The 115,343-nt window shown below is 59.3% G+C and carries 98 protein-coding genes (1 of these 98 running past the window's edge); 59 read left to right on the top strand and 39 right to left on the bottom strand.

From position 1 onward, the window contains the following. The 3 genes from carB to dapB all read right to left on the bottom strand — a co-directional run. On the bottom strand, positions 1-251 hold the beginning of the coding sequence (gene carB / locus AACR14_RS14375; protein ID WP_019446662.1) for a carbamoyl-phosphate synthase large subunit. The gene continues 2,974 nt to the left of window position 1, outside the view; the window shows 251 of its 3,225 coding nt (coding positions 1-251); the start codon lies at positions 249-251; its stop codon lies beyond the left edge, outside the window. A 20-nt stretch (positions 252-271) separates the two neighbouring features. Continuing rightward, complete coding sequence (carA, locus tag AACR14_RS14370) at positions 272-1,408, bottom strand: glutamine-hydrolyzing carbamoyl-phosphate synthase small subunit (protein ID WP_026035104.1); 1,137 nt, start codon at positions 1,406-1,408, stop codon at positions 272-274. A 669-nt stretch (positions 1,409-2,077) separates the two neighbouring features. After that, on the bottom strand, positions 2,078-2,890 hold the full coding sequence (gene dapB / locus AACR14_RS14365; protein WP_005347132.1) for a 4-hydroxy-tetrahydrodipicolinate reductase: 813 nt from the start codon (positions 2,888-2,890) through the stop codon (positions 2,078-2,080). 273 nt (positions 2,891-3,163) lie between these two features. Between dapB and AACR14_RS14360 the strand changes: the two genes are divergently transcribed. The 5 genes from AACR14_RS14360 (at position 3,164) to serA (ending at position 9,098) form a co-directional block, all read left to right on the top strand. Next, complete coding sequence (locus AACR14_RS14360; RefSeq protein ID WP_026035103.1) at positions 3,164-4,144, top strand: alpha/beta hydrolase; 981 nt, start codon at positions 3,164-3,166, stop codon at positions 4,142-4,144. 438 nt (positions 4,145-4,582) lie between these two features. Continuing rightward, positions 4,583-5,917 carry a Na+/H+ antiporter NhaC family protein gene (locus AACR14_RS14355; protein ID WP_019446659.1) on the top strand — a complete coding sequence of 445 codons (1,335 nt, stop codon included), beginning with the start codon at positions 4,583-4,585 and terminating at the stop codon, positions 5,915-5,917. Between the two features lie 212 nt (positions 5,918-6,129). After that, on the top strand, positions 6,130-6,726 hold the full coding sequence (locus AACR14_RS14350; protein WP_005337635.1) for a 5-formyltetrahydrofolate cyclo-ligase: 597 nt from the start codon (positions 6,130-6,132) through the stop codon (positions 6,724-6,726). Positions 6,727-6,887: 161 nt separating this feature from the next. Further along, a complete protein-coding gene (gene rpiA, locus AACR14_RS14345; protein WP_005353106.1) occupies positions 6,888-7,541 on the top strand; it encodes a ribose-5-phosphate isomerase RpiA in 654 nt (217 codons plus the stop codon). Between the two features lie 324 nt (positions 7,542-7,865). Further along, positions 7,866-9,098 carry a phosphoglycerate dehydrogenase gene (gene serA, locus AACR14_RS14340; RefSeq protein ID WP_005337639.1) on the top strand — a complete coding sequence of 411 codons (1,233 nt, stop codon included), beginning with the start codon at positions 7,866-7,868 and terminating at the stop codon, positions 9,096-9,098. A gap of 81 nt (positions 9,099-9,179) precedes the next feature. Here serA and AACR14_RS14335 read toward each other — a convergent pair whose 3' ends face one another. After that, complete coding sequence (locus AACR14_RS14335; RefSeq protein ID WP_005337641.1) at positions 9,180-9,560, bottom strand: diacylglycerol kinase; 381 nt, start codon at positions 9,558-9,560, stop codon at positions 9,180-9,182. Positions 9,561-9,704: 144 nt separating this feature from the next. Between AACR14_RS14335 and AACR14_RS14330 the strand changes: the two genes are divergently transcribed. Continuing rightward, the gene (locus AACR14_RS14330; RefSeq protein WP_019446658.1) at positions 9,705-10,766 is read left to right on the top strand and encodes a 3-deoxy-7-phosphoheptulonate synthase; all 1,062 of its coding nucleotides are present in this window, start codon (positions 9,705-9,707) and stop codon (positions 10,764-10,766) included. Between the two features lie 116 nt (positions 10,767-10,882). Here the strand turns inward: AACR14_RS14330 and AACR14_RS14325 are convergent, their stop codons facing one another. From AACR14_RS14325 to AACR14_RS14315, 3 genes are all read right to left on the bottom strand, one after another. Continuing rightward, positions 10,883-11,680: an ATP-binding cassette domain-containing protein gene (locus AACR14_RS14325; protein ID WP_019446657.1), complete on the bottom strand. Its 798-nt coding sequence runs from the start codon at positions 11,678-11,680 to the stop codon at positions 10,883-10,885. 65 nt (positions 11,681-11,745) lie between these two features. Then, the gene (btuC, locus tag AACR14_RS14320; RefSeq protein ID WP_019446656.1) at positions 11,746-12,753 is read right to left on the bottom strand and encodes a vitamin B12 ABC transporter permease BtuC; all 1,008 of its coding nucleotides are present in this window, start codon (positions 12,751-12,753) and stop codon (positions 11,746-11,748) included. Between the two features lie 97 nt (positions 12,754-12,850). Continuing rightward, positions 12,851-13,582 carry a substrate-binding periplasmic protein gene (locus AACR14_RS14315; protein WP_019446655.1) on the bottom strand — a complete coding sequence of 244 codons (732 nt, stop codon included), beginning with the start codon at positions 13,580-13,582 and terminating at the stop codon, positions 12,851-12,853. A gap of 112 nt (positions 13,583-13,694) precedes the next feature. On the opposite strand from AACR14_RS14315, the gene AACR14_RS14310 reads away from it, so the two are divergent. Together AACR14_RS14310 and tapW are read left to right on the top strand one after the other, a co-directional pair. Continuing rightward, entirely contained in the window at positions 13,695-14,051 is a 357-nt protein-coding gene (locus AACR14_RS14310; RefSeq protein ID WP_005337656.1) for a DMT family protein, read from the top strand. Positions 14,052-14,109: 58 nt separating this feature from the next. Then, entirely contained in the window at positions 14,110-15,249 is a 1,140-nt protein-coding gene (gene tapW, locus AACR14_RS14305; protein WP_019446654.1) for a type IVa pilus ATPase TapW, read from the top strand. A 93-nt stretch (positions 15,250-15,342) separates the two neighbouring features. Here the strand turns inward: tapW and AACR14_RS14300 are convergent, their stop codons facing one another. Continuing rightward, the gene (locus AACR14_RS14300) at positions 15,343-15,792 is read right to left on the bottom strand and encodes a methyltransferase family protein (RefSeq protein WP_019446653.1); all 450 of its coding nucleotides are present in this window, start codon (positions 15,790-15,792) and stop codon (positions 15,343-15,345) included. Between the two features lie 173 nt (positions 15,793-15,965). Between AACR14_RS14300 and alr the strand changes: the two genes are divergently transcribed. After that, positions 15,966-17,192 (top strand): alanine racemase, encoded by a 1,227-nt coding sequence (alr, locus tag AACR14_RS14295; RefSeq protein WP_019446652.1) that lies wholly within the window; start codon positions 15,966-15,968, stop codon positions 17,190-17,192. A gap of 65 nt (positions 17,193-17,257) precedes the next feature. On the opposite strand, the gene AACR14_RS14290 is transcribed toward alr, so the two are convergent. From AACR14_RS14290 to AACR14_RS14260, 7 genes are all read right to left on the bottom strand, one after another. After that, positions 17,258-18,202: a TerC family protein gene (locus AACR14_RS14290; RefSeq protein ID WP_005337664.1), complete on the bottom strand. Its 945-nt coding sequence runs from the start codon at positions 18,200-18,202 to the stop codon at positions 17,258-17,260. A 302-nt stretch (positions 18,203-18,504) separates the two neighbouring features. After that, positions 18,505-19,500, bottom strand: coding sequence for a murein tripeptide/oligopeptide ABC transporter ATP binding protein OppF (gene oppF / locus AACR14_RS14285; RefSeq protein ID WP_005337666.1), 996 nt, complete (start codon positions 19,498-19,500; stop codon positions 18,505-18,507). Then, complete coding sequence (locus AACR14_RS14280; protein WP_019446651.1) at positions 19,501-20,481, bottom strand: ABC transporter ATP-binding protein; 981 nt, start codon at positions 20,479-20,481, stop codon at positions 19,501-19,503. Between the two features lie 54 nt (positions 20,482-20,535). Further along, positions 20,536-21,447, bottom strand: a complete 912-nt coding sequence (oppC, locus tag AACR14_RS14275; protein WP_019446650.1) for an oligopeptide ABC transporter permease OppC — start codon at positions 21,445-21,447, stop codon at positions 20,536-20,538. A 14-nt stretch (positions 21,448-21,461) separates the two neighbouring features. Beyond that, positions 21,462-22,382 carry an oligopeptide ABC transporter permease OppB gene (oppB, locus tag AACR14_RS14270; RefSeq protein ID WP_005337672.1) on the bottom strand — a complete coding sequence of 307 codons (921 nt, stop codon included), beginning with the start codon at positions 22,380-22,382 and terminating at the stop codon, positions 21,462-21,464. Positions 22,383-22,480: 98 nt separating this feature from the next. After that, on the bottom strand, positions 22,481-24,100 hold the full coding sequence (locus AACR14_RS14265) for an ABC transporter substrate-binding protein (RefSeq protein ID WP_026035101.1): 1,620 nt from the start codon (positions 24,098-24,100) through the stop codon (positions 22,481-22,483). A 279-nt stretch (positions 24,101-24,379) separates the two neighbouring features. Further along, on the bottom strand, positions 24,380-25,015 hold the full coding sequence (locus AACR14_RS14260; protein WP_005337678.1) for a YchE family NAAT transporter: 636 nt from the start codon (positions 25,013-25,015) through the stop codon (positions 24,380-24,382). A gap of 840 nt (positions 25,016-25,855) precedes the next feature. Here AACR14_RS14260 and adhE point away from each other — a divergent pair. Further along, complete coding sequence (adhE, locus tag AACR14_RS14255) at positions 25,856-28,522, top strand: bifunctional acetaldehyde-CoA/alcohol dehydrogenase (RefSeq protein ID WP_019446648.1); 2,667 nt, start codon at positions 25,856-25,858, stop codon at positions 28,520-28,522. A gap of 531 nt (positions 28,523-29,053) precedes the next feature. On the opposite strand, the gene AACR14_RS14250 is transcribed toward adhE, so the two are convergent. The 3 genes from AACR14_RS14250 to AACR14_RS14240 all read right to left on the bottom strand — a co-directional run bounded on the left by AACR14_RS14250 (position 29,054) and on the right by AACR14_RS14240 (position 31,947). After that, entirely contained in the window at positions 29,054-29,794 is a 741-nt protein-coding gene (locus AACR14_RS14250) for a YebC/PmpR family DNA-binding transcriptional regulator (protein WP_005337681.1), read from the bottom strand. Between the two features lie 102 nt (positions 29,795-29,896). Further along, a complete protein-coding gene (gene aspS, locus AACR14_RS14245) occupies positions 29,897-31,663 on the bottom strand; it encodes an aspartate--tRNA ligase (RefSeq protein ID WP_019446647.1) in 1,767 nt (588 codons plus the stop codon). 32 nt (positions 31,664-31,695) lie between these two features. Beyond that, on the bottom strand, positions 31,696-31,947 hold the full coding sequence (locus AACR14_RS14240) for an FmdB family zinc ribbon protein (protein ID WP_005337686.1): 252 nt from the start codon (positions 31,945-31,947) through the stop codon (positions 31,696-31,698). 162 nt (positions 31,948-32,109) lie between these two features. On the opposite strand from AACR14_RS14240, the gene AACR14_RS14235 reads away from it, so the two are divergent. From AACR14_RS14235 to AACR14_RS14210, 6 genes are all read left to right on the top strand, one after another. Next, on the top strand, positions 32,110-32,958 hold the full coding sequence (locus AACR14_RS14235) for a DUF72 domain-containing protein (protein WP_019446646.1): 849 nt from the start codon (positions 32,110-32,112) through the stop codon (positions 32,956-32,958). Between the two features lie 275 nt (positions 32,959-33,233). Beyond that, positions 33,234-33,980 carry a carboxy-S-adenosyl-L-methionine synthase CmoA gene (gene cmoA, locus AACR14_RS14230; RefSeq protein ID WP_005353159.1) on the top strand — a complete coding sequence of 249 codons (747 nt, stop codon included), beginning with the start codon at positions 33,234-33,236 and terminating at the stop codon, positions 33,978-33,980. Then, positions 33,977-34,954, top strand: a complete 978-nt coding sequence (gene cmoB / locus AACR14_RS14225) for a tRNA 5-methoxyuridine(34)/uridine 5-oxyacetic acid(34) synthase CmoB (RefSeq protein ID WP_019446645.1) — start codon at positions 33,977-33,979, stop codon at positions 34,952-34,954. Before cmoA ends, cmoB begins: the two co-directional genes overlap by 4 nt. 52 nt (positions 34,955-35,006) lie before the next feature. Beyond that, the gene (locus AACR14_RS14220) at positions 35,007-35,795 is read left to right on the top strand and encodes an ATP-dependent zinc protease family protein (RefSeq protein WP_005337698.1); all 789 of its coding nucleotides are present in this window, start codon (positions 35,007-35,009) and stop codon (positions 35,793-35,795) included. 3 nt (positions 35,796-35,798) lie between these two features. Further along, positions 35,799-37,337 carry an inactive transglutaminase family protein gene (locus AACR14_RS14215; RefSeq protein ID WP_005337699.1) on the top strand — a complete coding sequence of 513 codons (1,539 nt, stop codon included), beginning with the start codon at positions 35,799-35,801 and terminating at the stop codon, positions 37,335-37,337. A gap of 3 nt (positions 37,338-37,340) precedes the next feature. After that, positions 37,341-38,306 (top strand): alpha-L-glutamate ligase-like protein, encoded by a 966-nt coding sequence (locus AACR14_RS14210; RefSeq protein ID WP_005353164.1) that lies wholly within the window; start codon positions 37,341-37,343, stop codon positions 38,304-38,306. Between the two features lie 278 nt (positions 38,307-38,584). Here AACR14_RS14210 and AACR14_RS14205 read toward each other — a convergent pair whose 3' ends face one another. Beyond that, positions 38,585-39,187 carry a peroxiredoxin C gene (locus AACR14_RS14205; protein WP_005337701.1) on the bottom strand — a complete coding sequence of 201 codons (603 nt, stop codon included), beginning with the start codon at positions 39,185-39,187 and terminating at the stop codon, positions 38,585-38,587. A gap of 146 nt (positions 39,188-39,333) precedes the next feature. On the opposite strand from AACR14_RS14205, the gene AACR14_RS14200 reads away from it, so the two are divergent. From AACR14_RS14200 to AACR14_RS14190, 3 genes are all read left to right on the top strand, one after another. Further along, positions 39,334-40,242, top strand: a complete 909-nt coding sequence (locus AACR14_RS14200; protein WP_005337702.1) for a hydrogen peroxide-inducible genes activator — start codon at positions 39,334-39,336, stop codon at positions 40,240-40,242. A gap of 194 nt (positions 40,243-40,436) precedes the next feature. Further along, positions 40,437-40,886, top strand: coding sequence for a C40 family peptidase (locus tag AACR14_RS14195; RefSeq protein WP_005337703.1), 450 nt, complete (start codon positions 40,437-40,439; stop codon positions 40,884-40,886). A gap of 311 nt (positions 40,887-41,197) precedes the next feature. Then, positions 41,198-41,374 carry a hypothetical protein gene (locus AACR14_RS14190; protein WP_005337704.1) on the top strand — a complete coding sequence of 59 codons (177 nt, stop codon included), beginning with the start codon at positions 41,198-41,200 and terminating at the stop codon, positions 41,372-41,374. Positions 41,375-41,542: 168 nt separating this feature from the next. On the opposite strand, the gene dsdC is transcribed toward AACR14_RS14190, so the two are convergent. Then, a complete protein-coding gene (dsdC, locus tag AACR14_RS14185; protein WP_019446644.1) occupies positions 41,543-42,487 on the bottom strand; it encodes a DNA-binding transcriptional regulator DsdC in 945 nt (314 codons plus the stop codon). A 223-nt stretch (positions 42,488-42,710) separates the two neighbouring features. Here dsdC and dsdX point away from each other — a divergent pair, with 223 nt between their 5' ends. The 3 genes from dsdX to AACR14_RS14170 all read left to right on the top strand — a co-directional run bounded on the left by dsdX (position 42,711) and on the right by AACR14_RS14170 (position 45,881). Further along, positions 42,711-44,048: a D-serine transporter DsdX gene (gene dsdX / locus AACR14_RS14180; RefSeq protein WP_026035099.1), complete on the top strand. Its 1,338-nt coding sequence runs from the start codon at positions 42,711-42,713 to the stop codon at positions 44,046-44,048. A gap of 16 nt (positions 44,049-44,064) precedes the next feature. Further along, positions 44,065-45,396 carry a D-serine ammonia-lyase gene (locus tag AACR14_RS14175; RefSeq protein WP_019446642.1) on the top strand — a complete coding sequence of 444 codons (1,332 nt, stop codon included), beginning with the start codon at positions 44,065-44,067 and terminating at the stop codon, positions 45,394-45,396. 308 nt (positions 45,397-45,704) lie between these two features. Beyond that, complete coding sequence (locus tag AACR14_RS14170) at positions 45,705-45,881, top strand: hypothetical protein (protein WP_005337712.1); 177 nt, start codon at positions 45,705-45,707, stop codon at positions 45,879-45,881. A 72-nt stretch (positions 45,882-45,953) separates the two neighbouring features. On the opposite strand, the gene icd is transcribed toward AACR14_RS14170, so the two are convergent. Continuing rightward, a complete protein-coding gene (icd, locus tag AACR14_RS14165) occupies positions 45,954-47,207 on the bottom strand; it encodes an NADP-dependent isocitrate dehydrogenase (protein ID WP_019446641.1) in 1,254 nt (417 codons plus the stop codon). 156 nt (positions 47,208-47,363) lie between these two features. After that, positions 47,364-48,239: a helix-turn-helix transcriptional regulator gene (locus AACR14_RS14160; RefSeq protein WP_019446640.1), complete on the bottom strand. Its 876-nt coding sequence runs from the start codon at positions 48,237-48,239 to the stop codon at positions 47,364-47,366. Positions 48,240-48,368: 129 nt separating this feature from the next. Between AACR14_RS14160 and manA the strand changes: the two genes are divergently transcribed. The 5 genes from manA (at position 48,369) to AACR14_RS14135 (ending at position 56,919) form a co-directional block, all read left to right on the top strand. After that, entirely contained in the window at positions 48,369-49,568 is a 1,200-nt protein-coding gene (manA, locus tag AACR14_RS14155; protein WP_019446639.1) for a mannose-6-phosphate isomerase, class I, read from the top strand. A gap of 860 nt (positions 49,569-50,428) precedes the next feature. After that, positions 50,429-52,069: a methyl-accepting chemotaxis protein gene (locus tag AACR14_RS14150; RefSeq protein WP_005353179.1), complete on the top strand. Its 1,641-nt coding sequence runs from the start codon at positions 50,429-50,431 to the stop codon at positions 52,067-52,069. Between the two features lie 520 nt (positions 52,070-52,589). Next, positions 52,590-54,482, top strand: coding sequence for a PTS fructose transporter subunit EIIC (locus tag AACR14_RS14145; RefSeq protein ID WP_019446638.1), 1,893 nt, complete (start codon positions 52,590-52,592; stop codon positions 54,480-54,482). Positions 54,483-54,715: 233 nt separating this feature from the next. Further along, complete coding sequence (locus AACR14_RS14140) at positions 54,716-55,468, top strand: DNA/RNA non-specific endonuclease (RefSeq protein ID WP_019446637.1); 753 nt, start codon at positions 54,716-54,718, stop codon at positions 55,466-55,468. A 347-nt stretch (positions 55,469-55,815) separates the two neighbouring features. Further along, a complete protein-coding gene (locus AACR14_RS14135) occupies positions 55,816-56,919 on the top strand; it encodes a YdcF family protein (RefSeq protein WP_019446636.1) in 1,104 nt (367 codons plus the stop codon). 82 nt (positions 56,920-57,001) lie between these two features. Here AACR14_RS14135 and AACR14_RS14130 read toward each other — a convergent pair whose 3' ends face one another. Beyond that, positions 57,002-57,376, bottom strand: coding sequence for a DUF805 domain-containing protein (locus AACR14_RS14130; RefSeq protein WP_019446635.1), 375 nt, complete (start codon positions 57,374-57,376; stop codon positions 57,002-57,004). Positions 57,377-57,743: 367 nt separating this feature from the next. Here AACR14_RS14130 and AACR14_RS14125 point away from each other — a divergent pair, with 367 nt between their 5' ends. Beyond that, a complete protein-coding gene (locus AACR14_RS14125) occupies positions 57,744-59,669 on the top strand; it encodes an NAD(P)-binding protein (RefSeq protein ID WP_019446634.1) in 1,926 nt (641 codons plus the stop codon). Further along, the gene (locus AACR14_RS14120; RefSeq protein WP_019446633.1) at positions 59,666-60,871 is read left to right on the top strand and encodes a c-type cytochrome; all 1,206 of its coding nucleotides are present in this window, start codon (positions 59,666-59,668) and stop codon (positions 60,869-60,871) included. Before AACR14_RS14125 ends, AACR14_RS14120 begins: the two co-directional genes overlap by 4 nt. 87 nt (positions 60,872-60,958) lie before the next feature. Here AACR14_RS14120 and AACR14_RS14115 read toward each other — a convergent pair whose 3' ends face one another. The 3 genes from AACR14_RS14115 to AACR14_RS14105 all read right to left on the bottom strand — a co-directional run bounded on the left by AACR14_RS14115 (position 60,959) and on the right by AACR14_RS14105 (position 62,876). Next, on the bottom strand, positions 60,959-61,294 hold the full coding sequence (locus tag AACR14_RS14115) for a DUF3634 family protein (protein ID WP_005353195.1): 336 nt from the start codon (positions 61,292-61,294) through the stop codon (positions 60,959-60,961). Positions 61,295-61,400: 106 nt separating this feature from the next. Further along, positions 61,401-62,384 (bottom strand): nucleoside hydrolase, encoded by a 984-nt coding sequence (locus AACR14_RS14110; protein ID WP_019446631.1) that lies wholly within the window; start codon positions 62,382-62,384, stop codon positions 61,401-61,403. Positions 62,385-62,582: 198 nt separating this feature from the next. After that, entirely contained in the window at positions 62,583-62,876 is a 294-nt protein-coding gene (locus tag AACR14_RS14105) for a hypothetical protein (RefSeq protein WP_019446630.1), read from the bottom strand. A 212-nt stretch (positions 62,877-63,088) separates the two neighbouring features. Between AACR14_RS14105 and AACR14_RS14100 the strand changes: the two genes are divergently transcribed. The 14 genes from AACR14_RS14100 (at position 63,089) to AACR14_RS14035 (ending at position 77,289) form a co-directional block, all read left to right on the top strand. Further along, positions 63,089-64,534: a coniferyl aldehyde dehydrogenase gene (locus AACR14_RS14100; RefSeq protein ID WP_019446629.1), complete on the top strand. Its 1,446-nt coding sequence runs from the start codon at positions 63,089-63,091 to the stop codon at positions 64,532-64,534. A gap of 11 nt (positions 64,535-64,545) precedes the next feature. Then, complete coding sequence (locus tag AACR14_RS14095; RefSeq protein ID WP_033114288.1) at positions 64,546-65,136, top strand: TetR/AcrR family transcriptional regulator; 591 nt, start codon at positions 64,546-64,548, stop codon at positions 65,134-65,136. Then, positions 65,117-65,635, top strand: coding sequence for a hypothetical protein (locus AACR14_RS14090; protein WP_019446627.1), 519 nt, complete (start codon positions 65,117-65,119; stop codon positions 65,633-65,635). Before AACR14_RS14095 ends, AACR14_RS14090 begins: the two co-directional genes overlap by 20 nt. Before the next feature lie 17 nt (positions 65,636-65,652). Beyond that, the gene (locus AACR14_RS14085) at positions 65,653-66,837 is read left to right on the top strand and encodes an iron-containing alcohol dehydrogenase (RefSeq protein ID WP_019446626.1); all 1,185 of its coding nucleotides are present in this window, start codon (positions 65,653-65,655) and stop codon (positions 66,835-66,837) included. 203 nt (positions 66,838-67,040) lie between these two features. Continuing rightward, positions 67,041-67,301 carry a GNAT family N-acetyltransferase gene (locus AACR14_RS14080; RefSeq protein ID WP_005337747.1) on the top strand — a complete coding sequence of 87 codons (261 nt, stop codon included), beginning with the start codon at positions 67,041-67,043 and terminating at the stop codon, positions 67,299-67,301. Continuing rightward, complete coding sequence (locus AACR14_RS14075) at positions 67,288-67,878, top strand: nucleotidyltransferase family protein (RefSeq protein WP_019446625.1); 591 nt, start codon at positions 67,288-67,290, stop codon at positions 67,876-67,878. Before AACR14_RS14080 ends, AACR14_RS14075 begins: the two co-directional genes overlap by 14 nt. A gap of 71 nt (positions 67,879-67,949) precedes the next feature. Then, positions 67,950-69,773, top strand: a complete 1,824-nt coding sequence (locus AACR14_RS14070; protein ID WP_005361668.1) for a SulP family inorganic anion transporter — start codon at positions 67,950-67,952, stop codon at positions 69,771-69,773. 121 nt (positions 69,774-69,894) lie between these two features. Beyond that, the gene (locus tag AACR14_RS14065) at positions 69,895-71,256 is read left to right on the top strand and encodes an MATE family efflux transporter (protein ID WP_019446624.1); all 1,362 of its coding nucleotides are present in this window, start codon (positions 69,895-69,897) and stop codon (positions 71,254-71,256) included. Continuing rightward, positions 71,253-71,864, top strand: a complete 612-nt coding sequence (locus AACR14_RS14060) for a hypothetical protein (RefSeq protein WP_005337761.1) — start codon at positions 71,253-71,255, stop codon at positions 71,862-71,864. Before AACR14_RS14065 ends, AACR14_RS14060 begins: the two co-directional genes overlap by 4 nt. 277 nt (positions 71,865-72,141) lie before the next feature. After that, positions 72,142-72,357, top strand: coding sequence for a YdcH family protein (locus tag AACR14_RS14055; protein ID WP_005337763.1), 216 nt, complete (start codon positions 72,142-72,144; stop codon positions 72,355-72,357). Positions 72,358-72,519: 162 nt separating this feature from the next. After that, positions 72,520-73,713, top strand: a complete 1,194-nt coding sequence (locus tag AACR14_RS14050; RefSeq protein WP_019446623.1) for a sugar ABC transporter substrate-binding protein — start codon at positions 72,520-72,522, stop codon at positions 73,711-73,713. Then, on the top strand, positions 73,710-75,848 hold the full coding sequence (locus AACR14_RS14045; protein ID WP_019446622.1) for a diguanylate cyclase domain-containing protein: 2,139 nt from the start codon (positions 73,710-73,712) through the stop codon (positions 75,846-75,848). Before AACR14_RS14050 ends, AACR14_RS14045 begins: the two co-directional genes overlap by 4 nt. A gap of 138 nt (positions 75,849-75,986) precedes the next feature. After that, positions 75,987-76,646 (top strand): YceH family protein, encoded by a 660-nt coding sequence (locus AACR14_RS14040; RefSeq protein ID WP_005337766.1) that lies wholly within the window; start codon positions 75,987-75,989, stop codon positions 76,644-76,646. An 85-nt stretch (positions 76,647-76,731) separates the two neighbouring features. Beyond that, positions 76,732-77,289, top strand: coding sequence for a HutD family protein (locus tag AACR14_RS14035; protein WP_019446621.1), 558 nt, complete (start codon positions 76,732-76,734; stop codon positions 77,287-77,289). A 114-nt stretch (positions 77,290-77,403) separates the two neighbouring features. Here AACR14_RS14035 and azu read toward each other — a convergent pair whose 3' ends face one another. Continuing rightward, the gene (gene azu / locus AACR14_RS14030) at positions 77,404-77,844 is read right to left on the bottom strand and encodes an azurin (RefSeq protein ID WP_019446620.1); all 441 of its coding nucleotides are present in this window, start codon (positions 77,842-77,844) and stop codon (positions 77,404-77,406) included. A gap of 335 nt (positions 77,845-78,179) precedes the next feature. Between azu and AACR14_RS14025 the strand changes: the two genes are divergently transcribed. From AACR14_RS14025 to AACR14_RS13975, 11 genes are all read left to right on the top strand, one after another. After that, a complete protein-coding gene (locus tag AACR14_RS14025; protein WP_019446619.1) occupies positions 78,180-79,226 on the top strand; it encodes an FAD:protein FMN transferase in 1,047 nt (348 codons plus the stop codon). Between the two features lie 159 nt (positions 79,227-79,385). After that, positions 79,386-81,032: a tetratricopeptide repeat-containing response regulator gene (locus tag AACR14_RS14020; RefSeq protein WP_005361691.1), complete on the top strand. Its 1,647-nt coding sequence runs from the start codon at positions 79,386-79,388 to the stop codon at positions 81,030-81,032. 69 nt (positions 81,033-81,101) lie between these two features. Continuing rightward, positions 81,102-82,064 carry an ion channel gene (locus AACR14_RS14015; RefSeq protein WP_019446618.1) on the top strand — a complete coding sequence of 321 codons (963 nt, stop codon included), beginning with the start codon at positions 81,102-81,104 and terminating at the stop codon, positions 82,062-82,064. A 235-nt stretch (positions 82,065-82,299) separates the two neighbouring features. Continuing rightward, the gene (gene xthA, locus AACR14_RS14010; protein WP_005337776.1) at positions 82,300-83,106 is read left to right on the top strand and encodes an exodeoxyribonuclease III; all 807 of its coding nucleotides are present in this window, start codon (positions 82,300-82,302) and stop codon (positions 83,104-83,106) included. A 396-nt stretch (positions 83,107-83,502) separates the two neighbouring features. Then, a complete protein-coding gene (locus AACR14_RS14005) occupies positions 83,503-84,702 on the top strand; it encodes an efflux RND transporter periplasmic adaptor subunit (protein WP_005353223.1) in 1,200 nt (399 codons plus the stop codon). Between the two features lie 9 nt (positions 84,703-84,711). Then, positions 84,712-87,822, top strand: a complete 3,111-nt coding sequence (locus tag AACR14_RS14000) for an efflux RND transporter permease subunit (protein ID WP_019446617.1) — start codon at positions 84,712-84,714, stop codon at positions 87,820-87,822. A 116-nt stretch (positions 87,823-87,938) separates the two neighbouring features. After that, positions 87,939-88,691 (top strand): substrate-binding periplasmic protein, encoded by a 753-nt coding sequence (locus tag AACR14_RS13995; protein WP_019446616.1) that lies wholly within the window; start codon positions 87,939-87,941, stop codon positions 88,689-88,691. 57 nt (positions 88,692-88,748) lie between these two features. After that, positions 88,749-89,249, top strand: a complete 501-nt coding sequence (locus AACR14_RS13990) for a hypothetical protein (protein ID WP_019446615.1) — start codon at positions 88,749-88,751, stop codon at positions 89,247-89,249. 272 nt (positions 89,250-89,521) lie between these two features. Further along, positions 89,522-91,054, top strand: coding sequence for an efflux RND transporter periplasmic adaptor subunit (locus AACR14_RS13985; RefSeq protein WP_019446614.1), 1,533 nt, complete (start codon positions 89,522-89,524; stop codon positions 91,052-91,054). A gap of 73 nt (positions 91,055-91,127) precedes the next feature. Then, the gene (locus tag AACR14_RS13980; protein ID WP_019446613.1) at positions 91,128-94,262 is read left to right on the top strand and encodes an efflux RND transporter permease subunit; all 3,135 of its coding nucleotides are present in this window, start codon (positions 91,128-91,130) and stop codon (positions 94,260-94,262) included. Positions 94,263-94,306: 44 nt separating this feature from the next. After that, positions 94,307-94,660, top strand: coding sequence for a copper-binding protein (locus AACR14_RS13975; protein ID WP_019446612.1), 354 nt, complete (start codon positions 94,307-94,309; stop codon positions 94,658-94,660). A 117-nt stretch (positions 94,661-94,777) separates the two neighbouring features. Here AACR14_RS13975 and AACR14_RS13970 read toward each other — a convergent pair whose 3' ends face one another. From AACR14_RS13970 to AACR14_RS13945, 6 genes are all read right to left on the bottom strand, one after another. Next, on the bottom strand, positions 94,778-95,695 hold the full coding sequence (locus AACR14_RS13970) for an ABC transporter substrate-binding protein (protein WP_019446611.1): 918 nt from the start codon (positions 95,693-95,695) through the stop codon (positions 94,778-94,780). 83 nt (positions 95,696-95,778) lie between these two features. Next, positions 95,779-96,582, bottom strand: a complete 804-nt coding sequence (locus tag AACR14_RS13965) for an ABC transporter ATP-binding protein (RefSeq protein WP_019446610.1) — start codon at positions 96,580-96,582, stop codon at positions 95,779-95,781. Beyond that, positions 96,582-97,619 carry a FecCD family ABC transporter permease gene (locus tag AACR14_RS13960; RefSeq protein WP_019446609.1) on the bottom strand — a complete coding sequence of 346 codons (1,038 nt, stop codon included), beginning with the start codon at positions 97,617-97,619 and terminating at the stop codon, positions 96,582-96,584. The genes AACR14_RS13965 and AACR14_RS13960 overlap by 1 nt, the downstream gene beginning before the upstream one ends. Positions 97,620-97,626: 7 nt before the next feature. Continuing rightward, positions 97,627-98,643 (bottom strand): FecCD family ABC transporter permease, encoded by a 1,017-nt coding sequence (locus AACR14_RS13955; protein ID WP_019446608.1) that lies wholly within the window; start codon positions 98,641-98,643, stop codon positions 97,627-97,629. A 124-nt stretch (positions 98,644-98,767) separates the two neighbouring features. Beyond that, positions 98,768-100,735 (bottom strand): TonB-dependent receptor domain-containing protein, encoded by a 1,968-nt coding sequence (locus tag AACR14_RS13950; RefSeq protein WP_026035097.1) that lies wholly within the window; start codon positions 100,733-100,735, stop codon positions 98,768-98,770. A 278-nt stretch (positions 100,736-101,013) separates the two neighbouring features. Beyond that, positions 101,014-101,817: a siderophore-interacting protein gene (locus tag AACR14_RS13945; RefSeq protein ID WP_019446606.1), complete on the bottom strand. Its 804-nt coding sequence runs from the start codon at positions 101,815-101,817 to the stop codon at positions 101,014-101,016. A 324-nt stretch (positions 101,818-102,141) separates the two neighbouring features. On the opposite strand from AACR14_RS13945, the gene AACR14_RS13940 reads away from it, so the two are divergent. Then, positions 102,142-103,659 carry an HD domain-containing phosphohydrolase gene (locus tag AACR14_RS13940; protein WP_019446605.1) on the top strand — a complete coding sequence of 506 codons (1,518 nt, stop codon included), beginning with the start codon at positions 102,142-102,144 and terminating at the stop codon, positions 103,657-103,659. 102 nt (positions 103,660-103,761) lie between these two features. Here AACR14_RS13940 and AACR14_RS13935 read toward each other — a convergent pair whose 3' ends face one another. Together AACR14_RS13935 and dnaQ are read right to left on the bottom strand one after the other, a co-directional pair. Further along, complete coding sequence (locus AACR14_RS13935) at positions 103,762-105,027, bottom strand: TIGR03503 family protein (RefSeq protein ID WP_026035096.1); 1,266 nt, start codon at positions 105,025-105,027, stop codon at positions 103,762-103,764. Continuing rightward, the gene (gene dnaQ / locus AACR14_RS13930; RefSeq protein WP_019446603.1) at positions 105,024-105,758 is read right to left on the bottom strand and encodes a DNA polymerase III subunit epsilon; all 735 of its coding nucleotides are present in this window, start codon (positions 105,756-105,758) and stop codon (positions 105,024-105,026) included. Before dnaQ ends, AACR14_RS13935 begins: the two co-directional genes overlap by 4 nt. A 79-nt stretch (positions 105,759-105,837) precedes the next feature. Between dnaQ and rnhA the strand changes: the two genes are divergently transcribed. Then, positions 105,838-106,302: a ribonuclease HI gene (gene rnhA / locus AACR14_RS13925; RefSeq protein ID WP_005353268.1), complete on the top strand. Its 465-nt coding sequence runs from the start codon at positions 105,838-105,840 to the stop codon at positions 106,300-106,302. On the opposite strand, the gene AACR14_RS13920 is transcribed toward rnhA, so the two are convergent. Continuing rightward, complete coding sequence (locus AACR14_RS13920) at positions 106,290-107,012, bottom strand: methyltransferase domain-containing protein (protein WP_005361718.1); 723 nt, start codon at positions 107,010-107,012, stop codon at positions 106,290-106,292. The genes rnhA and AACR14_RS13920 overlap by 13 nt on opposite strands. 72 nt (positions 107,013-107,084) lie before the next feature. On the opposite strand from AACR14_RS13920, the gene gloB reads away from it, so the two are divergent. Both gloB and AACR14_RS13910 read left to right on the top strand, forming a co-directional pair. After that, entirely contained in the window at positions 107,085-107,849 is a 765-nt protein-coding gene (gloB, locus tag AACR14_RS13915) for a hydroxyacylglutathione hydrolase (RefSeq protein ID WP_005337817.1), read from the top strand. Between the two features lie 70 nt (positions 107,850-107,919). Then, a complete protein-coding gene (locus tag AACR14_RS13910) occupies positions 107,920-109,473 on the top strand; it encodes a lytic transglycosylase (protein ID WP_005361719.1) in 1,554 nt (517 codons plus the stop codon). Between the two features lie 160 nt (positions 109,474-109,633). On the opposite strand, the gene astE is transcribed toward AACR14_RS13910, so the two are convergent. Both astE and AACR14_RS13900 read right to left on the bottom strand, forming a co-directional pair. Beyond that, on the bottom strand, positions 109,634-110,659 hold the full coding sequence (astE, locus tag AACR14_RS13905) for a succinylglutamate desuccinylase (protein ID WP_019446601.1): 1,026 nt from the start codon (positions 110,657-110,659) through the stop codon (positions 109,634-109,636). A gap of 292 nt (positions 110,660-110,951) precedes the next feature. Beyond that, entirely contained in the window at positions 110,952-111,161 is a 210-nt protein-coding gene (locus AACR14_RS13900; RefSeq protein WP_005337823.1) for a DUF1127 domain-containing protein, read from the bottom strand. 523 nt (positions 111,162-111,684) lie between these two features. Here AACR14_RS13900 and AACR14_RS13895 point away from each other — a divergent pair. Next, positions 111,685-112,578: a DNA replication terminus site-binding protein gene (locus AACR14_RS13895; protein WP_019446600.1), complete on the top strand. Its 894-nt coding sequence runs from the start codon at positions 111,685-111,687 to the stop codon at positions 112,576-112,578. Positions 112,579-112,733: 155 nt separating this feature from the next. On the opposite strand, the gene AACR14_RS13890 is transcribed toward AACR14_RS13895, so the two are convergent. After that, positions 112,734-115,343 (bottom strand): DEAD/DEAH box helicase (locus AACR14_RS13890; RefSeq protein WP_019446599.1); only part of this gene is annotated, 2,610 nt, incomplete at its 5' end.

The raw sequence follows: 115,343 nt of genomic DNA, 5'->3' as shown, positions 1-115,343 counted from the left end.
TCCGGGCGCTCTTTCTTGATGATTTCGCGCACCACTTCCCAGGTGATGGGCTCGATGTAGGTGGCGTCAGCCATCTCCGGGTCGGTCATGATGGTGGCCGGGTTGGAGTTGACCAGAATAACGCGGTAGCCCTCCTCGCGCAGGGCTTTGCACGCCTGGGCGCCGGAGTAGTCAAATTCGCAGGCTTGGCCGATGACGATGGGGCCGGCGCCGAGGATCAGGATGCTCTGAAGGTCATTACGTTTTGGCATGAAACTCTTTCCTCTATTTCTTAGGCGCGATACTGCTTAATCAATTCAATAAAGTGGTCAAAAAGACCGGCACAGTCGTGCGGGCCCGGGCTCGCTTCGGGGTGCCCCTGGAAGCTGAAGGCCGGACGGTCGGTGCGATGGATACCTTGCAGGGAACCATCGAACAGGGAGACGTGGGTGGCGCGCAGGCAATCCGGCAGGCTGTTCTCGTCTACCGCAAAGCCGTGGTTCTGAGCGGTGATCATGACGGTGTTGTCATCGAGGCTCTTCACCGGATGGTTGGCGCCGTGGTGGCCAAACTTCATCTTGACGGTCTTGGCACCGGAGGCCAGACCCAGCAGCTGGTGACCCAGACAGATGCCGAACACCGGCGTGTTGGTATTAAGGAAAGCCTTGATGGCCTCGATGGCGTAGTTGCACGGCTCGGGGTCGCCGGGGCCATTGGAGAGGAAGATGCCATCCGGGTTCATCGCCAGTACCTCGGCGGCCGGGGTCTTGGCAGGCACCACGGTCAGGCGGCAGCCACGGTCAACCAGCATCCGCAGGATGTTGCGCTTGACGCCAAAGTCATAGGCCACTACGTGGTATTTCAGCTGGTCGGCATCCGGGGTGACATGCCCCTTGCCAAGCTGCCAGCTCCCGGTCGTCCAGTTGTACGCCTCACCAACCGTCACCTCTTTGGCCAGATCCATCCCCTTCAGACCGGGGAAGGCGCGGGCCTGCTCGAGAGCATAGGCTTCATCGACCTGTTTCCCGGCCAGAATGCAGCCAGCCTGAGCGCCTTTCTCGCGCAGGATGCGGGTCAGTTTACGGGTGTCGATGTCGGCGATGCCAACGATGTTGTGAGACTTGAGGTATTCGGAGAGGGATTGCTGATTGCGGAAATTGGAGGCAAGTATCGGAAGGTCCCGGATGATCAATCCCTGAGCATGGATCTGACTGGACTCTTCATCTTCGCTGTTGGTGCCGGTGTTGCCTATATGGGGGTAAGTGAGGGTGACGATCTGACGGGAATAAGAGGGATCGGTGAGGATTTCCTGATAGCCCGTCATCGACGTATTGAAAACCACTTCACCAACGGAACATCCCTCGGCGCCTATCGACACGCCTTTGAACACAGTTCCATCTTCCAGCACTAGCAATGCAGTGTGATTCAAGACAACCTCCAGTTATTTAGCTTTAAATTCAGCAATTTACCTGGGTGTTGCGGGCTCGGTTCCGGTCTTGGACAGGACTCGAACCCGGCAGATTTCTGGCAAATTGGGCGCATTCTACTTAAAAAAAGTGGCATTTCAACGTCTTTTCTCAGATGAAATGCATCTAAATTCAATAAAAAAGCAACATTACCCATTATCTATGCACTAAATCGCTTTGCAACCCCCTCCCATGAAAGAAAAGGAAAAACCACCACCAAAAGATGATACCAAGCCAGCAATAGCGACAAAAATAAACAAAAAAACCAATTAAAACAATGATTTTTATTTTTACAAACAAAAAACTAATGACAAATTTAACGCTTTTATGATGACAAGAGTGAACATGAAAAATGGAAAACGTTTTTCCATGTTTGAATTTTTAGTCTTTTCCACTCCATGTAAAAAAATGGATTCATCCGCCATAAAGATGCTCAAATCTGTTACCTGGTGATGACATTCAGGAAGGGAAAATCTGGCGGATAAAGAAATAGTGTGATTTATAAGGCATTCAGATAAAAATTGAAGGCAGTGTGTCTTTTTATACAAACTCTGACTAACTGACAGCAAAAACCCCGGCAAGCCGGGGTTTTTCACTGGGTAGCAGTAATACGAAAGTGCCGCACAGAGGCATCACTTGAGATTGAGCACATCCTGCATGTCATAAAGACCGGCACCCTGCTGACCAAGCCACTTGCCCGCTCGCACAGCACCGTTGGCGAAGGTCAGGCGACTGGAGGCCTTGTGGCTGATCTCCACCCGCTCGCCTATATCGGCAAACATGACGGTATGCTCCCCCACCAGATCGCCGGCGCGAATGGTGGCAAAGCCGATAGTGTTGCGATCCCGCTCGCCAGTGATCCCCTCGCGACCATAGACGGCGCACTCCTTGAGATCCCGACCCAGCGTTTTGGCGACCACTTCCCCCATGGATAGCGCAGTACCGGATGGCGCATCTACCTTGTGGCGATGGTGGCCCTCGATGATCTCGATGTCGGTGTAATCCCCCATCACCTTGGCGGCCTGCTCCAGCAGCTTGAACACCAGGTTGACCCCGACCGAGTAGTTGGAGGCGAACACGATACCGATCTGCTTGCCCGCCTCTTTCAGGGCGGCCTTGCCTGCATCGTCAAAACCGGTGGTGCCGATCACCATCTGCTTGTGGTGGGCCAGCGCAAAGGCCAGATTGGCAAGGGTCACCTCGGGGCGGGTGAAGTCGATGATGAGATCAAACTCATCGCGCACCTTGTCCAGACTATCGCTGATGGCCACGCCCAGATGGCCCAGCCCATTGAGCTCACCGGCATCAAGGCCGATCACCGCCGAACCCGGCCGCTCCAGCGCGGCACCGACCACTACGCCATCTGTGTTGGTGATGGCCTCCAGCAGCACCTTGCCCATACGACCATTACAGCCCATCACGGCCACACGGATCGGATTGTCCATCTCCACCCTCTCATCTCTTTTAATTATGGAAAGAGACCGTTTTACCAGCCCGCGCCGGGTTTGAAAAGCCATGATGCCACCACTCCTTGCTGCACTCGCCAACGGCAGCGCCCGCTGGCTGGCCATGAACTTCCTTTTGGTCACAGGCCGTCTTTCATCGTCTCACTCCATCATTTGGCAGACCGGGTGCCATCTGATAGGTTCGAACGAGTGAAATGCCAGCATAAGCAAAATCAGGGCAACGCCCGTGTCGATATCAAATGAGGTGCAAGGATGAGCGCAGGATTGCTGTTTGCTGTGGGGTTGATATCACTGACCCTGGTCATGCTGGCCGCGGCTCTGCTGTTTGGCGGGCCGAGTCCGGCACCGGCGATGGCCAGCATCAACGACCCTTTCAAGGGGAGTGGCTGGAGCAACATGCCACCTCTCTCAAGATACCCAGCGCGTGACGGCACGCAGCTGGCCTATCGGCATTATGGCGCAGAGGGCAGTACGAAGAACAACAAGGTCAAGGGCAGCGTGGTACTGGTTCACGGCTCTTCTGCCAGCAGTCAGAGCATGCACAAGATGGCGAGCGCCTTTTCGCAAGCGGGATACGACGCCTACACCCTCGATATTCGCGGCCATGGCGCATCGGGCAACAAAGGCACCATTGCCTACATCGGTCAGCTTGAAGACGATCTGGAAGATTTCATCAAGTCGGTAGCCCCCGACAAGCCTGCAACACTCGTCGGCTTCTCGTCAGGGGGGGGCTTTGTGCTGCGCGTTGCTGGCAGCACGCGACAAACCCTGTTCGAGAGCTATCTGCTGCTCTCCCCCTATCTTGGCCCCACCGCCGCCAACTACCGGCCCAACAGCGGTGGCTGGGTGCGTGTCGGCTTGCCTCGCCTCATCGCCCTGAGCATCCTCAATGGTTTCCATATTTCCGCACTCAACCATCTGACCGTGCTGAACTTTGCCCTTAATGATGAGGCGAAATCCCTGCTGACCCCCTCTTACTCCTTCAACCTTGCCTCTAACTTTCAGCCAGAGCGCGACTATCAGCAGAATTTACGCAATGTGCAACGCCCCTGCGCCGTGATCGCGGGTGCAAATGACGAAGCCTTCCAAACAGATCAACTTGAACCTGAGTTAAGACGTCTCGGCATCTCCTGGTCTGTCACCTTGCTGCCTGGTATTGGCCACATTCCGCTGACGCTGGAACAGGATGCTCTCGCGACAGCCGTTCAGGCGGTGGAGAAACTGACACAATAACCACACAGCCCAGGTCTTGTGTCCACGCGTTCTGGAAATATCCGTACCATGCTCACGTAGAGATAGAGAGAGGTGCGGCTGACGTTTGGCAGCGGGAGAAATCCCCAAGATGGCATGCAGAGATCTTATCGTTTACCTCTTTCCTTATTAAAGGCACGCGATACCCCCAGATACTCGCGGACTGCGTCAGAACAGCAGTGAACAATAAACAGCACTAACTTCTTTTTCCGAATATTCTTTGGATATCTCAATAACACCAGAATCATCAAACAAAAACACCTATCCATCTGGACGTCTATCTTGACCAAGCGAGGTTGACTCACTACTGTGGGCCCCCCAATGCGGCAGGATGCCCGCCCTGTTTTCCCCCTATCCCTATCCGATACAGGTACAAAGCAGTTTATGACAGGAGGTCATTGTTCAATTTCAGAGGAACACATGATCCAGACTCAACCCAGTGCCAGGGCCTTGTTGCCACTTCTGGTTTTTCTCGCACTCTTTATCGGTACCGGTACCTGGCTGACCCTGCAGGGGGTCGAATTCGCCTTCTATCAGCTGCCCGCTCCGGTTGCTGCCCTGCCTGCGGTGATACTCGCCCTGCTGCTTGGCAAAGAGAGCTTCAACAGCAATCTGGAGACCTTCTTCAAGGGGGTTGGCCACAGCAATATCATGGCGATGTGCCTTATCTATCTGCTGGCGGGCGCCTTTGCCAGCGTGGCCAAGGCCACCGGCGGGGTTGATGCTACTGTGGCGCTGGGCCTGTCTCTCATCCCTGGCTGGGCGCTGTTGCCCGGGCTGTTCCTCATCTCTGCCTTTATTGCCACCGCCATGGGTACCTCCATGGGCACCATAGGTGCCGTGGCGCCGGTGGCCCTCGGTGTGGCGCAGGCGGCCGGTATCGATCCTGTGCTGATGGCAGGTACCATTCTCTCCGGCGCCATGTTTGGCGATAACCTCTCCATCATCTCCGACACCACCATAGCAGCAACCCGCAGCCAGGGGTGCGAGATGAAGGACAAGTTCCGCGAAAACTTCAAGATTGCGGCCCCAGCTGCCATCGCGGTGATCCTGCTCTATCTGACCCTGGGCTCAGTGGGTGAATCCCCTGCCAGCGGCAGCGCCATCGAGCTGTTCAAGGTAATGCCTTATCTGCTGATCCTGGGGCTGGCGCTCGCCGGGGTGAATGTGTTTGTGGTGCTGGGGATCGGTATTCTGGCCGCCGGTGTGGTGGGCATGATCAACGGCTACGCCATCGGTCAGTTCAGCAAGGATATCTATCAGGGCTTTACCGGCATGCAGGAGATCTTCCTGCTCTCCATGCTGATAGGCGGTCTCGGCGCCCTGATGGAGCGTCAGGGTGGTCTGGCCTGGATCAGCGAGCGCATCAGCGCCCTGATTGCCCGTTTCACTCGCGAGCACAATGGTGAACAGAACGAGAAAGCGGCCGAGCTCGGCATCGCCGGGGTGGTGAGCCTCACCAACCTGTGCACCGCCAACAACACGGTGGCTATTATCGTCGCCAGCAAGGTGGCCCGGGATCTGGCCGAACACCACGGTGTCACCCCGCGCCGAGCCGCCTCCATGCTCGATATTTTCTCCTGCGTGGTACAGGGTCTGATCCCCTGGGGCGCACAGGCGCTGCTGCTGGGATCCATCTTCGCCCTGTCGCCGTTGGCGGTAGTAAGCATGAGTTTCTACCCGATGGCGCTCGCGGTAGCAGCACTCATTGCCGTGTTTGTGAAGCACCAGATGCGCGGCAAAGCTGACAAGTAACAGACCAGAGGCTGGCGCGCCGACATGCCATCAACAGGGGCCACACCCTGGCACTTGTTGACTCACTATCGGATCCGCCAGCATTTATCCCACCGTCCCGGGCATCAGCCGCCCGGGGCGGGAGTTCCCCTGCCCCCCTTAACGTCAAGAGTGAATGTGCTAAGGTAGAGCGCGTTCAAGCCATCGATGCGCAGCTATACCAGAGGTTCCCCATGCATGAGTCCCAACCCGAACGTCAATCCCTGCGCCAACTGGTTCGTCAACGCCGCAAAAATCTGAGCCCGGCCGAGCAGCAGGCGGCGGCCCAACAGCTGCTGGCCCAGTTCAAGCAACACCCCGAGATCCTCGCCGCCAAGCGCATTGCCCTCTATCTGGCCAATGATGGGGAGATCAACCCCTTGCCCACCATCCATTGGCTGTGGGCCCAGCACAAAGAGGTCTACCTGCCGGTGCTCCACCCCTTTACCCCGGGTCACCTGCTCTTTTTGCGCTATACCGCCACCAGCCCCATGGTGCGCAACCGCTACGGCATCGAAGAGCCGGAGCTGGATATCCTGCAGGTGGTGCCCCACAGCACGCTCGATCTTATCTGCACCCCGCTGGTCGCCTTCGATGCCCAGGGCAATCGTCTTGGCATGGGGGGCGGCTACTACGATCGTACCCTTGCCATCTGGCATGAGCACAAGCTGGGCCCCAAGCCACTCGGCATTGCCCACGACTGCCAGCAGGTAGATGCCGTCCCGCAAGAGGAGTGGGATGTGCCGCTGCCCCAGATCATAACCCCGAGCCACTGCTGGCGCTTTGAATAGGCTGTTTTTGGCAGGCAGCCCCGGCTTTGTGCGCGCAAACGCAGAATAAACAGGCAAACGATTTACAAAGTCCCTCTTTTTGCCCAGGAACGTGAGCAACAAGGTCGCGACGGGGTACCGGGTTGGATATAATGCGCCCGCTTTTTTCTTAAGGAACGATCATGACTCAAGATGAAATGAAGAAGGCGGCCGGTTGGGCTGCGCTCAAGTATGTGGTTCCCGGCACCATCGTCGGGGTGGGCACCGGCTCTACCGTCAACCACTTTATCGACGCGCTGGCGACCATGAAGGACGAGATCAAGGGGGCGGTATCCAGCTCCGTGGCCTCTACCGAGCGCCTCAAGGGCTTCGGCATCACCGTATATGATCTCAACGAGATCGACGCCCTCTCCGTCTATGTGGATGGCGCCGACGAGATCAACGCAACCCGCGACATGATCAAGGGCGGTGGCGCAGCCCTGACCCGCGAGAAGATCGTTGCCGCCGTCGCAGACAAGTTCATCTGCATCATCGACAACACCAAAACCGTCGACGTGCTGGGCCAGTTCCCGCTGCCGGTCGAAGTGATCCCGATGGCCCGCGAATACGTGGCCCGTGAAATCCGCAAACTGGGTGGCAACCCGGTGTGGCGTGAAGGGGTGGTCACCGACAACGGCAACCACATTCTGGATGTAAAAGGCATGGCCATTACCGACGCCAAGGCGCTGGAAGTGCGACTGAACGCCATTGTTGGCGTGGTCACCAACGGCCTGTTCGCCGCCCGCGGCGCCGATGTTGTCCTGATCGGTACGCCGGACGGCGTGATTACCCAGTAATCCCGACACCGGTAGCACAGTGCAGCGGCATCCTCCCTCGTCCGCCAGCGCCACTCTGCCAGCCCTGACGCAACAGCGGCGTTGATTGAGCCCCGGGATGGAATATGACCCAAACATTGCACTGTGAATAAATGACGGCGCCTGATGGCGCCGTTTTTATTTATCCCTCAACAAGTTGCATACGGATGTTTACAACATTCGTTGATAACTTCAAAGAATTTGACTTTCGTCACAAATATTCCCTCTCCCAAACGTTTTTGCTACTTTACGGTTTTCTTCGCACACCAAATCTGCACTTACGTTTGCACATACAGAGGGATCGTCATGACTGCCAAGTTTTCGTTGGACAAGGATAAAATCAAGGTTCTGCTGCTGGAGGGGGTTCACCCCAACACCGTAGAGACCTTTCGTGCCGCAGGTTACACCAGTGTGGAGTATCTCAAGACCTCGCTCTCCGAAGAGGAGCTGATCGAGCAGATCCGCGACGTCCATTTCATCGGGCTGCGCTCCCGCACCCAGATCACCGAGAAAGTCCTCGACGCCGCCAACAAGCTGGTCGCCATCGGCTGCTTCTGCATCGGTACCAACCAGGTCGAGCTGGAAGCGGCCCAGATCCGCGGTATTCCGGTCTTCAACGCCCCCTTCTCCAACACCCGCTCGGTCGCCGAGCTGGTACTGGGCGAGATCCTGCTGCTGCTGCGCGGCATCCCCGAGAAGAACGCCAAGTGCCATCGCGGCGTGTGGGAAAAACTGGCCAACCGCTCGGTGGAAGCGCGCGGCAAGAAGCTCGGCATCATCGGCTACGGCCACATCGGTACCCAGCTTGGCATCATCGCCGAAAGCATCGGGATGAAGGTTTATTACTACGATATCGAGAACAAGCTCTCGCTGGGCAACGCCATCCAGGTACCAAGCATGGTCGAGCTGCTGAATATGTCTGACGTCATCAGCCTGCACGTACCGGAGACCGCCTCTACCAAGAACATGATCGGTGCCGAGCAGCTGCGGATGATGAAACCGGGCGCCATCTTCATCAACGCCGCCCGCGGTACCGTGGTGGATATCGACGCCTTGGCTGACGTCATCAAGAGCGGCCATATCGCCGGCGCCGCCATCGACGTCTTCCCGGTCGAGCCCAAGTCCAATGACGAAGAGTTCCAAAGCCCGCTGCGTGGGCTGGAGAACGTCATCCTGACCCCGCACATCGGTGGCACCACCCATGAGGCGCAGGAGAACATCGGGCTGGAAGTAGCCAACAAGCTGGTCAAATACTCCGACAACGGCTCCACCCTCTCCGCCGTCAACTTCCCGGAAGTGTCGCTGCCGGGCCACAAGGGCTCCAGCCGCCTGCTGCACATTCACCGCAACCAGCCGGGCGTGATGAACCAGATCAACCAGATCTTCGCCGAAGAGGGGATCAACATCGCCGGTCAATACCTGCAGACCAGCAGCCATATCGGTTACGTGGTGATCGATGTGGAGACAGAGCACAGCGAGAAGGCGCTCGCCAAGCTCAAGGAGATCAACGGCACCATCCGTGCCCGCATCCTCCACTGATAGACCCTTATCTGCGCAGCAAAAAGCCCGTCGTGATGACGGGCTTTTGTATGAAGCAGAACCTCAAAGCAGCGTAGTGGCTTACCACCACCCCAACAGGTTGCGGCCCACCAGCGCCCCCCATACCAGGGCGTTCAGGGCCAGCGCGATAAAGACGGCGGCGGAGCCCAAATCCTTCGCGCGGCCGGAGAGCTCATGATGCTCGGAGCCAACCCTGTCTACCACAGCTTCAATGGCGGAGTTGAGGATCTCGACGATCACCACCAGCCAGCTGATGACAATAAGCAGCAGGATCTGGTTGAGGGAATCCCCCAGCCAGAAGGCCAGCGGCATCAGCAACAGGATCAGCATCAGCTCCTGCCGAAACGCCGCCTCGTTAATCCAGGCTGACTTGAGCCCCTTCATGCTGTAACCGGTTGCGTTGATGATGCGGGTGACCCCGGTTGCCCCTGGCTTTGCCACGCTATCTACCTCATTTGGAATCGATTTTGGCCTCACATCCTATCAGAGCCCCCCAAGGTTTCAATCGGTGGACTTTTGCTTTATTTTATCTCTTTGCTTTTTCGCCCCTTGCGGCTGACACCACCCACTCGAGACTTGAGTTGTATGTCCATTCACACAGATGAATTGCGCACCCGTCGCCTGGAGTCACTGATCACTCCGAGCGAGCTTGCACACGCGTTTCCGATCACCGATACCATTGCCCAGAATCTGCTGGATGCCCGTCGCGAAGTGGAAGCCATTCTGGCCGGAGACGATCAGCGCCTGCTGGTCATTGTCGGCCCCTGCTCTATCCATGATCCCGCTGCTGCTCGCGAGTATGCCCTGCGCCTCAACGCCCTGCGCGAGCAGTATAAAGAGAGTCTCTGCATCGTGATGCGCACCTACTTCGAGAAGCCGCGCACCATCGTCGGCTGGAAAGGGCTGATCAATGATCCGCGCCTCGATGGCAGTTTCGACGTCAACGAAGGGCTGAAACTGGCGCGCAAACTGCTGGTCGACATCAACGAGATCGGCATGCCCACCGCCACCGAATTCCTCGATATGGTGACCGGCCAGTATATTGCCGACCTCATCACCTGGGGCGCCATCGGCGCACGTACCACCGAATCCCAGGTACACCGCGAGATGGCTTCGGCCCTCTCCTGCCCGGTTGGCTTCAAGAACGGCACCGACGGCAATACCCGCATCGCCATCGATGCGGTGCGCGCCGCCCGTCACAGCCACATCTTCTATTCGCCGGACAAGGACGGCAAGATGACCATCTACCGCACCGCCGGTAACCCCTTTGGTCATGTGATCCTGCGTGGCGGCCACCGACCCAACTACGACACCGCCAGTGTCGATGAAGCGTGTGAAGCGTTGGCCGATGTGGGCCTGCCGGAGCGTCTGGTGGTCGATTTCAGCCACGGCAACAGCATGAAGGATCACCGCCGTCAGCTGCTGGTGGCGCAAGATATCTGCGATCAGCTGCGCCGCGGCCGGACCGGCATCGCCGGCATCATGGCCGAAAGCTTCCTGGTGGAAGGGCGTCAGGATGTGGAGAACGGCTGCGCCGCCACCTTTGGCCAGAGCATCACCGATGCCTGTCTGTCATGGAGCGACACCGAAACCCTGCTGGCAATGCTGGCCGAAGCCGCGCGGGTGCGCCTGAGCAAACAGGCTTGAACTGCGAATAAAACCAAAGAGGCCGGTATTTTTGATACCGGCCTCTTCTTCTTGCTGTCAGCCGATGACGCTTCGCTAATCGGCCCTACATGCGCCCTCTTTCCTGTACACCCTACTCACAAACTGGGCATAAACCACACGCGCCCTGCCGCTTCGATGCGGTCGGTGCGGATCTGGAATACCTGCGCCAGCAGCGCCTCATCCACCAGCTCGACACCCCCTTCGCGCACCACCGCGCCCCCTTGCAGGCAGAGAATGCGGTCGGCCCAGTCGATGGCCAGATTGATATCGTGGATGGCGAGCACCACCAGCAAGCCCTGCCCGGCCAGGGTTTTCAGCAACCGCAATAGCGCCAGCTGGTGATGCAGGTCGAGCCCCGCCAGCGGCTCGTCCAGCAGCAGCACCTTGCCGGTCGGATTGAGGCCCGGCCACACCTGCAGCAGGGTGCGGGCAATCAGCACCCGCTGCTGCTCGCCCCCCGACAACCTGCTGAAGTCACGAGCCAGCAAAGCTTCCAGCTCCAATGCCTCGCACAATGCATTTATCGCCTCGTTCTGTCTGGCAGGTGCAACCATCTCATCGAGCCCCAGGCTCAACACCTGAAACACCGGAATATGAAACAGCTGGGGCTGACGCTGGGGCAGCATGGCGCGCCGTTTGGCAAGCTCGGGCCAACTCATGTCAGTAAGCACTTCCCCCCCCAGCAGCACTGTGCCATCGGCGGATAAAATCCCCGCCAGCGCCCCGAGCAGGGTCGACTTGCCACTGCCATTGGGGCCAAGCAGCGCCACCAACTGGCCGCCATGCCAGCGGATATCTAGAGGAGAGAGCCGTCCGGCAATGGCGAGTGCGCGCGCCTCCAGCAGCGGCGCAGCAGCACGAGAAGAAACCGGCATGGGATCAGCGGGTGACATCGGCATCTTGCCTCAACAACGGGTAAATAAGGAGACTGCGCGCCCCGACCAAATCATGCAGATATTCATGCAGCACCATCGGCAGTTTGCCTCAATAGCAGGTAGATAAAGAGCGGCGCCCCCACCGAGGCGGTGATGACGCCGATAGGCAACTCCCCCGCGCTCAGGGTGGATCGAGCAACCAGATCGGCCGCCAGCAGCAGGGCCCCGCCGCCAAGCGCCGAGGCAGGCAGCAGAAAGCGCTGATCGCTGCCACCGCAGAGCCGCAGCAGATGGGGCACCACCAACCCGACAAAACCGATGACACCACACAACGACACCGCCACACCGGTCAGCAGACAGACCGCCAGCACCAGCCGCACCCGCAACTTGTCGACATCCATCCCCATCAGGCGGGCCTGGGTCTCCCCCAACAACAACTGTTGCAGCGCCTTGCCCTGCCAGCAGAGCCAGCCCAGGGTGAGCGGCAGCACCAGCCACCACCAGGCAAACTGCTGGCTGCCGTAAGAGAGGCTGCCCATCATCCAGAACATGAATTCACGCAAGGAGCCATCATCGGCAAAGTACATCAACCAGGTCATGGCGGCATTGGTGAGAATGCCGATGGCGACGCCAAACAATAGCAAGCGGGCATGGCCGAGACGCGCCCGACGAGCCAGCCGAATGAGCAGCATGGTCACCAGCAGGGCGCCACCGAAGGCCGCCAGCGACAGCCCCCAGCCAGGCAGATAGAGGCCGAGGGACTTGGCCACCGCCATCGCAACCATGGCAGCCAGTCCTGCTCCGCTTGAAACGCCAAGCAGCCCGGGTTCGGCTACCGGGTTGTGCAGCATCACCTGCAATACGGCGCCGCCACAAGCGAGCGCGGCGCCAGCCAATAGGGCCAGCAGGGCGCGCGGCAGGCGCAGCTCCAGCAGGATGCGCTGTTCGAGATCGCCAAGGGGCTGCCAGGGCAGCAGCACAAACTCGCCCCAGACGAGGGAGAAGAGAAACAGCAGCAGGGTCAGCAGCGTCAGGCCACAGAGCCAGCGCCGCTGCCAGCGCTGCTGGCGGGCGATAAGCGAGAGGTACAAGGAGGATCCCCGAATAACAAGGCTTCCCCCCAGCCCTGTCGCAGCGCCGGGGGAGAAGCAGGAAAATGGCATGATAACAGTGGCTTGCCACCCAAGGTCAAGGCTGGTAACGCTTGGCCATCACGCTTATCTCGCCGCTGGCCACCAGATTTTGCAGCGCCACCAGCAAGGGCTGGCGCAGCGACTGGTGAGGTGAGTGCTTGCTCATCCCCAGATAGAGGGTCACCGGCGTGGCGGGACGGTAGTCCGCCTTGCCTATCCGGCTGGCATTTCCCTGACTCAGGGCATAGTCCACCTGACAGTCGGTACCGATCATCAGCGGCAGGTGACCACGCTGCACCATGCGCAGCAGCTGATCTTCGGTAGGTACTCCATGCTTGTCGAGGCGGCTGTCACTGTTGAAGGGCTCAAAGTAGGCGGAGTTGAGCACATAGCCCACCTTCACCCCCTGCAGATCGCGGTATTGGTGGATCCGGGCCACATTGACCGGCTGACCATAAAACGCGGGCCAGCACTGGTAGTAGGCAGGCTGCAGATAGTCGATAAACTGCGCCCGCTCGGCGGTATAGGCGAGACCAATCATCAGATCGACCTGGCCGGTCTGCATCTGCTTGAGCGCCCTGCCCCACGGCATCCGCCGTACCTGCAACTCAATGCCGCTCGCCTGTTGCAACCGGCGCAGGATGTCCATGTCGAGCCCCTGCAACCGGCCATCCGCTTGCAGGATGCGAAATGGCGGCCACAGATCGGTGGCCACCGTCAGCGTCGGGGCCGCACGCAACGGCATGGCAAATAACAGTAACAACACAATCCCGCATAACTTGCCCATCCCGTCGCATACCTCGCACGGCTTATCCTGTTGGTTAAAAATACCCTCCCGCACCACGTATGAAAACCCGTGGTTCAGGGATAAAATGCGCCGGATTTTCAAGGAGAACCCTATGAACCCGATTTTCACCAGTATCGGTCTGCTGCTCTGCAGCAACGTCTTTATGACCTTCGCCTGGTACGCTCACCTCAAGAGCATGAACCATAAACCCTGGATCATTGCCGCCCTGGTGAGCTGGGGTATCGCCCTGTTCGAATACCTGCTGCAAGTGCCCGCCAACCGCATCGGCCATACGGTGATGAGCGTGGGCCAACTTAAAATCCTGCAAGAAGTGATCACACTCACCGTATTCGTCCCCTTCTCTATCTTCTATCTCAAGGAAGATCTGAAATGGGACTATCTCTGGGCAGGGCTCTGCATTCTCGGTGCGGTCTTTTTTGTCTTTCGCGAGAAACTGACCGGCGCCTGAGGCTGTACACTCAATATCATCCCGCTCATGGCATCTCATTGATCGACGAGGCAAAAAAATGGAATTGCGAGATATGTTACAGATCCTGGCCAAGCAGGATGGCTCAGACCTCTATCTGTCGACCGGCGCCCCCCCCTGCGCCAAGTTTAACGGCGGCCTTCGCCCCCTCAACGAAACGCCGCTGGAGCCGGGTGAAGTGGCGCGGATCGCCGCCGAGATCATGGATGGCGAGCAGAAACTGCAATTTGACAAGGAGCTGGAGATGAACCTTGCCATCTCCCTGCCCCAGATCGGCCGCTTTCGGGTCAACATCTTCAAGCAGCGCAACGAAGTCTCTCTGGTGGCCCGCAACATCAAGACCGAAATCCCCCGCTTTGAAGATCTCAAACTCCCGCCTGTGCTGCTCGACACCATCATGGAGAAACGCGGTCTGGTGCTGTTTGTCGGCGGTACCGGCTCGGGTAAATCTACCTCGCTGGCGGCGCTTATCGACCACCGCAACCGCAACAGCGGCGGCCACATCATCACCATCGAGGATCCGGTGGAGTTCGTTCATCGCCACCGCAAGAGCATCATCAACCAGCGGGAGGTTGGCGTGGATACCCGCAGCTTCCACGCAGCCCTGAAAAACACCCTGCGTCAGGCGCCGGACGTCATTCTTATCGGTGAGATCCGCGATCGCGAGACCATGGAGCATGCGCTGGCCTTCTCCGAAACCGGCCACCTTGCCATCTCCACCCTGCACGCCAACAACGCCAACCAGGCGCTGGATCGCATCATCAACTTCTTCCCCGAGGAGCGTCGCCCCCAACTGCTCAACGATCTGGGCAACAACCTCAAGGCCTTTGTCTCCCAGCGGCTGGTGAAAACCACCGATGGCGGCCGCCGGGCCGCGGTGGAGATCATGCTTGGCACCCACACCATCCGCGACATGATCAAGCGCGGCGAATTTGGTGGTCTCAAAGAGGTGATGGAGAAATCCAAGGCCCTCGGCATGGTCACCTTCGACAGTGCCCTGTTTGATCTGGTGGTGGAAGGGGTAATTGAGGAAGAAGAGGCGGTGAAGAACGCCGACTCGGCCAACAACCTGCGCCTCAAGATCAAGCTGTGGAAGGAGAAGGGGCAGATTGCCAGCAGCAGCGATGCCACCGGCTGGAGCCTCGAACCCACCAAGGACGAGAAGGGCGATTTTTTCTAACTAGCCCCTCGAGAACCCCGAGCCCGCCCGGGGTTCTCTTTATCCAGCACGGCTGACCCGACTTATCCCTCAGCTCACGCAGATCACAGCCAGTCAGCACCAACGGCGAACGCGCTGGCAATACGCCACATACTCGTCGCCGAAACGGGCATGCAACAGCCGCTCCTCCGGCATTATCTGGAAGCGGGTCAGCCAGGCCACCAGCACGATTGGCCCAACCCAGACCCAACTTCCACCGAGATAACAGCCCCAGGCGGCCAGCCAGCAGAGCAGCCCCAGATACATGGGATTGCGACTGACACGATAGACGCCACAGGTCACCAGACGACTGGTGTGCTGAGGTTTGGTGGGGCTGACCGTGGTCTGGTGGTGACGAAATCGTTGCAGGGCACCAAAGCCCATGATGGCCCCCGCCACGACCAGCACAGCCATCAGCGCCATTGCCCAGATGCCGGGCTGACTCTCCCCTCTTAGCCACCACATGGCCCCGGCACAGAGCAGAAAGATCAGCGGTGGTGGCAAACGTAACTCAAGATTGACCATTTTCTTCCCCTGACGAGTGTCGGCCGAACCCGTGTTGCGGTAGACTCCCAACCAGTCAGCGCCTGTTGAGAGTGACAAAGATCATAATAATAACAACAAGTTGTGGTTAAACCACCACCAATGTGGCCGACCCCGTCCAAACTATCCAACGCGAATAACAAAAAGGAATCACCATGCACAAGAAAACTCTGCTGGCTACCCTGATCTTCGGCCTGCTCGCGGGCCAAGCCGTTGCGGCTCCCTATCTGCCCCTTGCGACGGATCATCGCAACGGCCAGGAGCAAACCGCCAGCAACGCCTGGTTGGAAGTGGATCTGGGCGCCTTTGAACACAATATCCAGACCCTCAAGGATCGTCTCGGTGACAAGGGCCCGCAGATCTGCGCCATCATGAAGGCCGACGCTTACGGTCATGGCATCGACCTGCTGGTCCCCTCCGTGGTCAAGGCAAATATCCCCTGCATCGGCATCGCCAGCAACGAAGAGGCGCGCGTCGCCCGCGAGAAGGGCTTTACCGGCCGTCTGATGCGGGTGCGTGCTGCCACCCCGGATGAAGTAGAGCAGGCCCTGCCCTACAAGATGGAGGAGCTGATCGGCAGTCTGGTCAGTGCCCAGGGTATCGCCGATATCGCCCAGCGCCACCACACCACCATTCCGGTGCATATTGCACTCAACTCCGCCGGCATGAGCCGCAACGGCATCGACCTGCGTCTGGCCGATGCCAAGCAGGATGCGCTGGCCATGCTCAAGCTAAAGGGGATCACCCCGGTCGGCATCATGACCCACTTCCCGGTTGAGGAGAAAGAGGACGTCAAGATGGGACTGGCCCAGTTCAAACTGGACTCCCAGTGGCTGCTGGAAGCGGGCAAGCTGGATCGCAGCAAGATCACCATCCACGCCGCCAACTCCTTCGCCACTCTGGCCGTGCCGGACGCCTACTTCGACATGGTGCGCCCGGGCGGCCTGCTCTACGGTGACTCCATCCCCTCCCACACCGAATACAAGCGGGTGATGGCATTCAAGACCCAGGTCGCCTCTGTCAACCACTATGCAGCGGGTAACACCGTCGGTTATGACCGCACCTTTACTCTCAAGCGTGACTCCTGGCTCGCCAACCTGCCGCTGGGCTACTCCGATGGCTATCGCCGGTCACTGAGCAACAAGGCCTATGTGCTGATCCAGGGTCAGAAGATGCCGGTGGTCGGCAAGACTTCCATGAACACCATCATGGTGGACGTGACGGATCTGAAAGGGGTGAAACCCGGTGACGAGGTGGTGCTGTTTGGCCGTCAGGGTGACGCCGAAGTGAAACAGGCGGATCTGGAGGAGTACAACGGCGCCCTGCTGGCGGACATGTACACCATCTGGGGCTACACCAACCCCAAGAAGATCAAACGCTGATAACACGATATGAAAAAGGGCTCCCGCGGGAGCCCTTGTTGTTATTGCTTAATTGTCTGCCGCGCTCAAGCGGCCTTTTTACGGGTCACAAACAGACTCAGCCCCATGGATGCCAGCAGGATCAATGCAACTACGCCCAGTGCAATGCCGGTCGGGATCTTGAAGATATCCAGCAGTAGCATCTTGACCCCGATAAACATCAGGATCAGCGCCAGACCGTATTTGAGCAGGGCGAAGCGATCAGCCACACCTGCCAGCAGGAAGTACATGGCACGCAGACCCATGATGGCGAAGATGTTGGAGGTCAGCACGATGAAGGGATCCGTGGTCACCGCGAAGATGGCCGGGATACTGTCCACCGCGAAGATGAGGTCGCTCACCTCCACCAACACCAGAATGAGCAGCAGCGGAGTGGCATAGCGCACACCGTCACGCCAGACGAAGAACTTCTCCCCTTCCAGGGTCTCGGTCACCTTGAAGCGACGGCGCATCCAGCCCAGCAGCGGATTGTTGGCGAGATCAGGCTCCTTGTCGGCCGCCCACAGCATCTTGGCGCCGGTCAGCAGCAAGAAAGCGCCGAACAGATAGAGGATCCAGTGGAACTGCTCGATGAGCCAGCTGCCCGCGAACACCATACCGGCACGCATCACGATGGCACCCAGCACCCCGTAGAGCAGCACCCGGCGCTGCAACTCGGCCGGAATGGCAAAGTAGCCGAACAGCATCAGCCAGACGAAGACGTTGTCCACTGCCAGCGCTTTCTCGATGAGGTAGCCGGTGAGGAACTCCAACCCCTTCTGGTTGGCGATTTCACGGCCCGCGCTGTGATCCAGCCAGAGCCAGATAGCCAGGTTGAAGAGCAGCGCCACGCTGACCCAGATGAGGGACCAGACACCCGCCTCTTTGAGGGACACCTTGTGTGACTTGCCGCCACCGACAAAGCGTATGTCTATCCATAACAGGACCAGCACTATGCTGAAGAAACCGGTCCACATCCACCATTCACCCATGTTCACTTCTCCCAAAAACGACAAAACCCACGACCGAGAGGCGTGGGTTTGCGTTTGGAGCAGATACACCTTGCCTCTCGGCAAGGTCTCACTTACAGCTGATTTGCATCGACTGCCCGGCTGCCGGGTGCACTGCAGGATATGGGTGCACCGTAATGACGACAAACCGGCGAGAAGTTACTCCCCTTGTTGCGCGGATAGTAGCAGCGGTAAAAGATAACGCCAAGAGGCATCTTCACTACCGCCAGAAATAAATCGGGGCCCCATCAAGGAGCCCCGCAAACAGGTTCAACACATCTCCATCAGAGCGGGTCGACCTTGAGGCAGGAGACCGCGTGATCGAAGTTCCCCTCCAGCACAGGGCGGGTCTTGGCACACTCGGGGCCAGCCACCGGGCAGCGGGTGCGGAACACGCAGCCTGACGGCGGATTCATCGGCGATGGCAAGTCCCCTTCCAGGATCTGGATCACCTTGTTGCGCTCCAGCTCAGGATCCGGGATCGGCACCGCAGACATCAGCGCCTTGGTGTAGGGGTGCAGCGGATTGGCGAAGATCTCCTTGCGGGTCCCCAGCTCAACGGCGTTGCCCAGATACATCACCAGCACCCGGTCGGAGATGTGTTTGACCACCGACAGGTCGTGGGCGATGAAGATAAGCGACAGCCCCATCTCCTTTTGCAGCGACTTGAGCAGGTTGACCACCTGCGCCTGAATGGATACGTCAAGTGCCGACACCGGCTCATCGCAGATGATCATCTTGGGCTCGAGGATCAGCGCCCGGGCAATCCCGATCCGCTGGCACTGACCGCCGGAGAACTCGTGCGGGTAGCGGTTGACCAGGTTGGGCAAGAGCCCCACCTTGCTCATCATGGCGCGTACCTTCTCCTTCACCTCTTCCCGCGGCAGGTTGGGGTAGAAGGTGATGAGCGGCTCGGCGATGATGTCGCCAATGGTCATACGCGGGTTCAGAGAAGCCAGCGGGTCCTGGAAGATCATCTGGATCTCTTTGCGCTTCTCGCGCAGGGCATTCTGATCGAGCTTGGTGAGATCGTCACCCAGCCACACCACCTTGCCATCGGTGGCCGGTACCAGACCGATGATGGCGCGGGCAAAGGTCGATTTGCCGCAGCCGGACTCCCCCACCACACCGAGGGTTTCACCCTCATAGAGACGCAAGGTCACCCCATCGACCGCCTTGAGGTCGGACGGTTTGGCCCAAGGCCACGCCTTGCCACTCTTGATACTGAAGTGGACCTTGAGGTCAGACACTTCCAACAGCAATTTTTTGTCGGCACCCATTTAGTTGGCCCCCTTGTTCATGGCATCCGAAACCCAGTGGCAAGCACGCTCCCGACCATCGTTGAACGGCGTCAGGATTGGCGACTGCTGGCCGCAAATCTCGCTCACCCGGTGACAACGCTCCTGGAAGGGGCAGCCGGTGGGCAGACGCAGCAGGTTGGGCGGATTGCCCGGAATGGTGGGCAGCACTTCCCCTTCGGTATCGAGACGGGGAATGGCGCGCAGCAAACCTTCGGTATAGGGGTGGCTCGGGCGATAGAAGATATCGTCCACCTTGCCGTACTCCATGGTACGACCGGCATACATCACCAGCACCTTGTTGCAGATACCGGCGACCACGCCAAGGTCATGGGTGATCATGATGATGGCGGTGTTGAACTCGCGCTTTAGCTCGTTCATCAGGGTCATGATCTGAGCCTGTACGGTCACGTCGAGCGCAGTGGTCGGCTCATCGGCGATCAGCAGTTGCGGGCGGCAGAGCAGTGCCATGGCGATCATCACCCGCTGGCGCATACCGCCGGAGAACTCATGGGGGTACATTCCCATCCGCTTGCGCGCTTCGGGGATCTTCACCGCGTCCAGCATCCGCACCGACTCCTCGAACGCCGCCGCCTTGTTCATCCCCTTGTGCAGCATCAGCACTTCCATCAGCTGATCCTGCACCTTCATGTAGGGGTTGAGCGAGGTCATGGGGTCCTGGAAGATCATGGCGATCTTCTCGGAGCGGATCTTGTTGAGCTTGGACTCCGGCAGGTTGAGGATCTCCTCACCCTGAAACTTGGCGGAACCGGTAATAATGCCGTTTTTGGCCAGCAGCCCCATGATGGCAAAGGCCGTCTGGGATTTGCCGGAGCCGGACTCGCCGACGATCCCCAAGGTTTCACCCGCAGAGAGAGAAAAGTTGAGGTCGTTGACCGCCACCACATTGCCGTCCGGGGTCTTGAACTCGACCCGCAGATCTTTCACATCCAGTAACTTCATATAAAAACTCCTTATCGGTCTTTCGTGATGCTTTCCTGTCGATCCGATGCTCGATTAACGATCTTTCGGATCGAGGGCGTCACGCAGACCATCCCCGAGGAAGTTGAAGCAAAACAGGGTCACCACCATAAAGCAGGCGGGGAACAGCAGTTGCCAGATGGCCACTTCCATCGACTTGGAGCCTTCATCCAGCAGGGCACCCCAGCTGGTCATCGGTTCCTGAACCCCAAGGCCCAGGAAACTCAGGAAGGATTCAAACATGATCATGCCCGGCACCAGCAAGGTGGCGTAAACGGCCACGATACCGAGTACGTTCGGTACGATGTGACGGGTGATGATCTTCCACTTGGAGACGCCACAGACGTGGGCTGCCTCGATAAACTCCTTGCTCTTGAGGCTGAGAGTCTGGCCGCGCACGATCCGCGCCATGTCGAGCCAGCTCACCGCCCCGATGGCGATAAAGATGAGTGCCAGATTGCGGCCAAAGAAGGTGACCAGCATGATGACAAAGAACATGAAGGGGAAGGCGTTGAGGATCTCCAGTACCCGCATCATCAGGCTGTCGACCCGCCCGCCGATAAAACCGGAGGCAGCGCCATACAAAGTACCGATGATGACCGCCACCATCGCGCCCATGATGCCGACCATCAGGGAAATGCGACCGCCCAGCAGGGTGCGCACGAACAGATCGCGCCCCAGACTGTCGGTTCCGAAGTAGTGACCCGCTTCCATATCCGGCGGCGACTGCATGGCGCCCCAGTCCGGATCGTCAAAGGTGTATTGGGACAAATGGGGGCCAAAGATGACCGCCAGACCGATGATGGTCAGAATGATCAGGCTGGTCAGTGCCGCCTTGTTGCGCAGGAAACGGCGACGGGCATCCTTCCACAGGGAGCGTCCCTCCACCACTTCCACTTTTTGCGCGAACGCCTCGATGGCATCGCGTTTTTCAGTTGAAACAACCATGATGAACTCCCGAATTAGTAACGGATCTTGGGATCGATAAAGGCGTAGAGAATATCGACCACAGCGTTAAAGGTGATGGTGAGGGCGCCGACCAGAATGGTCAGACCGAGCACCATGGAGTAATCACGGTTAAGGGCACCGTTGACGAACAACTGACCGATCCCCGGCAGGCCGAAGATGGTCTCGATCACCACGGAACCTGTGATGATGCCGACAAAGGCCGGGCCCAGATAGGAGACCACCGGCAACATGGCCGGACGCAGCGCGTGTTTCAGGATGATGTGGCGCAGCGGCAAGCCCTTGGCACGGGCGGTACGGATGAAGTTGGAGTTCATGGTCTCGATCATGCTGCCCCGCATGATCCGCGAGATGGCTGAGATGTAGTACATCATCATGCCGAACACCGGCAACACCATAAACTGGATGCCACCACCCTGCCATCCACCGGCAGGGAACCAGCCCAGATGAATACTGAAAAAGAGCACCAGCAAGGGCGCCAGCACAAAGCCCGGGATCACCACCCCGGCCATGGCCGACGACATCAGTAGATAGTCGATGATGGTGTTCTGTTTCAGTGCCGCTATGGTGCCGAAGGTGACCCCCAGCAGCACGGCGAAGAAGAAGGCCGTGGTCCCGATCTTGGCGGAAACAGGCAGCGCCTGGCTCACCAGATCATTGACGGTGAAATCCTTGTATTTGAAAGAGGGGCCCAAATCACCCTGCACCAGGTTGCCCAGGTAAGTGAGATATTGCATGCCAATGGGTTTGTCGAGCCCGTATTTGGCCTCGATATTGGCGATGACTTCAGGGGGCAGTGAACGCTCGCTGGTAAAGGGGTTACCGGGGGCGAAACGCATCATGAAGAAAGAGACGGTGATCAAGACCAGCAGAGTCGGGATCGCTTCCAATAGCCGTTTAAAAATGAATTTCAACATAGACATTTCCTGTCCTGTACTGCTTCCAAAGGGTCGCGGTTGTAATAAAGGCCCACCGTCTGGCGGGCCCTGCTTGTTATGCGACTTGTTGCTTTAAATCAGTGAGCAATGATGTACATATCTTTGCTGTAGAGGTTATCCAGCGGGTTGGCCGGATAGCCGCCTACATAGGGTTTGACCATACGGGCAGTCACGTACTGGTAGATGGGGGCAATCGGCATGTCCTTGGCCAGGATCTCTTCAGCCTGGACGTAGAGCTTGTTACGGGCCGCCACATCAACCTGATCACGGGATGAATCCATCAGCTTGTCGAACTCCGGATTGGAGTACTTGCCGTCGTTGTTACCGTGGGTGGTCTGCATCAGATCCAGCATGGAGGAGGCTTCGTTGTAGTCGGCGATCCAGCCGGCACGACCTACGTCAAACTGACCCTGTTTCTTGGTTTCCAGGTAAGTTTTCCACTCCTGGTTGACCAGGCTCACCTGCACCCCCAGCTTCTTCCACATGGAGGCCACGGCCACAGCCACTTTCTTGTGGTTGTCGTCGGTGTTGTAGAGCAGCTCGAACTTAAGCGGCTTGCTGGCATCGAAACCGGCCTCTTGCAGCAGCGCCTTGGCCTTAGCATCACGCTCGGCCTGGGTCATCTTCGACCACTCGGGCGCTACCGGCTTGAAGCCATCGACGAAGTCCGGCACCAGGGTGTAACCCGGCGTCTGGCCCTGACCCATCACCTTGTCGGCGATCACGTTGCGATCAATGGCATAGGAGAGCGCAGTACGGACACGCACATCGTCAAACGGCTTCTTCTTGACGTTGTACTGGTAGTAGTAAGTACCAACATAACCGGTCACTTTCAGCTCGTCCGGCTTCTCTTTCTTCATCTGCTTGAAGCGCTCGATGGGCATCTGATAGGTGATGTCCACTTCGCCCGCCAGATAGCGGCTCAGGTCGGCGTTGGTAGACTGGATGGGCAGATAGACCACCTTGTTGATGACGGTCTTGCCATCGTTCCAGTAGTGCTTGTTGCGCTCCACTTCGACGCGCTCGTTCACCACCCAGTTCTTCAGGGTATAGGCACCGTTGGATACCATATTTTCCGGCTGGGTCCACTTGTCACCAAACTTCTCGATCACCTTCTTCGGTACCGGATAGGTGGTGGTGTGGGAGAGCATGCTGACGAAGTAAGGGATCGCTTTCTCGAGCTGCACTTCGAAGGTGTAGTCGTCGGTCGCCTTCACGCCCAGCGTATCAGCCGGCTTTTTACCTGCGATGATCTCGGAGGCATTGGCAATAGTCGGGATCTCCAGATACCAGGAGTAAGGAGAGGCGGTTTTCGGATCAACGGCACGCTGGAAAGCAAAAACGAAATCGTGGGCAGTGACCGGGTCACCGTTGGACCACTTGGCATCTTTGCGCAGGTGGAAGACGTAGTGCTTGTTATCCTTGGTTTCCCAGGATTCAGCCACAGCCGGGAGAATTTCCCCTTTCGGGCCGGATGCAACGAGACCTTCGAACAGGTCGCGCAGGATATTGGATTCGACCGTTCCTTCGGTCTTGTGCGGGTCAAGGGTCGCAGGCTCGGAGCCGTTGCCTTTTACCAGTTGCTGGACTTCAGCCAGCTTGGTTCCCGCCGGGACATCGGCAGCCTGAGCCACATTGACGCCACCAAACAGTGCAGCCATCAGCAATGTGTTAATCATTGTTTTTTTATGAGTCATTTCCCTACTCCAACAAGAACATTCCATGCATTTTTTAAAGTGACGGGGTTAAAACCCGCTCCCAGCATAATTCCCTGCCAATTCCGATAATGCAACAGATATTGTCAGGGTAACCGTCATTTTCTGGTCAAAAAATCAGCTGGCGTGCGCTTTTTCAGTATTAAAACACCGGCAAAGCGCTCATTTTTCACACAAACGACCGATTCTAGAAAAGACCGGGCAAAAAGCAACCAATAAAAAGCCGGTCACGAGGACCGGCTTTCATAAAGCGGAGCTGGCTCACATCAGGCTGGGGAAAACCCCCTTGATACCGGCCACCATGATCTCGATACCCAGCGACATCATGATAAGACCCATGATACGGGTCACCACGTTGATGCCGGTGTTGCCCATGATCTTGAACAGCAGCGGCGCGGCGCGGAAGATGAGCCAGGAGCAGAAAGAGAAGACAACGACAACCACTGACATGCCGAGCAGCTGCTGCCAGTGGCTCTGGCTGGCATAGACAATTACCGAGGAGATGGCACCGGGGCCCGCCATCAGCGGCAGCGCCAGCGGTACCACGGCGATAGACTCGCGCACCGCCAGTTCGCCCTTTTCCTGTTTGTTGTGCTTCACCTCGCCCAGCTTGCCCTGCAGCATCGACCAGGCAATCAGGGTAATCAGCGACCCACCGGCAATACGGAACGATGCCAGCGAGATACCAAACCCATCGAGGATCAGCTGCCCCATATACATGGAGACCAGCAGGATCACCATCACCGCGATATTGGCGGTGGTATTGGTTTTCATCCGCTCGGCCTGGGTATGGTGGCTGGTCAGGCTGACAAACACCGGCAACAAACCAAGCGGGTTGATAATTGCGAACAAACCGACAAAAAACTTCAGATACAACGAGACGTCAATTGCTGCCATAGGCGCCTTCCAATAGAGTTTCGGGCCCAGCGGGCCAGTCCATTAATTTCGTGCGTAAATTTACATCATAGCCAGAGCGGGCACCAATCAAATAATCTCACCATTTTGAGGGTTTTTTAGTTAGTTCATCTAATGCATCCGCGCTAACTGGCATAAACCGATGCCAAAAGCCCTTTCTACCGCCCGACACGCGCCAGAAAAGTGAGCGCAAGCCTGCTTAATCATGACCAGAGAGTAAGACGGTGACTGACCGAATGACCAAGCGACTCGAGAGGATCCAGGCTTTGCCTTCCCACTATTTCAGGCCAGACATCACTTCATTGACTCGGCAAGAGAGCCACAATGCAAAAACCGGGAAAGGGGACAGAAATGGCCCCCTTGGGGAATAAAGCTGATTAGTCATGGATTAAAACAACAATCATTTTTGCAACAAACGCTGGAATAAAGCGCGTTTGTCGGTGGTTTTGAAACCGATTCACTCATATTTGCTAACCTGCACAGCCAAAACGGCCCTACTATCTGATGGCGAAGTGCAATTAACCACTTGATAAATGTGGTTTATTACCCTGCGTTAACAAGTCTCTCGCCTTTCCCTTTGATGCACATTCCGATAACATCAGTCAAACAAGGATTGTGAAATAAAATTTCTTTTGTTCTTTTGTTACACATGATCCAGATCAAGTTTTTCTGAGTCAGCCCCGCTCTATAATCGACTCAGAAAGCGATTTAGTAAGGCATGTGAAAAAGCTGTTGCAACGATACCGTCTTGACAGGGCGACTATAATTGCCGGGCATTGCCAACGTCTTACTAAACAGTTTTCAAATAATCAGGAGATAAACATGGCAGTAACCAATTTGGCTGAACTGGATGCACTGGTCGCCCGCGTTAAGGAAGCCCAGCGTGAATTCGCCAGCTTCTCTCAAGAGCAGGTAGACAAGATCTTCCGTGCCGCCGCCCTGGCCGCCAACAACGCCCGTATCCCCCTGGCCCAGATGGCCGTGGAAGAATCCGGTATGGGTATCATCGAAGACAAGGTTATCAAGAACCACTTCGCCTCCGAATACATCTACAACAAGTACAAAGACGAGAAGACCTGCGGCATTCTGAGCGAAGATGATCAGATGGGTACCATCACCATCGCCGAGCCGGTAGGTATCATCTGTGGTATCGTTCCGACCACCAACCCGACCTCCACTGCGATCTTCAAATCCATGATCGCGCTCAAGACCCGCAACGCCATCATCTTCTCCCCGCACCCCCGTGCCAAGAACTCCACCAATACCGCTGCCAAGCTGGTACTGGATGCCGCTGTTGCCGCTGGTGCACCGAAAGACATCATCGGCTGGATCGACCAACCGTCTGTTGAGCTCTCCAACGCCCTGATGAAGCACGAAGACATCAACCTGATCCTGGCCACCGGTGGTCCGGGCATGGTGAAAGCAGCCTACTCCTCCGGTAAGCCTGCTATCGGTGTAGGTGCCGGTAACGTACCTATCGTTATCGACGAAACCGCCGACGTGAAGCGTGCCGTTGCCTCCATCCTGATGTCCAAGACTTTCGATAACGGTGTGGTCTGTGCTTCCGAGCAGGCAGTCATCGTTGTTGATGCCATCTACGACCAGGTTAAAGAGCGCTTTGCATCCCACAAGGGCCACGTGCTCTCCAAAGAAGATGCTGACAAGGTCCGTAAAGTCATCCTGATCAACGGTGCCCTGAACGCCAACATCGTTGGCCAGCCAGCCACCAAGATTGCCGAGATGGCAGGCGTGACTGTGCCGGCTGATACCAAGATCCTGATTGGTGAAGGCGTCAAGCTGTGTGCAGAAGATGAGTTTGCTCACGAGAAATTGTCCCCGCTGCTCGGTATGTTCCGTGCAAGCAGCTTCGAAAACGCCGTTGATATGGCCTGTGACATGGTCAACATCGGTGGTATCGGCCACACCTCAGGTCTGTACACCGACCAGGACCGCAACGCTGACCGCATCAAGTACTTCGGCGACAAGATGAAGACCGCGCGTATCCTGATCAACACTCCGTCTACCCAAGGCGGTATCGGTGACCTGTACAATTTCGCAATGGCACCGTCCCTGACCCTGGGTTGCGGCTCCTGGAGCGGTAACTCCATCTCCGAAAACGTGGGTCCGAAGCACCTGATCAACAAGAAGACAGTCGCAAAACGGGCAGAAAACATGCTGTGGCACAAACTTCCGAAATCCATCTACTTCCGTCGTGGTTCCCTGCCGATCGCTCTGAGCGACCTGGAAGGTAAAAAGCGTGCCATGGTCGTAACTGACCGCTTCCTGTTCAACAACGGCTACGCCGATGAACTGGTCAGCCTGCTGAAAGCACAGAATATGGAAGTGGAAGTATTCTACGAAGTAGAAGCTGACCCGACCCTGGCTGTGGTTCGCAAGGGTGCCGAGATGGCCAACTCCTTCAAACCGGACGTTATCCTGGCGCTGGGCGGTGGTTCACCGATGGATGCAGCCAAGATCATGTGGGTGATGTACGAACACCCGAACACTGCGTTCGAAGATCTGGCCATGCGCTTCATGGATATCCGCAAGCGTATCTACAAGTTCCCGAAAATGGGCGTGAAGGCCGAACTGGTCTGTATCACCACCACTTCCGGTACCGGCTCTGAAGTCACTCCGTTTGCAGTAGTAACCGATGAAGTGTCTGGTCAGAAGTATCCGCTGGCTGACTACGAGCTGACCCCGAACATGGCCATCGTTGATGCCAACCTGGTCATGGGCATGCCGAAGTCCCTGTGTGCCTTCGGTGGTATCGATGCCGTAACTCACGCCATGGAAGCCTATGTTTCCGTACTGGCTAACGAGTACTCCGACGGCCAGGCGCTGCAAGCCCTGAAAATGCTGAAAGAGTACCTGCCGTCCAGCTACCAGAACGGTGCCAACGACCCGATCGCTCGTGAGAAGGTGCACAATGCTGCCACCATCGCCGGTATCGCGTTCGCCAACGCCTTCCTGGGTGTGTGCCACTCCATGGCTCACAAACTGGGTGCCGAGTTCCACATTCCGCACGGTCTGGCTAACGCCCTGCTGATCAGCAACGTCATCCGCTACAACGCGAACGACAACCCGACCAAGCAGACTGCGTTCTCCCAGTACGACCGCCCGCAGGCTCGTCGTCGTTACGCCGAAGTCGCTGACCACCTGGGTCTGACTGCTGCCGGTGACCGCACCGCAGCCAAGATCGAGAAGCTGCTGACCTGGCTGGACGAGCTGAAGGCTACCCTGGGTATCCCGGCCTCTATCCGCGAAGCTGGCGTGACTGAAGCTGACTTCCTGGCCAAGGTTGACCAGCTGGCTATCGAAGCTTTCGATGACCAGTGCACCGGCGCCAACCCGCGCTACCCGCTGATCAGCGAGCTGAAGCAGGTTCTGCTGGACTCCTACTACGGTCGTCCGTTCACCGAAGCCGCTCCGGTAACTGCTGCCCCGGTTGAAGCCAAGGTTGAAGGTAAGAAGAAATCCAAGGCCTGATAACCGGTCCTGAGATAACAAGCCCGCGCACTGCGCGGGCTTTTTTTATCTGCCACTTGCCACTAATCACAGCCATCATCTCCCTGCCGATTGCGCTAGTGCAGCCCCTAACTTCCCAACCAACCAACTCGCCCCAGCCAATCCGCTATCAACATCCCAACCTGTGACTCTGTATTGATGGGCCCCTGTGATAACAAGAGCACGCTCCATCACCTCCTATCCCCTACCCCCAACGAATTACCCTGACGGGCAGATGTGAGCAGCCAACGCCATCTCAAGAGCTAAAGGTGTGATAAACAGGATTAGCGGAGCCTCGCTAACGCAACGCAGCAGAACTGCCGACTGGCGTACGTACAGGGCCAACCGACTGGCATGAATAGAGCAATGATAATGCGTAGAGAAAGCGGGAAAGACTGTCAGTGAAGAGAGTTGCAGCACCAGTTGCGCAACCGACACATCAGCAGTTGCCACAATGCAAAGATAAAAAAATGGCAGCCATCAGGCTGCCATCGGGAGAGCACAATTCAGCGATCAGAGGGTCGCAGCGACTTCATCGGAGATGGAGCCGTTGTGGTAAACCTCTTGCACATCGTCCAGATCTTCCAGCATATCGATCAAACGCATCAGCTTGGGTGCAGTTTCTGCATCCAGCTCCGCTTCGGTGGAGGGGATCATGGTCACTTCGGCGCTCTGGGCCTTGAAGCCGGCAGCTTCAAGACCATCCAGCACGGTACCGAAGTCGTTCGGGGTGGTGTACACCTCGATGGTGCCATCCTCTTCGGTGACCACGTCATCGGCGCCCGCTTCCAGCGCGGCATCCATCAGTGCATCTTCGTCTACCCCAACGAAGGTCAGCAGACCTTTCTTGCTGAACAGATAGGCGACGGAGCCGTCGGTGCCCAGGTTGCCACCGCACTTGCTGAAGGCGTGACGCACTTCGGCTACGGTACGGTTACGGTTGTCAGTCAGGCACTCTACCATCACGGCAGAGCCAGCCGGGCCGTAACCTTCGTATACGATGGTCTCGAGCTGTTCGCCATCGCCACCACCGGCGCCACGCTGAATGGCACGGTTGATGGTGTCGCGGGTCATGTTGTTGGTCAGGGCGGCAGTCACCGCAGCACGCAGACGCGGGTTGTTGGCGGGATCGGCATCACCCAGACGCGCGGAGGTAGTGATTTCGCGGATCAGCTTGGTGAAGATCTTGCCACGCTTGGCGTCCTGAGCGGCCTTGCGGTGTTTGATGTTGGCCCATTTACTGTGACCTGCCATAGAGACTCTCCGTTATTTTTTAAATGTCAGTAACACTGATCATGACTAACCCAAGGGAAACACAGAGGCCGCACGGCGGCGGCCTCCGGTGCCGGTATCGGCTTACTCGTCGCCCTTGACGGTGGTTGCAATCGCCAGCTCACCCAGTTGGGCGGCATTGGCAAGGCTGGGGGCGTCTGTCATCAGACAGGCAGCCGCGGTCGTTTTCGGGAAGGCGATGACATCCCGAATGTTTTCGGTGCCGGTCAGCAGCATGCTGAGACGGTCCAGACCGAAGGCCAGACCGGCGTGCGGCGGGGTGCCGTACTTCAGCGCATCCAGCAGGAAGCCGAATTTCAGGCGCTGCTCGGCCGGGGTGATACCCAGGATATCGAACACGGTGGACTGCATCTCGCTGTTGTGGATACGGACAGAGCCGCCACCCACTTCGTAGCCGTTGATCACCATGTCGTAGGCGTTGGCGTAAGCACCCACCGGATTGGCTTTCAGCTCGGCCGGGCTCATGTTGCTCGGCGCGGTGAACGGGTGGTGCATGGCGGCCAGACCACCTTCACCATCTTCCTCGAACATCGGGAAGTCGATAACCCACAGCGGTTTCCAGCTGTTCTCCAGCAGGCCCAGATCGCGACCCACTTTCAGACGCAGGGCGCCCATGGCATCGCAGACCACTTTCTTGCTGTCAGCGCCAAAGAAGATGATGTCGCCGTCGGCTGCGCCGGTACGGGCCAGGATCTCGCGCACGATGGCGTCAGAGAGGAACTTGGCAACCGGAGACTGCACGCCTTCGATACCATTGGCGGCTTCGTTGACCTTCATCCAGGCCAGGCCCTTGGCACCGTAGATGCCGACAAACTTGGTGTATTCGTCGATCTGCTTGCGAGAGAGCTCGGCACCGCCCGGGACTTTCAGGGCAGCCACACGGCCTTTCGGATCGTTGGCGGGGCCCGCGAACACGGCGAACGCGACAGCAGTCAGCAGGTCAGCCACATCAACCAGCTCCATCGGCAGACGCAGGTCCGGCTTGTCGGAGCCGTAGCGACGCATGGCTTCGTCGAAGGTCATGATCGGGAAGTCGCCCAGATCCACGTTCAGGATGTGCAGCCACAGTTTGCGGATCATCTCTTCCATCACTTCACGCACCTGCGGTGCGGTCATGAAGGAGGTCTCCACGTCGATCTGGGTGAATTCCGGCTGGCGGTCGGCACGCAGGTCTTCGTCACGGAAGCACTTGACGATCTGGTAGTAACGGTCGAAGCCGGACATCATCAGCAACTGCTTGAACAGCTGGGGTGATTGCGGCAGAGCGTAGAACTTGCCCTTGTGCACGCGGCTCGGCACCAGATAGTCACGGGCACCTTCCGGGGTGGCCTTGGTCAGCATCGGGGTCTCGATATCGAGGAAGCCGTGCTCATCCATGAAGCGGCGTACGAAGGCGCTGGCCTTGGCACGGGTCTTCAGGTACTTGGCCATCTCGGGACGACGCAGATCCAGGTAGCGATACTTGAGGCTGATCTCTTCGCTGTTGACCTGATTGAAGTCCAGCGGCAGCGGCTCGGCACGGTTGATGATGTTGAGTTCGTGGGCGAACACTTCGATGGCGCCAGTGGCCATGTCGCTGTTGCGCTGGGACTCGGGACGGGTGCGCACCACGCCGGTCACCTGGATGCAGAACTCGCCGCGCAGCTCGGAGGCCAGGGCGAACGCGTCCGGTTTGTCCGGATCGAAGAACACCTGAACGATCCCTTCCCGGTCGCGCATATCGATAAAGATCAGACCGCCGAGATCACGACGACGATGAACCCAACCGCACAATGTAATGGTCTGCCCTGCATGGGCCTCATTGACCTGTCCGCAATAGATAGAGCGCATGGACTTCTTCCTTCGAAATTGTAGAGAGACGGTTAACCTTGGGCCGCCGGGCACGACTGGCAAGCACCGTCTGTCTCACAGCTGGCCAGATTCTTTTTCTTACCCGGTTTGAAATCAGTCTCGTACCATCCGGTTCCCTTGAGCCGGAAGCCTGCCGCCGATATCAGCTTGACCAGATTCGGCTTGCTACAGGCCGGACAGTCGGTCAGGGGGGCATCGGAAAGCTTTTGCAGTTTTGCCAATTCATGGCCACAGACGTCGCAACGATATTCGTAGATAGGCATGGGTCACAAGAAATTGAAAAACAAAAGGGCTGGCATTATAGAGGAAAACCCCCTTTTGGGTAAAATGGCCAGCAGCCTCCTTTCGCCAGTTTTTTGCACTCGATGGCAAAAAGCGGGCAAAAAATCGGCACGAATGCACCAAGAGCGAAGAGATTAGCCACCATGAGCCTCTATTTGGGCCTGCCGCAGTGGTCCCACCCCAGCTGGCCCGGCCAGTTGCTGGGCCTTGGCGCCAAGCCTGCCGAACACCTCGCCCACTACGCCACCGTGTTCAATTCGGTGGAGGGTAACACCACCTTCTACGCCCTGCCGACCCCGGACACGGTACAGCGCTGGGCCGATGCGGTGCCCGATCACTTTCGTTTCAACTTCAAATTTCCGCAAACCATCAGCCACCAGAGCGATCTGGTGAGCGCAGACAAACAAGTCGCCGACTTTATTCGCCTGCTCGCCCCGCTGCACGACAAGCTGGGGCTGCTCACCCTGCAGTTGCCCGCCCGTTTCGGGCCACAGGGGCTGGCCAGACTGGCGGCCTTCATCGATCGGCTGCCGCGGGCGTTTCGCTACGCCCTCGAAGTGCGTCACCCTGAGTTCTTCGCCAAGGGGGAGGCCGAGCGGGCATTGAACCGGCTGCTGATGGAACAGGGGGTGAACCGGGTGATGCTCGACAGCCGGCCACTCTTCTCGGTGCCAGCAACCACGCCAGCCCTTGTCGATGCCCAGGGCAAGAAGCCACGCCTGCCGGTACATCTGCTGGCCACCGCCAACGCCCCCATGGTGCGCTTTATCGGCCTTCCGGATCCGGCGGCCAATCACCCCTTCCTGCCCAGCTGGCTCCCCCACTGGCGCCAGTGGCTCGCGGAGGGGAAAGATCTCTACCTCTATATACATACTGCCGACAACGCCCAAGCACCTGAGCTGGCCCGTCAGATCACCCGCTTGCTGGAGCAGGAGATGGCCCCGTGGCCGGGGGAAAACGATCGCGCACGGCAGGGAGTGCTGCGCTTTTAGCCAACCCATTCTGCGGCCATCGTTTCGCTGCAAAAAAAGTGCTTTTTTGTGGCGTGGCAAGCCCTGGCGTCAAGACAAACGGCCATCAATCCTCTACACTACCGCCCCAAGTAAGGGTCCGGAACATGGCCCGTACGAACAGGACAGGTCCAAAGGATTTCACGACCAGCCACCCCGTTCGTAAACAGGTGATAAATCTACTCTGATGGGTGTCACCCAACGACTCAATTGAACAATACAGCCGGGTGATGTCCCGACTGTCAGGTTGCGCCAGCATGCATACCAAAGATCAAATTTTTGCCGCCCCGATCGCCCGATTGGGAGACTTCTGTTTTGACGAACAGGTCGTCGACGTGTTTCCCGATATGATCCAGCGCTCGGTGCCGGGTTACAGCAACATCATCTCTGCCATCGGCATGATGGCCGCCCGCTACGCCCAACCCGAGAGCCGACTCTATGATCTCGGCTGCTCACTGGGCGCCGCGACCCAGGCGATGCGTCGCCATGTCAGCCAGCCCGGCTGCCGCATCACCGCGGTGGATCTCTCCCATCCGATGATCGAGCGTGCCCGCGCCCACCTCTCCGGTTTCAAATCCGAGGTGCCGGTGGAGCTGGTGGAAGCAGATATCTGCGACATCGAGATCGAGAACGCCTCCGTGGTGGTGCTCAACTTCACCCTGCAATTTGTCGAGCCCGAGAAGCGGGCTGCCCTGATCCAGCGCATTCACGATGGGCTGCGCCCGGGCGGGATCCTGATCCTGAGCGAAAAGTTCCGCTTCGAAGATGAACCGGTCAACGAGCTGCTCATCGATCTGCACCTCGACTTCAAGCGGGCCAACGGCTATAGCGAACTGGAGATCAGCCAGAAACGCACCGCCCTTGAGAACGTGATGCGCACCGACAGCCTGCCGGTGCATCAGGCTCGCCTACGGGACGCCGGTTTCGTCCATCAGGATCTCTGGTTCCAGTGCTTCAACTTCGGCTCCATGATTGCCATCAAATCCAGCGACGCCCAGCCATGATCGACTTTGCCAATTTCTATCAACTGATTGCCAAAAACCGGCTGAGCCACTGGCTGCATACCCTGCCCGCCCAGCTGCACGCCTGGCAACATGACAACCAGCATGGCGACCTGCCGCGCTGGAATCGAGCCCTCAACAAGCTGCCGGTGGTCTCCCCCGGCAACGTCGAGCTGAAAAGCCGGGTCGAAATCGGCTCTGCCGAGAGCCTTGGCGAAGGTGAACGCAAGAAGGTCGAGAGCCTGCTGCGCCACTTCATGCCCTGGCGCAAGGGGCCGTTCACCGTGCACGGCATCCACATCGATACCGAGTGGCGCTCTGACTGGAAGTGGGATCGGGTGCTGCCTCATATCAGCCCGCTCGAAGGCCGTTACGTGCTGGATGTGGGTTGCGGCAGCGGCTACCACCTCTGGCGCATGGTGGGTGAAGGGGCCAAGCTGGCGGTCGGCATCGACCCTAGCCCGCTGTTCCTCTGCCAGTTCGAGGCCATTCGCCACTTCGCGGGCAATGATCAGCGCGCCCACCTGTTGCCGCTCGGTATTCAGGAGCTACCTGAGCTGCGTGCTTTTGACACCGTCTTCTCCATGGGGGTGCTCTATCACCGCAAATCCCCCATCGAGCACATCGAGCAGTTGCGCAATCAATTGAAAGATGATGGCGAGCTGGTGCTGGAGACGCTGGTGATCGATGGCGGGGTCAACGACGTGCTGATGCCCACCGACCGCTACGGCAAGATGCGCAACGTCTGGTTTATTCCCTCAAGCCGCGCCCTCAAGCTGTGGGTCGAGCGCTGCGGCTTCACCGACGTACGGATAGTAGACGAGAATATGACCAGCACCGACGAACAGCGTCGTACCGACTGGATGATTAATGAATCCCTGAGTGACTATCTGGATCCAGACAATCCGGCACTCACGGTAGAAGGACACCCGGCGCCGAAACGTGCCGTACTGATTGCCCGCAAGGCCAAAGACTAGCCGATGGCGATTCAGGAAGTTACACTGACCCAATTCCAGGAAGCACAGTTAAATGAATGACATGAAAAGCAAATTAAAAGGAATGACCCTGCTCTCCCTGCTTAGTCTCGGCGGGTGTGTCAATATGGAAAAAGCGCCTCAGGTTCCTGCTCTGACGCTGGCCGAGCTTCGCAGCGAGCTGAGCCAGAGCGAGCAGCGCCTGCAAACATCCATGGAACAGCAACAGAAGCAGTATGTGCAGCAACAGCACCTGCTGGTTCAGCTCAACACAGATGTCACCAATATGAAAGAGTCCGTCAAGCAAGTAGACCACAAGCTCGCCACCCTCCCCTCCGAGCCGCCCAAGCCGATGGCCATCCCCACCGAGAAGTGCCCGGCCCCCAATCAGGGTCACACCATCGATGGCAAGCTGATGGTCGGTGAAGCCGAGTGGATCTGGGTTGATGCGGCCAACGACGCCTTCCAGGCGCGGGTCGATACCGGTGCGACCACCTCCTCCATCAGTGCGCAAGAGATCACCATTTTCGAGCGCAACGGCAAAAACTGGGTGCGCTTCTTCCTGAGCCATCAGGAAGTGGACGACAAGATCCAGATCGAAGCGCCGCTGGTACGCCATGTACGGGTGCGTCAGGCCTCTGCCGACGATCTGGACCGCCGTCCGGTGGTGCGTCTGGCCGTGCGCATTGGCGACATGACCGAGAAAGCCGAATTTACCCTGAAAGACCGTAGCGACATGACCTTCCCTGTGCTGCTGGGTCGCGAATTTTTGAAAGACATCGCCGTGGTTGATGTGGCCCGCGAATATATCCAACCCAAACCCAAGCTCAAGGATGTGAAATAATCCATGGTTTCCCGTAAGCCGTTCTATTTGCTGGTAGCCCTGCTGTACATTGTCGGCCTGGGAATGACGATCTATCACCATATCGCGTTGGATGTGCCGCTGACGCCCGGTGAAAAGCGCCAGATCTGGTCCATCGAAGCCAAGCTGGAGTTTGAGGCGACCGGTGAGCCGGTGATCGCCTCTCTGGCCATTCCGGGCACCCAGCCCGGTTTCACCCTGATGAACGAGAACGCCGCCAGCCCCGGCTACGGCCTCTCCTTTGTCGAGAAAGATGGCGATGCCCGCGCCGAGTGGTCCATCCGCACCGCCTCTGGCCGTCAGGAGCTCTATTACCGCGTCGACATGATGGCGGATGCCCACGCCAAACCGGCCGCCAATCCGCAGCCGCCTGCCATCGAGAAGCAGATCGAGAGTGAGCCTTATGCCACCGCGATGAAGCAAATCCTCGAGCGGGCACAGGAGCGCTCTGCCGATGGCTACACCCTGACTCGCGAGATCATCAAGGAGATCGAGAAGCAGGAGCAGAACGCCGAGCTGCTGAAAAAGCACAAGAGCCGCGCCAACCTGATAGCCGAGCTGCTCAACAATGCTGACGTCCCCACCCGCGTGGTGCATGCCCTGAATCTGGAAGATGGCCGCCGTCGTCAGGAGCTGGTGGATTACCTGCAGGTATTCAACAGCCCGACCGACTACAAGCTGTTCAACCCGCAAACCGGTGAACAGGGTCGTCCGGCCAACCTGCTGCTGTGGGAATACAACTCCGGCGCCCTGCTGGACGTGACCGGTGGTCACAACTCCCGTGTCAGCTTCTCGATGATCGAGCAGGAGCAGCCGGTCAGCGTGGCACTGGCGCAGAAGTTCGAAAAATCAGAGATGATGAACTTCTCCATCCACAGCCTGCCGCTGGAAGAGCAGACCCTGTTCAAGGGCTTGCTGCTGATCCCGATCGGCGTGCTGATGGTGGTGTTCCTGCGGGTTCTGGTGGGGATCAAGACCTCAGGTACCTTTATGCCGGTGCTGATCGCGGTCGCCTTTATCCAGACCTCACTGGTCACCGGCCTCATCGGCTTCCTGCTGATCGTCGGCACCGGTCTCATCATCCGCTCCTATCTGTCGCGGCTTAACTTGCTGCTGGTCGCCCGAATATCGGCCATCATCATCATGGTTATCTCGATGATCGGTATTTTCTCCGCGTTCGCCTTCAAGCTGGGGCTGACCGACGGTATGAAGATCACCTTCTTCCCGATGATCATCCTCTCCTGGACCATCGAACGGATGTCCATCCTGTGGGAAGAAGAGGGCCCGAAAGAGGTGTTCCGCCAGGGTGGTGGCTCTCTGCTGGTTGCCGTCATCGCCTATCTGGCCATGGATAACGAACTTATTCGTCACCTCACCTTCAACTTCCTCGGCCTGCAGCTGGTGCTGATGGCGACCGTGCTGTTGATGGGTAACTACACCGGCTACAAGCTGAGCGAACTGAAGCGCTTCAAGCCGCTGGTGGACGAGATGAAATCTGGCGTCACCCCGGGTAAGGACAAGTAACCGATGTGGTTCTGGGAAAAATACACAACCCCGTGGAGCCTGTCCCAATCAGGCATCCTCGGCATGAACAAGCGCAACCACTCCTACATCAGCCGCTACAATCCGCGCAGCCTCTATCCGCTGGTGGATGACAAGCTGCAGACCAAGCAAATTGCGCTGGATGCAGGGGTTACCGTGCCTGAGCTGATCGGTACCATCCGTGCCCAGCACGATGTGGGTCGCATCACCGAGCTGGTAAAAGATTGGCCGGGCTTCTGCATCAAGCCGGCCCGTGGCTCGGGCGGCAAGGGGATCCTGGTGATCCTGCGTCAGGAAGATGGCCTCTTCTATAAACCCAACGGCAGCGCCTCTACCGGTCAGGATCTGGAGCGCCATGTTTCCAACATTCTGGCGGGGCTCTATTCCCTCGGCGGCAAGCCCGACGTGGCTCTGGTCGAAGGCCTCATCAACTTTGATGATGTGTTCGACGGCTACTCCTTCGAAGGGGTACCTGATGCCCGGGTCATCATCTTCAAGGGGTTCCCGGTGATGGCGATGATGCGCCTCTCCACCGCCGCCTCGGACGGCAAGGCGAACCTGCACCAGGGCGCCGTGGGGGTGGGTCTGTGCCTGCGTACCGGTCGTGCCCTGCGGGCGGTGCAGTTTGGCAATCCGCTGCGCCACCATCCGGACACCGGCCTCGACCTCTATGAGCTCAAGGTGCCCCACTGGGATACCCTGCTCACCCTCGCCGCCTCCTGCTACGAGATGTCGGGTCTGGGTTATATCGGTACTGACATGGTGCTGGACAAGTTCCGCGGCCCCATGCTGCTGGAGCTCAATGCCCGTCCTGGTCTTGCCATCCAGATCGCCAACGGTCGCGGCCTGGTGCCCAACCTCAAGACCATCGAGAAGCTGGGGCAGGTGAAGATGAACGTGGAGCAGCGGGTCAATTTCGCCAAGGATCACTTCGGGATCTTTGAGGAGTAACGCCTCTGATTGTGAACTGAGCGCGCCTATGGCGCGCTTTTTTTATGGCGATTGTCTGTCGTCACATACCTTCCCAACCATAGATCAGCACCTCATTTCGAAACAACGAGTACGCCAGCGAACGGCTGCTTGGAATAGCGAGGAGAGCGATGGAACGATGGAACGATGGAACAATGGAACGAGAAGAGTGTGACCGGCGATATCAGGGGGATAGATGACTCACAGGTATAAAAAAACCGGCGCCAAGACGCCGGTTCTTCAAGGAGAGTACGACCCGATTACAGGGAGTCAGCATTCTCGGACAGGTACTTGGCAACGCCGTCCGGAGAGGCTTGCATACCTTTTTTGCCTTTTTCCCACTGAGCAGGGCACACTTCGCCGTGCTCTTCGTGGAATTGCAGGGCATCGACCATGCGCAGCATCTCGTCGATGTTGCGGCCCAGCGGCAGATCGTTGACAACCTGGTGACGAACGACACCGTTCTTGTCGATCAGGAAGGAGCCACGGAACGCCACGCCGGCTTCCGGATGCTCAACGTCATAGGCTTTGCAGATTTCGTGTTTCACGTCGGCGATCAGCGGGTACTTGACCTGACCGATACCGCCATCTTCCACTTTGGTGTTACGCCATGCATTGTGGGAGAACTGGGAATCGATGGAAACACCAATCACTTCCACGCCACGCTTCTGGAACTCTTCATAACGGTGATCGAAGGCAATCAGCTCGGACGGGCAGACGAAGGTGAAATCGAGCGGATAAAAGAAGACAACGGCAGCTTTGCCTTTGATGTGGGATGACAGGTTGAATGAATCAACGATCTCGCCATTACCCAGAACAGCTGCGGCGGTAAAATCGGGTGCGGGACGGCCTACCAATACCATATTCAATTCCTCTTTATGTGAAGTGAACAATCCGGTGAGGATTGGGCTACCTAGAGCCAAGTCCATCTAATTCAAGCGACAAACTATAGACCCGGTGGTAGATTAGTTAAATCAAATTAAATAGATAGCATTAATCGGGTTTTTCTATGCAACGTTGGCCCAGCCTCAAACAGCTGCAATATCTGGTCGCTCTCGATGAGCACAAGAACTTCAACCGCGCCGCCAAGGCCTGTCATGTCAGCCAGTCGACCCTGAGTACCGGGATCCAGACGCTGGAGGACATGATGAACCTGCAACTGGTGGAGCGGGACCACAAGAGCTTCATTATGACCCCGGTCGGCATGGAAATCGTCGAGCGCGCTCGCAATTTGCTCTCCGATGCGCGGGATCTGATGGAGCTCGGGCAACATCAGGGTGGCGTGATGCAGGGGACGGTACGTCTTGGCTGCATTCCCACCATCGCCCCCTTCCTGCTGAGCAAACTGCTGAAAGAGTGCAGCAAAACCTATCCTGACCTCGAATTGTTGCTGCGTGAAGACACCACCAGCAATCTGCTCAAGCAACTGGAACAGGGTCAGCTCGACTTGCTGATCCTCGCCCTGCCCATCGAGATCGGTGGATTTCACTGCAAGACCGTCGGCCAGGATCCGTTCCACATGGTGATGCCCGCCAGCATGGCGGCCGGTCTGCATACCCCGTTCGACTACAAGGAGCTGCCCAACCAGAGCATCTTCCTGCTGGAGCGGGAGCACTGCCTCACCGAGCACGCGGTGAGCGCCTGCCGCCTGCGGGACAAGAGCAAGATCAACCCGTTCGCCGCCACCAGCCTGCACACCCTGGTACAAATGGTGGAAGCGGGTCTTGGCACCACCTTCCTGCCGCAGATGGCCATCGATGCCGGCATTCTTGCCAACTCCGATCTGGTGGCCATCCCGCTGCCGGGAGAGACCTCCTATCGCGAGATCGGGCTGGTCTGGCGCCCCAGCACCACCCGGGTGCAGACCTTCTACAAACTGGCCGAGCTGCTTAAACCGCTGATCAGCCACAACGAGTGACAACAAACGCCAACCCTCGGGTTGGCGTTTTTCAGTTCCCCACCACATTTTTCCTCTCGGAGACTAGGTCTGGAGCCAGATCCCTGTTTATGATGGAAAAGTTGTCGCGTGCCCTCCTGCAGCCAGAACGATTTGGCAGGATATGGCGCTCGATAAATGTCTCGTTTGGTAGACCCGTCCGTGGAGAGAGCCCGATGTATCGCAAGCTGTTGCTATCCCTGCTGACTCTGCTGCTGGCCGCCTGCTCCAGCACGCCGGAGCCACCTCCGGCCCCCCGGCAGAGCAGTGCCTTCGATGGCTTCTACCAACAGTGGCGCGGTGTCCCTTACCGCATGGGCGGCGCCAGCCGCGCCGGGCTAGACTGCTCCGCCTTCACCCAGCTCGCCTACAGTCAAGTGCTGGGCTTCAACCTGCCAAGAACCACCGAATCTCAGGCCAGCATTGGCAAACCGGTGGATCGCTACCGGCTGCAACACGGGGATCTGGTCTTCTTCAAAACCGGCTGGCAACAGTACCATGTGGGGGTCTACACAGGTGCCGGCGAGTTTATTCACGCCTCCACCAGCAAGGGAGTGATCCGCTCCCGCCTCGACAACGTCTACTGGAACAGTCGCTACTGGCAGGCACGTCGGGTGACCCAGTAACCGCTCAAACGCCTGCTTGCGGCACAAGTTGCGTGCCGATACTCTCCGTCAATCCCTGTCGCTATGTCGGGACACACAACCCGCGCTTATAACTCAATTGGCCCCAAAGCCTGCATATCACACCATTTTGTGATAAGGTGGTGGCCAATTTTTAACACTTTCGCCTCTTTCTCATACGCTCTCTGTCCTGATTGACAACAAGCGAGGCAATAACAAGCAGCGCGCGGCGAAAGTGGAGTGTGGCGCGACACTGCCGGACGGGTGTCCCACAGCTGCAGTATCAAGGGTTAAATAGATAAGGAGATCGTGCAATGAAACAGTATCAAAGCTGGCTGGGGCAATACCTGATGAGTCGCCGTGACGGTGACCACGCCATGGCATGCGAGATGGCGAGTTCCATCTGCGAGTTCTGGCAGCAGCAGGGTGATGAAAACGAACTGGACAAGTGGCAGCAGATTTACCAGAACCATCTGGAAAAGACCACCTGATCCCGACCGTTGCCTTGCTGCCAGCCACCCGGTGTTGGCAGCAAGGCCACTCGCGACCAACCACCATCAGCCAACCCCTCTCCCCCAATTTTCCCGCTACGTTAAACCGCTACCTTCGTTCACTCGCGCTTTACCATCTTCATTTTGCTCTTGCGCACCGGCCTCTGTTCATTCCATCTCGGCAGCCATTTTCTGCGCCCAGTCGATAAAGGCCTGGATCTTGGGACACGCCCGATTGGGCAGGGTCGCCATGTAATAACGCTGCTCGCACTTGACCTCCAAGCCGGCAAAAGGGGCCACCAGCTCGTTGCGTGCCAGTCGCTTGCTCACCAGATTCTTGCGCCCCATGGCGATCCCGGCGTGATTCATGGCGGCGATGATGGCGAGATCCGAGCGATCAAAACCCATGCTCAGCGGGCATGCCTCGAGGCTGACCCCGGCGTGGCGAGCCCAGCAGCTCCATTCATCGGTATCCGAGTCAAATCCCCATGCCTGCCGATCATGGAGCAGCCGGCACAAGGACAAGTTGGCGGGATTGCCGACAAGCCCGTGCTGCTCGGCATACTCCGGGCTGCACACCGGCAGCATGAACTCATCCATCAGCGGGTGGATGGCAAGCCGCTCCGGGCTCTTCTCATCGAAATAGAGGGTCAAATCGATGCCATAACCATGCAGGTTGATGTTCTCGTTGCCGGTGATGATATTGAGCTCGATCTGCGGATGCAGGCGGGAGAAATCCGCCAACCTGGGCACCAGCCAGCACTGGGCGATGGAGGGACGCGAATAGATGGTCAGGGTACCGGAGAGCTCCTGATTCTTGATCTCCAGGATCTCCTGATTGATGAACTCCAGCGAAGATTTGAGCGCCCAGAACACCCGCTGCCCATCCGCCGTCAGTACCACCTTGCGGTGAAAACGCTCAAAGAGCTTGAACCCCAGCTCCTCTTCCAGCGCGCTGATCCGGTGACTCACGGCACTGGGACTCAGCGACAATTCATCAGCTGCCATGGCAAAGGATCCGTGGCGGGCGGCCGCCTCGAAGGTGTGCAGCTTGGCCAGCTGGTAGCCACTCAGCAGCTTGTTGCGCGATATGTAATTATCCCCGTTATACATTCATCCCCCTCTTCGCAATGGCCGCCGATGATACACCCACAGGCCACCTTCAGGATGAACCCAAAAGACCCAAAGAGTGTGATTTCGATAAATTGTGACCAATGTAGCGCCTTTGCATCATCTCATTTCATCCAAGTGGTCGATTTCATCATTTGTCAGCCCCACCTCATTTTCATTCAATAAGCGCATAAACAATCACACACAACAGATGTCGAGGCGCAGTATGAGTTCAGAGGTATGGGTCATCGCTACCTTGCTAAGTAGCATCGTTCTTATCGTGGTCACCATAGTGAAGGGCAAGGTTCATCCTTTCCTTGCCCTGCTGCTGGCGAGCTTCTATGTCGGCACCCTGATGGGGATGGAGCCCCTCAAGATGGTCAGCGCCATGGAAGAGGGCATTGGCGGCACGCTAGGCTTTCTCGCCGCCGTCATCGGTCTTGGCACCATACTCGGCAAGATGATGGAGGTGTCGGGGGCTGCAGAGCGCATCGGTCTCGCCCTGCAGAGATGCCGCTGGCTCTCGCCGGATGTCATCATGGTGCTGGTGGGTCTGGTGTGCGGCATCACCCTGTTTGTCGAAGTGGGGGTAGTGCTGCTGATCCCGCTCGCCTTCTCCATCGCCCGCAAGAACAATACCTCGCTGCTCAAGCTGGCTATTCCGCTCTGCACCGCCCTGATGGCCGTGCACTGCATAGTGCCGCCCCACCCTGCAGCCCTCTATGTCACCAATCAGCTGGGGGCTGACGTCGGCTCCGTCATCGTCTATGGCCTCGCGGTCGGGCTGTTTGCCTCGCTGGTGGGCGGCCCGCTGTTCCTCAAGCTGCTGGGTAACCGGCTCCCGTTCAAGAAGGTGCCCGCTGCCTTTGCCGACATCAAGGCGCGCGATGAGGCCACTCTCCCGACCTTGAGCGCCTCGCTCTTTACCGTGCTGCTGCCCATCCTGCTGATGCTGGCCAAGACGGTCGCTGAGCTCAATATGGAGCACGCCAGCCACCTCTATGTCGTGCTGGAGTTTATCGGCAACCCTATCACCGCCATGTTTATCGCCGCCTTCACCGCCTACTACGTGCTGGGGATCCGCCAGCAGATGAAGATGGAGGGACTGCTTAACAAGACCGAGGAGTGCTTCTCCTCCATCGCCAACATTTTGCTCATCATCGGTGCGGGTGGCGCCTTCAACGGGGTGCTCAAGGCAAGTGGCCTGGGCGATAGCCTGGCCACCATCCTCTCCCAGCTGGATATGCACCCCATTCTGCTGGCCTGGCTGGTGGCTATCGTGCTGCACGCCGCCGTGGGCTCCGCCACCGTCGCCATGATAGGCGCCACCGCCATTGTCTCCCCCATCATGGTGCACTACCCGAACATCAGCCCGGAGATCATGACCCTAGCCATCGGCTCCGGCGCCATTGGCTGCACCATGGTGACTGACTCTCTGTTCTGGCTGGTCAAGCAGTATTGCGGCGCCACCCTGAACGAAACGCTCAAGTACTACACCACCGCCACCTTTGTCGCCTCCCTGATGGCGCAGGCCGGTACCTTCCTGCTCTCTTTTATCGTGTAACAAGACCGAGAACACTATGAAAAACATCGACGTACAACAGCTCACAGCGCAATTTCCACTGGTGCAATCCCTGATCGCGCTTGAGCCAGTCACCTGGTTCAACCCCAACACCACCACTCTGGCTGCCGGTCTGCCCTATGTGGGACTCGATAACAACAATGTGGCGAACGCTTCCGCTCGGCTGGCCCGCTTCGCCCCCTACATGTGCGAAGCCTTCCCCGAGACCCACGCCAGCAACGGTATTCTGGAGTCCGAGATCGCCGCTATTCCGGCGATGCAGGCTACGCTCAACCGGCGCTACGGGGTTGAGGTCACCGGTCGACTGCTGCTGAAAAAAGACAGCCACCTGCCCATATCCGGCTCCATCAAGGCGCGCGGCGGTATCTACGAGGTGCTGACCCACGCCGAACAGTTGGCTATCAAGGCGGGACTGCTCTGCGAAGAGGATGACTACCGAAAACTGTTCAGCGACGAGTTTCGCCAGTTCTTCAGCCAGTACAGCATCGCAGTGGGCTCCACCGGCAACCTTGGCATGTCCATCGGCATCATGAGCGCCAAGCTCGGCTTTACCGTCACCGTCCACATGTCGGCCGATGCGCGGGAGTGGAAGAAGCGCAAGCTGCGTGAACACGGTGTCATCGTGGTCGAATATGCCGAAGATTACGGGGTGGCGGTGGAACAGGGGCGCAAAGAGGCCAAGCGCGATCCCAACTGCTTCTTTATCGACGACGAGAACTCCCGCACCCTGTTCCTCGGCTACTCGGTGGCGGGCGAGCGGGTGAAAAAGCAGTTCGACCAGATGGGTATCAAGGTGGATGCCGACCACCCGCTGTTCGTCTACCTGCCCTGCGGCGTAGGCGGCGGCCCGGGCGGGGTGGCCTTTGGTCTCAAGCTCGCGTTCGGGGATAACGTTCACTGCTTCTTCGCCGAGCCGACCCACTCCCCCTGCATGTTGCTAGGGGTCCATACCGGATTGCACGATACCATTGCGGTGCAGGATCTGGGCATCGACAACCTCACCGCAGCCGATGGCCTCGCGGTGGGGCGCGCCTCGGGTTTCGTCGGCCGTGCCATGGAGCGGCTGCTGGCGGGTTTCTACACCCTGAGCGATCAGGAGATGTATGACCTGCTGGGACTGCTGGCGCGCGATGAGCAGATCAAGCTGGAACCCTCTGCGCTGGCCGGCATGGCTGGCCCGTGGCGCGTAGCGGCCGAACCGGCATGGCAAACCGCGCAGGGACTGGACGCGGCAACCATGGCGCAGGCCACCCATCTGGTATGGGCCACTGGCGGTGGCATGGTGCCCGCCGAAGAGATGGCAAAGTACCTGGCCAGCGCCAAGATCTAGGCTGTTTTGCCACTTTTATCTGCAAATCAACCCGCCATCACGGCGGGTTTTCTGTTTTGGGAACAAGGGGATGGGACAGTTCTGTCGCAATCCATGGCGACAATTTCCCCAAGTTGGTCAGTTTGTGCTAAAATGGCGCTCATTTTTTGACATCTCGCGTCACGTTCGCCGCCAGATTGCCCATCGGGCTCTCTGCCCGGGTCGTGACTTTGCACCATCATGCCTGATGATGTTCCCCCCAGGATGAGCCGACAGGCTCCCGTCAAGGTGGGCACCCTCAAGGGCACATGAGATAAGGAGATCGGGTAATGAAACAATATCAAAGCTGGCTGGGAGATTATCTGATGAGCCGACGTGACGGAGATCACGCGATGGCTTCGGAACTTGCCAACACCATCTGCGCCTTCTGGAAGGCTCAGGGCGATGAAGCAGAAACCAGCAAATGGCAGCAACGCTATCAGCAACACGTAGAGCAGGCGCAATAAGCCCCTGCACTCTTTCGCGATAAAAAAACCGGCACTCATGGCGCCGGTTTTGCGTTTCTGGCAAGCAGCAGATTACATCTGGTCGATCATGTCCTGAGCAAACTGGGAGCAGGAGCGCAGGGTGGCCCCTTCCATCAGACGCTCGAAGTCATAAGTGACGGTCTTGTTGCGGATCGCCGCTTCCATACCCTTGATGATGAGATCGGCCGCTTCAACCCAGCCCATGTGGCGCAGCATCATCTCGGCGGAGAGGATGAGGGAGCCCGGGTTGACCTTGTCCTGACCGGCATACTTCGGTGCAGTACCGTGGGTCGCTTCGAACAGGGCCACGCCGTCACCGATGTTGGCACCCGGTGCGATGCCGATACCGCCTACCTGAGCGGCCAGCGCATCGGAGATGTAGTCACCGTTGAGGTTCATACAGGCGATGACGTCATACTCGGCCGGACGCAGCAGGATCTGCTGCAGGAAGGCATCGGCGATGACATCCTTGATGACGATGGTCTTGCCGGTTTTCGGGTTCTTGAAGGAGCACCATGGGCCGCCGTCGATCAGCTGGGCACCGTACTCGTTCTGAGCCAGAGCATAGCCCCAATCCTTGAAGGCACCTTCGGTGAACTTCATGATGTTGCCCTTGTGCACCAGGGTCACGGAGTCGCGATCGTTGTCGATGGCATACTCGATGGCAGCACGCACCAGACGCTCGGTACCGGCCTTGGACATCGGCTTGATGCCGATCCCGCAGGACTCCGGGAAGCGAATTTTCTTCACGCCCATCTCGTTTTGCAGGAAGGCGATCACCTTGTTCGCTTCAACGCTGTCGGCCTTCCACTCGATACCAGCGTAGATATCTTCGGCGTTCTCGCGGAAGATCACCATGTCGGTCAGATCAGGACGCTTGACCGGGCTCGGGGTGCCGTCGTAGTAACGCACTGGACGCAGGCAGATGTAGAGATCCAGCTCCTGACGCAGGGCTACGTTGAGGGAGCGAATACCGCCACCGACCGGAGTAGTCAGCGGGCCCTTGATGGCCACGCAATATTCACGAATGAAATCCAGGGTTTCGGCCGGCAGCCAGGCACCTTCGCCATAGACATGAGTCGACTTCTCGCCGGTATAGATCTCCATCCAGGCGATCTTGCGCTCGCCCTTGTAGGCTTTCTCGACCGCAGCATTCACCACATTCAACATGGCCGGGGTTACGTCAACACCGATGCCATCCCCTTCAATAAACGGAATGATCGGATGGTTGGGAACCTGCAGCTTGCCGTTGGCATCGACTGTGATTTTCTGACCTTGGGTCGGGATTACTACTTTGCTTTCCATCGGCATCTCCTAACTTCCGTTTGTTATCAACTTGTTTGTTGCGCGCGGCCATCTTAGCCCATTCATTTTCATAATAAAACGACAAGAAAGCATGTCAGACCAAAGAGGTAGCCACCCGCCAGTGCGCCGTCACCACGCCTTCCCGACACAGCCCCGTTATCCCTCCAGCTCGCTGGCCGCAGCCTGCGGCTGACTCAGGGAACGATACTGGGAAGGGGTCAAACCGGTCTTCTGTTTGAACACCCGGCAGAAGTAGTTCACGTCACTGTAACCGCAGCGACTGGCCACCTCTTCAAGACGAAAGCGGTACTTTTTCAGCATGAATTTGGCCCGATCGATCCGCACCCAGCTGATGTAATCGGCAAGGCGCATATGACCCTGCTCGCGGAACAGGTGGGAGAGATGGCTGGCCGAGACGTTGAAACGATGGGCGATGGAGTCACGGGTGATGGAGCGGTGAAAGTTCTCCTGGATATAGATGCAGATCCCGTGAAAGAGCTCTGCCCCCCGTGGCCGATCCGTGGCGGACTCCAGCAACAGCTGACGGGCACTCGCCAGCAGAGCCTGCAGCAGGTGATCATCGGTGGGGGAGCGACCGGGATCCTCGGTCAGTACGTTCAGCGCCGCCAAAATGTGTTCGATCACATGGCCCGCCCGCGCCATGATGCTGTGCTTTTGCACATCGAAAAAGTCCGGATCTTCACGGCGCTTGCTCACCAGGCTGAACCCCAGCTGGCGTTTGCCAAACAGCAGGCTCAGCACCGAGCAGTCGGTGGTCCAGAGCGGCTTGTTCCAGCCGTTGGGAGGGATATAGAGCGCCTGTCCCGGCAATACACTGATCTCTCTGACCCCCTCCTCCCTGTCCCAAATTTGGTTGAGATACTCGCCGCTAAAGACCAGCTCGAGGCGGGGAAAGTTGACCTGATAGCTGAAACTGGGTGGCACCCCCTGTTCACTGGCAAACCAGATTTGGTCAAATGGAACCTGTTCGCTCAGGGCTCCGTCGAGCAGTTGGCTGAAGATGAGAGACATGGTGATCCTGATCAAGAGAGAGGCAAGCGGTTGCGGCGCGCACGACCGCCCATGTTATAGTCCGGTCCACAGCAGTAATGCCACCCTTTTCTGCACCCGATTTTCTTCAAACTAGACGAGGCGTCCCTTATGAGCAGTAGCGATCTGCCCTCCTTTCTGTTGATGCAAAACCCGATTCAAGGCTATGACTGGGGCAGTCATGACTCCCTCACCACCCTGTTTGGCATTCCCAACCCGCAAGGCAAACCCCAGGCCGAGCTCTGGATGGGGGCTCACCCCAACGGCTGCTCCGAGGTGACGCTGGCGGGCAGTGTGCAAAAGCTCTCTTCGGTGATCGACAGGGCTCCGGCCGCCGCGCTGGGTGAGGCCACCTTCGCCCGTTTTGGCAGCCTGCCGTTCCTGTTCAAGGTGTTGTGTGCCGAGAAGGCTCTCTCCATTCAGGTGCACCCGAGCAAGGCTCAGGCCGAAGCGGGCTTTGCCAAAGAGGAGGCCGCAGGCATCGATATCAAGGCGAGCAATCGCAACTACAAGGACCCGAACCATAAGCCGGAGCTGGTGTTTGCCCTCACCCCCTATCAGGCGATGAACGGCTTTCGCGCCATTCCCGCCATTCTGGCACTGTTCGAGCGGGTCAATCTGGCGGCCATCGCCGATCTGACCGCTGCCCTTGCCGCCAGCCAGAATGAAGCGGGCCTGCAGCACTTCTTCCACCAGCTGCTGGTACTGGAAGGGGTGTGCAAGGAGGAGGCGCTGGCAGGGCTGCTGACCTATGCCGCCGCCCATCAGGATGAGGAGACGTTTGCCCTTATCACCAGTCTGGCGGCCCAGTACCCGGGAGATGTGGGCCTATTCTCGCCGCTGCTGCTCAACGTGGTGACGCTTGAGCCAGGTCAGGCGATGTTCCTCGATGCCTGTACCCCGCACGCCTATGTGCGCGGCACGGGTCTCGAGATCATGGCCAACTCCGACAACGTACTGCGCGCCGGCCTCACCCCCAAATACATCGATGTGGCAGAGCTTTTGGATTGCACCCGCTGCTTGCCCAAGCCGGATGACCAGATCCTGCTGGCCCCCCGCTGTGATGGCGCGGTACAGCACTTCGACGTGCCGGTACCTGACTTCACTTTCAGCGTCTACCCGGCTGGCGAGCATCAGCTCACCACTGCCAGCGCCGAGATCCTGTTTGCCATCGATGCAACCGTGATCCTCAAGCAGGGCGAACAGTCACTGCGTCTGGAAAAGGGGCAATCAGCCTTTATTCCTGCAGCGACTGGCAGTTATCAACTGCTGGCCGAAGGGCGGGTCGCCCGCGCCGGCAACCGCTGCTAATCAGCATAAGAGCCGACTCTCGTTGGAGGGGGAATATGCCTCCCCCTCCCAACAGAGCAATATGGCCTACCAGTCAAGTCCGTCTGTATCTCTACTGCTCTCTTATGCCTACCTTCCTTCAGGCATCTCGCTCTGAAGTCCATCCCTGACTGCATCCTGCCCACAACCAGCTCCACAGGTTTGTCGCCTGAGCTTGGCACTACCCTGATGCAGATGACTTGGTTTGCTGAAACGAAGAAAATTCCAGCCTGCACAAGCAACGGCGACACTCTGAGTATCCGGCTAAAATGGAGGCCATAAAAATAACAACTCTACTCTCTACTATTTTCACCCCCTGATGAAAACTAAAACAGCACATAGATGCATCGCCATTAAACCTTTCCCCAGCCATCATCATTCGGTCTGTAAACATTTAGCACACGTAGCCATACAGAGCCATTAATAATGCAAACGAAAGGAATCTCTTTTGAATTTTCGAGATGCGGCCCTATTTTTTAGTCGTTCTATAATTTAATTCCAAGCAGAACATTCGATCTCTATCGAAAATAACAACTTAAAAAAACCATAAGATTATGATATGTAGCACATTTTATTTTACGCCACACCTTCGACTGACGTAATCCGTAAAAAGCCAGGCCGCATGAACTGACAATTAAATCAATTTAAAAGCAGGGTAATGAGAGATTTGATATTTATTTTTTGATATGCCAGCCAAACCTCATTGCAGTAAAGAAATAGTCCTTAAATACCCTCTGTGATTAAGATCTCTTTTATTTGATTTATTTTTAAGGTATCACATCTATTCGCCGATATAAATTTCACACAAAGATCCGCTGACAAAAATAGATAAAAGAGGATATATGCTGACAAAAATGACAATTGGGCAAAAGCTGACCATGGCGTTTACCACTCTCGCTTTGTTGATGCTGGGTTTTGCCTGGTTTGCCACTTTACAACTCTCCAATATTTACCGTGACGCCAGTGAGGTCAGCGATAATATCGTTCCCTCCATCCGGGCATCCAGCCAGATGCATGTGTCCTTGCTGGACGCTCGCCGTGCCGAACTGAACATGGTGATAGATGCACTGGGCAAGGATCCCGACTCCCTCAACAGCAGCACACAGTCTTTCGAAGCGGCAAAGAGTCAGTACATGGCCGCCGAGCAACGGTATGGATCTATGCCTTTTGTGTCGGAGCGAGATCGCAACATGTTTGCAGAGCTTAAAACTGCAGCAGCCAAATATTTTTCAGCTCATGGTGACTTGGAAACAGCCATACGGCAGGGAGATATTGCCAAGGTGCAGTCGCTGATCAAAAACGAATCCCGCGCAGCCCTTGAGCAGGCCGGACAGGATGGTCTGGAGCTTCGCAAGGAGAACGATCGGGTCGCCAACCTGCTGACCAAGCAGAGTGAGGCTTCCTATGAACGGGCCAAACTGCTGAGCACTACAGTCGGTGCGCTAACCTTGCTGTTCGTCGTTATTGTGGCCTGGTTGCTGATCCGGCAGATCCGAAATCCTGTGATGACCCTGCTGGAGCAGACCCGCCAGGTGGCGGCAGGCAACCTCACCAGCCAACTCGACATGAAGCAATTCTCCCATGACGAACTGGGTAAGCTGGCTCAAGGGTTCAACGAGATGCAATCCAATCTGCGCATGCTGGTCAACGAGGTCTCCGGCTCGGTAGTGCAGTTGGGCGCGGCAGCCGAAGAGATTAGCGCGGTGGCCCAGCAATCGGCCAACAACATGGGCGCCCAGCAGCATGAGCTCAATCAGCTGGCCACAGCCATGAACGAGATGCAAGCCACGGTACAGGAGGTGGCCCGCAATACCAACGACGCCGCCAGCGCAGCAACGTCGGCCAGCGACACAGCCGCACAAGGCAGCGAGACCGTCAATGACTCAATCGGCAGGATTGAAAAGGTGGCTACCGCCATCGAAGAGACTGCTCTGGTGATCCGCCAGCTGGGTGATGACAGCCGAAATATCGGCATGGTGCTTGAAGTCATTCAGGGAATTGCCGAGCAAACCAACCTGCTGGCACTGAATGCGGCAATCGAGGCAGCCCGAGCCGGTGAACAAGGTCGTGGTTTCGCCGTGGTAGCAGATGAAGTCCGCACTCTGGCCAAACGAACCCAAGACTCCACTTCCCAGATCAACCACATCATCTCCGAACTGCAGCAGCGTGCTAACGAAGCGGGCGTCACCATGCAACAAAGTCAGGATATGATGTCCGAGACGGTCCACACAGCTCGCGAAGCGGGAGCCTCTATTGCCGAAATAAGTAGCTCGGTTAACAGTATCTCCCACATGAATATTCAGATTGCCACCGCAACTGAAGAGCAGGGGGCGGTAAGCGAGGAGCTCAATCGCAATGTAGTCAACATCAGCAATGCCTCGGAAGAAGTGGCGACCGGCGCCAAACAAATGGCTCAGGCTTGCAACGACCTCAACCTGTTGGCAACACAACTGCAGGAGGTTGTACGCAAGTTTCGGACATAGCCCCGATTGCCCCCCTCATTCATCAGCCCAATAAGGCTGAAGCACTAAACAGCCCGCCATTCATAAAAGTGGCGGGCTTTGTCAAATAAGGAACCATACAAAACCCGAAGACACCAATGATGAACATAACAAGTGATCAGTGGAGGGATTAACTCACATCAAGAGCAGCCCTCCCTCTTTCTGATTGTTCTCTCAACGCGTTTTGCCAGCACCTTCACATTTTCCACCCTCAAAGCAGCACACAAATCTCCATACCTCCGAAGGCGAAACCTTTTTGCCGCACTCATGCAAGTAGCAAGATGTATTTACAAAATATTGTTTTTGTTTGAAAAAATAAACATATCGGTATGAATTTGCTTTTGTGATGATATGCGAGCTGGGTCACATGACGACTTGCACAGCACAAAAATCCAGTAAACGGCACATTTGTCCGATTTCGGCACCGCGCCAACGGGAGAACAATATCCAGGTCAATTGTTCCCCCCATCATGCGGCTCGGCAACGGAGCCAGGAGAGTAATATGTTACCCACCATGACCAACGGCAGACTCATCTGCCTGGAGTTGAAGGCCACCAGCAAGGAGGCTCTATTCGACGAGATGGCACAGATGCTGGCGCGCGATGGCGCCGTGTCTGATCAACAGCAGTTCGTCAAGGATATCTGGGCCCGCGAGCAGCTGGACTGCACCGGCTTCGAGCAGGGTGTCGCCCTGCCCCACGCCAAGAGCAAGGTGGTCAGCCGTCCGGCCATTGCCATCGGTGTCAGCCGTCAGGGTATCGAGTACGGCGCCGAAGATGGCAAACCGACCCAGCTGATCTTCATGATCGCCTCCCCGGATGGCGGTGCCAACCACCATATCGAAGTGCTGGCGGAGCTCTCTACCCGTCTGCTGGAACCCGGTTTTATCGAGCAGATGAAGGCGGCCACTACTGTTGAGCAAGCGCTGACCCTGCTCAAACAGGGCCCGAAAATGGAAAAACCGGCGCCAGCCGCCAAACCGGAGGCCTCTGCTCCGGTTGAACCCACCGATCGCACCTTCAAGGATCGCCTCAACACCATGAAGCAGCACCTGCTGTTTGGTACTTCCCACATGATCCCCTTTATCGTGGCAGGCGGTGTGCTGCTCTCCCTGTCGGTGATGATGAGCGGCAAGGGCGCCGTGCCGGAAGCGGGCTTCCTCAAAGACATGGCGACCATGGGTATCGCCGGTCTGACCCTGTTTACTGCCGTACTGGGTGGCTACATCGCCTACTCGCTGGCTGACAAGCCGGGCCTGGCCCCGGGCATGATCGGCTCCTGGATTGCCGTTCAGCACTATCAAACCGGTTTCCTCGGCGCCATTCTGGTGGGCTTTATCGCCGGTTTCGTGGTCAATCAGCTCAAACGGATCAAGCTGCCTGACTCAATGACCTCGCTTGGTTCCATCTTCATCTATCCGCTGATCGGTACCTTCCTGGTGTGTGGCATCGTGATGTGGGGGATCGGCGCCCCGATCGCCGCCATGATGGAAGGGATGAACCTCTGGCTCTCCAGCATGGCGGGCTCAGGTAAAGTGATGCTGGGGGCCATTCTGGGTGGTATGACCGCCTTCGATATGGGCGGCCCGGTCAACAAGGTTGCTACCCTGTTTGCCCAGACTCAGGTCAACACCCAGCCCTGGCTGATGGGCGGCGTCGGTATCGCCATCTGTGTGCCGCCGCTCGGTATGGCACTGGCGACCTTTATGTCTCCGAAGCGTTACAAGAAAGAGGAGCGTGAATCCGGTAAAGCGGCCGCCATCATGGGGATGATCGGTATCAGTGAAGGTGCCATCCCGTTTGCTGCCGCTGACCCCATGCGCGTTATCCCGGCCATCGTCGCAGGCGGTATCGTCGGCAACATCACCGGCTTTATGATGCACAGTATCAACCACGCACCCTGGGGTGGCTGGATTGTCCTGCCGGTGGTGGAAGGCAAGATGGGTTACATTCTCGGCACCATCCTCGGCGCCCTGACCACCGCCATCATCGTCAACCTGCTGAAGAAGCCAGTGAGCGAAGAAGATGACGTGACCACCACCCAAACCAGCTTCGAGATCATTGAAGCGGAAGGAGAAGCGGACGTACTGGCCATCACTGCCTGCCCGTCTGGCGTGGCCCACACCTTCCTCGCCGCCAAGAGCCTGCAGAAGGCCGCCGCCAAGAAGGGGATCAAGATAAAGGTCGAGACCCAGGGCGCCAACGGCATCATCAACCGCATCACCGCCAAGGATGTCGCCAACGCCCGCTGCGTCATCTTCGCCCACGACGTGGCTATCAAGAACCGCGAGCGCTTCACCAATATCGAGGTCATCGATGTGAAGACCAAGGAGGCGATTCACAATCCGGAAGCACTGTTGGCCCGCACGCTGGGCAACAAGGCAAACGCCGCCTGATAGCAGTCAGACAGCTCATCACAAGGGGCCCATCGCGGGCCCCTTTTCGTTGCCTGCCGAGCAACCGCATATCATCCCACCGACCAAGCCACTGATTTAAAACATATTAACCAGTCACATCACGGATCTTGGCGAGCCGTCACAGAACTGTGACGTGTAAAAAAACAGCAATTGAAGCGCTGGTCAGATCTCATGTCAAATGGCTCCGCCTACTAAACTGGAGCATCACAAAAATGATAAAAATCAATAAATTGGTTCTGGCTGTTACCCTCACCCTCACTGCCCCCCCCTTGCTGGCGGCTCACTGGACGTGTGGCGACCACGTACGCTTTGGCCTGCCCTCCGAATCGGATCAGAAGCTCTGCCGTGAAGGGTATGCGGTCGGCTACAACTACGACTACAAGGTGGCGGACTGGGTCTCCTACCGGATGACCGCCCAAAGCGCACAGGGCACAGTGCCGCGCAAGGATGCCTTCGCCGAGGACAGGGAGATCCCGGTTGCCTACCGCGCCACCCTCTCCGACTACAAGGGCTCGGGCTACGACCGTGGCCATCAGGCCCCGGCGGGGGACATGAAATCGAACAAGAACACTATGAAAGAGAGCTTCCTGCTGAGCAACATGACGCCGCAGATCGGGGTGCTCAACCAGAAGGCGTGGCGCGTGCTGGAGGACAAGGTGAACAAGTGGGCGGTCTCCCGCAAGGATGTGCAGGTGATCACCGGCCCCATCTTTACCGGCTCTGAAGAGTCCATCGGTCAGGGTGTGGCGATCCCGAGCGCCTACTACAAGATCGTGATGGACCCGGCCAGACTGCAGGCCATCGCCTTTATCATGCCGCAGGAAGAGGTGCCCATCAGCCAGATCGCCGACTACCGGGTCTCGGTACGCGAGGTGGAAGAGCAGACCCAGCTCAACTTCTTCAGCAATATGCCCGAAGAGCAGCAAGAGACGCTGGAAGCCCGCATCTCCCCAATGTGGAACTGACCGCGAACAGCTCATCCGCAGATAGATTGACACCCCATCTCTCTTGAATCGCGATAGAGGGAGGGGTCAGCGCCCCTCCCAGCAGGGGGAGTTACGCTCCCCCTGCCATTTTCAGATGGCTGCTGACCCGTTGCGGCCACTGTTGCGGCCATTTTTGCGGCCATTTTTGCGGCCACTAGTGTGGCATCACCCGACGACTAGCCCCGACTCACAGTTTGCCGCACCGTTAGCTGCTATATTGCCCTCTCTTTGGCACTAACAGACTGAATTGACGCACATTTGCCTTGTCACAGCGCCCCGTAAGCCGGCGCACCACGGCGCGATTCAGCCCGACAGAGGACTTTTTGATGAAACAGACCCTTCTTGCCCTCACCCTCGGCGGCCTGCTGGCGCTCTCGCCCCTCGCCCTGCAAGCGGCCGAGAGCTCGATGCAAATGGAGCACGACCTCAATACCCTGGTCAGCAAACGCCAGGCGGTGGACATGTTGCTCGGCGAAGCGCTGCAAATCTACAAGTCGCCAGCCAAAATCTCCCACGCCGGTTTTACCGCCAAGATGCCGAGCAATATGGAGCTGGTGACCGAGCGGCTGCTGGCCGCCTACCAGCTTGAACCCTACCGCACCGACCTGCTCATCTCGGCAGCCAACGCCCAGATCTACAACGGCAACCTGAGCCGCGCCATCACCTTGCTGGAGCAGGCGCAAGCCGTCGCCCCCGATGATCTCGACATCAACAGCTATCTCGCCATCTGGCAGCTGGTAAAGGGTAACAAGGAGGCCTCCCGCAGCTATCTGGCGAAAGTGGCGGATCGCAACAGTGGCCGCGCCGCCGATCTGGAGGAGATCATCGCCCGGGTGCAGCGGATCACCGCCGCCCCGCTGCAGACCGAACTGACCGAGGATCAGGTCAAGGCCAGCAGGGAGGGCAAACGCGCCATCGTCACCCTGGGCTACGCCCTCAATCCCGACGGCAGCATGGACAAGATCCTGCTGGGCCGTCTGCAAACCACCCTTGATCTGGCCAAAGCCGACCCAGAAGCGCTGCTCATCCTGACCGGCGGCGTGCCCCAGAACCGCCAGACCGAGGGCAAGCTGATGGCTGACTGGCTGGCCAACCACGGCATCGACCGCAGCCGCCTGATTGAAGAGAACTACGCCACCAGCACGGTGGATAACGCCCTCTACAGCGCCTATGCCCTCGCCCGCCACCAGATTGACTATGCGGTGCTGGTAAGCTCCGCCAGCCATGTACGTCGCGGGCAGACGGTGCTGGAAATCGCCTGCGACCAGATTGGTCCGGCCAACATCAAGGTGGCGAGCGTCAGCTACCCCGACAAGCCCCTCGAGGAGCTGGCCACCCCGAGCGAGAGCGAGCTGCTCGGCATCTACCGCGACGCCCTGCGCACCTACGGCATGTGGAGCTACCGCTCCGCCCCGCTGATTGAGCGTTGATAGGCCATCAACACGAAAAAGAGAGGGAGGCGTGATGCCTCCCTCTGTTTTTATTGACCGATGATTGGCCAAGCCGCGCCCGTTAGCTGACGATAAAGCCCTGCGAGGGGGCCGCTTTGGGATCGTCACCGAAGCGGTTTGGCCCCTGCTGGCCGTTGCAAACCATAAAATAGATAAGCACCAGGGTGCCGATAATGGGGATAAGCCCGAGCAGCAGCCACCAAGCGCTGCGGTCGGTATCGTGCAAGCGACGGGCCGCCACCGCCAGCGAGGGCAGCAGCACCGCCAGCGAATAGATGGAGCTGATCAGCTCCTTGTCGCCGCCAATCAGCTTGTCCACCATGCCGAGCAGCAACATGACGATGACGTTGCACAGCACAAACATCCAGTATTCGGTGCGACGGGCTCGCCCGCTGAATACCGCATATTGCTTGAGGACCGAGATGTACCAGTTCATTGCGCCTCCTGAGTGGCCTTTATGCCTATGAATAAAAAAGAGAGTCGATAAAACAAGTAGTTAAGAGCTTAGCGCGATCATCCCCCCGAGTCGACAATGATGCCCGAACGCCTCCCAAACTAATCAGCTGCGGCAATCATTGACCGACCGATCCGGAAGATAATTTGCCCTGCAACAGGGCAAATCACCTCCATCAGCGCATCACTCTCGTCACAAGCAGGAAAATGGTGCTTAATAATCCATTAGCAATCGTATGGACTCAGCGTGAGGATAGCGGTAGATTCGGCGCCCAATCCTGAACAGGATCTGTGTCTCCCTCCCATAATGAATCCACTTATTCATTACTTCTCCTAACACAGGGATAGCCATGAGTATTACACGCAGAGATTTTCTCAACGGCGTTGCCATCACCATTGCGGCAGGCGTCGCCCCTATCAATCTGCTCAAGGCTGCCGAAGGCGGCAGCGCGCTGGCGGATAAAACCCTGGCCTACCCGCCCGCCCTCACCGGCCTGCGCGGTAACCACCCGGGCTCTTTCGAACCGGCCCACAGCATCGCCCGTGACGGCAAGCAGTATGACTTCGCCAATATTCCCCTTGAGGGGGAGTACGATCTGGTGATCGTCGGCGCCGGGATCAGCGGCCTGGCCGCCGCCTGCTTCTATCAGCAACTGCTCGGCGCGGATAAGAAGATCCTGCTGCTCGACAACCACGACGACTTTGGCGGCCACGCCAAGCGCAACGAGTTCACCACCCCCGATGGCCTGCGTCTGGGTTACGGCGGCAGTGAGTCCCTGCAATCACCGCGTTCGGTCTACAGCCCGGTGGCGCTCGGTCTGCTCAAGGCGCTGGAGGTCAACATCGACGAGCTGGCCGCCGGTTTCCAGCAGACCTTCTATCCGGATCTGGGGCTGAGCCGTGGCGTCTATTTCGACGAGAAGCACTTTGGCGTCAACAAGATAGTGAACGGGGATCCGGGCCACAACGTGGCGGACGATATCCCCCGCGATCGCCTGAACGGCCGGCCGCTGGCAGAATTTATCGGTGACTTCCCCCTCGATGATGCCGACAAGGCCGCCCTGTTGGCCCTGCACGAATCGAAGATCGACTACCTGAGCGGCATGACCCGCGAGCAGCAGGACGAGTGGGTGACCCGCAACAGCTACACCACCTTCCTGCGCGATAAAGTGGGCCTCAGCGAGCGGGCGATCACTTACTTCCAGCAGCGCACCAACGATTTCCAGGCGGTCGGCATCGACGCCACCGCCTGCGCCGATGCGCGCCTCTGCGCCTTGCCGGGGTTCGACGGCCTCAATCTGACGCCGCTGGATGCCGAGGAGCAGGCAGAGCTGGACGACCCCTACATCTTCCACTTCCCCGATGGCAACGCCGGTCTCACCCGCCTGATGGTGCGCAAGCTCATTCCGCAGGTGGCACCGGGTCACACCATGCAGGATGTGGTGCTGGCCAAGTTTGACTACAGCAAGCTCGACCTGCCGGAGCACAAGGTGCAACTGCGCCTTGGCAGCACGGCGTTGCAGGCCAAAAACGTGCGCCTCGCCGACGGCAAGCTGGCGGTGGATGTCACCTACATCAAGGAGGGGAAACTGCATCGGGTGCGGGCCAAGCAGTCGATCATGGCTGGCTACAACATGATGATCCCCTACATGGTGCCCGAGATGCCGGAGCCCCAGAAGGAGGCGCTGCGCCAGAATGCCAAGGCGCCGCTGGTCTACACCAAGGTGGTGATCAAGAACTGGCAAGCCTTCGTCAAGCTGGGGGTACACGAGGTCTACTCCCCCGCCGCACCCTACAGCCGGGTCAAGCTCGACTATCCGGTCAGCATGGGTGGCTACGAGCATCCCAAGAGCCCGGATCAGCCGATGTGCCTGCACATGGTCTATGTGCCGACCCTGCCGGGCAGCGGCCTCTCGGCACGCGAACAGTCCCGCAAGGGGCGCGCCATGATCCTCGGCATGCCGTTCGAGCAGCATGAGCAGATGATCCGCGAGCAGTTGCAGGGAATGCTGGGCAGCGCCGGTTTCAACCATGAGCAGGATATCCTCGCCATCACGGTCAACCGCTGGTCTCACGGTTACTCCTATGTCACCAACACCCTGTTTGATGACGAAGCGCAGTGCGAAAAATGGATTGAACTGGGTCGCCAGCCGATCGGCAACATCACCATCGCCAACTCGGATGCAGGCTGGAGCCCCTACGCTCACGCTGCCATCGACGAAGCGTGGCGCGCCGTCAACGAGCTGGTTGCCATGAGCAAGGGAGGTGCCCAATGAACCGCGCCCTGTCACTGACCGCCAGCGCCCTGTTGCTGGCCCTGCCTACCCTTGCCGCCAACGCAGCCCCCGCCATGTCGGCAGGGGAATACGTGGCCAAGCTCGGCGATTGCGCTGCCTGTCACACCAGCGAGACCAGCAAGCCGCTGGCGGGCGGCAAAGGGTTCCCGACCCCCATCGGCACCGTATTTGCCACCAACATCACCCCGGACAAGACCCACGGTATCGGCAACTACAGCCTGCCGGAGTTCATCAAGGTGATGCGTGAAGGGGTGGCCCGCGATGGCCATCGCCTCTATCCGGCCATGCCCTACACCGCCTACGCCAAGATGAGCGATAAGGATCTCGAAGATCTCTATCACTACCTGATGAAGGAGGTGCAACCACTGGCCATCGCCAACAAGGAGAGCGACATCCCCTGGCCCCTCAATATGCGCTGGCCGCTGATGGGTTGGAACTGGGTCTATCACGACGACAGCCGCTTCACCCCGGTCGCAGGCAAGAGCGAAGAGTGGAACCGCGGCGCCTATCTGGTGCAAGGCGCCGGCCACTGCGGCAGCTGCCACACTCCGCGCGGGCTCGGCATGCAGGAGAAAGCGCTGACCGAGGCGGATCCCGTCTACCTGAGCGGTGCTGCGCTGGATGGCTGGTATGCCCCCGATATTCGCGGCAGCCGTTACAGCAAGCAGGCGCTGATCGATCTGCTGAAAACCGGCCGCAGCCAGCATGAAGCGGTCGCGGGCCCCATGGGGGAAGTGATCACTCACAGCAGCCAGTATTTCAGCGACGCCGATCTGGCCAGCATCGCCACCTATCTCACCGATCTGAAAGATGAGCCGATGGCGGAGAAAGGGGCCCGTGCCTACGCCAGTGCCAGCGGCAAGGCGGACTACGCCATGTACTGCTCCACCTGTCACGGGGTCAACGGCCAGGGCAATGACCACGTCATCCCCTCGCTGGTCAACAACCGCACCGTGCTGGCGAGCGATCCGTCAAGCCTGATCAATGTGCTGCTGCACGGCGCCGAAACACCGGTCACCCATGGCCATCTGGGTTACCACATGCCGGGCTATGGCTGGACCATGGATGACGAGCGGCTCGCCGAGCTGGTCAACACCCTGCGCGCCTCCTGGGGCAATGAAGGCACCGCCGTCAAGGCGGCGTCGGTCAAGGCCCAGCGCGAGCTGCACGGTAAAGAGTAAGGGCTGTCGGCTCTCTCTTGGCCAAGTGCCATAAAAACGGGCCTCCACTGGAGGCCCGTTTGCTATTGATGAACCACGTTCCGGTGCTTATCCCTTGCGGGATTTGGGCCCCGGCAGCGGCGCCGTTGGCTGGCGGTAATCGCCATAGGGGAAGATATTGCGAAAACGCTGGGCCACCGGCTCGGGGATGGAGCGGGAGAAGATCAGCTTGACGCCATCGCCATCGCGCTGACCCACAATGCGACCGCGCACCGTGTCGTGGCGCAGGATCTGCTTGGCATGCTCAATAAAGGCGGGTGACACCTTGCCCTGCTTGACCACTACCTTGCCGGGGGCAAGGCGGATTTCGAACAGGGCACCACGCCCCAGCTTCATCAACCACCAGATCAGGGCTATCGCCACTATCAAGGAAATCCAGGCCATCTTCATCCCTCCCAAGCTCTTGATATAAGGCAGTATAAGCGGCCGTGCGTTCCGATTGTTTGGCGCCGATCACAGCCCCCGCGTCAGCACAATAGCGCCCCTTTGCTCAGCAATCCTTGCCCCAGCCCACCAGCGTCTCGCGATAGAGCGCCAGCAAGGCTTCATCGCGCACCGCCACCCCGACCTGCTGCGGGCGATAGGCTGCCCAGTCATCGTGGGAATGGCGCTTGCCATCGAACTTTTGCAGGGTGTGGCCGATGGCCGGGCCGCTGGTGATAACCCGCACCGGCCCTTCGCGCAGGGTAAAGAGAGTCGGGTCAATGACATAGGCGATGGCGGACGGGTCGTGGACATGGCAGCCGGAGAGTCCCAGTTTCTCCGAGTAGAAACGCAGGTAGAAGCGGCTCACATCCCACAGGAACTGGCCCGGCTCGCCCGCTTCGTCGCGCAGCGCATCGAGATAGTCGCCGCTGAAAAAGCTCTGCTGGGTCACATCCAGCCCGATGATCACCACCGGCCAGTCGGCAGTAAAGACCCGGTCGGCAGCATCGGGATCATCGTGGATATTGGCCTCGGCATAGGGGGTGACGTTGCCGCGATGACCATTGATACCAAAAGCGCCCCCCATCACCACAACCTGTTTCACCAGTGAAACAATCTCGGGCGCCTGCTGCAGCGCCAGCGCCAGATTGGTCAGGGGCCCGATGGTAACGAGAGTGATCTCCCCCGGCGCCGCTTTGACCGCCTCGACAATGTACTGCCAGGCGGGACGGGGATCGGGCGCAATACTCACCTCTCCCGCCTCTAGGTCACCAAAGCCGCTCGGGCCGTGAACTATGGTGGTGGGGCCGACCGGCTCACGCAGCAGCGGGGCGGCAGCGCCTTTGGCCACATCCGCTTTCATGCCGTACTTCTGCTTGAGCCAGAGGGCGTTGCGGGTACCATTGGCGATGGTGGCGTTGCCAAAAACGGTGGTGATGGCGAGCAGCTCGATGGCGGGGTGAGCCTCGGCAAAGAGGATGGCCATGGCATCGTCGATGCCCGGATCGGTGTCGAGAATAATCTTGTGAGTCTGGATCTTGTCAGTCATATGACCTCCCTGCAACGACAAAAGGGGGAGTCTACCGGGCTCGCCGCCCTTTATCCCGGCAGGGGATCACACCCTGAACCTTTGCCCGCCCTTTCCTGCATCACATCCACAATCCCCGCTACAAAAACTGGCGCGGCCACTTGGGGCCGCGCCATGACGATTCATTATCTTATTGTGCAGGAACCAGGTTCCCGCCGCTCAGCGTTTACGGTGCCAGCGTGGTGAGGTGGACTTCTCTCCCCAGGGGGTCACACAGGGGAGCAGAGCCCCTTCAATCACCGCATCGCAGCTGGCCAGCGCCTCGGCAATCTTTTGGTGCAGCACCCGCAGCACCTTGCCTTCATGCTCGGCCAACGAGTGGCCGGCGGCAAAGAACTCCGGCTGATATTGCAGCGCCAGCTTCTGGGCAAATTCGTAGGTGTTGAAGCAATCCGGCATCCGCTCAACCACATCTTCAAGCCGGGTCAACAAGCTGTTCAATTCCCTGGTCATAGTGCTCCCTCCGTGCATGTGAATAGCCAAAAACTACCTCTTATTGGATAAGCCACCAACGAGCAAACCACAAAAGTGTGGGGAGGAACACAGTTCTCTCTTGCGTCCAGCCGCCGGTGACAGGGGCAGATGATGCCAGCTTTACACTTGCGCAACAAACGACTAGATTTAGACCGACCAATCAGTCGGTTGTTTTTCAGACGGAGAAGAGCATGGGAGTCGCACCGCATCAGCACAGTCCGGAGGATATCCTCGCCATCAAGCTGGCCCTGCCCGAGCAGCTGGAGCGGCTCAAACGGGCGAGCCGGGAACACCCCATGCCGACGCTGGCCGAGCGGCGAACCCAGCTGACCAAGCTCAAGCGGGCGCTGCTGGCTCACAAGGAGCAGCTCTGCACGGCGCTGGCACAGGATTATGGCCAGCGCAGCCACTACGACAGCCAGATCGCCGACATCCTCCCCTGCATCATGCAGATCAACTACACCCAGAAGCGGCTCAAGCGTTGGATGCAGCCCCATCGTCGCCATGCCGGTCTGCTGCTGGCTCCCGCCAAAGTGGAGGTGCACTTCCAGCCGCTCGGGGTGGTCGGCATCATAGTGCCATGGAACTTTCCGGTGATGCTGAGCCTTGGCCCCCTCATCACCGCCATCGCGGCAGGGAACCGGGCGATGCTGAAACTCTCCGAGTTCACTCCCCATACCAACGCCGTGCTGCGAACCCTGCTCACCACCACCTTCAACGAGGACGAGATCGCCGTCATCGAGGGGGATGCCCAGATGGCGGCCGCGTTCAGCTCGCTCCCCTTCGATCACCTGCTGTTCACCGGCTCCACCATGGTTGGCAAGCTGGTGATGGCCGCCGCCGCGCCCCAGCTCACTCCCCTCACCCTTGAACTGGGTGGCAAGAGCCCTTGCCTCATCGCCCCCGACATGCCGGTTGAGACCGCCATCGAGCGGATGATCTTCGGCAAGAGCCTTAACGCCGGCCAGATCTGCGTCGCCCCCGACTATGTGCTGCTACCCCGCAGCGAGGTGGAGAACTTTATCGCCGCCTATCGCAACCACTTTGCCAAGCTCTACCCTGCCGGGCTCGCCAGCCCCGACTACGGCGCCATCATCAACGATCGCCAGTATCAGCGGCTGGTCAGCTGGCTCGATGAGGCCAAACAGGCGGGTGCCCAGCTCCACCCCTGTGCCACTCCGGCGCGGGATGATCAGCGCCGCCTCCTGGCCCCGCATCTGCTGACCGGGGTGCCGGGCCACTGTCAGGTGATACAGCAGGAGATTTTCGGCCCGCTGCTGCCCCTTATCCCCTACGACACCCTGGAGGAGGCGCTCGCCTATATCGCCGAACGGCCCCGCCCGCTGGCTCTCTACCTGATGAGCTTCGATCCCGAGCTGCAGGCGCGGGTGACCCGGGAGACCCACTCCGGCGGCATGGCCATCAACGAGAGTCTGTTTCAGGTGGCAGCCGATGATGTGCCGTTTGGCGGCATCGGCGCCTCCGGCATGGGCCACTACCACGGCCACGAGGGCTTTCTCACCTTCTCCAAGGCGAAAACCGTGCTGACCCGCGGCAAGTTCACCACCGGCTCCCTGATCCATCCGCCCTACAACAGCTGGATCCAGAAGCTGATGATGGCTTTCTTCCTGCGTTGACGGAGCCCGCCATGACCGACAAGCGCCGCCAAATCCTGGATGCCGCCCTCGCCCTCTGCGCCGAAGATGGTCTGCAGGGGGCCGCCACCGCTCGCATTGCCAAGGCGGCCGGGGTCGCCAACGGCACCCTGTTCCACCACTTTCCGAGCAAAGAGGCACTCATCCTCCAGCTCTATCAGGATGTGAAGACCCGGATGGGCGCTGCCATCTGCGAAGCCGATCCCGAGCTGGCACTGCGCGAGCAGATCCACCACTACTGGCAGCAGGCGATGAGCTGGATGCTGGCCCACCCCAATGAACTCAAGTTCGTGCTGGGTTTCTTTCACTCCCCTCTGCTGGCCCGCCCGGCCCGCAGCCAAATCCTGAACGATACCCTGCGCTTTCTGCCCGCCCTGCTGGTAAAAGGGCAGGCCAGTGGCGAGCTGATGCAGGCACCCGCGCCGCTGTTGCTGGAGGTGTGTCAGGGGCAGTTCCTCGCCTGCGCATCACTGTTTGTCGATCAACCCGAGCTTGGGCAGGATGCCCACTGGCAAGCCAGTGCCTTTGCCCTCTTCTGGTCAGCCATCTCAGGAGCCAACCCCTATGACAACTCCGACCGTTGAATCTCTGGCCGCACTGGGCCGCCGCCTCTGGATCACCACTCTGCTCTGGGTGGTGGGCCGTACCCTCTGCCGCGCCGCCCGTATCGACGAGGCGGTGCGCCGCGAACTGGTCCCCTTGCCGGATGGCCTGGCCATTCGCCTTGAGGTGGGGGGGCTTGATTACGCCATGAACATGCATAAAGAAGGAGGGTGCTGGTATCCCGGCACGCCGGCAGCACCCCATGCCACCATCCATCCGCTGCGGGTGCGCTTCAAGCACCCCAATATCGCGTTTCGCGCCCTGAGCTTTCGGCTCGGGGTCAATCAGGCGTTCAGTGAAAACCGGCTGCTGGTGGAGGGGGATCTGACCACCGCCATGCATCTGGTGCGGGGGCTTGAGCAGTTGCAGTCCCTGATCCTGCCTGCCTTTATCGCGCGGCCGCTGCTGCGCCACTATCCGGCCCAGCGCAACAAGCTTGGCCGTGCCTGCAACATCTATCTGGGTTTGGTAACCGGCTGAGCGCAAGGAGCCTTGATATGAGCCGCTATTACGATTTTTTCTGTCCGGTCAAACTGCTGGCCGGTGAACAGGCGCTGGAGCAGCTGGCCAGCGAGCTGGCAAGCCTTGGTGCTCGCCGCCCCCTGCTGCTGACCGACAAGGGGGTCAATGCCACCGGTCTTGCCACCCTGCTGGCCAATGTACTGGCCGAGGGGGAACTGCCGGTCGCCGCCATCTGGGACGAGATCCCGGCCGACTCCTCCACTGCGGTGGTGGAGCGGATCGCCAAACGCTACGCCGAGCTCGATTGCGACAGTCTGGTCGCACTGGGGGGCGGCTCGGTCATCGACACCGCCAAGGCAGCCAATATCCTGGCATCCATGGGTGGTGAACACCTGCTCGATTACTCGGGTGCGGGCTGCCTGACCCGTCCTCTCAAGCCGCTGGCGGTGGTGCCCACCACGGCGGGCACAGGTTCCGAGGTAACGCTGGTGGCGGTGATCAAGGATGAGACGAGTGGGCGCAAGGTGCCCTTCACCTCCCCCTTCCTGCTGCCGCAGCTGGCGGTGCTCGACCCGCGCCTGACTCAGGGATTGCCCCTCAACATCACCGCCGCTACCGCCATGGATGCCATGACCCACGCCATCGAGGCCTTTATCGGCACTGCCAAAAACCCGGTGAGCGATGCGCTGGCCCTGATGGCGGTAGAGAAGATCGCCAATGCCCTGCCTCTCATCCTCAAGGATCCGCAAAACAAGCAGTTGCGGCTGCAATTGGCGGAAGGCTCCACCCTGGCGGGCATGGCCTTCTCCAACTCCATGGTGGGGCTGGTGCATGCCCTCGGCCACAGTCTGGGGGCTCGCTGCCATCTGCCCCACGGCCTGTGCATGAACCTCTTCCTGCCTACCGTGCTCGACTACAACCGCCCCGAGGTGGATAACGAGTTGGCCCGCCTGCTATTGCCGCTGGTGGGGGCCGAGCGCTTTGCCGCCACCCCGGCCCACCTGCGGGCCGAGGCGACCATCACCGCCATCCGTACCCTGCGCGATACCCTCTGGCAGGCGGTCAAGCTGCCGCGCACCATGAGCGAGGCGGGGGTAAGCGATCGCTCGCTGCTCGGGGAGATACGGGATCTGGCCGTCAACGATGGTGCCATGCTGTTCAATCGCAAGGATGCCAACCGTGAACAGTTGCTCACTCTGCTGGAGCGGGCCTGGACCTGATCCCTCCCCTTTGCCAACACTCTTGTGCTGACACTAACGCGGTGCCCGACTCACCATCGGGCACCTTGATCTACATCGCGATATCGATGCGCCCTCTGTCAAAGGGGGATGATATTGACCACGGGCTCTCATTATCTGTTCTATACCTTGGCTAACAGTTATGTTGTGCCGAGAGACCCAACTTTATGCCAGAGGTGCCCACCATGAGCGACATCATCCATCAGGCCAACCAGCAGCAGTTCATCTGTATGGTGGAGGGGAAAGAGTCGAGACTGCGCTACCGGCGGCTCGATGCCAAGACTATCGACGCCTACAGCACCTTCGTGCCCCCCGAGCTGCGGGTGCAGGGGATTGCCGATCAGCTGGCGCGCGCCTTCTTCAACTGGACTCAGGCGGAGGGGCTCACTATAGTGCCGAGCTGCCGCTACATTGATGTCTGGTTACGCCGCAATGCCAACAACTGAACCTCTGAACTCCGCCCTCGAACAGCAATTCCAAGCCAAAACAGAAGCCCTGCTGCGGGCCGATCCGCAGCGGATGGCCTGCCTGCAAGCCGCGGCTGAGCTCAATCTGCCCGACTGGGCGCTGGGGGCCGGTTTTATCCGCAACCTCATCTGGGATCACCTTCACCACAAGGCGGTGCCCACCCCGCTCAACGATATCGACCTTATCTATCTCGATAAAAGCGACCCGCAAGGGCTGGCCGAGGTAACGCATGAAGCCTGGCTGGCAAAGCGGCTGCCGGATCTGCAGTGGGAAGTGCGCAATCAGGCTCGCATGCACACTCGCCAGCTGGTAGCGCCGTTTGCCAGCAGCCTTGAGGCGCTCAGCCACTGGGTCGAGGTGCCCACCTGCATCGGCGTACGCCTCACCCGAGATGGCGAGTTCGAGTGGCTCGCCCCCTACGGCTTTGCCATCAACTGGTCGCTGCAAGTGAGTGCCAACCCCAGATGTCGCCAGGACAAACAGATTTTTACCCAGCGCATCAAGGAGAAACGCTGGCAGGCTATCTGGCCTGACCTTCAGGTAAACTGGCCATAACCTGATTGCAATCTTTCGATAACCTTGGGCACACTAGGGGAAAAGCTGGTTGTAACTCAATGGGTTAAATAATGCGCGACTTCTTCTCTCTCGAACGCTGGCTACCGGGCCTCGCCGCCCTGCTGCATTACCAGCGCGCCTGGTTGATGCCAGATCTTCGCGCCGGACTCTCGGTGGCGGCCGTGGCGCTGCCCGTCGCCATCGCCTATGCCGAGCTTGCCGGGGTGGGTGCCATCGTCGGTCTCTACTCCTGCATCCTGCCCATGCTGGTCTATGCCCTGTTTGGCACCTCCCGCCAGCTGATCGTCGGCCCTGATGCCGCCACCTGTGCGGTCATCGCCGCCGTGGTGACGCCGCTGGCCGCAGGCGACCCCACCCGTCACTGGCAACTGGTGATGACCATGACCGCCATGACCGGCTTCTGGTGCCTGATTGCCAGCCGCTTCAAGCTGGGAGTGCTGGCGGACTTTCTCTCCCGACCCATCCTGATGGGGCTGCTCAATGGTGTGGCCATCACCATCATGGTGGGCCAGCTCTCCAAGATCTTCGGTTTCACTTTCAGCGAACGTTACCTCATCGAGCGGATCGCCAGCGGGGCCACCTATATCACCCAGACCCATCTGCCGACCCTGGCCATGAGTCTGGTAGCCCTGCTCACCCTGCTGCTGGCCAAGCGCTACAAACCTGCATGGCCCTCCTCCATGGTGGCCATGGTGGTGACCGCTGCGCTGGTGTGGGGCTTTAATCTCGGCCAGTTTGATATCGCTACCCTGGGGACGGTGGGCTCCGGCCTGCCCGCCTTCCAGATGCCGGAATTTCCTCCCGGCCTGATGCGGGAGCTGGTGCTGCCCGCCCTTAACCTGGCCATGGTGAGCTTCGTCTCCATGATGCTGACCGCTCGCAGCTTTGCAGCCAAAAACGGTTACGAAATCGACGCGGACAAGGAGTTTCGGGCCCTTGGCATGGCCAACCTCGCCTCCGCAGTCTCCCAGGGTTTTGCCATCAGCGGCGCGGATTCGCGCACCGCGGTCAACGACGCCAACGGCGGCAAGAGCCAGTTGGTCTCCATCATCGCCGCAGCAGTGATCGCCCTCATCACCTTCTATCTGACGGCGCCGCTCAAATACATCCCGACCGCCGCCCTCGGGGTGGTGCTGGTAATGGCCTCACTCTCGCTCACCGACTTTCGCGGACTGTGGGCGCTGCGTAACTCCGATCGCTCCGCCTTCTGGCTGGCGCTGGTCACCTTTATCAGCGTGCTCACTATGGGGGTGATCCCGGGGATCACCCTTGCCGTCTTGCTGGGGCTGTTCCAGTTCCTGCGCAATGTGATGCGCCCCACCGACCAGCTGCTCGGCATGGATGACGAGGGGGTAGTGCGTACCCTGGGGGACAACGAACAGGCCAAGGCGATCCCGGGTATTCTGGTCTATCGCTTCAACTCGCCGCTCACCTACTTCAACGCTCCCTACTTCAAGCGCCGGGTGCTGGCCCTGCTGGTGCAGGATCCCCGAGCCCCCAAGTGCCTGGTGATCGATGCGGTCGCCTGCTTCACCCATCAGGACATCAGCGTGATGAGCATGGTGGGGGAGCTGCACAAGGAGCTGAAACGGCGCGGCATCCATATGGTGATGGCGGGTCGCCACGGCCAGATGACCCACTGGCTAAAGCAGGCGGGCGTGCGGGTGGGCGATGAAGGGATCATCCTCTGCCCCGACATGTATCAGGCGCTGCGCCTGACCCGCTGCTATCGCGAGCCGGTGTTCAAGGATGATGCGGTGGTGGAGAGCACCACTGATGCCATCCGCTCGAATTGGCCGCAGGATGATGCCCTGCCCGACTCGGCTCGCCTCACCCTGCCAAGCGAACAGGAGGCGGGCGCCACGCCTGCCTGATCCCTTGGCCTGCTCCCCTGGCCGGTGCAATCCTGCACAAGGATTGCACCGGCCTTGGCCTTGGTGTTAAATGCGCCCCCAGAGGGCACTCCCCCGTGCCCTCCCAGCTGTTGGACATGCCATGCAATCTCAATCCCACGCAGGCCCGGGCACGCTATTTGCGCTGACCTGGCCGCTCTTTATCGATCTCGCCCTGCACTTTCTGACCGGTGCCCTCAACACCTTCATGGTGGGTCACGTCTCCTATCAGGGAGTGGCGGCGCTGGCGGTCGGCAATCAGGTGTTCGATCTCGCCATCACATTGTTCAGCTTCGTCAGCATCGGTACCAGCGTGGTGATCACCCAGTATCTGGGGGCAGGCGATCGGGAGAAGAGTCGGGTGGTGATCCACACCGCTATCGGCTTCAACCTGCTGATCGGTCTGGTGGCCGCCATCGGCGTGATGGCAGGCGCCAGCACCATGCTGGCGCTGATGAACCTGCCTGCCAACCTGATGAGCGACGGGACGCTTTACTTGCAGATCATCGGTCTCTGCCTGTTGCCGGAAGCGGCAGCCCTCTGTCTGGCAGCCACCCTGCGCGCTCACGGCCACACCCGTCAGGCGATGTATGTGACCCTGATCGTCAACCTCATCACCTTCGTCGGCAACCTGCTGCTACTCTACGGCTGGTTCGGCCTGCCCCAGCTTGGCGTCGCCGGTGTCGCCATCAGCACGGTCGCGGGCCGCCTGATCGGCGTGGTGCTGCTGGTGTGGCTGGTAGCCCGCAAGACCGGCATTCGACTGGTGGTGCGCGATATCGTCCACCCCAGCTGGGAGATGCTGGGCAAGGTACTCCATATCGGCCTGCCGGCGGCAGGGGAGAACCTCTCCTGGATGCTGCAGTTTATGGTGGTGACAGCCTTTGTCGGACTGCTGGGTGACAAGGCGCTGGCGACCCAATCCTACTTCTTTCAGATCTGCCTGTTTATCCTGCTGTTTGGCCTCTCCATCGGCCTTGGCAACGAGATCATCATCGGCCATCTGGCGGGAGCAAGACAGTTCGATCGCGCCTATCAGCAACTGCTCAAAAGCCTCAAGCTAGGGCTGGCAGTCACCTGCGTCATCGCCGTAGCGGCGGCCCTCAATGGCCGCACCATCATCAGCCTCTTTACCGATGATGCCGACATCATTACCCAGGTGGCGCAACTGTTTCTTATCAGCCTTATCCTCGAGCCCGGCCGCACCTTCAATCTGGTGGTGATCAATGCCCTGCGGGCCACCGGGGATGCCCGTTTCCCCCTCTACATGGCGTTGCTCTCCATGTGGGGAATTGCCGTGCCACTCTCCTATTTCCTCGGTATCATGCAGGGTTATGGACTGGTCGGTATCTGGCTGGCGCTGGCCTGCGACGAGTGGGTGCGCGGTCTGGCCATGTTCTGGCGCTGGCGCAGTCGTCGCTGGCAAAACAAAATTCTTGTTGAAACAAAAGCGGAATCACAATGAAGAAGATAGGACTCTTGCTGGCTGCCATCCTGCTCAGCCCCCTGGCCATGGCGCAAACTGCCCCTGCCGCTCCCAAGGCTCAAGCCACCCAGACCTGGTATGTGGCCCCCATCGCCATCGATGAAACCAGCGACGCCCAGAAGGCGCTGACCAAGGACTTCATGGCCCAGATGATCAAGACCATCAAGATCAACGAGTACCAGACCGGCAAGGCGGTGGGCAACACCAAAAAGCCCAAGTGGCTGATCCGCACCAAGCTGATACCCGCCAGCAACGAACCACTGGTCGGCAAGAAGCACCCGCAGGGTCTCACCTACGGCAAGGGCAATCCGACCCAGGAGATCGTCGGCGAGCTGTTGATGAACGGCACCCTGGTGGCCCACATCGGCCAGGGCTGGCGCGAGCCTATCGTCCCGGGCACGCCGGTGGCTGACAAACTCTCCATCGCCAACTATCGCTACGCCATCGGAGATCAGGCCAAGTCGGCGGATCTGGAGGAGCTGGCGGCCCAGATTGGCTTTGAGGCGGGCAAGGTGATCCACCGCGACGGCAAGCCGCTGCCCGAGAAGAAAAAGAAAAAAGAGCAGGCGGACGAAGAGAAAGAGTAACGTTGCCTGCATCCATAAAAAGGGGCCACTCGGCCCCTTTTTTTGATCCTGCCCCCTCACGCCAACACAGCCCCTGTTGTGACTTGTCGCACAGTTTGGCTCACCATTCAGATTGACAAATCACTTATCTTGTTTTGATTCAACAAGTTATAAATATCCCGCCGAATACTCCAAATCATTGCCCCCAAATCCGATCAGGATCACATTTATCCCCGGCACTAAGGGGTAGCTTTGGTCTTACAGGCACAATCAAACGAAACCAAGGAGGCTCCATTACATGTTCCCAGAGTACAGAGAACTCATCTCGAAACTGAAGAGCAGTGATGTCCATTTCCAGAAGAAGTTTGACTTGCACAACGACCTGGATGCGGAGATTAGAAAGTTGGAAAAGCATCACGCCAGCGACTATAGCGCCGAGGTGAGAGATCTGAAAAAACAGAAACTCAAACTGAAAGAGGAGATATACGACATCCTCAAACAACATCCACAATAGATGCCTCGAAGAATATGCGGATAAGCAATTTATCCCCCAGCCCGGCCCACGCGCCGGGCTTTTTGTTGTTTCAGTCAATTAGTTGACACCCGAGCCTACCGATCTTGCTGGTAGTTTGTTACATTTTTTCCTTGGAATTCAGGGAATAACGGTGATGATAACATGAGCAAAAAACGATCTTTTTATCATCTCTTGCTGCTTTGCCTGTTCACATTGAGCCACCCCCTGCAGGCTCAGGAGCCTGAACTGGAGCTGTGGCACTCCCAGCAAGCCGGTTACGTGATCGACGACGTGATCGCCCGCTTCAATCAGGAGGGGAACCACAGAGTGCGGGTCACCCAGATTGAGCCGGGCAAGATCAAGGCGGATCTCCTGCTGGCAGCTCAGGCCAGGGGGCTGCCCGACCTGATGCTGATCCCCTCCGATTTTATCGGCCTCTATCGCCAGATGACCCTCGCCACCCTCCCGGCCGAGTGGTTTTCCCCCGCGCTGATGGCCAGCGCCTTGCGTTATGTCACCCTGGATAGGCAACGCTGGGGCATGCCCATGATGCAGGGCAACCATCTGATGCTGTTTTACAACAAGGCGCTGGTCTCGACTCCGGTGACCCAATGGCAGCAACTGACTGCTATCACCCCGGCCCTCAAGGCCAAGGGGGTCTACCCCGTCAGCTGGCCCTATCACGACATGTACTACTTCGCCGCCTTTTTACACACCTTTGGCGGCTCGCCGGTGACCGAAGGGCACATCACCCTCGACAGCCCGGCCATGGTGCAGGCGCTGGAGGCCTACCGCACCGTCGTCAGCGAACAGTGGGTCGATCCCGAGTGCGACTATGACACCGCCCTCGCCCGCTTCAATGAGGGCAAGAGCGCCTACCTCATCAATGGGGACTGGGCCTTCAACGATCTGGTGAAGAACATGGGGGATAAGCTGGGTGTCGCCCTGCTGCCCCGCTGGCAAAGCCATCCCATGCACTCCATGAGCGGCGCCTACGTAATGGGAGCCTCCCGCTGGGCGATGGATGATGAGGATCGGCAACCCGTCATCAAGGCACTGATGGCCTTTATCCAGCGTCAGGATATTCAGCAGTTCATCTATCATCAGGGAGCGCTGCTGCCGGTCAATCAGCAGGCTTTTACCGCCATCAGCCGCCGTCCCACGCCTCAGGAAAAAGTGCTGCTGGAACAGTTCACCCTCAGTACCCCCATGCCCTCCGACAGCGCCATGTCCATCGCCTGGCAAGCGATGGAGAAAGGGTTCGAGCGCTTTAAAGAGGGGATCAGTGCCGCCGACACCGCCCGCTATATGCAGCAGCTGGCCGATCAGCAGTACCGGCAGGTCAAAGCACCATGAAACATCGCACCTTTCGGCTTGGACCGACCCTCATCATCATCCTGTTCACCGTCGCCCTGCTGCCGGCGCTGCTGGCCAGCACTGTGTTGCTGATCCGCCAGCACCAGATCATCGCCCAGAGCGAGCAATCGCAGTTGGAGCGGGCCCTCACCAGCATGACCCGCGAGGCCCGCTTTCGCAGCGAGCTGATCGGCACCCAGCTCAATCAGCTCAGCCAGGATCGGGTACTCCATCAGGCCCTCGACAACTTTCTCTTCTCCAGCCATGCCCGGCTGGCGCTGGCCACCTTTGTCAAATCCAACAGCCTGATCACCTCGGCCTACCTCATCGATGACAAGGGGTTGGTGGTGGAGTACATCAATGGCCAGGCCTCCCACCTCGAGACGAGCAACCTGATGCCGCAGCTGATGGCCTGGGGCAAGACCCGCGAGGCGAAACAGGGCAAGCATCTGCTGCTCCCCGTCAATGATCCCGTACTGGTCGACGACATGGAGCAAAACCGCAGCGGCGGGCTGGCGCTGGTGGCCCCCATCTATCGCAACCACCAGCGCGCTGGGGTGATGCAGACCCCTTCCGGCTTCGTGATGGCCATTCTCCCCTGGCGGCAGATGGCCCAGTTGCTGGAACCCTATCTCAAGGGGAGCGAATATCTGGTGATCTCCCAGGGCGAGAACCGTCTTTATGAAGGGGCTCACCAGAGCGCCAACGCCATGGATGACAGGGATCCAAGCAAGATGGCGCAGCCCCTGGCCATTGGCTGGTCCCAGCTGGAGCAGGAGATCACCCCCACCATCACCCTCTACAGCTACAGCAATGACAGGGTCAGCGAGCTCAATAAATCCCAGCAGTTGCTGACCGTCAGCATCGCCGTCATGTTGCTGCTGGTGGCCATCGGCTGCGTCTGGCTCACCCGCTGGCTCACCCGACCGCTGCGCTCGCTGGCCGCGCTGGTGCGCAGCTATGGCAAGGGCAATTACCAGCAACGGCAGGCGCCGCTGCGCTTTGTGGAGTACGACGAGGTGCGCCAGTTGCTGCAGGAGATGGCCAGCACCATCTCGGATCAGGTGCGGGCGCTCTATCAACAAAATGAACAGCTGCAACAGGCCAATAGCGAGAAAGAGGCCTTCAACCAGCGGCTGCTCGGCTTCAACGACGAACTGGAGCAAGAGGTCGCCTCGCAAACGACCGCCCTGCGCTCGGCCCTGAGCCGGGAGGAGCGCAGCCGCCATATCCTGCAATCCTGGTTGCAGTTCGGTCTGCACCAGCAATTGGATATCGATATTGCCGAGCTGGCCAGCTCCGCCCTGCTGCAACTCTCGCAGCTCTATCCCGGCCACCGCTGGGGGCTGGTGATCCGCCGCGATGGCCAGCCTCACTACTCCCTGACCCAGGGGGTCGATGCCCCCTTGCGGGATGCCCTGCAGGAGAAACTGGCTCAACTGATGGATGAGGAGGTTAAACACTCCGAATGCCAGTGGGATAACGCACTCTGGAAGATCATGACTCTGCCCGGTAGCCAAAGTGGCGTGCTGTTTGGTTATCTGATGGTGAGCGCCGAAGGGCTGGAGTCCGAAGACAGGGCCATCTTGCGGCTGTTTGCAAAGCAGTTGGCGGTGGGCATCGAGGGGCGCCTCTTCACCGATGAGCTGGCGCGGGTCGCCCGCACCGACAACCTCACCGGGCTGCCCAACCGGCAGGCGTTCGAAGAGGCCTTCCACCACTATCAAGCAGTGCTGGCGCGCCATCCGGAGCGTCACCTCGCCCTCTTCATGCTCGACCTCAACGGCCTAAAGCGTACCAACGACCAGTATGGGCACGAGGCTGGCGACGCCCTGCTGATCCAGATGGCTCGCCAGCTGCGCACCCTCTGCCGTCAGGATGAGAAGATTTTCCGCATCGGCGGCGACGAGTTCGTTCTGCTGGCGGAGGCGGATCACCTCGCCAGCCAGCAGCTGGCAGGCAGGTTGGAGGCAAGCCAGCAGCACGCCATTGTGCAGCATGGGGAGCACAGCTTCCCGCTGCGTTTTGCCATCGGCTGGAGCAGCAGCGACCAGACCCCGCTGGCGGAGCTGAGCCGGGTGGCGGACGACGCCATGTATGCCAATAAAGCGCGCTTCTATCAGGGGCAGCGCTAAAAGCGGAGACCTCTGGCGTTGGCGAGCCTTTCGCCAACGCTCTGATCAGCTCGCAAAAATGGCGCGCAACGCTAGACGCGGCGCGGACCATGACTAAGATAGGGGCTCTTGATGTCTCGATTTGGAAGGGAGTAGGAAATGGAGTTAGTACTTGGCCCGCTGGAAGCCCGCGTCATCGGCTGTCTGATTGAAAAAGAGATCTGCACCCCGGATCAATATCCCCTCTCCCTTAATGCACTGGTCAACGCCTGCAACCAGAAGAGCAACCGCGAGCCGGTGCTGGAGCTCTCCGAGCTCGATATCCGCGCCGTGGTGGACGAGCTGATCCGCAAGCGGCTGGTGGTCAACACCGCCGGCTTCAACGCCCGGGTGCCCCGCTATCAGCACAGATTCTGCAACACCGAATTTGGCGAGCTGAAATTCAGTGCCCAGGAGCTTGGCATCGTCTGCGAACTGCTGCTGCGCGGCCCGCAAACCCCGGGGGAGCTGCGCTCGCGCACCAACCGCCTCTGCAGCTTCGATGATGTCACCGAGGTGGATGCGGTGCTGACCCAGCTCATCGAGCGTGGCCCCTACGTGGTCAAGCTGCCACGCGAGCCGGGCAAGCGCGAATCCCGCTACGCCCACCTGTTTAGCGGCGAAGTGGATATTCAGGCGATGATGGATGCCGCCCCCGCCGCGGCCTATGCCTCCCCTGCCGCCGACCGTCTGAGCGAGCTGGAGCTGGAAGTGAGCGAGCTCAAGAGCCGTCTCGCCGCCATGGAAGCGCGGCTGGCCGCTCTGGATGGTCAGGGCTGATCGCCTTTACCATCGCCAATCTCTATCAGGGAGCCGGGGCTGATGTCCCCGGCTCCCTGCGTTTTTTTATCGTGAGGAAGTGCCCGTGATCACCCTGATTAAAGAGTCTGACCACCAGAAGATGCCCTGGAAAAACCAGCAGGGCACTACCAGCCAGATCCTCATCTCCCCCAAGGGGAGCAGCCTTGCCAAACTCGACTTTGACTATCGACTGAGCTCGGCCCCCATCAAGAGCGCGAGCCCCTTCTCCCCCTTTCCTGGCTATCAGCGCATTTTGCTGCCGGTGAGCGGGGCTGGCTTTGTGCTCAATGGTCACCCCTACGCCACCTTCGAGGCGGCGCACTTTAGCGGCGATGAGGAGACCCACTGCGAGTTGCTGAAAAAAGAGGTGACCGATCTGGGGCTTATCTACCACCCGGATCGCATCAGCGCCAACGTGCGGGTGCTGAACCTCCCCTTCCCGCTGACCCTTACCCTCGAGCCAGAGAAAACCTACCTCTGTCACCTGCTGAGCGGCCAGCTGGCCGTGCAGGGCAAAGAGGTGGCCATCAACGAAACGCTGGTGGTGACCGGGGAAGAGAGCATTCACTTCGAATGCCAGAAGAAGACCGCCATCGCCTTCTTTACCCTGCAGGCCAAATAGCGCAAAAGTCGGCGGTGTGCAGTCATGCCACGCCACACACAAACAGCAGAGATGAAAAAGCCGGGAAATCCCGGCTTTTGCTATTGAGGCAACCGGCTTGTGCCAGTCAGCACCTTAGTTGATCTTGAAGGAGCCCTTCATCATGGCGAAGTGGCCGGGGAAGGAGCAGAAGAAGGTGAGATCCTTGCCCGCCAGACCGTCGGTCTTGAAGGTCACGCTGCTGCTCTCGCCGCCGCCGATCAGCTTGGTGTGAGCCAGCACACGGGGATCATCCTTGGGCAGATAGCCGTTCTCGGCCCCGGCGCTCATCCCGGCAGTCGCCACGGTCTGATAGTCGGCGGTGCTGGCCAGCACCCAGTTGTGACCCATGGCGGTCACAGGCAGCTTGCCGGTGTGGTTCAGGGTGACCGTCACCTCCTTGCAGGTGGCCGGCACGCTCATCTCTTTGAGGTTGTACTGCATGGCATCATTGCCTTCGATGACCAGTGCACACTCATCCGCCAGCACGGGGGCAGCCAGGGTACTCAGAAACAGCAGGGTAATCGCCTTTTTCATCATCTTCTCCTTTGATTGGCAATGGATGGCAACGACTTGGCGGATGCGGTGAACGCTTCGCAAAGATGCCGTCAAAATCGACCTTCATTTTACTCAATTGTCTTCAATCGGCTATGGCTTTTGGCCAAAGCTGCGGGCCAAGTCACCAGACGGTGATCTACTCGCCACTCTCTCCCTCACGGAGGGACGATACGACCCACTCCCACCACAGGTTCAAAAATGTTTAATTTTTTCTGCCCTTTTACCTCCGATTGGCCCTATCAGGGCTCGCCCGAAGGCCGCCCCTTGGCTAAGCTAGCGCCCCGATATGAACCTTCTCCAGATGAGAGCGCCGGATGATTGCGATAACCCCCGTGGCGGCCCTGCGCGGCCTGCTGCTGACCCTGCTGCTGGCGCTGGCCGGCTGCCAGCCCACCCCGCCTGCCCAGACCCGTATTCAGGGCAAGACCATGGGCACCTACTATGTGGTGACCCTGAGCGATAGCTATCCCGGTGGGGAGCCCTCCCTCAAAAGCGACGTAGAGAGCCTGCTGGCCCGGATGAACAAGGAGATCTCCACCTACGATCCGGGTTCGCTCATCTCCCGTTTCAATCAGGGACCCGCCAACACCCCGTTTGCCATCCCGCCCGCCATGGCCATCATAGTCCAGCAGGGGATTGATGCAGGTCACCTGACCAATGGCAAGCTTGATGTCACGGTCGGGCCGCTGGTCAATCTGTGGGGCTTTGGCCCGGACAAACGGCCGGTCAAGCGGCCCGATGAGGCAGCCATCGCCGCCGCCCGCCACAAGGTGGGCATCGACAAGCTGACCCTGACCCCGCAGGGGGATCACTTCCTGCTCGAAAAAACGATCCCGGATCTCTATCTCGACCTATCCACCCTTGGCGAGGGGGCCGCCTCTGACGAGATTGCCGCCCTGCTCGAAGGCAAGGGGGTACACAACTACCTGATCGAAGTGGCCGGTGCGGTGCGCAGCAAGGGCAACAACAGCAAGGGCTCGCCATGGAAAGTGGCCATCGTCGAACCCTCCGATCAGCCGGGAGCGTTTTCCGATATCGTCATCCCCAACGGCATGGCGCTCAGCACAGCGGGCAGCTATCGCAACTACTACGAGCTGGATGGCCAGCGTTACTCCCATATCATCGACCCCGCCACCGGCCAGCCGGTCACCCACAAGCTGGTCTCCGCCAGCGTCATCACCCCGACCGCACTGGAGGCCGATGCCCTCGATACCGCGCTGATGGTGATGGGGCCTGAAGCGGGGTTGGCATTTGCCAAACAACACCAGCTGGCGGTCTATCTCATCATCAAGACCGAACAGGGGTTCAAAGCCGAGTACACGCCGCAATTTGCTCCCTATCTGGCAGAGAAAAAACATTGAGTTCAAGGCCCTGGCAACAGGGCCTTTTTCTTTCACTCATCGCGGGCAAAAGGCGGACAAACGGAGATGGTTCGCAATCGACAACTTGGCCAATTGCCTCTTCGGGCGCTTTGGTGGCACACTTTCTCCCATCAGCCCGTAGCGCCTCGACCCAGACAGATGCAGACACCTGAACAAGAGCCAGAAAAAAAGAGCCCAGCCAAGCCACAACGCATTCTGATGGTCAATGAGCAGCGCTCGTTTCAGGTGATGATGAAGGCGATGCTGCTCAATCTGGGTATCAGCAACATCACCTACTCCAATACCGCCGAGGATGCGCGGCGCCGCTGCCAGAAGGGCAGTTTCGACATCTATCTCATCGATTACGATCTCGGGGTTGGCGAGAATGGCCGCCAGTTGCTCGAAAGCCTGCGCGACAAAGACCTGATCCCGCCCCAAAGCGTGGTGATCATGGTGAGTGGCGACAGCTCCCGCGCCATGGTACTGAGCGCGCTGGAAGCCGAGCCCGACGAATACCTGATGAAACCTTTCTCCCAAGAGCAGTTCTCGTTTCGCTTGAAGCGTGCCCTCGCCCGGCGCAACGCCCTGGCCAGCGTCTTTACCGCGCTGGCCGATGACAATCTGGCAGCCCTCATTACCGCCTGTGCCGAGCGGGCCGATGCGGTGCCCCGTTTTGCCAACTACTGCCGCTGCCTGCAGGCCGATACCCACCTCAAGCTGGGTCAGGCGCAGGAGGCGCGCGCCCTGATGCGCCAGCTGCTGGCCGGGCAGGAGAACAGCTGGGCCCGCCTGACGCTGGGCAAGGCCTGCAACACCCTGGGGCTCCACGAAGAGGCGGTCAGCCATCTGCAGGCGACCCTCAAAAATACCCCGCTGATGGTGGAGGCTCACCTCTGGCTGGCGGAATCCCTGCTGGCCCTTGGCAATGACGAGCAGGCGCAGCAGGAGCTCAGACGGGCGGTGGATATCTCCCCCCAGTCTGTGCAACTCTCCCGTCGGCTGGCGGAGGTGTGCCTGCAGCGTCACGACTACGCCCAGGCCAAGGATGTGCTGATGTCGCTGATCGACCTGTCGCGCAACTCGATCCATCGCACGCCCCATTATCTGGGGGCCTATATCCAGACCCTGACCCTCTACGCCCTCAACAGCAACGACAGCTACCACATCGCCAACCTGCAAAAGCAGGTCAATTCTGCCCTGTCGCGCATCCGCGATTCGCTGATGATGTCGGAGTTCAACTACCCGGTGTTCGAGCAGATCTGTCAGGCCCGGGTGCAGATTGCGCTGGGGGAGCTGCTCAAGGGCAAGAAGATGCTCTATCGCGCCAACCAGAACTGGCTCGATGAACCGGCCACCATGCCCCCCGCCCTGCTTGGTGAGACCATCCTCGCCCTCTACCAGCTCGGCGAGTTCGAATATGCCGAAAGCCTGCAAGGGCTGCTGGCGGAGGACGAAGATCGGCTGCTCACCACCTGCATTCAGGCAACCCGCGATGACAAGACAGTGCTGGAGCGGCGTCAGCGCTACCAGCAGCTCAACGATCTGGGGATCAAGGCCTATCAGAGCGGCGAGCTGGAGCAGGCCCTCGGTCATTTTCGCGAGGCCCTGCGCCGCGCCCCCGCCAATACCGGTGCGGCTCTCAACAAGATCCAGGTGCTGCTGCAACTGATGCAGAAAAACCGCAAGAGCCCGGAGTTTGGTGCCGAGTGCAAAGACACCCTGGACGTGCTCGACGGCATCCCCCTCAACCCGGCCCAGCAGGAGCGTTTTCGCAAGCTGCGTCAGGAGTTCAACCAGTTCAGCTAAGACGACGCCGCCGCGCCCCCTTTTCCCCGCCTATGCTGAAACCAGTTCGGCAATGCGAGGGAAACGAAGATGGCGATGTGTCGTTATCTGGTGGCCGATGGCCGCCACTGCAGTGAAGAGGCTGGCGATCACGATCTCTGCCACTGGCATGATCCCCACCATACCCATCAGGAAGCCCGCAGCGCCGAGGCGCTTGAACAGTACGTTCGCGCAGGCGGACTCTGCCACGGCCTGCAGCTGTCACGGGCCAATCTGGCGGGTCTCAATCTGGTCAACAAGGAGTCCGATCAGGGATTTTTGCTGGAGCAGTGCAACCTCTATCGCGCCAACCTGCGCGGTGGTCACCTCTACGGCCTGCGCATGAAGGGCGGCAGCCTGATGAAGGCTGATCTGAGTGATGCCAACCTCCAGTGCGCTACCCTCGATGACGTCAACCTGCTCGGCATCCGCTGGCACAACACCCGGCTCGACAACATGCAGACCGGCAAACGGGTGATGCAGGATCGCAAGGGGCGCCGCGAACAGGATCCCAAACAGGCGCGCATCTGGTTCAAGGAGGCGGAAGAGACCTACCGGGATCTGCGCAAAGCCTCCGAGGCACAGGGGATCTTCACCATGTCTGGCAACTATATCCAGCAGGAGCTCACCATGCGCCGCCTGCAACTGCCGTTCTGGTCGACCCAGCGCTTCACCTCCTGGGTGGTCGATCTCTTCTGCGGCTATGGCGAGGCCCCGATGCGGGTGGTGCTCTTCTCGTTGCTGCTCATCTTTATCTGCAGCATTTTTTACTTCTTCTGCGGACTGCATTTTCAGGGCGAGCACCTCATCTACCAACCCGGTGCCCCGCTCGAGCAAAATGCCATCTTCCTGCTCGAATGCCTCTACTACAGCGTGGTCACCTTCACCACATTGGGGTACGGCGACTTCACTCCGGTCGGGCTCTCCAGGATCTTCGCCGCCTTCGAAGCCTTCACCGGCAGCTTTACGCTGGCGCTGTTTGTGGTGGTTTTCGTCAAGAAGATGACCCGCTAAAACCTGTCCACGATCCTACTGCGAGGCTGTGATCAAGGCTCATGTGCTGCTTGGAATCCTCATGTATACATATACAATCCGGTTCCTGCGCTGCGCTTCACCTTGCTGACAGCCTCTCGCGACGGATCGTAAACAGATTACCAAGCAGCTGCACCAGTCACAGCCCCCGAACTTGCATCCACCGCCGATTCCTAGTCCAATAGCCACTTATAAAAATGACATGAGCATCCCGGACATGAAGATCATCTCTTTCAATATCAACGGCCTGCGCGCCCGTCTGCACCAGCTGCAAGCCATCATCGACAAGCACCAGCCCGATGTGATCGGCCTGCAGGAGATCAAGGTGCACGATGAAGCCTTCCCGCTGGCCGATGTGGAGGCCATGGGCTATCACGTGGAGTTTCACGGCCAGAAGGCCCACTACGGGGTGGCCATCATGAGCAAGCAGAAGCCGGTCAAGGTGGAGAAAGGCTTCCCCACCGATGACGAAGAGGCCCAGCGCCGGATGATCATGGCCACCTTCGAGCGCGAAGACGGCTCCCTCATCAAGGTGATGAATGGCTACTTCCCGCAGGGTGAAAGTCAGGATCACGAGACCAAGTTCCCGGCCAAGCAGAAGTTCTACGAGGATCTGCAGCACTACCTCGAGACCAACCACACCCCGGACGACCAGCTGGTGCTGATCGGGGATATGAATATCTCCCCCACCGATCTCGACATCGGCATCGGCGAGGCAAACCGCAAACGCTGGCTGCGGGATGGCAAATGCTCCTTCCTGCCCATCGAACGCGAATGGATGGAGCGACTGAAAGGGTTCGGTCTCACCGACACCTTCCGCGCCGCCAACCCCACCGAGTGCGAGCGTTTCTCCTGGTTTGACTACCGCTCCAAGGGCTTTGACGAGAACCGTGGCCTGCGCATCGACCTCATCATGGCCTCCGATGCTCTCAAGGACAAGGTGACCGAGACCGGTATCGACTACGAGCTGCGCGGCATCGAGAAACCCTCCGACCACGCACCCATCTGGGCCTGCTTTGCCTGATGCGGCGCAAGATTAACCGATGAACCGCGACGAATTCGTAAACTGTGAAGCGGCTCGCGGTTGCCTGCGATAAAAGGGCGTAAAAAACCCATGAAGAAAAGGTGCCTTATGGCACCTTATTTTTTGCAGCAAGGAGTGGCTGGCGTGATACGGTTGCGAAGAGCCCTGGCCCGGGATGAACATCCCCGAAGCCCCCGCCCAAATCGGAAAAGTCAGACTTTTTTCGTCAATCGGCAACCCTAATTGCCACTTTGAGAAGGTTGTGTTCAAGGTTGCCGTCCTATCATCTCCCATTCCAATCATAAAGAAGTTGTTTTTTTAATCATGAAGTTAATGATGTGTATGGAGAAACATGCTGAACGCAGCAGCCGAAATCGATCCAACAGGAGTGTGATGATGAAGGTGCCCAATGCCGGAAGAGAGGTTTACAAACGCAGCTTGCTGACCCTGGCGCTGATCAGCGGTCTGAGTGCCTGTGGCGGCGAGACGACCCAGACGGCACAGACCATGCCCGCCGTCCCTGTGGTGGTCGCCGAGGTCAAGCTGACCGATGTGCCGCTCACCACCGAGATGGTGGGAGAGACCGCCGGTTTTCGCGAGATCGATGTGCGCTCCCGGGTCAGTGGCATCCTGCTCAAGCGCACTTATGTGGAAGGCCAGCCGGTTACCGCCGGTCAGGAGCTGTTTCTGATTGACCCTGAGCCCTACAAGGTGGCACTGGAGCAGGCCAAAGGGACCTTGGCTCAGGAGCAGGCCCGTCTCAACAAGGCCCGTGCCGACCGGGATCGCATCATTCCCCTCTTCAAGCGTCAGGTGGTGAGTCGCAAGGACTATGACGACACCATCGCCAACTACGAAGCGGCCATCGCCAGCCATCAGGCCGCTCAGGCTAAGGTGAAAGAGGCGGAGCTCAACCTCAGCTACACCCAGGTGACCGCCCCCATCAACGGCATGGCGAGCAAGAGCTCCCAGTCCGAGGGGAGCCTTATCTCCACCAGCGGCGACAACGGCCTGCTCACCACCATCACCCAGTTTGATCCGCTCTACGTCAACTTCTCCTACTCGGAGCAGGATCGCCTCAACTTCGAAAACTCGGTAAAGAAAGGAGTGATTGAAGCGAAGGATGCCACCACCTGGCGCACCCATATCCGTCTGGCCGATGGCTCCCTCTATCCGGAGGCGGGCAAGCTCAACTTCTCCGACAACCGGGTCGATCCGCAGACCGGCACCATCCGTGCCCGCGCCATCTTCGACAACAAGGACGGCGTACTGCTGCCGGGCCAGTTTGTCCGCATGACCATCGATCTGGGCACCCGCAAAAATGCCATCGTGGTGCCGCCGCGCGCCATCGTCCAGTCCCAGGCTGACCGCATGGTGATGGTGGTCGATGCCGACAACAAGGTGGTGCCCCGTCCGGTGACCCTGGGCGCGGCAGTCGACTCCGGCGTGCTGATCGAGAGCGGCCTGCAGGCAGGTGAGCGCTATATCGTCGAAGGCTTGATGAAGGCTCGCCCCGGCGCTGTGGTGAAACCTGTCTCTGCCGACGAGATGAAGGCGATCACCGGCAAGGTGGTCAGCCAGTCTGCGGCCAAGTAAGGAGCCCGTATGTTTTCCAAGTTCTTCATAGAACGCCCCATCTTCGCCAGCGTGATTTCGATCATTATCGTGCTGGGCGGGTTGGCGGCGATGCGGGCGCTCCCCATCGAGCAATATCCCCAGATCACCCCGCCGGTGGTCTCGGTCACGGCGTTTTATCCGGGCGCAACCCCGGAGGTGATCTCCCAGACCGTGGCAGCGCCGCTGGAGCAGCAGATCAACGGCGTAGAGCGGATGATCTACATGCAGTCGGGGTCGGCCTCCAACGGCCAGATGAACCTCAACGTCTACTTCGAGATCGGCACCGACCCGGATCAGGCCACCATCAACGTCAACAACCGGGTCTCGGCCGCCATGGCCCAGCTGCCGGAAGAGGTGAAAAAGCAGGGGGTGACGGTCAAGAAGAAATCGACCTCCATCCTGCAGGTGGTCACCCTCCAGTCACCGAATGGCTCGTTTGATACCACCTATCTGTCGAACTACGCCCTGCTCAACATCATCGACGAGCTCAAGCGGATTCCTGGCATCGGTGATACCACTCTGTTTGGCGGTACCGACTATGCCATGCGTATCTGGCTGCGACCGGATCGACTGGCCCAGCTCGAGCTCACCCCGAGCGACGTGATTGGCGCCATTCGCGAGCAGAATACCCAGTTCGCGGCGGGCAAGATCGGTGCCCAACCCACCACGGCCCCCATCGACTTCACCTACACGGTGCAGACCAAGGGGCGCCTTGAGGATGTGAAGGAGTTCCAGAACATCATCGTCCGCTCCATGCCCGATGGCTCCAAGATCCGGGTCCGCGATGTCGCCCGGGTCGAGCTGGGGGGCAAGGATTATGATCTGGTGGCCCGCGCCAACGGCAAACCGGCCATCGGTATCGCCACCTATCTGCAACCGGGCGCCAACGCCGTCGCGGTTGCCGATGCGGTACACGCCACCATGGAGCGACTCAAGGAGCGCTTCCCGCAGGATATCGAGTACCAGATCCCCTACGACACCACCGAGTTCGTGAAGATCTCCATCGAAGAGGTGGTACACACCCTGTTCGAGGCGATCGTACTGGTGTTCGTGGTGGTCTATCTGTTCCTGCAGAACTTCCGCGCCACCCTGATCCCCTGTATCGCGGTGCCGGTGTCGCTCATCGGGACTTTCGCCGGCATGCTGGTGCTCGGCTTCTCCATCAACCTGCTGACCCTGTTCGGCATGGTGCTCGCCATCGGCATCGTGGTGGATGACGCCATCGTGGTGCTCGAGAACGTCGAGCGGATCATGAGCGAGAAGAAGTGCTCCGCCAAAGAGGCTGCCATCCTCGCCATGCAGGAGGTCTCCGGTCCGGTGGTCGCCATCGTGCTGGTGCTCTGCGCCGTGTTCCTGCCGGTCGCCTTTATGGGCGGCATGACAGGGGTGATGTACAAGCAGTTCGCCATCACGGTCGCGGTCTCGGTCGCCATCTCCGGTCTGGTGGCACTGACTCTCTCCCCGGCCCTCTGTGCCGTGTTGCTGAAAGAGGGACACCACAAACCGGCCCGCTTCTTCGTCTGGTTCAACGAAAAATTTGACCAGCTGACCCGCGGCTATGTGCGGGGTGTGGCCTTCCTCAACCGTCGGGTGGGGGTCGCCTTTGCCATCATCGCCGTGCTGATCCTCTCCATCTACAGCCTCTTCCTGAAAGTGCCGGGCGAACTGGTACCGAACGAAGATCAGGGCTACCTCATCTCCGCCGTCATGCTGCCGGATGCGGCCGCGATGAGCCGGACCCAGGCGGTGGCGGATCAGTTCGACAAGATCGCCATGGCCAACCCCCATGTGAAGGATGTGATCACCTTCTCGGGCTTTGACATTCTCTCCAATGCCATCATCAGCAACAGCGGCATGACCTTCATTACCCTGAAGGACTGGAGCGAGCGTCAGGGGGCCGGGCAGGACTCCTTCTCGCTGGCCAAGACCTTCCAGGGCTTGAGCCTGATGGGGCTGGCGGATGGCTTTGTCGCCTCCTTCAACCCGCCCCCCATTCAGGGGATGTCCACCACAGGTGGCCTTGAGGCCTATCTGCAAAACCGTGGCACCGGCAACGCCCAGGCCTTCTCAGGCGAAGTGCAGCGCTTCCTCGAAGCTGCCAAGGCGCGCCCGGAGTTTGCCAGCGTCACCAGCACCTACCGCGCCAACGTACCGCAGGTCTATCTCGACCTGGATCGCGAAAAAGCCAAGGCGCTTGGGCTGCCCATCAACGCGGTGTTCGACACCATGCAGGCCACCTTCGGCCAGGTCTATGTCAACGACTTCAACCAGTTCGGCCGTACCTACCGGGTGCAGTTGCAGTCCGAGGCCGACTACCGCGCCAAGAAGAGCGACATCCGCAACGTCTATGTCCGTTCCGACAAGGGGGAGATGATCCCGCTCAGCAGTCTGGTGACGGTGCGTGATGCCACCGGCCCCGAACTGGTCGAACGCTTCAACATCTTCCAGGCCGCCAAGATCATGGCCCAGCCCGCCCCCGGCTACAGCTCGGGTCAGGCCATCGCCGCGCTAGAAGAGGTCGCCAATGAGGCTCTTGGCAACGACGCCAAGCTGGAGTGGACCGGCTCCGCCTATCAGGAGAAAGCGGCCGCAGGCAGCGCAGGCATGGCCTTTGGTTTCGGTATCGTGATGATCTTCCTCATTCTGGCCGCCCAGTATGAACGCTGGAGCCTGCCGTTTGCGGTGATCACCGCCGTACCGTTCGCCCTGTTCGGTGCCCTGCTCGCCACCTGGCTGGTGGGGCTGACCAACAACGTCTACTTCCAGATCGGGCTGGTGACCCTGGTCGGCCTTGCCGCCAAGAACGCCATCCTGATCGTGGAGTTCGCGGTGATGAAGCACGAAGAGGGGATGAGCCTCATCGAGTCGGCACTGGAGGCGGCACGCCTGCGTTTTCGCCCCATCGTGATGACCTCGCTCGCCTTCATCCTCGGCTGCGTGCCGCTGGTCACCTCCAGCGGCGCCGGTGCGGCAAGCCGTCACGCCCTCGGCTGGCCGGTCATCGGCGGCATGCTGGCGGCCACCTTTATCGCCATCTTCTTTATCCCGCTCTTCTTCCGCCTCATCATGAGAGGATCGGAAAAGCGCGCCAAGCAGTAACGCTCTACCTAGGCGTTCCACCGATAACAAACTACCCCCGCCCGTGCGGGGGTATTTTTTTGTCTGCGGTGTGCTTCAATGACACACATCGAGACTTTTTTGCACAGGATCCGGATATGCTGGCTCAGCTCTGGCTCGCGACGACCTTGACGACCACTACCCTCTCCGCCTGTGGTCATCACGATTATCCCCCCTGGAACTGGCTGAGCGATGGCAAGATAATCGGCGTTTGTGCCGAAGTCGTCAGTACCCTCTATCAACGGTTGGGTTTCAATATGGATCTCTCCTATGTGGGCCCCTGGGCCCGCTGTCAGCAGAAAGTGGCGAAAGGAGAGGTCGACATCAATATCTGTGCGCTGCTCAACGAAGAGAGAGCACACTACTCCCGCTTTACCCGAACGCCCATGGCCATCAATGACATGGCGGTGTTCGTGCGCCAACCCGGAAGCTGCTTGCTGCAGCGACGGGAGGATCTGACCGGACTGCGGGGAGCCATGATGATAGGCGTCAGCCTTGGCAGCGAAATGGATGATTTTTTGCAAGCGAATACCCGTATCTACAGGGTCAACTCCCTCAAGCAGGTATTTGGCCTGCTGGCCAGTGATCGGGTCGACTTCGTTCCCTATGGCCGCTCTTCCGGCCGCCTGTTTTTGAGCGAAAATTACCCGAGCAGCGGAATGGCTGATCTGCAGTGGCCACTGCAGCGCGGTGAGCTCTATATTTCTGTTTCACTGCAATCCCCCCATCTTGACACCCTCGAACAACTGGAGACCATGCTGCAAGCGCCGGGCATGAGTCAGTGGATAGACCAGCTGCTGGAGAAATACAGTGACCTTTACCTGCAACAGCAGCGCCAGCAGAAGCCTTGACCTTCTCCTGCGAGCAAGGTTTAGAGTTTGGCAACTTGCCCCCTAAGGATGTCAGGATTGTCACTCACCCAGCTTGCTGCAAGATTGCCCTCTGTTGCTCTGGCCCGGCTATTGCTGGCGCTGCTGCTCGTCTGCAATCTGACCCTCTGCATCAGCTGGCATGGTTCTCCCCTCTCCTCCGAGCCGACCCCAAACAGGGCCCAGTCGATGGTGATGTTCGATTCATCCATGGCGATGGCGGATGACGATATCTCTCATGCAATGCCCGCAATGGATCACCCGGGCGATGTCATGCCTCTCTCCTGCCATCAGGGAGACGAGGGGTCAGCCATGGGCGATGAGTGCCAGATGCAGACCGGCGTCAATGCCCTCTCCTTCGGCGCGATGGCTCTACTGGGTGTATTGGTCGCCCTGCTGATCTTCCCCATGCTGCTTGGCAACAACGTCGCAACTGCACTGCTTGATAACTGGTTGCGGGATCCCTTCCTGCGATCCCGCGGTACCCATCCCCCCTCCTGGCCACGCCGACACCTGATGCTGTCGGTGTTGCGCCACTAGAAAGCGCTTCTCTTGCGGCAGCGGCAAGCCTCGGCTTGCCCGTTTCCTGCCGCCTTGCCTGACCCTGTGCCCCGGCCAAACCGGCCCGCTCGCAGGGAGCCGTGCGCGCTGATACAGCTGCGCCCCGTTTGCCGCCAATCCCTTGGGTGATGCCTTGTCCATCTCCCATCCGGCGGCCTGCACAAGAGAAGAGATATGATGTCACTTGTCCCTGTTACTGGCCTTATCGCCGCCAAGAACCTTGTCCCCCTGCCACTGAGTGGGGGTGTGCGATGAGCCAGAAACTTCTGGTATCGGCCCTGCTGCTGGCCCTCGGCGCCGGTGGCGGCTACTGGGCCGCCAAACAGACCACAACTGGCACTGCAGCCAAGGAGAAGACGCCGCTCTACTGGGTCAACCCCATGGATCCGCGCGACAAGCGCGATGCCCCCGCCAAGGACAACATGGGGATGGACTTCATCCCCGTCTATGAGGAAAAACAGGGCGGCTCGCCGGGCACTGTCACCATCAGCCCCGAGATCCAGCAGAACCTGGGGGTACGGCTCGCCAAGGTGGAGAAGCTCCCCATCCACCAGCAGATCGAGACGGTGGGCTACGTCGGCTATGACGAGGACCGGCTGGAGGCGGTCAACGCCCGCATGGCAGGCTGGATCCGCACCCTCGCCATCAAGAGTGAGGGGCAGCAGGTGAGCAAGGGGAGCCTGATTTACGAGCTCTACGCCCCGGATCTGGTCAATGCCCAGCACGAATACCTGCTGGCGCTCAACACCGCCAACCCCCTGCTGCTGCGCGCCGCCGAGGGCAAGCTCAAGTCCCTGCAGGTGCCGGCGGATCAGATAGCGGCCCTCAAGCGCAGCCGACAGGTGCAGGAGACTGTGCGTATCTATGCCCCGAGCAGCGGTTATGTTTCCGAGCTCAAAGTGCGTGAAGGCCAGTATGTGGAGCCCGCCGCAGCGCTGTTTAACATCAGCACCCTCAAGCAAGTGTGGGTGAGCGCCGAGGTGTTCGAGCGCCAGGCCGCCCAGCTGAAGGTGGGCGATCCGGTCACCATGACCCTCGACTACGCCCCCGGCCGCCACTGGCAGGGCCGGGTCGATTACCTCTACCCGACCCTGGATGCTGCCACCCGTACTCTCAAGGTACGGCTGCGCTTTGCCAACCCGGACGAGTTCCTGAAGCCCAATATGTTCGCCAAGGTGAGCATTCGCACCGGGCTGGGCGAACCCCGGCTGGTGGTACCGAGCGAAGCGGTGATCCGTACCGGCAGCCAGGACCGGCTGGTGCTGGCACTGGGGGATGGCAGCTTCAAGTCGGTCGCCGTCACCCTGGGCCCACAGTTTGGCGACAAGGTTGCCATCCGGGAGGGAGTTGAAGCGGGGGACGACATCGTCAGCTCGGCCCAGTTTCTGCTCGACTCCGAATCGGCCATCGATTCGGACTTCCAGCGCATGACGGCGGTGCGCCCCGCCCAGGTGTGGACCCAAGGCGAGGTTGAAAGCATCGATCTGGCCAACCGCACCCTGATGGTCTCCCACCAGCCCATCCCCGAGTGGCAGTGGCCCGCCATGGAGATGGAGTTCACCGTGGCAAACGGGGTCGACATCAGCAAGCTGGCCGAGGGACAGACCCTCCATCTGCAGGTGATGCAGGAGGGGGATGAGTACCGCATCACCAGCATCCATCAGGAGAAGGCTCCCGCCACTGACGGCGACGCCAAGCCTGCGTCGGATAAGATGGAGAAGATGGAAGGCATGGACCATAGCCAGCATCAGATGGCGATGCCCGAGATGGAGAAGAAGTCATGATCCCTGCCATCATTTGCTGCCTGACAGGCAACCGCTCTCCGCTCTCTGCACCAAATAAGCAAGGAGCCGAATCATGATCCCCTCCATCATTCGCTGGTCCGTGGGCAACCGCTTTCTGGTGCTGCTGTTGACCCTCATGCTCACCGCCTGGGGGCTCTGGTCGGTCAAGCAAACCCCGGTGGATGCCCTGCCGGATCTCTCCGATGTGCAGGTGATCATCAAGACTTCCTATCCGGGCCAGGCGCCTCAGGTGGTGGAGGATCAGGTGACCTACCCGCTCACCACCGCCATGCTGGCGGTGCCGGGGGCCACCACGGTGCGCGGCTACTCCTTCTTCGGCGACTCCTTCGTCTATGTGCTGTTTGACGACAACACCGACCTCTACTGGGCCCGCGCCCGGGTGCTGGAGTATTTGAGTCAGGTGGCCCCCAACCTGCCCGCCTCCGCCCGCCCCCAGCTCGGCCCGGACGCCACCGGGGTGGGCTGGGTCTATCAGTACGCGCTGGTGGACAAAACAGGCAAGCATGACCTCAGCCAGCTCACCTCCCTGCAAAACTGGTTCCTCAAGTACGAGTTGCAGACGGTGGAGGGGGTCTCCGAAGTTGCCACAGTCGGCGGCATGGTGCGCCAGTATCAGGTGCGGGTCGATCCGGACAAGCTGCGCGCCTACGGCATTCCGCTCTCCCTTATCGAGACCGCCATCAAACAGGGCAATCAGGAGACAGGTGCCTCCGTCATCGAGATGGCGGAAGCGGAGTACATGGTGCGCTCCAACGGCTATCTGAAAAGCGTCGAGGATCTGAAGCAGATTCCGCTCGGCACCACGGTACGCGGCGCCCCGCTGCTGCTCGGCGATGTGGCGGATGTGGTCACCGGCCCCCAGAGCCGGCGCGGTATTGCCGAGCTCAACGGCGAAGGAGAAGTGGTCGGTGGCATCATCGTCATGCGCTACGGCGAGAATGCCCAGCACACCATCGACGGGGTCAAGGCACGGCTGGCGGAGCTGAAAAGCAGCCTGCCGGAAGGAGTAGAGATCGTCACCGTCTATGATCGATCCGACCTTATCCAGCGCGCCATCGACAACCTCTCCGGCAAGCTGCTGGAGGAGTTCGCCGTGGTGGTGCTGGTCTGCCTCGCCTTCCTGTTCCACCTGCGCTCGTCACTGGTGGTGGTCATCACCCTGCCCATCGCCATTCTGGTGGCCTTTATCGTCATGCACCTGCAGGGGATCAACGCCAACATCATGTCGCTCGGGGGCATCGCCATCGCCATCGCCATCGGCGCCATGGTGGATGGCGCCATCGTGATGATCGAGAACGTCCACAAACACATGGAGCGGGAAGCATTAACGGACAAGAACCGCTGGCGCATCATCACCGAGGCGAGCATCGAGGTGGGGCCCGCCATCTTCTTCTCCCTGCTGATCATCACCATCAGCTTCCTGCCAGTGTTTGCGCTGGAGGCGCAGGAGGGGCGGATGTTCCACCCCCTCGCCTACACCAAGACCTACGCCATGGCGGCCGCGGCCGGGCTCGCCATCACGCTGGTGCCGGTGATCATGGGTTACTTCATCCGTGGCAAGGTGCTGGCGGAGCAGGCCAATCCGCTCAACCGCTGGCTAAGTCAGGGCTATGTGCCACTGCTCAAGGCCGTGCTGGCCCGTCCGAAAACCACCCTGGCCATCGCCGCCGTGGTGACGGTGGCGGGCTTCTGGCCGCTCAAGTACCTCGGCTCCGAGTTCATTCCGCCGCTCGATGAGGGGGACATCATGTACATGCCCACCACCGCGGCCAATATCTCGGTGGGCAAGGCGCGGGAGATTTTGCAGCAGACCGACAAGCTCATTCGCACCGTGCCCGAAGTGCAGAACGTGTTCGGCAAGGCGGGGCGCGCCGAATCAGCCACCGACCCCGCCGATCTGGTGATGATGGAGACCAGCATCCAGCTCAAGCCTCGCGACCAGTGGCGTCCCGGCATGACTCCGGAGAAGCTGAAAGAGGAGCTCGACTCCCTCATCCGCTTCCCCGGCCTCACCAACGCCTGGGTGCCCCCCATCAAGACCCGCATCGACATGCTGGCCACCGGCATCAAGACCCCGGTGGGCATCAAGATTGCGGGGCCGGACCTCAAGGTGATCCAGCAACTCGGCCAGCAGCTGGAAAAGATCGTCGGCAAGGTGGAGGGCGCCTCATCGGTCTACGCCGAGCGGGTAGCCGGTGGCCGCTACGTCAAGGTGGATATCGACCGGCTCAAGGCGGCCCGTTACGGCCTCAACATCGCTGACGTACAGGCGGTGCTCGCCACCGCGGTGGGCGGCATGGAGGTGGGGCAGACCATCGAGGGGCGCGAGCGTTACCCCATCAACCTGCGCTATCCCCAGAGCTATCGCGATTCGGTGGCCAGCCTGGAGCTCTTGCCGCTGGTGACCCCGAGCGGCGCCCGCATCGCGCTGGCGGACGTGGCCCGGGTCTACATCAGCGACGAGGCCCCCATGCTGCGCAGTGAAAACGCGCGCCTCAACGGCTGGGTCTACGTCGACATTCGCGGCCGCGACATCGGCTCTTTCGTGGCACAGGCCAAGGCCGAGGTGGACAAGCAGCTGGTGCTGCCGGCGGGCTACGCCCTCACCTGGTCCGGTCAGTTCGAATACATGGAGCGGGCCAAGGCGCGCCTCGCCTACGTGGTGCCGCTCACGGTCGCCATCATAGTGCTGCTGCTCTATCTGGCGTTTCGCCGCTTCCAGGAGGTGCTGCTCATTCTCACCACCTTGCCGCTGGCGGTGGTGGGCGGGATTTGGACCCTCTGGTTGCTCGACTTCAACCTGTCAGTCGCCGTAGGTGTTGGCTTTATTGCCCTGGCGGGGGTGGCGGTGGAGACCGGCGTCTTGATGCTGGTCTACCTCAACCACGCCTGGGATGACCTCGTGGCCAGCGGCAAGCCGGACCAGGCGGGGCTGCACCGGGCGGTGATCCACGGCGCCGCCCTGCGCCTGCGCCCCAAGATGATGACGGTGGTCACCATCATCGCCGGCCTGTTGCCCATCATGTGGAGCCACGGCACCGGCTCCGAGGTGATGCAGCGCATCGCCGCCCCCATGATCGGCGGCATGGTGAGCGCGCTGGTGCTGACCCTACTGGTGCTGCCCGCCGCCTACTACCTATGGCGCAGCCGCAGCCTTGGCAAGAGAGTGAACCAACAAGCCGAATAACCCGATTTCACGATCCATATTGACTGAACGATAAGGAAACCATCATGAACTACAAAACACTGACCCTGACCCTGCTGCTTGGCCTTGCCACCCAGACCAACCTGCAGGCCGAGGAGATGATGCACCATGAAGGGCACGATATGAGCCAGACGGGTGAGATGAGCGAACAGGGCGCAATGGTGATGACCAAGGGGGTCATTACCCGCCTCGATGAGGGGAGCGGCAAGGTCGGCATCAAGCACGAGGCGATCGAGAATCTCAAGATGCCCCCCATGACCATGGTCTTTCGAGTGGCAGATCCGGCACAGCTCAAGGGGCTGAAGGTGGGGGATGCCATCCACTTTCATGCCGAAAGCCAGAGCGGCAAGCTCACAGTGACAGCCATCCAGCCGCAATAAACGGCTCTGGCTCGCCAAGAGGTCACGATAGACAGTGACAACGCAAGAGGGAGGCATCAGCCTCCCTCTTCTTTTGCTCAACCTGTTCGTTGGGTCAACCTCTGGTGCGCATTGCACTCAGCTGCGGGTTTCCAGCAACTGCTCCACATCCTCGATCACCTTGAGAGCCGCCTGCGGGCCGCCGCTGGAGGTCCAGAGCGACCCGTCCACGGCGCCAAAGCGCTTGGCCTTGATCACCGGCAGCTGCTGGAACGCCGGGGTCTGCTCCGCCTGACGCATGGCATCCACCGCATCACCGCTGGCGCTCAGAGTGCCGACCACCAGCCAGTCAGCATCCAGCAGGTTGAGGGACTCCAGACTGAGCGCCGGTGAGTGGGGCGCGCCAGTCCCCTGTTGTTTGTCCGGACGCACCAGCCCCATCGACTCCACTACGCTGCTGGCAAAGGTGCCCTGATACATAAAGCTCGGCCCCTTGGGGTTCCAGCGCACTATGCTGATGCTCTCCCCCTGATGCTTGGCCAGCTTGCTGCGGGCCTGAGTCAACCGCTCGGCATACTGCAGCAAGAAAGTATCCCCTTGCTGGTCGCGGTTAAGGGTGTGGGCGGTGCGGCGGAAGCTGTCCTGCCACGGCTCACCCCACTTGCTGGTCACCACGGTCGGCGCGATCTCCCCCAGCAAGGTCAGCAGCTCGGGACGGGTCTGGCCGGTCAGGATAAGGTCGGGCTCCAGCGCAATCAGCGACTCCAGATTGGGGCTGTCGAGATCGCCGATCACCTGGATCCCCATATCCGCCTTGTTCAGCAAGTAGCGGGGCAAGGTAGGTTGACCACGGCCATTGACGGCGCCGATGGGGGTCAGCCCCAGGGTCAGGGTACTGTCGAGTTCCAGCTCGCTCAGCACCACCACCCGCGTTGGCTGGGCTGGCACCTGCACCTTCTGGCCAAACGCATCGGTCACTTCACGCATCTCCTGCGCCTGAACCAGCGGCGCGGCCAGCATCAGGATGGCTGCTGCCAGGGCGGCAAAACGCTTCATCATCTCACTCCTTCTCGTTGCACGGCCCGGATAATCGGCCGCGTGGATACACTCGGTGAGCCCACAGAACAGGCCCATATGACTCAACTCGCCGAACGCAGGGCGCAGCCATGTTCGTGGCGACGGGGCACGATAATGGGCGCCCCGTCGCCGGGGGCATGCAGAATGTCGACACTGGTCTGGTAGAGCTGGTCGATCAGGGATTTGGTCACCACCTCCCGGGCCGGGCCCATGGCGGCAATGGTCCCCTCGCCGATGGCGATCAGCTCGTCACAATAGCGGGCCGCCATCGCCAGATCGTGGATCACCAGCAGCACGGTTTTACCCTCGGCGGTGATGCGGTGAATCGCCTCCATCACCTCGGTCTGGTGGCCGATATCGAGGGCGCTGGTGGGCTCGTCGAGCAGCACCATGTCGCTGTCCTGCGCCAGGATCATCGCCAGCCAGGCCCGCTGCGCCTGCCCGCCGGAGAGGGACGCGGCGCTCTGCTGCCAGATGCTTTCAAGCTGCATCCGCTCGCAGGCGCTGCGCACCATGCGGGCATCCTCCTCGCCCCACTGATTGAACCAGCCCTGATGAGGGTGGCGGCCATACTGCACCAGCTGCTCCACCAGAATGCCGGCAGGCAGGGTTGGCCGCTGGGGCAGGTAGGCGAGCTCCCGCGCCAACCCCTTCATGGGGTAGCTGGCAAGCGGCTTGCCTTTGAGCAGGATCTCGCCGCGTTGGGCTTTCATCTGGCCGGATAGCAGCTTGAGCAGGGTCGATTTGCCGCAGCCGTTGGGGCCGACGATCCCCACCAGCTTGCCCCTCGGCACGCTGAAAGAGATGTCCCGCAAAATGGGGGTCTGCTGATAGGCGAAGTGGAGGCGATTTACGGTGAGCGTCATCAGTCAGCCCTCTGGCGATCGTTAACAAGAAGAAACAGCAGCAACAAGCCGCCGAGAATGCGGGTCATGATACCGGTCGCCACCTCGTGGGGGCTGGCCAGCACCCTGACCAGGGTATCGCTGGCAAGCAGCAACAGGGCGCCGCTAAGCGCCGCCAGCCAGAGCGGCACCACCCGGTCTTTCACCAGCCAAGAGGCAAGAATGGGGGCCGCCATGGCGATAAAGACCACGGGGCCGCCGATGGCGGTGCCGAGCGCCGCCACCAGAATGGCCTGGGCCAGAATGCCCAGTTGTACCCGATCGCCGTTGACGCCAAGCCCTCTGGCCATCTCGGGACCAAAGCGCAGCACCGCCAGCGCGCGGGAGAGATAAACGATCCACGGGCAGAGCACCAGCAACAGGATGGCGATAGGGGTGATGGTGCTGTAACCCACGGCGATAAAGCTGCCCATATTCCACAGATAGAGGGAGCTCAGGTGCAGCAAAGCCTGGGTGGACATCACAAACTGGCCGAGCGCCTCGAACAGCTCGGAGAGGCCGATGCCGATCACCACGAACAGATAGCCCTGCTCACCCGGTTTGCGGCAGAGGGCATAGAGCACCAGCGCCGCGAAGATAGCGCCGATGGGGGCAGCCCACCAGGGCCAGCTGCCTACCGTCAAGTAGAGGGAGAAGACGATGATGGCCAGAGAGGCCCCGTTGTTGACCCCCACCATGTCGGGTGTGGCCAGCCGGTTGCGAACCAGCGTCTGCACCAGACAGCCCGAGAGCCCCATGGCCGCCCCCGCCACCACCACCCCAAGGATGCGCGGCAACCGGATCTTGAACAGAGTGAGCTGCTCAAGCCGCGTCCCCTCCCCCAGCAGGGTGTTGACCACCCCGGCAAAACCGAGCTTGCCGCCGCCAACGCTCAGGGCCAGCAGCGCAAGCGCCAGCAGCACCACGGCCAGCAGAGCCAGCCAGCGCCAGCTCGGCAGATGGAGCAGCAAAGAGCGGTTGCCGGCCCGCAGGCAGAGCATATCGGTAGGTGTACGCATCAGCCCCTCACTTGACGGTCAGCAGGGTACGAAAGCCCCCGCGATGGACGATGGCGATCAGCACTGGTGCGCCGATCAGGGCCAGAATGACCCCGTTGGGCAGCTCGAACGGCTGGATCAGCCAGCGCGCCAGAATGTCGGCCAACAGCAGAAACAGCATGCCGAACAGGGCGGAGAAACAGACCTGCACCGACAGCTTCACCGGCTCCACCAATCGGCCACAGTAGGCGGCCAGAAAGCCGACAAAGCCGATGGGGCCGGCGATGGCGATGGCACTGGCGGTAAACAAGGTAGCGGCCAACAGCACGCCAATTCGCACCCGGTTTGGGCGGATCCCGAGCGCCTGGGCCTGACTGTCCCCCATCTGCATCAGGGTCAGCTGGCGACAGAGCAGCAAGGTGATGACAAACGCCGCCAGCACGAAGGGCAGCACGGCAATGATGGCATCGAGATTGGCCGCCGACAGGGAGCCGAGGTTCCAGAAGCGGTACTGCTCCAGCACCATCTTGTTGGAGAGCAGCAAAAAGCTGGAGAGACCGCCGAAGGTGGCCGAGAGCGCCACCCCGACCAGAATGAGCTTCAGCGGATTGGAGCGGCCAATCATCATACCAAGCCCCAGCACAATCACGTTGCCGAGCAGCGCGCCTAGTCCGGCCCAGAGCAGATAGCCGTAAGCGGACTCCACCCCAAACCAGGTGAGCCCCACCACCAGCGCAAAGACGGCCCCGGCGTTGACCCCGAGCAGGCCGGGCTCCGCCAGCGGGTTGCGGGTCGCACTCTGCAACAAGGAGGCAGCCAGAGATAAAGAGGCGCCGACCACCATGGCGCAGAGGGTGCGCGGCAGTCGCAAGGTATTGAGCACCATGGCGAGCTTCTCGTCGCCAGCCCAGCGGGCATCCCCCATCAGGTAGCCGAGCACCTCGCGAGCACCATAGACACCCGCACCGGTGGCGAGCGAAAGAGAAAGCAGTACGAACAGGAGGAACAATCCCAGCCAGAACAGCGAGGTCTGGTCTCTAAACACCCTTTAACTCCTTATGATTGCAATGCCATCTTGTTGAAATACATGTGGTTTTAATAAAAGTCGTCACCCGAGGTGATCCCCTGACAACAACGGAAGCCCGTCAGTGCGGGCTCCCGCTCAGCCACTACATCTTGTAGGCCACACCGGCATAGATAGTGCGCCGGTCGAGGATCTGATCGGCCTCGGTGGCAACCCTGTCACGCTTGGTATTGGTCAGGTTGTTGAGTCCGAACTTCAGATCCAGTGCCCGGGTGGCGTTCCAGACTGCCCCGACATCCAGGGTGTGGAATCCGGCGGTGGTCTCATAGGTGGTGCCGCTCATGCGCGGAACCGGAAGGATCTGGCTGCCGGTGTAGTTCCAGCCGAGCTGGGTACTCAGGCTCTCGATGACCTGCCACTCCAGCTTGGCGTTGGCGGTATGCTCCGGCGTCCGATAGAGATCCTTGCCGCTGGTCTTGTCTTCCCCGTCGATCAGGGTGACGTTGCTGGAGAGGGTTAGGTTATCGGTGAGATCAAACCAGCCGCTCAGCTCCACCCCCTTGATGCGGGCCTTGCTGACGTTCTGATAGGTCATCACCGCCGGACGCCAGGTGGAGGTCCATGCCTCGCTCTGGATCTTGTCCTTGATATCGTTGTGGAAGGCGGTAATCCCGGCGCCCCAGAACGAACCATCATAGGCGGTGCCCAGCTCGTAGCTGACGGCGGTTTCCGGCTTCAGATCCGGGTTGCCCACCACCGCGCAGCGACCGCGACAGGCAGCTACGGCATAATCCGGGTTGGACTGGGCAATGGTCGGCGCCTTGAACGCCTTGCCAATGCCGCCCTTGACCACCCAGTTGTCCGTCAGGCTGTAGAGGGCATAACCACGGGGGCTGAACTCGGTGCCATAGGTCTCGTGGTGATCGACCCGGCCACTCAGGGTCAACGCCAGATCGCCAAAGCCAAACTCATCCTGCAGATAGAGCGCGGTCTGGTTGACGCTGACATCGCCCCCCTTGAGGTTGACGTTATGCTTGAGTTCGGTGATGCGGTACTCGGCACCGCTGGTCAGCAGGTGGCTGCCCAGATTACCGCTCAGCTGGCCATCGAAGGTGTGGTTGGTCTGGCTCACATCGCCGCTGGTCTTGCTCAGCGCCGTCATCAGTTCGGAGTCGTCAAACAGGTCAACCTGCTCGAAGGCATAGCCGACCCGGCTGTCGAACTGATCCCAACGGCCGACGTGGGTGGCGTTGAGTCCCAGTCGTTCCATCTGCTGGATGTTGCGCGGCGTCTGGCCGTAGTTGTTCCAGTGGGCCTCGCGATCGTCTTTGGCGTAGTTCATCCCTACATCCAGATCCTGACGATCATCGATCAACCATTTGACGTTGGAGAGGATCCCCAGCTTTTCACGCTGCTCGATGGCATCGGCCTTGGGGTTGATGCTCTGCTCGCTCTGCCAGGCATCCCTGTGGTTCCCTTCCACCACCAGGTTGGCCAGCAGCTTGTTGTCGATCAGCGCCCCGCCCACATAGGCGCTCGCCTTGTTGATAGTCCCGCCGTGACCATCGGTGGGATCGCTGAAGGTATAGGTGGCCGCCGCTTCGGTCTTCTCCCCGGGTTGGCGCAAGATGACGTTGACCACCCCACCCAGCGCATCGGCACCGTAGAGGGAGGAGATGGGGCCACGGATCACTTCGATACGCTCAATGGCCGCCATCGGGATGGCGGAGAGATCGAAATCATTGCCATAACCGGAGGTAAGAGCATCGCGGGAGCTGATACGCCGGCCATTGACCAGCAACAGGGTGTAATCCCCCTCCAGCCCGCGCAACTTGATCTCGCTGCGGCCGTAGCTGGTAGCAGGGCTGATATTGACCCCCGGCAACTGTTTCAGAGCGCCGGTCAGATCATTGACATTGAGCTTGTCGAGCTCGGCCCGGGTCACCACAGAGACGCTGGCCGGGGCGGTCAGCTCGCTGTGCCGGGTTTTACTCGCCGTCACCACCATAGTTTCATGAGCGGCGACAGGCGCAGTCCCTTGGGCCAGAACTGGCAGGGTAAAAAGGGACAACACCAGCGGATGCACTGCAAATCGTCGGGATGATGTACGCATCATCAACACTCCACATAAAACAACCAGGGCCAACACCACCGACATCCCTGTCTGACCTCGCCAGACCCGGTGCAAAGTGATGGAGTTCATTGGCATGAACAGTCGTCCATGCCCCATCACCCCGAACATCAGTGCATTACGGCAGGCCCTGCGTTGTGCTATGCCACTCGCAGCCATCAATAACAAAAGCGCCATACCGACTGACATCGGGACGGCGCAATACTAAATGCAAATCATTTTTATTTGCAAGCGTGAATCAGGTATTCTTTCGCATCCGCTTAATTATCCATCACATCGTGACGGGTCTGGTGATAGGCCTCTTCACTCTTGCCCCGGCGCCAGTACGGCACGGCGTAGAGCGACTGACGATCCACCTCGAGCACGGAACGAAAATGGCGGCGCAGCGGCAGCACCAGCGCCTCTTCCCCACCCAGCCAGAAGAAGCCACCATCGCGCACCAGCGGCAGAGCAATCACATGCTCCAGCAGGCCGCTGGACTCGGGCTCACCGACAAACCAGTGACAGCGCACCCCGACCGGCAGCGTCAACGGTTGAGCATCGGCCCGATCCGGCACCAGAATCGCAATTTCCCCTCTGGCCTCGGCAGGCATCACCTCACACATCGCTATGATGGCGGGCAAGGCGGTGAGATCCCCTACCAGACAGTAGTGATCGGCCGGTTGCAGCATGGGGTTGGGACCACCCGGCCCGGAGAGGATCACCTTCTCTCCCGGCTTGGCATGGGTAGCAAAGGCGCTGGCGGGCCCGCCTTCACCGTGCAGCACGAAGTCGATATCAATTTCCTGCTCATCACGGCGAAACGCGCGGATGGTGTAGGTGCGGATAACCGGCTTGTCCGCCGGGTCACTCCAGCGCGGGCCGCTCGGGGTCATTGCAGGCAGCACCGGCTCTACCTGATGGGGCTGGGCCAGCATCACCTTGATATGGGCCCCACCGCAGGTAAAGGGATAGTCAGCCAACTCGCTGCCACCAAAGGTGATGCGACGCAAATGGGGGGTGATCTGGGTAATGGCTTTGACAGTCAGCAGACGGGGACGATTGGGAGGCAGAGATGGGGACACGATGGGGCTCCTCGTTGAGTGTGTCGCCCATGCTACACGCAAATAGGAATCACTATCAAATAAGATTATTTCTCGTCTAATAGCTACAAGCTGGATTCAAACATCCCCAACCACTGGCGTCCACACCCTAATCCAGAAATAGACTTTATGCACGCTAGCTCCATGATTGGGCAAAGAAAGCAGCCGGACAACGCCACCGTTACAAAGGGTTCCATTTGCTTATTTCGACCATAGTTTTTCGAGATCAAATTTTATTTCCCAATAAGTTTCCTATCCTTAGTGAAGCAGTTAATGTAAGCACAGGATGCCAAACAGGATTGTATGATGGATGACCAGATCCTGATTATTGATGATGACGATCTCTCCCTCCCCGACGCACAGCAAGCGGGCTGGAAGGTGATGATTGTTGACGATGAGCCTGAAGTGCATCGCATCACCAAAATCACCTTGAACAAATTCGAGTTTGACAATCGCCCCATCGATTTTCTGCATGCCTATTCCGCGGCGCAGGCCAAAGAGTTACTGGCCACCACCCCGGACGTTGCTCTGTTGCTGCTGGACGTGGTGATGGAGGTCGACCACGCCGGCCTCGATGTCGTCAAATACGTCCGTGAAGATCTGCAAAACAAGATGGTACGCATCGTGTTGCGTACCGGCCAACCCGGCCAGGCGCCGGAAGATGACGTGGTCACCAACTACGACATCAACGACTACAAGGATAAAACCGAGCTCACCTCCCAGAAGCTGCGCACCCTGCTGCGGGCCAGCCTGCGCTCCTATCGGGATATCCGAACCCTGGAGAGTAACCGCCAGGGGCTGGAAAAAGTCATCGAAGCCTCCAAGGGGATCTTTGAGAAACGGGCCTTGCGCCAGTTTGTCGAAGGAGCCCAGGAGCAGCTCAGCGCCTTGCTCCATCTGGGGGAAACCCAGATATACGACGTCAAGCAATACGCCTATGAGGTGAAGGATCAAGTATTGGAGCCCCTGCTCCCCGGCCATCCCGCCATGCTCCTCACGGACGCGCCGGAGATCCTGCGCCAGGCTATGAGCAAGCGCAGCAATGTCTATAACGCCACCCAGATGGTGCTCTACTGCCAGAATCCGCGCCACCACCTGCTGTTCCACATCGAGACCACCCGCCAGCTCAGCCAGATCGATACCAGTCTGCTGACCCTGTTTACCGAAAACATCATAGTGGCGCTGGAGAATATCCGGCTCAATGAGGTGATCGCCGACAACCAGCGGGAGATCATCTATCGCATCGGCGAACTGGTCGAAACCCGTTCAAAAGAGTCAGGGCTGCACGTCAAACGGGTCGCGCTCTATACCGAACAATTCTGCCACCTGATGGGCATGAGCGAAGAGCAGAGCGAGCTGGTGAAACGTGCCTCGCCGCTCCATGACATTGGCAAGGTGGGAATTCCCGATGCCATCTTGCACAAGCCGGGCAAGCTGACACCGGAGGAGTGGGAGATCATGAAAACCCACGCCCAGCTCGGGCAGGATATGCTCTCCGGCAGCGATTTGGCGCTGTTTCAGATTGGTGCCACCATCGCTGGCAATCACCATGAGAAGTGGAATGGCAGTGGCTATCCCCGCGGTCTGAAAGGGACGGATATTCCGCTGGAGGGGCGAATTGTGGCGCTGGCTGACGTGTTCGATGCCCTGGGTTCGGATCGCTGCTACAAGAAGGCGTGGCCGCTGGACAAGGTGCTGGCCCTGATTGAAGAGGAGAAAGGGCAGCATTTCGACCCCCAGCTGGTCGAGCTGATGATGGCCAATCTGGACAAGTTCCTCGAGATCCGCGAGCAGAACAAGGATGTCTATATCGGCGAACACTGATAGCCAGCTTGTTCTGTTTATGAACTCAAAAATACCGCCCTGCTTATCAGGGCGGTTTTCTATATCTGGCATCACGTCACTTCAGAGCGAGAAGTACGAGGGTTACTGCTCTGGCAGATTGAGATCCAGCTTGGCAGCAGGTTGTCCGGCTTGCTGATTCTCGGCCTGCGCAGCGGCCAGAGCACGCTTCAGGGCACGCCGTTTTTGTATCACCACAAACCCGACCCCACCCAATACCGCAAGCAGCACACCACCACCCGCCAATGCCCAGATCAGCCAGCCCATTTCCTCCTCTGCAGGAGCTTCATGGGTCGCCTCGGCACTGGAGGCCGGTGCGGCGGCCGACACCACCTCTACAGGAGGCGGCGGTGGTGGGAAGACATTGAAGGTTTTCACCGGCAACTCGATTTTCAGCTCACGGCCGAGGCGAGTGGTGCCATAGAGGGTTGCTTTCACCTCATGCTGACCGACCTCCTTGATGTTGGAGAGATCGATATCAAGCTTGGGATCGCTGGCGGTCTCGCTGAACTCGTAGAGGCCGCCCACATTGCTGGTCACACTCCCCTTGACAACCACGGAAGCGGGATCCAGCTCATCACGGTCGATTAGCAGTGAGAGCTTGGCACCCAGCTCATCCGAAGGCGGCGACAAGTTATAGCTGAACGGATAGGGGTAAAGCAGCACATCCTGATAACGGGCACGGACAAACACCTGATTGCCCGTGCTGAACATGGCGCGGTACTTGCCACCGGGAATATCCTGCAGCGTCACCTCCGCCGTCATAATGCCATCGCCCGGCACTTCGTCGAGCCCCTTGCCATCATCGCGATAGTGGCCAAGTACTTGATCCAGCACGACCTCTTTCTTATCGGCATCGCTGAACGATTGCAGCTTGACGGTCATGCCAAGGTCAGAGAGATAGTATTTATCTTTCGGCGACTGACCATTGATCAGCAACCACGCCTTGAGCTTGACCACCTCCCCCTGATAGAGCTGCATCGGCAGGGCGGCGATATCGAGCCGGATATCGGAGAGAATGCGCACCCGGTTGTCGGGATCCACCTCGCCAATCGCCTGCCAGGGGCCCGGCATGGGATTGCGCAGGGTAATGAGATCATGCTCCGGCAACGCCAGCCAACCCACATCGGCAGGTTTGACCTTGCCCACGTAAAGCTTGCTGCCATCGGGGCGAACCAGGATCACGGACGGGGTGCCCGGCTTGCGCTTGATGATGAAGGTGATCTCCTTCACGCCGTAATCGATGCGAAAGCGGTTATCCAGCAGCGGAATATCGGAAGGGGCAAATACCTCGGTCGCCGTCGCCCCCAGCGAGAGCAATAGCAGCAGACCGGCACACCACTTGCTCATTGCCGCCACAGACAACTTCCTCCTTTCTTATTTACCAGATCCAGTCTCGCCTCGTGCAGGGCCTGAACCTCGACGCTGGCACGCACCACCTTGAGGGCTGGTCGGTTGCTCTCTAACCGGCGAATACTGGTGTCCTGATTGCTTTCGTTTTCGTTGCTTTCGGTGGCCAGATTGAGTTTGGTCTGGCCGCCGGTCATCAGCAGGTAGACGTCCGCCAGGATCTCCGCATCGAGCAGAGCCCCGTGCAGGGTACGGTGGGAGTTGTCGATACCGTAACGATCGCACAGCACATCCAGGCTGTTGCGCTTGCCGGGGAAGAGATCCCGCGCCATCGCCAGGGTATCTGTGATGGTGCAGATATCCGCCGTCTTGAAGTTGAGTCCGAGCTTGCTGAACTCGTAGTCCATGAAGCTCACGTCAAACGGTGCGTTGTGAGCGATCAATTCGGCGCCGCGGATGAACTCGAGGAATTCGTCGGCAATCTGGCTGAACGACGGTTTGTCACGCAGGAACTCGTCGGTAATACCATGCACCTGGATCGCTTCTGGGTCGACCAGACGATCAGGCTTGATATAGACGTGATAGTGGTTACCGGTCAGCTTGCGGTTGATCACCTCCACACAGCCGATTTCGATAATGCGGTGCCCCAGATAGACAGGGCCGCCCGCCGTATTCATACCTGTGGTTTCAGTATCCAGAATGATCTGGCGATTCAGTTGGGGTGTGTTCATGATCCAATCTATGTCAAACTTCGGCTTTACTTACTCGCTAGTTTACCCCAAGCCTCATGTTAAAACAGATTGATTGCTCATGTTAAAACAGATTGATGTCTATACCGACGGCTCCTGCCTCGGCAATCCGGGCCCGGGTGGTTACGGGGCCGTGATGGTCTACGGCAAGCACCGCAAAGAGATTTCCGCCGGATTCAAGTTGACCACCAATAACCGGATGGAGCTGATGGCCGCCATCATGGGGCTGCGTACCCTCAACGAACCGTGCAAGGTGCGCCTCACTACCGACAGCCAGTATGTCCGCCAAGGGATCACCCAGTGGATCATCGGCTGGAAGAAGAAAGGGTGGATGACAGCCAACCGTCAGCCGGTCAAAAACGTCGATCTCTGGAAGGAGCTGGATGCGGAAGTGGGTCGCCACCAGATTGAGTGGCTCTGGGTGAAGGGTCACTCCGGCCACCCGGAGAACGAACGGTGCGACGAGCTGGCCAGAGAGGCCGCCTGCGGCAAGGATCTGGCCGAGGATACCGGCTACCAGCCCTGACGGGCCATTCCCGGTGTGGCGAGGGACTTTGGCAGTTGCCAGCGCCGCCGCACCGGGATCAGTGGAAAGCGCCGTTTACGGGCCGCAATCACGTATACCGATGCAAACGCCCTGCAATAATCCCGTCCGATACTCTCCCGCCACCAGCTGTGCCAGCTCTGTTTCCCCATAAACGAGTAACCAAAGCGCTCGTCGAACATCACCTCGCATCCTAACAGATGCAACCAGTCCGTCACCCGCCCCGGGGTGAACATCCGTGCCGACCAGGGCATTCTGCGCCGCAAGAACGGCACACAGTGACCGATCCCGACCAGACTCATGGGGTTATAACCACTGATGATCAGCCAGCCATCGTCGGTCAGCACCCTTTCGGCTTCGCGCAACACCTGATGAGGATCGGCAGAGAAATCGAGGCAGTGAGCCAGCAGGCAGGCATCGACGCTGCCGGTCCGTACCGGCAGATCGAGGGGGTCGCCATACATGTCGAGCAGCCGCCCGCCGGGGGCGACCCCGATCTGGTGACGAATGGAGGAGCGTTTGCAGGAGAGTTCAGCGCTCAGGGCGCCAATTTTCAGCAGATGATACCCAAACAGATTGGGGCACCAGTTGTCGAGCCGGTCCTGGATCTCGGCCGCCACCCAGTCCCCCATAGGCAATGCAGACCAGCTGGTCGGGATCTCGATTTGTTGTTCGGTACGTGCCACCTGCATAATAGGGCTCAACTCGGGGTTTCGAACGCCATCCTGTTATATAAGATACCCTCCCTAAAGAGAAGCAGACTCATGTATCCAGTGATCACAGTTCCAGCCTTTAATGACAACTACATCTGGTTGATCCGCCACGAAAATCACTGTCTGGTGGTCGATCCGGGCGATGCCGCACCCGTGCTGGAGCGGCTTGAGGCATTAGGACTGGTGCTCGATGCCATCCTGCTGACCCATCACCATCACGACCATGTCGGGGGCGTCACCGACCTGCTTGCCCACTTCCCCCACGCCCGGCTCTATGGCCCCAAACTTGACCCGATGCCGGATCACCACGGTCAGTGGCTGGAAGATGGCGATCAGATCAACTGGCACGGCCTCGCTCTCGAGGTGATCCATGTGCCCGGGCACACTCGCGGCCACATCGCCTACCACGGCAACGGCATGCTGTTTTGTGGCGATACCCTCTTCTCGGCCGGTTGTGGCCGCCTGTTTGAAGGGACGCCGGAGCAGATGTACCACTCGCTGCAACGACTCGCCGCCCTGCCCGATGAGACACTCATTTATTGTGCCCACGAGTACACCCTCTCCAACCTGCGTTTTGCCTATGCGGTCGAGCCGGACAACCCGGCGATCCGCCGCCAGATCGGGCTGATCAGCAAACTGCGGCAACAAGGACTGCCAAGCCTGCCAACCCGGCTGGGTGACGAACGCACTTTCAACATTTTTCTGCGCTGCGAACAGGATTCAGTGAAATTTTCTGCTGAAAAACATGGACTAAAATGCGTGGAAAATCCGGTAGATACCTTCACCATCCTGCGTCAGTGGAAGGACGTTTTTTGAACAAACCTTGATCAGGGGGCCATTGCCCCTTATGATGCGAGCTGTTTTTCCTAAAAATGACCGGAACGAGATGAAGGTACGAACGGCCTTATTGGCAGCGCTGTTGCTCAGCGGCTGCCAAAACCTGAGCCATCAGGATGACCGGGCGCTAACGGCAATCGAGCCGATCAAGTCCCCCCAGGTCAAGAAAAAAGCGCATAAAAAACACTCTTCCCATTTCCTGTTTGGCGATGAACAGCTGGACGAAATGGAAGATACGGACAATCTGTGGGTGCGTATCAGCGATGATATGCAACTGGAAACTCCGGACAATCCGCGCATCCGCCAGCAACGTGAGTGGCTGTTGCGCAATGATAAGCATCTGGCGACCATTGCCAGCCGGGCTGAACCCTACCTCTATCTGATGGTAGAGGAGATTGAACGGCGTGAGCTGCCAATGGAGCTTATTACTGTCCCGATGATCGAGAGCATGTTTGATCCTCATGCCCGATCCCGCAGCAATGCCGTCGGACTCTGGCAGTTTGTGCCAGCGACAGGCAGAAACTTCGGTCTGCGCCACGACAACTGGTATGACGGACGGCGCGATGTGCTGGCCTCCACCAATGCGGCGCTCGACTATCTGGAGTACCTGAACCGCTTCTTTGACGGTGACTGGCTGCAGACGCTGGCCGCCTACAATGCCGGGGAAGGACGGGTGCGCAACGCCATCCAGCGTAACCAGCGCGCAGGCAAACCGACCGACTACTGGTCGCTCGATCTGCCCCGCGAAACCCGGATGTATGTGCCCAAGATCCTCGCCATGGCTGACATGATCAGCAATGCGGACAAGTACAATATCCAGTTGCCGGTGCTCGCCAACGAGCCGAAGCTGCGAGTGGTGGAGACCGGCAGCCAGATCGATCTGAACGTGGCCGCCCAACTGGCAGGTCTGCGCACCTCACAGCTCAAGGAGGTCAATCCGGCCCTGAGCCGTGGTGTGATGTCGCCCCGTGGCCCTTACCGCCTGCTGGTACCGGTAGAATATGCCGATACCCTGGAGCTGGCACTGGCCGATCTGCCCAAGAGCGAGCGTATTCGTACCCGCTCCTATCAGGTCACCAGTGGCGATACCCTGTCGCGCATCGCCCAGAATCATGGCGTCAGCGTGAACGAGCTGAAGCTGGCCAACAATCTGCGCAGCAACAACCTGCGTCGCGGTCAGCAACTGGTGATCCCGACCCACGGTCAGGTCAGCAGCAAGGCCAGCTCCGCCAGCAAACCGCAACAGCTGGCAAGCCGTGGCAGCAGCCAGAAGGCCAAAGTCAGCTACAAGGTGCGCTCGGGTGACAACCTGTGGAGCATCAGCCAGGCACACGGCGTCTCCCACGAAGAGCTCGCCAAGTGGAACGGTCTGAATGCCAAGTCGGCGCTCAAGCCAGGCATGAAGCTGGTGGTCTATCCCAAGCAAGGGAAGAAGAGCGACAAATCGATGGTGTATCAGGTTCGCCGTGGCGACTCCATCTCCTCCATCGCGGCTCGCTTCCAGGTGGCCATCAACGATGTGATGCGCTGGAACCAGCTGGATAAAGGGGATTACCTCAAGCCCGGTCAGGAGCTGACCCTGTTTGTGAAGAACAACAGCTAAGCCTCACCGCTTGAACCCGATAAAAAACGGGGCCAGTCATCTGACTGGCCCCGTTTTTTATTACTGCGGCTAACCGCTGCTGTGTCTGAACCGCCGACTAAAACAATGGCTTGGCGCTACCTGCGGATGCATCACCGCTCTGTAGGCAAAACTATCACCGCTATTCCCAGAGCCTTGTCGGCACCACCATCAGCACGGTGCGCTGACCGATCGCCACATTGGCATTGGGGAAGACCACCGCCTCACGCGGCTTCTCGACCGTGTAGCGCAGCTCGCCATCCTCGGCCAGCACGAACCCTTGGGGGAATTCGGTGAAGTTGTCGACATCGCTGGCGAACAGGAAGCGAAAGTCCGCCGATTTTTTGGTGATCACCCGATCGATGGCAAACAGGGTGAAATCATCCGCCCGCCACGGCTCCAGCGCCACCTCATCCTGAGTGACCAGCTCCTGCAGCGCTTGGCGGGTTTCGATAAAGCGGGTCATATCGTTCTCGCCAAATGGCCGCACCTTGCCCAGCTCCACCGTGAAGGCATGGGCGCCATGCTGGCGGGAGCTATAGTAGCTGAAGGTCGTGGTCGGGCTGGCGGAGAGCAGTATGGTGCGCACCCCGCAGGCGCCGAGGAACTGCACCTGCTCGCGGCAGTGAGGCCGCTCGTGGGGGAAGGGGTAGACGGCAAACTTCTCGTGGCGCGAACCGCGAATGGCGGTGTGCAGATCGTAGTGGTAGCGGGGACGAGCCGGATCGGCAAAGAAGCGGCTCACATACTGCTCGAGGCGCATGGCGCGGATCCGCTCCCGATTGCAGAGCCCCTCCCCCTTGCTGTGTGCTCCGGAGAAGAGCCGGTTCATGTTCTCCTCCACCTCCCGCAGCCCCAGATTCATCGCCGCCGGATTGCCAAACAGGAACAGCACCCGATGGCGGGCGCTCAGCTCGCCTGAGAGCAGACGACTCAGCAGCTGGTTGCAGATCTCGATGGGGGCAGTCTCGTTGCCGTGAATACCGCAGGAGAGGACGATATCCTTGCGTCCTCCCGGCTGGTCGCCCGCGCCACTGGCAGGCTCCAGACAGAGCACGCCCGTATCCCAGACGCAGACCCGCGCACCATCGGGCAGGGCAAACTCAAAGGGCTCAAGCTGCCACTCATGGCTGCGGGTCAAGGCCAAAAAATCGTGCTGGGGAATCATCCGTCTCACCCTCTCGCGCTGGAATACTATGGCCGGATTATACGCAAGGCATCGCGGCTTAAAATCGTTTTTTAAACAAATTCAAACATTAACGATACAAGTGTGATAACAATCGAACGACGACAGCAATGGCAGTAGCAATGTGGAATAAAGAGGAGAGGAAAAAGGACCAACAAATAACAGGGGGAAAACGGGGGATATAAAACAGACAATGACAGACTTGGCGGCCGGGCGCCACGGGGCAGAACAGCAAACGACTCATCAGAAAAACAAGGCATCCATGCCCGGCTGATCAACCACGCCAGAACGGCTTGGTGGTCTCTTGATAACGGTCAGCTTCGTTCAGGCCGATGTCTTTGAGCAGGTACTCGGGCAGCTCGGAGAGCTGGCGACGGCTGCGGCTGCGCTCCAGCCAGGTCAGAACGGTCATTTTAACGCGAGCAACCAGATTCAATTGGCTGGAATGCTGGTAACCGGTTTCGGTATAAGTCATGTTGGCCATGATGTGGCTCCTCTGAATATTTGTTTACGCACTGGGCTTTATTTGATGCGCAAAGCTTAGTCAGGGAGCAGGGCCGACTCAATTGACGAATTTTGATACGTTACATTAGGAAAACTAATAGTAAAAAACTGACTGATACAATTTTAATGCTTTGATTTATAAAGAATAATTAAGTCACTATTCGACCATCAACGGCCCGCAGCATATTGTGCTGCATGGCACCACCTTACATATGCAATTTACCGCATTGCCTATGCACTCGCCAATGGACGCGCCATGGCTGGCAACCCCGTCATTACATTCTATTGTTAATTCTTCGATCTCTTGGTGATCTTAAATTAACACAATGAAACATAAAACAAACTTACTTTTCCTCCCGCGCAGCTCCCTCGATGAAGACCCGAAAACGCCCCTCTTGGCGCGCAACCGGCATGCTGGTATGGTTATTTATACAGTAGTTTATTCCTCTGCCCTGACGCCATCGTTTATGCCGTCAGAGGCGGATGAAACCACAGGATCATCGATGGATACCTTTACCCCGACCGCCGCCCTGCGTCAACAGATGGCCGCCATTGAAGCCGCTCTCAACCAGCTGGCCGATCTGCTTGGCCAGCTCGAACTGCAGGAGGCCCATGTTTATCCCCTCCCCCCGGTGCCACAGGGGGAAGAGCACGACCCGATCGAGCAAATTGAGGTGGGCTATCTCAACGGTGAAGCCGCGCTGGCGGCCACCCTCGCCGCTTATCGGGACCACAGCGCCCGTCCCGGCTGCTCCACCAAGGCGACTCACCGGTTGCCCGGCTGGTTGCGCTTTCCTGCCGCCGCCGCTCCGCTGATCCAACCGCTGGTTGAGGAGATCAACCAGCACAAGCTCGATTTCAAGGCGTTGGTGCAGCAGGCGGGGGGACGGGACGAGAAGTTCGAGCTGGTACATACCGCCCTGCCCGGAGTGATCACCTTGCAGGTCTACCGCAAACTGACCCTGTTGGCAGGGGAGCTGCAATCCCTCGGCTTTACCTGGGCTGACAAGCAGACCATCAATCGCCTAAGTCGCGAGCAGGTGCTTGAGATGCTGGAGCGCAGCCGCCGCTATATACCGGCCCTCTCCAACAACGAGGAGTGGAGCAAGATGGTGGATCAGGAGGTCTATGACATTCGCCGTCTGCCCGCCGATGCCGAGCTGCGGATCCGCCGCCCGGTCAAGACCCACCCGATGATCAACCTGCTCTGGCTGGAGCGCACCCCGCGCAAGCAGCAGATCAAGGCGAGCCTGCCTCTGCTGCTCTGCTCGGATACCCCGCCTGCAGTCACCCATCTGGGCAACTATCCCCCCAAGAGCCGGCAGGCGCGGCGAGATCGCAAGATTGGCGGCGAGCCCATCATCGAGCGGCTGCACCTCTATCTCTATCAGGGGTGACTGGATCAGGAATAGCTGGATCAGGGATAGCTGGGCCGCCTTGCCGCGATAAACGAAGTATCCCGCATCAGCACCCCAAATAAGAAAGGGGAGAACATCCTGGATGTTCTCCCCTTGTCTGTATCGATAGGTGGTGTGGAAGGCGGCGTCGCCAATCAGCCCATCAGCAGGGCCCGCAAGCTCTCCACATCCAGCCCGCGCACCTCGGACTGGCCGCTCAGCAGGCCATCGGCCAGCGCCCGCTTCTCGTCGTGCAGAGCGACGATCTTCTCCTCCACCGTCTGCTCGCACACCAGCCGGTACACGGTCACCGGCTGGGTCTGGCCCATCCGGTGCGCCCGATCGCTCGCCTGATCTTCCACCGCCGGGTTCCACCAGGGATCGAGGTGCAGCACGGTATCGGCCTGGGTGAGGTTGAGGCCGGTCCCCCCTGCCTTGAGGCTGATGAGGAACAGCGGCACCTCCTCGTGGCGAAAACGCAGGATGGAGTCCTGACGGGACTTGGCAGAGCAGCCCCCATCCAGATAGCAGTAATCCCAGGATTTCTGCTCGATGCGGGCCCGCAGCAGGCTCAGCAGATCGACGAACTGGCTGAACACCAGCACCCGATGACCGCCGTCGATCGCCTCTTCCAGCAGGGCCATCGCCTCGTCCAGCTTGCTGCTGGTCTGTGACCACTCGGGCATCACCAGCTCCGGTGAGCAGCAGAGACGGCGCAGCCGGGTCAGGCCACTCAGCACATGCATCAAGGCGCGGCCATCGGCGCTTTGCACCTGCTGCACCACTTCCCGCCGGGTCGCCTCGTAGAGCTGGCGCTCTTCGGGGGAGAGGCTGATGTGGTGGATGATCTCGGTCTTGTCCGGCAGCTCGGTCAGCACCTGCTGCTTGAGACGGCGCAGGATGAAGGGGCTGATCACCGCCCGCAGCAGCGCCATGTGCTGGGGATCCTTGACCGCCTTGCCAAAGCGGCGCTTGAACTCGCCAAGGCTGCCGAGCAGCCCCGGGTTGATAAAGGTGAAGAGGCTCCACAGCTCCCCCAGATGGTTCTCGATGGGGGTGCCGGAGAGGGCGAGGCGAAAATCGCCGTCGAGCTGGAACAACAGCTTGGCGCGCTGGGTGCCGGCGTTTTTGATCTGCTGCGCCTCATCAAGCACCATGGAGGACCAGCGGCGGGACTTGAGCGCCTCCGCCAGGCTGCCGAGCATGCCGTAGTTGATGAGGATCACCTGACCGGCCTTGGCCTCGCGAATAATCCCCTCCCGCTCGGCCGGATTCTCGAACACCACCACATCCAGCTCGGGGGCGAAACGGGCCACCTCCTCCTGCCAGTTGGTGACCACTGACTTGGGCACCACCACCAGCGCAGGGCCAAGGTGCTGGCGCATGCGCAACACAATCAGCGCCTGCAGCGTCTTGCCCAGACCCATGTCATCGGCCAGACAGGCACCAAAACCGTGATGGGCCAGGGTCGCCATCCAGCGCACCCCCTCTTTCTGATAGTCCCGCAGGGAGGTAAGCAGCTCGTCCGGGCAATCGACCTCCTGCTGCCACTCCTGCTGAAGGGATTGCCACGCTGCATCCCCTTCGGTGGTAATGACCGAGAGCAGGCGAGTGAGCGGATAGGCCAGCTTGTTGTTGATCCGCTGCTCTTCATCGAGCATGGCCCCCAGCATGGTGAGCCGCTCCACCAACTTGTCGCTCAGCATCAGGCTGGTCTTCTCGTCGAGCTGAACGGTGCGCTGCCCCGGGGTCATCTGACGCAGAATAAGGCGCAGGTCGAGGATCTGGTGCTCATCAAGCGCCAGCGCCCCTTCGACCTGGAACCAGTCCTGCCGCCGCTCGATGCGCAGGCTCAGAGCCGCTTCATCGAGGCTCTTGAGGCGAGCGCTGTCCTGATGCCAGTGAATGACCACGCCGGCATCCACCAGCTCGGGCAGGGCATTGACCAGCGCCAGCGCCTGTTCCCCCTGCAGCAGCCACTCGCTGCCGGGCAGGCCGATGGGCAGTTGATTGCGCAGTAGCTGGGCCTGCCCCTTCTCGGCCCCGAGATCCCGCTGCCAGTAGTGGTACGCCTTGATCCCCTGCCGCACGATCGCCTCCCCCTTGCCAAGGGGCTGGGGCGGCAGATCCTCAAAGCGGGTCACCAGCTTGACCGACAGCTGACCATCCTGCCAATCCAGTTGCACCGAAGGAATGCCCGGCCAGGGAGCCAGTTCGGCGTTGCCGCTAAGCCCCGCAACCTGACTGTGCCAGGGCAGCTCGGGAATGGCGTCCAGGGTGCGTTGCAACTCGGCCAGCCCCTCGGCGGGCAGCAGCGGGATGGATTCGAGCGCTGGCAAGCGGTCGAGCAGCGGCTGCGGAGTGAGGATCAGCTGCCACAGATCCTGCGCCAGCGGCATGATATGGGCCCCGCGGGCGGCCGCATCGGGGCAGAGCTGCGCGCTCATCCCCTGTTCGGTGGCCACCACCTGCAGCAGGGGGGCGCTGATGGCCAGTTGCAGCTTTTGCCCCTTGGCGTTGAACAAACGGGGGTGATCGGCCAGCGGCGCCCAGACATCCCGCGGCAGTCGTCCCATCACCCGTGGCAGGGTGCGAACCAGTGCCCAGTCGTGCTCATCGAGCATGGCTGCATACTGGGTAGAGAGCAGGGCCGGATCGACCCGGCGACCGGCGGTCCACTCCCCCTTGGTGCTCAGCTTCTGGATCTTGCACTCCAGCTCGGGGCCGTCGGCATGGAGCAGCCACACCAGCCGCTCCTGCGGCTT

It is taken from the genome of Aeromonas sp. 159 (assembly GCF_963862045.1).
GTDB lineage: Bacteria > Pseudomonadota > Gammaproteobacteria > Enterobacterales > Aeromonadaceae > Aeromonas > Aeromonas veronii.
Note: the sequence above shows the minus strand (reverse complement) of the source record. Positions and strands in the feature narration are given on the sequence as shown.

Excerpts from the sequence above, each read along its gene's own strand:
- AACR14_RS14175 (WP_019446642.1), top strand. The coding sequence starts at position 44,065 with ATGAAAAACATCGACGTACAACAGCTCACAGCGCAATTTCCACTGGTG.
- AACR14_RS14115 (WP_005353195.1), bottom strand. The coding sequence starts at position 61,294 with ATGGCCTGGATTTCCTTGATAGTGGCGATAGCCCTGATCTGGTGGTTG.
- AACR14_RS14130 (WP_019446635.1), bottom strand. The coding sequence starts at position 57,376 with ATGAACTGGTACATCTCGGTCCTCAAGCAATATGCGGTATTCAGCGGG.
- AACR14_RS14265 (WP_026035101.1), bottom strand. The coding sequence starts at position 24,100 with ATGACTCATAAAAAAACAATGATTAACACATTGCTGATGGCTGCACTG.
- AACR14_RS14190 (WP_005337704.1), top strand. The coding sequence starts at position 41,198 with ATGAAACAGTATCAAAGCTGGCTGGGGCAATACCTGATGAGTCGCCGT.
- AACR14_RS14140 (WP_019446637.1), top strand. The coding sequence starts at position 54,716 with ATGATAAAAATCAATAAATTGGTTCTGGCTGTTACCCTCACCCTCACT.
- AACR14_RS14310 (WP_005337656.1), top strand. The coding sequence starts at position 13,695 with ATGAACCCGATTTTCACCAGTATCGGTCTGCTGCTCTGCAGCAACGTC.
- AACR14_RS13900 (WP_005337823.1), bottom strand. The coding sequence starts at position 111,161 with ATGGCCAACATGACTTATACCGAAACCGGTTACCAGCATTCCAGCCAA.
- AACR14_RS14210 (WP_005353164.1), top strand. The coding sequence starts at position 37,341 with ATGTGGTTCTGGGAAAAATACACAACCCCGTGGAGCCTGTCCCAATCA.
- AACR14_RS13920 (WP_005361718.1), bottom strand. The coding sequence starts at position 107,012 with ATGCAGGTGGCACGTACCGAACAACAAATCGAGATCCCGACCAGCTGG.
- dsdC (WP_019446644.1), bottom strand. The coding sequence starts at position 42,487 with ATGTATAACGGGGATAATTACATATCGCGCAACAAGCTGCTGAGTGGC.
- AACR14_RS14085 (WP_019446626.1), top strand. The coding sequence starts at position 65,653 with ATGAGCCGCTATTACGATTTTTTCTGTCCGGTCAAACTGCTGGCCGGT.
- AACR14_RS14090 (WP_019446627.1), top strand. The coding sequence starts at position 65,117 with ATGACAACTCCGACCGTTGAATCTCTGGCCGCACTGGGCCGCCGCCTC.
- AACR14_RS14150 (WP_005353179.1), top strand. The coding sequence starts at position 50,429 with ATGCTGACAAAAATGACAATTGGGCAAAAGCTGACCATGGCGTTTACC.
- AACR14_RS14065 (WP_019446624.1), top strand. The coding sequence starts at position 69,895 with ATGCAATCTCAATCCCACGCAGGCCCGGGCACGCTATTTGCGCTGACC.
- AACR14_RS14250 (WP_005337681.1), bottom strand. The coding sequence starts at position 29,794 with ATGGCAGGTCACAGTAAATGGGCCAACATCAAACACCGCAAGGCCGCT.
- AACR14_RS14240 (WP_005337686.1), bottom strand. The coding sequence starts at position 31,947 with ATGCCTATCTACGAATATCGTTGCGACGTCTGTGGCCATGAATTGGCA.
- AACR14_RS14315 (WP_019446655.1), bottom strand. The coding sequence starts at position 13,582 with ATGGGCAAGTTATGCGGGATTGTGTTGTTACTGTTATTTGCCATGCCG.
- AACR14_RS13910 (WP_005361719.1), top strand. The coding sequence starts at position 107,920 with ATGAAGGTACGAACGGCCTTATTGGCAGCGCTGTTGCTCAGCGGCTGC.
- dsdX (WP_026035099.1), top strand. The coding sequence starts at position 42,711 with ATGAGTTCAGAGGTATGGGTCATCGCTACCTTGCTAAGTAGCATCGTT.
- AACR14_RS14005 (WP_005353223.1), top strand. The coding sequence starts at position 83,503 with ATGAAGGTGCCCAATGCCGGAAGAGAGGTTTACAAACGCAGCTTGCTG.
- AACR14_RS14020 (WP_005361691.1), top strand. The coding sequence starts at position 79,386 with ATGCAGACACCTGAACAAGAGCCAGAAAAAAAGAGCCCAGCCAAGCCA.
- AACR14_RS13935 (WP_026035096.1), bottom strand. The coding sequence starts at position 105,027 with ATGAGCAAGTGGTGTGCCGGTCTGCTGCTATTGCTCTCGCTGGGGGCG.
- AACR14_RS14135 (WP_019446636.1), top strand. The coding sequence starts at position 55,816 with ATGAAACAGACCCTTCTTGCCCTCACCCTCGGCGGCCTGCTGGCGCTC.
- serA (WP_005337639.1), top strand. The coding sequence starts at position 7,866 with ATGACTGCCAAGTTTTCGTTGGACAAGGATAAAATCAAGGTTCTGCTG.
- AACR14_RS14095 (WP_033114288.1), top strand. The coding sequence starts at position 64,546 with ATGACCGACAAGCGCCGCCAAATCCTGGATGCCGCCCTCGCCCTCTGC.
- AACR14_RS14060 (WP_005337761.1), top strand. The coding sequence starts at position 71,253 with ATGAAGAAGATAGGACTCTTGCTGGCTGCCATCCTGCTCAGCCCCCTG.
- AACR14_RS14195 (WP_005337703.1), top strand. The coding sequence starts at position 40,437 with ATGTATCGCAAGCTGTTGCTATCCCTGCTGACTCTGCTGCTGGCCGCC.
- gloB (WP_005337817.1), top strand. The coding sequence starts at position 107,085 with ATGTATCCAGTGATCACAGTTCCAGCCTTTAATGACAACTACATCTGG.
- rnhA (WP_005353268.1), top strand. The coding sequence starts at position 105,838 with ATGTTAAAACAGATTGATGTCTATACCGACGGCTCCTGCCTCGGCAAT.
- AACR14_RS14025 (WP_019446619.1), top strand. The coding sequence starts at position 78,180 with ATGATTGCGATAACCCCCGTGGCGGCCCTGCGCGGCCTGCTGCTGACC.
- dapB (WP_005347132.1), bottom strand. The coding sequence starts at position 2,890 with ATGGACAATCCGATCCGTGTGGCCGTGATGGGCTGTAATGGTCGTATG.
- AACR14_RS14045 (WP_019446622.1), top strand. The coding sequence starts at position 73,710 with ATGAAACATCGCACCTTTCGGCTTGGACCGACCCTCATCATCATCCTG.
- AACR14_RS14160 (WP_019446640.1), bottom strand. The coding sequence starts at position 48,239 with ATGTCTCTCATCTTCAGCCAACTGCTCGACGGAGCCCTGAGCGAACAG.
- icd (WP_019446641.1), bottom strand. The coding sequence starts at position 47,207 with ATGGAAAGCAAAGTAGTAATCCCGACCCAAGGTCAGAAAATCACAGTC.
- AACR14_RS14040 (WP_005337766.1), top strand. The coding sequence starts at position 75,987 with ATGGAGTTAGTACTTGGCCCGCTGGAAGCCCGCGTCATCGGCTGTCTG.
- AACR14_RS13960 (WP_019446609.1), bottom strand. The coding sequence starts at position 97,619 with ATGCGTACACCTACCGATATGCTCTGCCTGCGGGCCGGCAACCGCTCT.
- oppF (WP_005337666.1), bottom strand. The coding sequence starts at position 19,500 with ATGGGTGCCGACAAAAAATTGCTGTTGGAAGTGTCTGACCTCAAGGTC.
- AACR14_RS14145 (WP_019446638.1), top strand. The coding sequence starts at position 52,590 with ATGTTACCCACCATGACCAACGGCAGACTCATCTGCCTGGAGTTGAAG.
- AACR14_RS14300 (WP_019446653.1), bottom strand. The coding sequence starts at position 15,792 with ATGGTCAATCTTGAGTTACGTTTGCCACCACCGCTGATCTTTCTGCTC.
- AACR14_RS14170 (WP_005337712.1), top strand. The coding sequence starts at position 45,705 with ATGAAACAATATCAAAGCTGGCTGGGAGATTATCTGATGAGCCGACGT.
- AACR14_RS14100 (WP_019446629.1), top strand. The coding sequence starts at position 63,089 with ATGGGAGTCGCACCGCATCAGCACAGTCCGGAGGATATCCTCGCCATC.
- AACR14_RS14220 (WP_005337698.1), top strand. The coding sequence starts at position 35,007 with ATGAATGACATGAAAAGCAAATTAAAAGGAATGACCCTGCTCTCCCTG.
- AACR14_RS14050 (WP_019446623.1), top strand. The coding sequence starts at position 72,520 with ATGAGCAAAAAACGATCTTTTTATCATCTCTTGCTGCTTTGCCTGTTC.
- cmoA (WP_005353159.1), top strand. The coding sequence starts at position 33,234 with ATGCATACCAAAGATCAAATTTTTGCCGCCCCGATCGCCCGATTGGGA.
- rpiA (WP_005353106.1), top strand. The coding sequence starts at position 6,888 with ATGACTCAAGATGAAATGAAGAAGGCGGCCGGTTGGGCTGCGCTCAAG.
- AACR14_RS14355 (WP_019446659.1), top strand. The coding sequence starts at position 4,583 with ATGATCCAGACTCAACCCAGTGCCAGGGCCTTGTTGCCACTTCTGGTT.
- AACR14_RS14105 (WP_019446630.1), bottom strand. The coding sequence starts at position 62,876 with ATGACCAGGGAATTGAACAGCTTGTTGACCCGGCTTGAAGATGTGGTT.
- tapW (WP_019446654.1), top strand. The coding sequence starts at position 14,110 with ATGGAATTGCGAGATATGTTACAGATCCTGGCCAAGCAGGATGGCTCA.
- AACR14_RS14200 (WP_005337702.1), top strand. The coding sequence starts at position 39,334 with ATGCAACGTTGGCCCAGCCTCAAACAGCTGCAATATCTGGTCGCTCTC.
- oppC (WP_019446650.1), bottom strand. The coding sequence starts at position 21,447 with ATGGTTGTTTCAACTGAAAAACGCGATGCCATCGAGGCGTTCGCGCAA.
- AACR14_RS13970 (WP_019446611.1), bottom strand. The coding sequence starts at position 95,695 with ATGAAGCGTTTTGCCGCCCTGGCAGCAGCCATCCTGATGCTGGCCGCG.
- AACR14_RS13950 (WP_026035097.1), bottom strand. The coding sequence starts at position 100,735 with ATGCGTACATCATCCCGACGATTTGCAGTGCATCCGCTGGTGTTGTCC.
- AACR14_RS14325 (WP_019446657.1), bottom strand. The coding sequence starts at position 11,680 with ATGTCACCCGCTGATCCCATGCCGGTTTCTTCTCGTGCTGCTGCGCCG.
- aspS (WP_019446647.1), bottom strand. The coding sequence starts at position 31,663 with ATGCGCTCTATCTATTGCGGACAGGTCAATGAGGCCCATGCAGGGCAG.
- AACR14_RS14205 (WP_005337701.1), bottom strand. The coding sequence starts at position 39,187 with ATGGTATTGGTAGGCCGTCCCGCACCCGATTTTACCGCCGCAGCTGTT.
- AACR14_RS13975 (WP_019446612.1), top strand. The coding sequence starts at position 94,307 with ATGAACTACAAAACACTGACCCTGACCCTGCTGCTTGGCCTTGCCACC.
- AACR14_RS14290 (WP_005337664.1), bottom strand. The coding sequence starts at position 18,202 with ATGGGTGAATGGTGGATGTGGACCGGTTTCTTCAGCATAGTGCTGGTC.
- AACR14_RS14330 (WP_019446658.1), top strand. The coding sequence starts at position 9,705 with ATGTCCATTCACACAGATGAATTGCGCACCCGTCGCCTGGAGTCACTG.
- AACR14_RS13995 (WP_019446616.1), top strand. The coding sequence starts at position 87,939 with ATGCTGGCTCAGCTCTGGCTCGCGACGACCTTGACGACCACTACCCTC.
- xthA (WP_005337776.1), top strand. The coding sequence starts at position 82,300 with ATGAAGATCATCTCTTTCAATATCAACGGCCTGCGCGCCCGTCTGCAC.
- AACR14_RS14125 (WP_019446634.1), top strand. The coding sequence starts at position 57,744 with ATGAGTATTACACGCAGAGATTTTCTCAACGGCGTTGCCATCACCATT.
- astE (WP_019446601.1), bottom strand. The coding sequence starts at position 110,659 with ATGATTCCCCAGCACGATTTTTTGGCCTTGACCCGCAGCCATGAGTGG.
- dnaQ (WP_019446603.1), bottom strand. The coding sequence starts at position 105,758 with ATGAACACACCCCAACTGAATCGCCAGATCATTCTGGATACTGAAACC.
- alr (WP_019446652.1), top strand. The coding sequence starts at position 15,966 with ATGCACAAGAAAACTCTGCTGGCTACCCTGATCTTCGGCCTGCTCGCG.
- AACR14_RS14070 (WP_005361668.1), top strand. The coding sequence starts at position 67,950 with ATGCGCGACTTCTTCTCTCTCGAACGCTGGCTACCGGGCCTCGCCGCC.
- AACR14_RS14360 (WP_026035103.1), top strand. The coding sequence starts at position 3,164 with ATGAGCGCAGGATTGCTGTTTGCTGTGGGGTTGATATCACTGACCCTG.
- AACR14_RS13985 (WP_019446614.1), top strand. The coding sequence starts at position 89,522 with ATGAGCCAGAAACTTCTGGTATCGGCCCTGCTGCTGGCCCTCGGCGCC.
- AACR14_RS14120 (WP_019446633.1), top strand. The coding sequence starts at position 59,666 with ATGAACCGCGCCCTGTCACTGACCGCCAGCGCCCTGTTGCTGGCCCTG.
- cmoB (WP_019446645.1), top strand. The coding sequence starts at position 33,977 with ATGATCGACTTTGCCAATTTCTATCAACTGATTGCCAAAAACCGGCTG.
- AACR14_RS14000 (WP_019446617.1), top strand. The coding sequence starts at position 84,712 with ATGTTTTCCAAGTTCTTCATAGAACGCCCCATCTTCGCCAGCGTGATT.
- AACR14_RS14015 (WP_019446618.1), top strand. The coding sequence starts at position 81,102 with ATGGCGATGTGTCGTTATCTGGTGGCCGATGGCCGCCACTGCAGTGAA.
- AACR14_RS13965 (WP_019446610.1), bottom strand. The coding sequence starts at position 96,582 with ATGACGCTCACCGTAAATCGCCTCCACTTCGCCTATCAGCAGACCCCC.
- adhE (WP_019446648.1), top strand. The coding sequence starts at position 25,856 with ATGGCAGTAACCAATTTGGCTGAACTGGATGCACTGGTCGCCCGCGTT.
- oppB (WP_005337672.1), bottom strand. The coding sequence starts at position 22,382 with ATGTTGAAATTCATTTTTAAACGGCTATTGGAAGCGATCCCGACTCTG.
- azu (WP_019446620.1), bottom strand. The coding sequence starts at position 77,844 with ATGAAAAAGGCGATTACCCTGCTGTTTCTGAGTACCCTGGCTGCCCCC.
- AACR14_RS14280 (WP_019446651.1), bottom strand. The coding sequence starts at position 20,481 with ATGAAGTTACTGGATGTGAAAGATCTGCGGGTCGAGTTCAAGACCCCG.
- AACR14_RS14075 (WP_019446625.1), top strand. The coding sequence starts at position 67,288 with ATGCCAACAACTGAACCTCTGAACTCCGCCCTCGAACAGCAATTCCAA.
- manA (WP_019446639.1), top strand. The coding sequence starts at position 48,369 with ATGAGCAGTAGCGATCTGCCCTCCTTTCTGTTGATGCAAAACCCGATT.
- AACR14_RS14235 (WP_019446646.1), top strand. The coding sequence starts at position 32,110 with ATGAGCCTCTATTTGGGCCTGCCGCAGTGGTCCCACCCCAGCTGGCCC.
- AACR14_RS13895 (WP_019446600.1), top strand. The coding sequence starts at position 111,685 with ATGGATACCTTTACCCCGACCGCCGCCCTGCGTCAACAGATGGCCGCC.
- AACR14_RS13940 (WP_019446605.1), top strand. The coding sequence starts at position 102,142 with ATGGATGACCAGATCCTGATTATTGATGATGACGATCTCTCCCTCCCC.
- AACR14_RS14215 (WP_005337699.1), top strand. The coding sequence starts at position 35,799 with ATGGTTTCCCGTAAGCCGTTCTATTTGCTGGTAGCCCTGCTGTACATT.
- AACR14_RS14350 (WP_005337635.1), top strand. The coding sequence starts at position 6,130 with ATGCATGAGTCCCAACCCGAACGTCAATCCCTGCGCCAACTGGTTCGT.
- AACR14_RS14080 (WP_005337747.1), top strand. The coding sequence starts at position 67,041 with ATGAGCGACATCATCCATCAGGCCAACCAGCAGCAGTTCATCTGTATG.
- AACR14_RS14055 (WP_005337763.1), top strand. The coding sequence starts at position 72,142 with ATGTTCCCAGAGTACAGAGAACTCATCTCGAAACTGAAGAGCAGTGAT.
- AACR14_RS14110 (WP_019446631.1), bottom strand. The coding sequence starts at position 62,384 with ATGACTGACAAGATCCAGACTCACAAGATTATTCTCGACACCGATCCG.
- AACR14_RS14260 (WP_005337678.1), bottom strand. The coding sequence starts at position 25,015 with ATGGCAGCAATTGACGTCTCGTTGTATCTGAAGTTTTTTGTCGGTTTG.
- AACR14_RS13980 (WP_019446613.1), top strand. The coding sequence starts at position 91,128 with ATGATCCCCTCCATCATTCGCTGGTCCGTGGGCAACCGCTTTCTGGTG.